This is a genomic window from Serratia sp. JSRIV006, from assembly GCF_019968685.1.
GTDB classification, from domain to species: Bacteria; Pseudomonadota; Gammaproteobacteria; order Enterobacterales; family Enterobacteriaceae; genus Chania; species Chania fonticola_B.
The window spans coordinates 1551629-1666971 of sequence record NZ_CP074137.1 but is presented as its reverse complement, the minus strand read 5'-3'; the positions used below and the strand labels follow the sequence as shown (position 1 = coordinate 1666971).

Genomic DNA, 115343 nt, shown 5'->3' with positions numbered 1-115343 from the left:
CACCGTGTTGGTGGCCTTGCTGGTCTGCCTGATCCCGACCACCATTGGTGGGCTGCTGTCCGCTATCGGCGTCGCTGGGATGAGCCGTATGCTGGGTGCCAACGTGATCGCCACCAGCGGGCGCGCCGTTGAGGCCGCCGGTGACGTTGACGTATTGCTGTTGGATAAGACCGGTACCATCACCCTAGGTAATCGTCAGGCGTCCGAATTCCTGCCGGCACCGGGGGTAAAAGAGCAAGAGCTGGCCGATGCCGCCCAACTCTCTTCGCTAGCCGATGAAACGCCGGAAGGCCGCAGTATCGTGGTGCTGGCCAAGCAGCGCTTCAACCTGCGCGAACGTGATTTGCAGGCGTTGAACGCCACCTTCGTGCCTTTCTCTGCGCAAACCCGCATGAGCGGCGTCAACGTGCAGGACCGGATGATCCGTAAAGGGGCTGTAGATGCCATTCGCCGCCACGTGGAATCCAACAATGGCCACTTCCCACGTGCGGTAGATGAGTTGGTGGAAAGCGTCGCTCGTACCGGCGGTACGCCGTTGGTGGTCGCCGAAGGGCCACGCGTGCTGGGGGTGGTAGCGCTGAAAGACATCGTCAAAGGCGGGATTAAAGAACGCTTTGCCGAACTGCGCAAGATGGGCATCAAGACGGTGATGATCACCGGGGATAACCGCCTGACCGCCGCCGCCATCGCAGCCGAAGCCGGTGTGGATGACTTCCTGTCGGAAGCCACGCCAGAGGCCAAACTGGCGCTGATCCGTCAGTATCAGGCGGAAGGACGCCTGGTTGCGATGACCGGCGACGGCACCAACGACGCCCCTGCACTGGCGCAGGCCGACGTGGCGGTTGCCATGAACTCGGGGACGCAGGCGGCCAAGGAAGCGGGCAACATGGTCGATCTCGACTCCAACCCGACCAAGCTGATCGAAGTGGTGCATATCGGCAAGCAGATGCTGATGACGCGCGGTTCACTGACCACCTTCAGTATCGCCAACGACGTAGCGAAGTACTTTGCCATTATTCCGGCAGCCTTCGCGGCAACCTATCCGCAGTTGAATGCGCTGAACGTGATGCAACTGCACTCCCCCGCCTCGGCGATTATGTCGGCGGTGATCTTCAACGCTCTGGTGATCGTCTTCCTGATCCCACTGGCGTTGAAAGGGGTGAGCTATAAGGCAATGAGCGCCGCCGCACTGCTGCGCCGTAACCTGTGGCTGTATGGTGTGGGTGGCCTGCTGGTGCCGTTCGTGGGCATCAAGCTGATCGACCTGCTGCTGACCGCGCTGAATATGGCCGGCTAAGATAACGAGGTATTTATGATGTCTTATTTACGTCCTTCTTTGGTTATGCTGATCCTGCTGACGGTGATCACTGGCATCGCTTACCCTTTGCTCACCACCGGTCTGTCGCAACTGCTGTTCAGCGGTACGGCCAATGGATCGCTTCTCTATCAAGGGGATAAAGCAGTCGGCTCGGCATTGATTGGCCAGAACTTCACCCAACCGGGGTATTTCTGGGGTCGCCCTTCTGCCACCAGCGATTCGGCCTATAATACGCTGGCATCCGGCGGCAGTAATCTGGCCGCCACCAACCCGGCGCTGGATAAAGCGATCGGTGAGCGGGCAACGCAGCTGCGCCAGGCTAACCCGGCGATGAGCGGGCCGATCCCGGTCGACCTGCTGACCGCCTCCGGCAGTGGCCTGGATCCACAGATTTCACTGGCGGCCGCCAAGTACCAGTTAGCACGTGTCGCCAACGCTCGTCAGTTGCCGCAGGAACAGATTGCCAAACTGATTGATGAAAACACCGATCGCGCCACGCCTAATTTTATGGGGGAATCGGTGGTCAACGTGCTGAAGCTGAATATGGCGCTGGATGCGTTGAAATAACGGCAAACGTGATAAAACGTCGCTAAAGGGTTCGGCATTGCCGAACCCGCTTTGCATGGGTAAACAAGGAACTTTGATGGTGGATGACGAACTGCAACGCCCCGATCCAGACAGCCTGCTGGCGTTAGCCAATGAAAAGCCACGCGGCAAACTGAAGGTCTTCTTCGGTGCCTGCGCCGGGGTAGGTAAAACCTACGCCATGTTGCAGGAGGCTCAGCGGCAACGGGCGCAGGGGCTAGACGTGCTCATTGGCGTGGTGGAAACCCACGGGCGCCAGGAAACGGCGGCGTTGCTGCAAGGGTTGTCGATCCTGCCAGCAAAACGCATCCAACATCGTGGCCGCCAGGTGCAGGAATTCGACCTCGATGCCGCTTTGGCTCGCCATCCGGCCCTGATCCTGATGGATGAGCTGGCACACAGCAATGCCCAGGGTTCACGCCATCCCAAACGCTGGCAGGATGTGGACGAACTGCTGGATGCCGGTATTGATGTGTTGACCACGGTGAACGTCCAGCATCTGGAAAGCCTGAATGACGTCGTCGGCGGCATCACCGGGGTGCGGGTCAGGGAAACCGTGCCTGACCACGTGTTTGACGAAGCGACCGAAGTGGTGTTGGTAGACCTGCCCCCTGACGATCTACGCCAACGGCTCAACGAAGGCAAGGTCTATATCCCCGGCCAGGCCGAACGCGCCATCGAGCATTTCTTCCGAAAGGGTAACCTGATCGCCCTACGTGAGCTGGCACTACGCCGCACCGCCGACCGTGTTGACGACCAAATGCGGGCCTTCCGCGATAACCAGGGGCGTGAAAAAGTCTGGCACACCCGAGACAGCATCCTTCTGTGCGTCGGCCATAACAGCGGTAGCGAAAAGCTGGTGCGCATTGCTGCAAGGCTCGCGGCACGCCTTGGTTGCCACTGGCATGCCGTGTATGTCGAAACCCCCAAGCTGCACCGCCTGCCGGAAAACCAACGGCGATCCATCCTGCGTGCCTTGCGGCTGGCGCAAGAATTAGGGGCTGAAACCGCCACCCTTTCCGATCCTTCTGAAGAACGCGCGGTACTGCGCTATGCCCGGGAACATAACCTGGGCAAAATCATTATTGGCCGCCGTGGCGAACAGCGCTGGAAGCTGCGCGGCAGCTTTGCCGATCGTCTTGGCCAGCTTGGGCCGGATCTCGACCTGGTGATTGTCGCGCTGGAAAACGATACGCCGCAGCCGCAGGCCAAAGAGCATGATAACCGCGCCTTTAGCGAAAAATGGCGATTCCAGCTGCGGGGCTGTGCCGTTGCCGTGGCTTTGTGCGCGATCATCACGCTGCTGTCGCAATGGTTACTGCCGGGCTTTGATTCGGCCAACCTGGTGATGGTTTATCTGCTGGGCGTGGCGATTGTCGCCCTGTTCTTTGGCCGCTGGCCTTCGGTGCTGGCCGCGGTGATCAACGTCGCCAGCTTCGATTTGTTCTTCGTGCAGCCCGAATGGTCGTTCGCCGTCAGTGATATGCAATACCTGCTGACCTTTGCCGTGATGCTGACCGTCGGTATCACCATTGGTAATCTGACCGCCGGGGTACGTTATCAGGCCCGAGTGGCACGCTATCGTGAACAACGGGCGCGGCACCTGTATGAGATGTCCCGTGGGCTCAGCCAGGCGTTAAGCAGAGAAGATATTGCCAAAACCAGCCGTCATTTTATCTCCAGCAGCTTCCAGGCCAAAACCGTGCTGCTGCTGCCGCAGGAGGATGGATCCCTGCAACAGATGGTGGGTGAAGAAGGTGGCTTGCTGTCGGTCGATGAAGCCATCGCCCGCTGGAGCTATGGCAAAGGCTTACCCGCCGGGGCCGGTACCGACACCCTGCCCGGCGTGCCATACCAACTGCTGCCGCTCAGCACCTCCAAACAGACCTTTGGCCTGCTGGCGATTGAACCGAACAATCTGCGTCAGTTGATGGTGCCGGAGCAACAGCGGCTGTTACAGACCTTTGCGGTGCTGATCGCCAGCGCGCTGGAGCGCCTGCATCTGGCCCGCAGTGCCGAAGAGGCCAAGCTGGATGCCGAACGCGAACAGCTACGTAACTCGCTGCTGGCCGCCCTCTCTCACGATCTGCGTACTCCGCTTACCGTGCTGTTTGGTCAGGCAGAGATCCTGACGCTGGATCTGGCCACCGAAGGCTCCAGCCACGCCCCACAGGCCAGCCAAATCCGCCAGCAGGTGCTCAGTACCACCCGCCTGGTAAACAATCTGCTGGATATGGCACGCATTCAGTCCGGCGGTTTTAACCTGCGCAAAGAGTGGCAATCGCTGGAAGAGATCGTCGGCGCCTCGCTGCATATGCTGGAACCGCTGCTGATATTGCACGAGATCAAGGTGGAGTTGCCGTCAGAGATGGTACTGATCAACTGTGATGGCAGCCTGTTAGAGCGGGTGTTCACCAACCTGGTGGAAAATGCCAATAAATATGCCGGTGCCGATGCTATCATCGGGATCCGCGCCCACGCAGTTAAGGACTGGCTGGAAGTGGAGGTTTGGGATAATGGCCCCGGCATACCGGAGGAACAGACCCAACTGATATTTGACAAGTTCTCCCGTGGTAATAAAGAGTCGGCGATCCCCGGCGTCGGTTTGGGGTTAGCGATTTGTCGTGCCATTATTGAAGTACACGGCGGCCGCATCTGGGCGGAGAACCGCGCCGAAGGCGGAGCCAGCTTCCACTTTATGCTGCCGTTGGAAAAGCCACCCGAACTGGATGGAACAGATTTTGACTTATAACCCAAGAGTAGAGGCCCCGTGACCACATCGCCGACTAACATTCTGATTGTGGAAGACGAGAAAGAGATCCGTCGCTTCGTGCGCACCGCGCTGGAGAGCGAAGGGTTACGGGTGTTTGAAAGTGAAACCTTGCAGCGTGGGCTGATAGAGGCCGGCACGCGCAAGCCGGACCTGATCATTCTTGATTTGGGGTTACCCGATGGCGACGGGCTGGACTACATTCGCGATCTGCGCCAATGGAGCGCGGTGCCGGTGATTGTCCTTTCCGCACGCCATGCCGAAGAGGACAAGATTGCCGCGCTGGATGCGGGTGCCGATGACTATCTCAGCAAGCCGTTCGGCATTGGTGAACTGCTGGCTCGGGTGCGGGTTGCGCTACGCCGCCACGCCAATAGCCAACAGGAAAGCCCACTGTTCAGCTTCTCCGATATCACCGTCGATCTGATCAACCGCAGCGTCTTGCGTAACGGTGAAGATCTGCATCTGACGCCCATCGAGTTCCGTTTACTGTCCGAGTTGCTGGCCAACTCCGGTAAGGTGATCACCCAGCGGCAGCTACTCAGCCACGTCTGGGGACCCAATTACGTCGAACACAGCCACTATCTGCGCATCTATATGGGCCATCTGCGGCAAAAGCTGGAAGCCGATCCGGCGCGGCCCAGGCATCTGCTCACTGAGACCGGCGTCGGCTATCGGTTTATGCCTTAATCCTGCGACGATGTGGGCCCTTTCTTCAGTCCGATCATAAACGCCTTAAACGAGTCACGCAGGGGCTCAAACAGCGGATGCTTGCGGTTTTCTATCATCACTTCTGAGAACAGCTTGAGCCCGACGGCAAAGGCCGCGCTGTTCTGTTCGCCAAAGTTCAGATCCTCTCGCCCTTGAATGCGCTCAACAATGGCCAGAATATCGTCGTGATTTTCTACCTCAAACACCAACTCCGGCTTGTCGACGGGTTCACCTTTAGGGTCTGTCAGGGCTTCTACGGTAATGCGGAAACGGTGGCCTGGCATCAGTTATCCTCCTGTGGCTGTTTTGGCGATACCATTTCGGCTTCGATAGCCTCCACGGCGGTCAGCAGTGCCTGATTGATACGCCCGACCTGCTCCTGAGACAAATCCGCACGCATCATGTTGCCGCGCAACAGATAGCGCAGGCGATTCATCACTTCGGAGATCCCGTCGGCCAGATTACCCTCATGGCGATGGTCTCGCCCCGCGCCAGCCAGACGAGCAAAAATCACTTCGATGGCCGCCTGATGCTTTTGCAGCTCCTGCTTGCCAAGTTCGGTAATTTGGTAGCTCTTACGGCCATTGCCAGCCACCGCGGGTTCCAGGAAGTCTTGCTCTTCCAACAGCGTGAGGGTTGGGTAAATCACGCCTGGGCTTGGCACATACAGGCCGGAAGAAGCCTCTTCGATCGCCTTGATCAGTTCGTAGCCGTGGCTAGGTTTACGCTCTACCAGCGCCAGCAGCACCAAACGCAGATCGCCGTGCTCAAACAGGCGATGACGCCCGCGCCCGCCCCGGCCATGTTCTTCACCACCACGGCCGTGTTCCCCGCGGCCAGCAAAATGATGACGGCCGCCACGGCGGTGGTGGCAATGCCCCTCTTCCCGCTGGTCGTGGTGACGTGTAAATCGATTAAACATCATGGTTGTTACCTCTTGATTGATGATATGAGCATCGATGCATTTAGATATATCTAAAACACGTCGATGGCTCTAATCTAGATCGATATATCTAAATGCGCAAGAGGTAACCTGCAATTTAGATATATCTAAATTGCAGGCATAAAAAAAGCGCTGTAAAAACAGCGCCTTTTCATTATCGAAAGAGAGATTACTTGGCTGAAGCTAACACTTCGCTGACGATCTCGACCGCTTCATGCTCAATCTTTTCACGGTGCTCGGCACCCAGGAAGCTTTCGCAGTAGATCTTGTAAGCCTCTTCGGTACCCGAAGGACGAGCGGCAAACCAGCCGTTGTCGGTCATCACTTTCAGGCCGCCGATAGATGCGCCGTTACCCGGAGCTGCAGTCAGACGCGCGGTGATAGGATCGCCCGCCAGAGTGCTGGCCTTGACCATTTCCGGAGACAGCTTGGACAACGCCGCTTTCTGTGCGGAGGTTGCCGGAGCCTGGATGCGGTTGTAGCTTGGCGCACCGAAGCGTTTGGCCAGATCGTTATAGTGATGCTGCGGGTTTTCACCAGTAACGGCGGTGATCTCGGCCGCCAGCAGGCACATGATGATGCCGTCTTTATCGGTAGACCAAGGCGTGCCGTCGAAGCGCAGGAACGAAGCACCGGCGCTCTCTTCGCCGCCGAAGCCGAAGCTACCGTCGAACAGGCCATCAACAAACCATTTGAAACCGACCGGCACTTCCACCAGCTTGCGGCCCAGATCGGCCACAACGCGGTCAATCATCGCGCTGGAAACCAGCGTTTTACCCACGGCAACGTTGGCACCCCATTGCGGGCGATGCTGGAACAGGTAATTGATGGCAACGGCCAGGTAGTGGTTCGGGTTCATCAGGCCCGCAGGCGTGACGATACCGTGGCGGTCATAGTCAGGATCGTTGGCAAACGCCAGATCGAACTTGTCGCGCAGGGCCAGCAGGCCAGCCATTGCCGATTCGGACGAACAGTCCATGCGGATAATGCCGTCATGGTCCAGGTGCATAAAGCGGAAGGTCTGATCGATGGAGTCATTCACCAACGTCAGATCCAGCTTATAGTGCTCGGCAATGCGCTGCCAGTAGGCAATACCGGAACCGCCAAGCGGGTCGACGCCCAGCTTCAGGCCCGCACGCTGAATGGCTGGCATATCGACAATGTCCACCAGCCCTGCCACGTAAGGCTGCACCAGATCCTGCGCATGCAGATGGCCGCCAGTCCAGGCTTTATCCAGCGATTGACGCTGCACGCCCTGCAGCTTGAGGCTCAGCAGTTCGTTGGCACGCTTTTCAATCACGGAAGTCAGGTTGGTATCGGCTGGGCCACCGTTTGGCGGGTTATATTTGATGCCGCCGTCTTCAGGTGGGTTATGCGAAGGCGTAATCACGATGCCGTCTGCCTGCGCGCCCCCTTTACGGTTGAAGCACAAGATGGCGTGTGACACGGCAGGGGTTGGCGTAAAGCCGTTGTTTTCCTGCACCACCACGTCAACGCCGTTGGCGGTCAGCACTTCCAGCACGGAAATAAAGGCGGGTTCGGACAGCGCATGGGTGTCTTTACCCACGTAGCAAGGGCCAGTGGTGCCCTGTTGACGACGCACTTCGGCAATGGCCTGAGCGATCGCCAGGATATGTGCTTCGTTAAAGCTCTGACGAAGCGCGCTGCCGCGATGCCCTGAGGTGCCGAATTTCACCGAGTGTGCAGCATTACCGGCCTCTGGTTGCAGCACATAATACTGCGACGTCAGCTGGGCTACGTTGATCAAATCACTTTGCTGAGCGGGTTGCCCGGCACGTGGGTCATTAGCCATCGACTACTCCCTAAAATGCCAGTACTGTGGCCGGGCAATGAGTCGCTTACGGCCACCGTGACGGGCTGTTCGCTAAATTAGACGGTGCCGCAAACTTTCTCGATCAGTTCCGCAGGGAACTGCATGGCCTGCATGATGTGTTCGATCATGCTGCGTTTGCGGCCGGTGTTGGTATTGGTGATCACCCAGTAAGGCGTACCTGGCACATGCTTGGGCTTGGTATGCGTTCCGTTGGCCAGCAGCGTTTGCTGATCGCCAGCAAAATAGGTACGGGTACGGCCATGCAACGAATCCGTTGCCGCGGCAAAGCCCGCCGCATCGAGGGTGTACAAGGTGGAAAGTACCAGCATAAAACGATTTACAGCTTTGCTCTGTTCGGCATATTCGTCCGACAGCAGCAGCTCGCGCACCGCACGCACGCGATCGCGCGGACGCTGTGCTGCAACAGCAGCCGCTGACGGCTCTGCCTGGCCACTGGCAACCACAGGGGCCGTGCGCACAGGCTGGCCTGCGGTAAACTTCAACATACGCCGTAAAATATCAGACGCACTTTCACCGATATGTTGCGTGTGGCTGGCAATATAGCGGTAAAGTTCTTCGTCGACTTCAATAGTTTTCATCTTTATCCAGTACGTTTTTTCTACTTATGAACCTGAAGCCAATTGGTGCATTCAAGCCATGGGATTATAAGGTTAAAAGCGCGGGTGCGAACACTACAATGTTCTCCCAAACGGCAAAAGCAGACTTTAGCCAACCGCCTTGGCCGCCAACCCCTCACCATACCATGAAATATCGGCAAAATTCTGCGAACCAACCAATAATCTCTCTGGTCATGTTAACCTAACTCATTATCTCAAGATCATGAACTTCACCATGAAATTACATTATCAATTACTGGCCGCAGAGGCTGCCACGCCAGCGAACCTACCGATCGTGCTGATCCACGGCCTGTTTGGCAATCTGGATAACCTGGGCGTACTGGCGCGCGACCTGAACCAACAGCATACGGTGATCAAGGTCGATCTGCGCAATCACGGGCTGTCACCACGCGCAGCAGAGATGACCTACCCGGCGATGGCGCAGGATCTGTTGACGCTGTTAGACGACTTGCAAATCGAGCGAGCCATCGTGATCGGCCACTCAATGGGCGGCAAAGCAGCGATGGCATTGACCGCGCTAGCCCCGGAGCGGATTGAACGGCTGGTGGCGATCGATATCGCCCCGGTGGATTACGACACTCGCCGCCATGACCAGATCTTTACCGCACTGCAAGCCGTCACCGATGCGGGTATCACCCAGCGTCAGCAGGCTGCGCAGCTCATGCGAGCCACGCTGGATGAAGAAGGCGTGATCCAGTTTCTGCTGAAATCTTTCCATGCTGGCAGTTGGCGGTTCAACCTGCCGGTGCTGATCGAGCAATATGAGAACATTATCGGCTGGCAAGAGGTTCCACCCTGGCCGCACCCGACGCTGTTTATCCGTGGTGGCCTCTCGCCTTACGTGCAGGATAGCTACCGCGATGACATCGCCCGCCAGTTCCCGCAGGCACGCGCCTATGTGGTTGCAGGTTCCGGCCACTGGGTCCATGCGGAGAAGCCGGATGCTGTATTAAGGGCAATCCACCGCTTTATTGACCAGCCCTGAGCTCAAGTGGCGAAAAAACGCGCTGGAGAGAATAGCTTAGCGCGTTTGTAGCTAAGTTAGGCATTGTCGTCGCTCCATCTGCTGGGGTAATATGGCGCGCTATAATTTTGCCACCCTGTCCAGGTGTGAAGCTGCGCTTGGCTGGGGGTGAATTTGGGTTAGGGTTTATTGGCCCGAATTGTGTAAATCGAACCGTCTGGAAGCGTAAACCGCTTTTTGATGCAAACTCCCTTGCAGTAGCGCAACAATGGCAAAAGAACAAACGGATCGCACGACGCTGGATCTGTTCGCAGATGAACGCCGTCCAGGGCGCCCGAAAACCAACCCGCTTTCCCGTGATGAACAGCTTAGAATTAATAAGCGTAATCAGCTACGACGGGACAAAGTGCGTGGATTACGGCGTGTGGAGCTGAAAATCAACGCAGACGCGGTAGATGCTCTCAACAAACTGGCCGACCAGCGCAATATCAGCCGCAGCGAATTGATCGAACAAATGCTGTTGGCCCAACTGGCAGAAGAACAGCCAGAACACTGATCTCTGCCGCCGCACGCGCGGCACGGCGTTAAGGATGACGCCAGATCGGTTCCACCTCCGCAGAGGCATCGCATAAACGCGATAAAACCTCAGGGCAAATTTCTGGCATGATACGCATTTACGGCTGAGCAAGCCTGCCCTTGGCAGCGCCTCAGGCCGCGTTTACGCAACACATTCATTTGAATTAAAAGGTTATCTTTACTATGGCTCATGTAGGCATTTTCTTTGGCAGCGACACTGGCAATACCGAAAACATTGCCAAGATGATCCAAAAGACGCTTCAGCAAAAATTCGGCAACGACGTGGCAGAAATCCACGACATCGCCAAAAGCAGCAAAGAAGATCTGGCAGCGTTTGATATCCTGCTGCTCGGTATCCCAACCTGGTACTATGGCGAAGCCCAGTGCGACTGGGATGATTTCTTCCCGACGCTGGAAGACATCGACTTTAACGGCAAGCTGGTGGCGCTGTTTGGCTGTGGCGATCAGGAAGACTACGCGGAATATTTCTGCGATGCGATGGGCACCATCCGCGACATCATTGAACCGCGCGGTGCGGCCATCGTCGGCCACTGGCCAACCAAAGGCTACCATTTTGAAGCCTCCAAGGGTCTGGCTGATGATGATCACTTTGTCGGGCTGGCCATTGACGAAGATCGTCAACCTGAGCTGACCAACGAACGTGTAGACGCCTGGGTCAAGCAAATCAGTGAAGAGCTGAGCCTGGCCGAGATCGTCGGCTAAGCCTCTGCCTCGGCGGATACGTAGCACATAGTAAGGGCGCCGTAGAAGCGCGCCCTTCTGTTATCGGCATCACGGATTAGAGCAATAGAAGCTACAAGTTTGTAACTTCCTACCTCGCCACGGTAGACTGAGATATCGGTTTATCCCATCCATCAAAGCTTTGCATGATTACCCTGTAAACGTGCAAAGATAGGTTTGTTAACAACCGGCGGTTTCTATTTGCAGCAACCGGTTCTATAATGAGACGCAATTAACGCTTTGTGCCAACCGATGCCATAGGCGAGAACGCCTCAACTTGATTAGCATAGTAACAGGACTGAATCCGCATGACTGATAACAACTCCGCATTGAAGAAGGCTGGCTTAAAAGTCACTCTTCCGCGACTCAAAATCCTGGAAGTCTTGCAGGATCCGGCATGCCATCACGTCAGTGCGGAAGATCTGTACAAAAAACTGATAGATATGGGTGAAGAAATTGGCCTGGCCACGGTATACCGTGTGCTGAACCAGTTTGACGACGCAGGTATTGTGACCCGCCACAATTTTGAAGGTGGCAAGTCGGTTTTCGAACTGACTCAGCAGCACCACCACGATCACCTGATTTGCCTGGACTGCGGCAAAGTGATCGAGTTCAGCGACGAATCCATCGAAGTGCGTCAGCGCGATATCGCCAAGCAACACGGTATCAAGCTCACCAACCACAGCCTGTACCTGTACGGCCACTGTGAAACCGGTGATTGCCGCGAGAACGAAACGCTGCACAACAAGAACTGATCCTGGCCCGCCAGAACGCGAAAACCGCCTACACGGCGGTTTTTTTATGCCTAAATGACAGATAAAAAAATCCCCGGACAGGCCCGGGGAAAAATATCCACTCAATTATCACAATTGCAGTTTTCTCTCACCTCGCACTATCTCAGCCCACCTACCGACACGTAGGCGGGCGGAGTTCTCACTTACGCTTTTACTGGCTCGGCACGGCTGAAGCGTTTGCCATCCGGGCTAATCGCGCGGATTTGCACATCACCCGCTACCGCAGGGCGCGCTTTATCGTCATAACGCTGCCACTGTTTGCCGCCGTCGGTGGAATATTCAATTCCCAGGCCCGGCAGAGCGATATTCGCCTCCAACTTGCCACCGATGATGCGTGCACCAGGGACCGGCAGGCGATAACTCACCCCCGCTTTATCCATCTTGGCCAGCTCACGTTGGCCAATCAGGTTGGCAAAGCGCAGCCAGTCCTTATCAAGGGTTTTGGTATCGACCTGATGGGTTTCGCCACCTTTGTACTCACGACCAGCTTTGTAATCCTGTTCCCAGCTTGCACGGTGCCATGCACGTTCTGCAAGCGACACGGCACGTGGGTAAATCATGTATTCCATCTGCTGGTCGGTACGTACCACTTCGCTCCACAGCTGGGCGGAAAGACCGTATGCGCCCGGCCATGGTTTATCGCTCTTGGCGGTGAAGTGGTTACCGTCACGGTCCACCGAAGTTTCGGCGTTCTGCGGCAGGTTATTCGGTGCAAAGCTGAAGATCTTCTGCTCGTCGCTGAAACGGGTGCCCCAATAGTAACCATGCTCGTCCGGGCTGACTTCATACGGGAAGTCCATGTAGACGTAGTCCGGGTTAGAGATCACCACGTCATAACCCTTGTTCGCCCAGTCGTTAGCCGAGTCGAAACCACCCCAGTACAGGGTATCCCAGAAGTTCACCGCCACATGGTTGGTCGCGAAGGCCTTCGAGTCTTTGGCATCTTTCAGGCCGTCCTGCCACGCCTGCATTCTGTCAATGCCGTGTGCTTTCACCAACTGGCTGACTTCCAGACCGAAGTAGCTTGGCAAGTGTTCCATATCTTCCACTTTGCCGTCTTTGATGATGGCCTGGCAAACCTGTGACTTGGCCCACGGCTTGTCTTCTTTGCTCAGGTCGAGGATACCCTTGCCCGCTTCCGGGTTTTTCACGTCGGTATAGCCAGCGCCCAGACGGATGTTCTTCGCTTCGTCCCCACCAAAGTGCCAGGTTTTCAGCGGTTGGCCGGCCTCTTTGTGCATCTGGGCCACTTCGCCAATCACTTTGTCCACGAAGTTTTTGGACGAATCCAGGCATGGGTTCAGGTAGCTCTGGCGGTTGAAGTACTGCACCGAGGTGGTATTGGAGGTATCGGTCGGATCCACCAGGCGGAACTCGTTGGCTTCTTTCTCTTTCCCTTCGGCAAGCAGTTTCTTGTAGCGAGCTTCCATGGAAATTATCGCCGCACGGGCGTGCGCCGGCATGTCGATCTCAGGGATCACTTCAATCTGGCGTGCCTGAGCATATTTAACGATGTCGATATAATCCTGACGGGAGAAGAAGCCGCCATGCGGTGCCGGGCCAGAGCCGTATTGTGGCATCAGGCAGGTGGTTTCGCTCAGGTCATGACAACGCTGGCCTCCCACTTCGGTCAACTCAGGCAGGCCAGGGATCTCAATGCGCCAACCTTCGTCATCCGTCAGGTGGAAGTGGAATTTGTTCAGCTTGTAGGCTGCCATTTGATCCAGCAGGCGTAATACGGCGTCTTTTTGGTGGAAGTTACGCGCCACGTCCAGGAAGATGCCGCGGTATTGGAAGCGCGGTGCATCTTTGGCATCCAGCGTCGCGATCTTCTTGCTGCCATCCGAAGGGATTAACGACAGGATGGATTGCAGACCATAGAACACCCCAGTCTGATCGAAACCGACGATCTCGGCACCTTTCTCGCCGATCTTCAGCTGGTAGGCACCAGGCACGGCCTGATCGCCTTTGAATGCCGCTGGCTTGATATCCGTCTTGATTGGATAACCGTTCGCCTGGCTCTCAATGCCCAGCAGTGCAAAACGCTCGGCTGCGGCATCTGCCGCTGGCTTGGTCAAGGCGCTCAGTTCCAGCGCCACGCCTTTGCTCAGGTCAATATCCTTAGCATGGACTTTAACTTCCATCGGGGTTGGGATGATTTGCCCACGCAGCGATGCCATCGGCAACACTTTCAGATCCTGGTTCTTGGTGAAGCGGCTTTCCGGCACCATCAGAATGTTGTTGTCATCCTTGGTACGCTTCCACTGGTCGCCGGTGAACGGGGCAACAAACTGGTGAACATCTTCCGTATCGGTATTCGACAGGATCTTCGGCTGAGCATCGCCGGAAGTGGCATACCAGCGCGGCAGGAAGTCGGTGCGGAACAGCTGCCAGTATTCAGCGATAATCGGGATTTCCACCGCCTGATTGGCCGGGAAGCTGGTGAATTTGTCCGTCGGTTCCAGCTTATACAGATCGCCGGTAATGTGGGTGATTTTGAACTGGTCGTTATCGACCTTCAGCGTCTGGCGCGGGCTGTGGAAATAGATCGCCCAATCTTTATCTTTGATTTCCTGATTGCCGTTGGTCAAGGTGATCAGCACCTTGTGGCAGGACGCCCAGTCTGCACCCAGCTTGGCACAGTCTACGCCGTTCTCGGCGGCACGGTTGTCCAACATCTTCAGATTGACCTGCAACTGGCTGAGTTGATCAACCACCTGCTGGTTGGCCATGGCAGAACCCACGCTGCCCAATAACCCAACGGTAGCCGTCAGGGCGGCGAGAGCACTCATCTTAAACTTGTTCATCTGCAACCTCTTGCGTAATCAGTTGTTGTTAGCGCGAATTTCTTTCCACAGCTTGCCGCATTTGGCGTCATACGCCTGGCCATTGCCGGTATGGGCGGCCTGGATGCAGCTTTGGTAATCCAGCACCCGCACGGTTTCCTGCTCAGCGAACTGTTGGTGCTGTTTCTCTTGCTTCAACACGTTCAGCACCGCCTGGCAGGCCTGCAATTTCTCTGGTGAACCTTCCGCGGTATTGATACAGGCGCTGTAAGCCTGGCGCAGCTTGACGTCTTCCGGTGGCGCGGCCGACTGCGAGCAGGCGCTAAGCCCGGCAACCGCGACCATAATCAGCATCAGTTTTTTCATGGTTAAAGTCCTGTGGCATTTCCCCGGCAGCCTGGCCACCGGGGAGGCGCATTAGAAGATGGTGAACGGTGCGATAACGATGAATTTGACGTCTTTCTCGTCCTGGAAGATGTTGCCGTAACCTCCGCCCCAGCTTGGGATATCGGAATGGTTGTCATACTGCGTGAAGTGCAGTTTGAACAGGGTGCCTTTGGCGCGCCCGTCCTGCATGGTGTACATCGCATCCAGGCTGTAAGCGCTCTCTCTCAGACGCTGGCTCTGATCGTATATCGGGTTGGTGCTTGGCTTGGCGTCCCAGGCGTAAACGTAGGAAGCGCCGACGGCCATGCCAGGCAGGTTCCAGTTGCTGAGGTCATACATCACGCCACCGAACACGGCTTTTTCGCCGTTGGCGTTAAAGTCGGAGCGGTTATCCCACCAGATATCGAGGCGGCCGTTTGAGGAGGCGTAGGTCGGGGTCATACGCTGCAGGAAGAAGCCTTGGTTACCTTCCGCCTTGACCATGGTGCCTTCCAGACGCCAGTTGAACTGGCCGGTGGTATAACCGAAGGTCAGCGCCTGCAACCATGCCAGACCATCATAGATGCTGTTCGGATCGCGATTATCACCGATGCGGTCTTCTGCGCCGTAGAACTGGTAGCTGGTGGTCATTGGGTTGCCAGCCAGGTCAAACTTGTAAGACGCCTTGGTGAAATACTGATTCACGTAGCCTTGCGCCTGGCCAAACGCGGCTTCCAGCACCAGGTCGTTTTTGAAATCGTATTTGGCACCCAGCGAGTGCAGGTAGGACACGTTGGTCTTGCGATCGTTCTGACGGAAATCGTCCATCTCGATGTGCCAAGGCGCCTTGTACTTGTTGGTCCACATGTAGGAGAAACTCAACGCACCTGAATCGCCATAGTCAAAATTGGCACCGGCTTCAGCCCCCTGGTAGGTACCCGGCATAAAGCTCCAGTGCGGGGCCAGCAACGTTTGCCCGGTTGGCTGGATATAACCGGCACGCGCCCAGACCGGGCCATACTTGAACTTACCGGCCGCTTTATACAGGCTGATACCGCTTTTATCGCCGGAGTAATCTTCGTCATAGGTACGGTTACGGCTGGAGAACGCGATTTCGTTCGGGTGGCCACTCTCGCTGGATTCGGCCATTTCGATGGCGGTGAACGCCGCCACATCGATACCAAACATGTCCGCCGCATAGCCGGAGGTGAAATCCAGGTTGGCGTTCCAGGTAGAGTGAGAGAGGTTGGTTTTAAAATCACCGGTTTCAACGTCTTTACGATCGCGTTGACGTTGCCAGTAATAGACCCCACCGGTCAGCGTAGAATCGTCGATAAACCCTTCCGCTTGCGCTTCTGGGGCCAGAACGAATCCGCTTCCTAATAGTGCACCCGCGACTGCGAGCGCCAGCGTTTTACGCTGAGCACCGTGCGTACCCATAAGAAAATTCCTCTTTGACTTTGACTTTAAAGTGCGCCCGCCTGCGTTCACCACTGCCCTGCACGGTCGCTAATATAAAAACCCTAATCGGGTAAAATTGTGCCGGGTGATAAAATTCACCTCGGCCTTGATACTGTAGCTAGACTATTTTTCGCGACGCGAATTATCAAATGAAAAGTGAGAGAGATTTGTCAAAGTATGACAAGGTGCACACATTGATGATAATTCGTTACAATAATGAGCAAGGTCACTATTTATAAATAATTCCCAATAAAATCAGATAATAAAATCTTAAAAAAGCTAATTCCCTGTGGATTGAAAGGTTTCAGCAAGCGAAAAACGCCGATTGGCGCTAAAAATGAGAGCGCTCTATAAATGATATTAATTCGCATCGCGAATATATAAGTCGAGATGATGAAAAATGACACGCAGTGATAACCAAGTTAATTCTTAGAAAAAAACAAGCGTGATCACCGCTAACAACACAGCGCAAGGGAGGGTTGGTTTTAGGGATAAAAAAAGCCGAAACGGGCGCAGCCTGTGTGCACGGGACTAGGTGCGGAAATTTGTAGGGGACGAACATGTTCGTCCCAAGTGGGTCAGGCAGTTAACCCTCCGTCGAGGATCAGGCTCTGTCCTGTCATATAACGACTGTCATCGCCGATCAGAAATACCGCCGCCCTGGCGACCTCGCTGGCCTTGCCCAAACGCCGCAGCGGGATTTGTTTGCGCAGCGCCTTCAGCGCCTCCGGTGGGATCGCGTCTGTCATCTCGCTGTGAATGATCCCCGGCAGCAGGCAATTCACCCGGATGTTAAAGCGCGCCACCTCCAACGCCAGCGACTTGGCTAGGCCTATCATCGCCGATTTACTGGCAGCGTATGCCGTCTGCCCGACATTGCCCTTGATCCCCGTTACCGAAGACATCAGTACGATAGCTCCTTCCCCCTGCCCCATCATGGCTGGCAGCAGGTGCCGGTTCCAGTAGAATACGGCATTGAGGTTAGTGTCGATCACTTGCCGCCAGCGCTCGCTAGTTTGTTGGATATGCAAACTGTCTTGGGTGATCCCTGCATTATGGATCACCGCCACAGGCGCTCCGAGGCGGATCAACAGTTCTGGTGCTACAAGGTTCACCGCCTGCTCATCACTGCCATCGCAAACAACGCTTTCCACCCAGCCAGGCAAGCCGGCACAGGCCTCAATCACCTCGGCTGAGGGCGATCGATCGCTACGGCAGGTCAGCACCACGTTCCACCGTTTGGCCAACTCTTCCACCAGCGCGCGGCCAATCCCCCGGCTACCGCCGGTCACTAAAACCCATTGTCTGGTCATAGGCTTATTTATGCTGTTCGGCCAGAGATTGGCACAGTTCACCCAGTGTCATATTGGGTTTATCGATAAACATTTCGGCACTCAACGTGGCGCCAAATTCACGCTTGGCCAGCACCATCAGTTCGACGTAATCCAGGCTATCGAGTTTTAGCTGATGCAAGGGCATCTCTGGCGAGAGGTCGTCCATCTCGAGATCTTTGGCGTCACAGATCATTTCGCTGACGGTGAGGTAAATTTGTTGGTACTTTTCCATAGTATATCCTTATGTTTTTAACTGGCCAACGGCCAGGTTTTCAAGGTGACTGCCGTTGTTATCAGCGGTTGCGACAGCGTGTTAGCCTGGATCTCCGCCCGTAACACCCAGCCGCTGTGTTTATCCCCCATGATCAACATTGGCGAAATCTGGTAGTACAGCCGCTCGGCAAGGTGAAAATGGGGATCGGGAGTAAAAAGCCGGGCGCTAAAGTGGGTTTCATGGTGTGTCTGCACCACCGGGATCTGCGCGAACACGTCGAGCAGCGTCTCGGCAGCCAGTTCGGGAAACGCTGCGCTCAGCGTCGCCAGCGTTGCCGGGGATTGCACCAACAGCTGAAATAACAGCGCATCAAAGAACCCCCAAGTCTGAGTGATATCCGAGACCTCTCCGGGAAATCGGCGGGCTAATGCCATCACTTCAGCCATCGTCAGCGAGTGTTCCTTCACGCCAACACTCAATGGCAAGAGTGGTCCCGAAGTCAGCGTGCTGCTAAAACAGCGTTCCTGCGTGGTACTGTCCAGCAACGTACCGGTCACCGAGCTTCCCTTGCTGGCTATCTGCAACTGATAGGACGTCTGGCACAACACTGGTTGGCGCAAACGTGCGCGGAAGGTATAGCCATCCTGATCCGGTGCTGCAGCCAGCAGAGCTGTGCTCAGGTGGCGTTTCATATCCAGCATCGCACGCATCCCATGTACGCTCAGCTGCGCCACACCGATCTTGCGCGCCTGTTGCAGGTCAAAATGGATCGGATTGTAATCGCCAGAAAATACCGCCCAGGCTTCAGCATCTTGCACGGTATAAGTAAGATCCATACTCATGCCTGCCCAATTACCAAGGCCGCATTGGCACCGCCAAAGCCAAAGCTCAGATTCAGCGTATTTTGTAACGCTGCAGAGCGATGCCCCTCACCGATGTAATCCAGATCGCATTGTGGATCGGCATTCGTCAGGTGACAGGTCGCAGGCATCATCTGATGTTGTATGGCTTGCAGGCAAATAATGGATTCAAAACTGCCCGCCGCCGCAATCAGATGCCCGGAGTAAGATTTGGTGCTGGAAAGCGGTGTGCTAAAAGCGGCTTCACCGAAGGCCAGTTTGATGGCCTGTGTTTCGTTCAGATCGTTGAGCGGCGTAGAAGTGCCATGCGCATTGATATAGTCGATATCCGCCGCCGCCAATCCCGCCTGATCCAATGCTCGCGCGATAGTCTTGACCCGGGCAAGCTTGTCTTCGGCTGGGGCAGTAAAATCGACGGCATCGGAATAATTACCGTAACCTTTGATTTCGCCAAGGATAGTTGCCCCGCGAGCCAGCGCGGCTTCCCGCTCCTCCAGGCACAAAACGGCCGCCCCTTCGGATAGCACAAAACCGTTGCGATCCAGGCTGAACGGGCAGCAGGCCTTGCGGATATCTTCCTGCTCGCTCGCCAACGCACGAAGGATGTCGATGTTCCACACTGCGGCATCGGTACGCAGCGACTCCCCGGCCCCGGCAAGCATCATGGAGGCGCGACCACTGCGGATCACCTCAAAAGCATCACCGATGGCGATCGTCCCGGTCGCACAGGCCGCAATCGGGCTGTTTTGATAACCGCGCAGGCCCCAGAACAGGCTGCACGCCGCCGTAGCCGCATTCGGCATCGACAGGAAACAGCCAAACGGTGACCCCAAACCCGTGCGCAGATAGCCTTCATAATTCATATGGGTTTCATCCTGCCCCGCCCAGCCGCTGCCCATAATCGTGCCGCACTCCAGCAGATCGTAATGGGCCGCCGGGCGGTCGCCCTGAAACGCCATGCCCATAGCCTCACGGGCCGCTGCCAACACCAGCCGGGCAAAACGCGGCAGACGGCGACGGATCGCCGCAGGAACCCCTTTCAAGCTAGGCTCCTCGTCGATCAGCCCCAGAAAACGCGACTGGATCCCGACGCTGGATTTATCGTAATAACGGTAACCTAGCTGATAATCCATGATCGCCGCCCAGCTTTGCGCTGCATTCATTCCCAGCGGCGTCACCGCCCCGTAACCGGTGACCACCACTCGGCGCGGCATTAAACCTTTATTCATGATTTCCCCTTTCCCTGTCATTGTCTTTTGTCACACCGCCGCCCAGTGCCAGCCAGAGTTTCATGGTGGCATTGAGGTAACCGTACTGCAGATCCGCCAGATTATTTTCAATGGTCAGCAGGGCATCTTCTGCATCCAGCAGAGTCTGGAAAGAAACGGCTCCCGCCTGGTATTGGCTAGTCGCCAGCGCTAAACGCTGCTGGCCTAGCTGCAGATTCTGCTGCTGGTTTTTTCTTTGCTGCTGATAGCCAAGCCGCTGCGTCATGGCGTTATCCACATCGGATAAGGCGCTGTAGACCGTGCTGCGAAACACAATCGCCGCCTGCCTGACATCCAGATCCGACTTTTCGATGGTCAGTTGTACGGTGTTCCATTCCACAAACGGTAAGGCAGCGTTAGCGCCCAGTGTTCTGGCCGGGTTACTGAACCACTGCTGGAAAACATGACTGGCAGCCCCGAGTGACGCACTCAGTGAAAGCGTCGGATAAAAGCCTAGGCGGGCCACATCCGAACCCGCCAATGCTGCACGCAGCTGGCTTTCCGCCGCTTTCACATCCGGGCGGCGGGCGATAACCTCAACCGGCAGCATCTTGGCTATCGGTACATCCTGGTGGGTGTCCAGAGAAGATCGCTCTACCTGACGATCGGTGGGCGAACGGTTGAACAGGATGGCCAACGCGTTGCGGGCCTCCTCGCGCTGTTGTTGCAACAGGCGCAGACGGTTTTCACGCTCGATCACCGATTGCTGCGCCTGCAATACATCAAGTTGCCCAGCCGCGCCTGCTGCGTAACGGGACTGCACCATGTCGAGCGTCTGCTTACTGATTTCCAGCCCGGTTTGCTGTTGCGTGATCTGCTGATTGAAGCTGGCGATCTGCCAGTAATAGCGCGCGGTATCACCGATCAATATCAGCGCGGTGTTTTCCCGATCCTGCTCCGAGGCCTCAACCTGCCACTGTGCCTGTTCTCTGGCCCGCGCCAGCTTGCCCCACAAATCCAGTTCATAGCTCAGATCCAGCGAGGTGCGGTAAGACTCCGTCGGGGTGGTATTGCTGCGCAGGTTTTTTTCATTGCTTGCGCCGCCGCTAACCGCCACGTCCGGCGTCAGGTTGGTATTCGTTAACCCCGCAGCCAGCCGCGCCTGCTGTAGCTGCAATCCGGCAATCGCCAGATCGTTGTTACTGGTCAGCACCCGACCAATCAGTGTCGAGAGTTGTGGATCGTCAAAGCTGTCCCACCAGCGTTTGCTGTGCTGTAAATAACCTGCCCCGCTCTCCTGCTGCCGCCATTCGGAGGGCACAGAAAGCATGGGCTGCTGATAGTCACTTTTGACTAATGAGCCACACCCCGTCAGCAATAAGGGGAATAGCAATGTCCAGGAAAGTTTGCCCATCATCATTCGCGTGCCAGCGCCTCCGTAGGGTGAAGGCGCGCTGCATTACGCGCAGGGAAAAAGCCAAACCCAAGGCCGATCAGCGCCGAGAATCCGCAGGCCAGCACCATCGGTGGCCAGGTAAAGATCATGGAAAACTCCTGCGTTACCCAGGAGAAAATCACCCCGGCCAGCCCGGCACCGATAATGCCAATCAGCCCACCCAGCGAGCAGATCACCATCGCTTCGATCAGGAACTGGCGCATAATATCCGCAGGACGCGCCCCAACCGACAGGCGGATGCCGATCTCATGGGTTCGTTCCGTCACGGAGACCAGCATGATATTCATCACGCCAACGCCCCCCACCAGCAGGGAAATTCCGGCGATGGCGGTAATTAGCAGCGTCATGGAATCCGACGCCTTGCGGATGGCCTGCGTCATCTGGTCATTGGTCTGGGTGAAAAAGTCACGCTGGCCATGCGCCTGCTCCAGTAATGCTTCTACCCGGCCTTGCACCTCACGTAATGAAATGCCGTCATTGACCCGCAGGGTTATTGATTCGATCGGCATATTGCCGGACATCCGCTCCAGTAACGCGGTGTATGGCATCCACGCCCCAAGCATCATGCCGCTGAACTTGCCGCCTTTACGCTCGGCAATACCGATCACCCGGTAAGGCGTCCCCGCCAACTGGATGATCTCCCCCTCGGGCAACTCATCTGGCTCAAACAGCGTGGCGCGCAGTTCTGGATCGATGATCACCACCGGCTCACGCTCGTCCAGATCACGCCCGGTAAAGCCGTTGCCGGAGAGGAAATGCAGGCCCTGCACGCGAAAATACGCGTTGCTGATGCCGGAAATCGACACCATGGCCTGCTTGCCTCCACGTACCGCTTTTACCGTATTGCTGACTAACGGCGACACGCTATCGACATAAGTTTGCTCCGCCAGCAGTTCGACATCGGACACCGTGAGCGCCCGCGCAAAATCGGGGCGGAGATTATCCCAGCCCAGCCCCGGCCGGATCTCCAGCGTGCTGGTGCCCAGCTGGCTGATTTCATTGAGAATACTTTGCCTAGCCCCTTCCCCGACCGCCATGGATGACACCACCGAAGAGATACCGATGATGATACCCAGCATCGACAGAAAGGCCCGGGCGCGGTGCCCCAACAGGGCCCGCCAGGCCATCTTGACGGCCTCTTTCACGCTTTGCCAAAACCTTGTACGGCCAGTAGCCACCGCAACCGGCAGCGCTGGCGGGGCCTCCAACGGCGCGACGGCATGATTGGCCTTGTCGGAAATAATCTCACCGTCGCTGATTTCAATGATGCGCTGTGCCTGGTTGGCGATATCACGATCATGGGTCACGATAATCAGAGTGTGTCCTGCCTGGTGCAGCGCGTGCAGGATCCCCATTAACTCCTGGCCGCTGGCACGATCGAGCGCCCCCGTCGGTTCGTCAGCCAGAATGATTTCCGCCCCGTTCATCAGTGCCCGGGCAATACTGACCCGCTGTTGCTGGCCACCGGAAAGCTGGGCCGGTTTGTAATGGATACGCTGCTGCAACCCAAGCCGGGTCAGTAAATACTCGGCCCGTTGCTGACGTTCAGCCGTCGGCATCGCCGTATACAGAGCCGGGATGGCGACGTTTTCAGCGGCGCTGAGGTACGGCATCAGATGATAGCGCTGGAAAATAAATCCAATGTACTGGCTGCGTAATTGAGCCAACTGTTCGCTACTGGCCTGGGGGGTGGAAATACCCTTGATGGACATCTCCCCCTGCGTCGGCTTATCCAGGCAGCCGATAATATTCATCAGCGTGGATTTCCCCGAGCCGGAAGCGCCAATGATCGCCACCATTTCACCCCGCTGAATGGTGAGTGAGATAGCTTTCAACACCGCCACCGTCTGCAATCCGGACACAAAATGGCGGGATACGCCGCGCAGGGCGATCACAGGCTCATTATGTTCAGCCATGATGATCGCTTCCCGTCACCGAGGAGCTCAACACCACGCGATCTCCCTCGTTGAGCCCTTCTTTGACTTCGGCAAACTGCCGGTCATTAAGCCCAATACGGACCCAACGTAGCTCAAGCTGCTTGCCATTCATCACCTGCACCTGATAGCGGTCTGCATCCCGCTGTGCACCAAAGGCGGCAACCGGCACTCGCAGGATATTCCTGGCCTGTTCGGTGATGATAAACACCTGGGCAGTCATTGAGGTTCGTAGCAAACGCTGGGCGTTGGCGATCACAAATACGCCGTTGTAATACACCGCAGAGGCTTGTTGGCTGGAGGACGTCGCGAGGCTGTCGTCCAGCAAGGCCTCGCCAGGCGCTTCCTGGATCGATCCCATCACACTCTCATAGCGCTTTTTCGGATCGGCAACCACGTAAAACCACAGTGGCTGCCCAACGCGAACCTTGAGGATGTCCGTTTCTGAAATACGGGTATGCACTGACATGGTATCGACATCCGCCAACACCAAAATGGTGGGTACGGTTTGAGAAGAGACAATGGTTTGCCCCTCTTTGGTGACAATCCCCAACACTTCACCATCAATCGGCGCGACAATGCGGGTAAAGCCCAGGTTGGCGCGGGCCGTTTCCAGCTCCATCTGCGCTTGAACGATTTGGGCATCATTCACCTTTAGCTGGGCGACCTGCGTCTGGAGCTGGGCCTGGGCTTTCTGCAACTCACTTTTTATGCCGGAGCCTTCGCGATCCATTCTGCGCTGCCGGGTCAGTTCCTGCTGATACTGTTTAAGCATCGCCTGAGTGACCTGTTTCTGCGCCTGCGCGCTTTGTAATGCCGCTTCTGATTTACGCAGCGCATTCTGCTGCAACGTAGGATCAATCTCCGCCAACAGTTGCCCGCGAGTGACGCGATCCCCCTGTTTCACATACAGCTTTTGCAGTTGCCCGTTGACCTGCGCCCCGACGCTGACTTGCAGCAACGGTTTAAGTACCCCGGTAGCCAGCACCGTTTTCTCAATGTCACCACGGGTAATTTCGGCAGTATTGAGGGCACCCTCTGATGTTGGCGTCATGAAATACCAGACAACCGCACCGCTCAATGCGGCCAATGCCAACACCACCATCAGCAACTTCGTCCCTGTCATTTTAATTTTCATGAGTATGCTGCCGCTGTCAGGTCTGGTTGCGATGCGAACAGGGTATCAACCTGCGCCATCCCCCCATTGTCCATGCGATAAACCCGATCAAACATCGACAGCACGCTTTCGCTGTGTGTCACGGTGATCAGCGTTTTGTGCTGTTCACGGCAATGGGCAAGCAAGGTCGTCATCACCTGATGCGCCGTATTTTCATCCAGGTTGGCCGTGGGTTCATCCAGCACCAGCACCGGGCAGTTGCTGTACATTGCCCGTGCCAGCAACAGGCGTTGGCGCTGCCCCAGGGATAACCCGGCATGGCTTTCACGGATCAGGGCGTTGAGGCCACCCGGCAGTTTTTCTACTACCGAGTGCAGATTCAGCCCTTCGAGGGAACGTTTAATCCGCTGGTGTTGATGCTCATCCACGTTCTCATCAAACAGCGTGATGTTCTCTAGCACCGAGGCATTGAACAGAATATCTTCCTGACTTTGCAGGAAGAACAAGGTGTGTAGCTGCCGATAATCGACCGGTTGACCATCGACCACCACCTCACCTTGCTGCGGAGCCATCAGGCCGGTCATCACTTTCAGCAGCGTGCTTTTGCCCGTCCCCGACTCACCGACAATGGCAATCCGTTGGCCGGGTTGCAGCGATATCGACAAATCATGCAGCACCGGCAACTGGGCATCGTAGGCAAAGACAATATGGCGAAAACTCAACCGAGAGCTGAACTGCGGGAGCGTTTTAGGTGCCGCTTCATGCTCAGAACTGGAAGGAAACAGATCCCGCGCACGGGTATCAATGACGTGCAGCTGGTTCTTTTGCAAAATGGCGTAGAATATTTTGGTGATATACGAGGTGAAAATCTCCCGCACAAAACTGTAGGCAAAAAACTCCCCCAGCGTCAGGATCCCCTTTTTCAACAATGGCAACGCCAGCAGCATGAAAAACACCATCTCCAGGCTGCCGATCAGCTGATACAGGCTGCTTTTGACCTGCTCATAGATCCTCTGCTGCTGCTGGCAGGTAAACAGAGACAGCGCGTAGCGGGCAAACACGCTTTTGCGCTGGCTGTCCAGCCCAGCGGATTTGATGGTGGAAAAACCCTGAATGCTTTCCAGAATAAAATCGCTTTGCTCCGCCGTTTTTACCTGCAACTGCTGGGTGTAATAGCGATCGCGATAGATGGCCCAGATGCTGATCAATCCCATTAGCGTCACGCCAACGCCAGAGACCATCGCCAGCAGCGGGCTCATGTAACACATAACGCCTAACGCGATAGCGCCGATAATCCAATCGGTACGCAGGCCGTTATCCAGCTCGATCTTGATACCGGACGCCAGCTGCCAGTTGGAAAAGCGGCTGAACACGTCGCCCGGTGCGCGTTTGGCAAAGAAGTTGAGCGAATTACCGAGTAACCGCGAGAAACCGGCAACGCTGTTGACCACCACAAAGCGTTTGATAAACCGCTCCGTAACCCAACGCACGGCGAAGGCCAGCAGGGTAGAAACGAAAAACGCCAGCAGGAAATAGAAATACGGGAAGTCGGCGTCACCCGCCGAGGAGTAAACCTGATTGATGGCGCTGCCTACCATCGTCGGCATGATGAACAGGGTTAAGGAAATCAAAAAGGCCAGCACCATCAGCCGATAGATACCCGGCATTCTGGCGGTCTCTTTCAGGCTCATGCACTCCAGGGCTTTAAAACTCGTACTGCGCTTTTTATCAGCCTGTGCCTTTGGGTCGGGTTGTCTTTCACTGTCCAGCACCAGCGCGTAGCCGCTGATTTCCAGTTTTAATGCATCGATGGGCAACAGCTGCTGGCCTATCGCCGGGTTCATCACACAAACATAGTTGCCTTGGCGGTACGCCAACAGCACATAGTGGCTGGCACCGTAGTGTAAAATGGCAGGCAACGGCAGCTCCGCCAGCTCACCATGGTCGAAAATCACCGGGTAAGCGGGTATGGCCAGCTCAGAGAGAATGGTACATAACGTGGTCAACGAGGTGCCATGCTGCGACGCTGGATAGCGTTCACGCAAGTTCTCCAGCGGGGCATCGATGCCCTGCGTCTGCGCCAGCATGGCGATGCAGGCCAACCCACACTCATTGGTTTCACCTTGAAAAACCTGCGTCGGGATTATCTTTTCCATGATCTGACTTCTTCAATTTCCAGATTATTCATTGATAAAAAATAACGAATGCGAGTGCCATAACAGCCAGTCTTCAGGATGCCGAGCTATCGACGCTTCAATGATTTCCGGCAGCCTGGCCTTCAGGCTGCGAGCCTGCACCGGTGGCTCAATATGGATTTTGAGTTCCTGGTCGTAATACAGGTAATAAAAAACCACCTGCGCCGATAACGCCCGGGCAATGCGTATCACTCCGCTGTGCAGATTGGCAGGGCGATCAAAAAGCCGACAAGGTAGTTTTGCCGTTGCCGCCGTATTGGCATTGACGGTGTAATCAGGGGTGATATCAGGGAAGATCATGATGTTGCGCCGATGATCCGCGGCCTCCATGATCGCCGCCATCAGGTTGCCGGCAATTTCCCGGCTATCGTCATGGATCGAACAATAAGCAAGATTGACCTTCCCTAGCTGGCGGACTTGTTCCTGATAGATTTCCACACTACTGGAAACGATCACCGTTGCCTGACCAGGGAAAGCCGCGCCCCCAACCATCCCGGCCAACACATCGGAAACCATATGCAACGGAGCTAGCACCACCGGCGAACCGGCTTGATGCAAAGGCTCCACCACGGCATTCAACTGCGCTTTACAACGCTCCATCTGAGCCTGTATCTGTGGGCTTTGCCCATAGGTAGCGGCCAGATCCAATAGCCGCCGACGATAGCTCATCCCGGCAAAATCCAATTTACGGCCATCGCCAAGCAAGCACTGCTTATTGGCGGCGGCCACAAAAGCACGCCTACGCTCCCCTCGGTCTCCCAGCCGCAACCTTCTGCCCCACGCCGCCAGCACAAGAAACCAACGATAATCACCGTGCTGCAATAACCAACAGACGGCACCTCTCTGTGCTTTGCGCAAGGGCGCCAGACTACGCATCAGCGTTGCCAGGCTATTTCGCCATGCCAGATAGGCCCACACAGCAAAGAAACGCATTAGGGCTCCAGCGGCTTGTCATGCTGTAACAACGACAACAAGTGGTCAGCAAACTCGGGGAACTCACGATCCTGCAGTGCCAACCATTTCCTGTTGACGATAAAGCTCGGCGTTGCATCTATGTTGTAATAGCGGGAGACTTCGGTCATATAGCTCAGCAAGGCTTTCACCTGCGGGGTCTGGCTAACACGGGCGTACTCCTCGAGATCGATATTTTGCTCCTGCAGCCAGATATCACGATTTTTAGGGTTACTCAGATCGACCTTGTCCCGGATAATTGCGTCATAGGCGCTTTGACGGTGCTGCGGTTCAATGCCCATTACCGTTAACGTCGCAAACAACGAGGAAAAACTGGCCAAACCATTCATCTGCTCGTTATTGATATGCAAACGGACCAACTTGCTCCCGGCAGGCATCCGCGCTTCCAGCTTATCCAGGTTTTCTTCATTCAGGGCGCAGTAGTGGCAGCCATAAGAGAAGAGTTCGATAAGGGTATTGCCTTCTTTGATCGGACTATTATTAACCTTATTATTATCGAAAGCGATCAGGCTTTGCTGATCGTCATTAGTATTCAATACAAAATAGTGAAAATAGGCTGTCGTCATAAGTGATGAAACAATAATAACCACTAACGTATACAGGGTAATAAACAGAGGGGTTCTGAACATAAAAACTCGTCCTAAAAAGGCCTGCTAATTAGCTTTATCGTTGCGAAACAGGCTGACACGAAAAAGTCGCATCAGCACTGAAGTAAACGCTGAATAAGGGTCCACGTTATCCGCCCTTACTGGACACAGGCTTGAGCGTAACTCGGACTCAATACCCCTCTATTCAAGGGTAGTAAGGACGGTGGCAGCAGGAAACCTTTACTCAGTATTACTGCTCAATAATACCGCAATTGGCCAGCGCAGTAGGTTTAGAGTCCTGGCTGATGACTTTACCGGTTTTGTCGGTACAGGTTGTTACCATATTGCACTTGAAACCAGAGGCGACATATTTGGTCGTACAGGTTTTACAGGTACCGCCGACGATTGAGTTGGCTTGAGAAACAGTAAGCTTTTTCACAACATAATCCTTATATAGTGAGTATAAATCAGCCTTGGCATTATCTATCTTGATAGAAAATAACCATGCTTAGTATAAAGACACAATAAAATATGCCTTTATTAAAGCATGCTGATTATTATTTACCACCCTGTATTTCGGGCAAGAATAGCCGATCAACAAACGCAGATCAATGAATTTATGGCTAATACGCAGAGCGCCAAAATATAAGTATAAGTGGTCGCAACCTTTCGTTATTTCGATATTTAGTAATAGGAATAAGCCAAGGTGAGAGACTCAAAATTTACGCAAAATAAAATGCAGGCCAGATAAATCCCGCGAGTTTATTACCCTGATTTTATTATGGGCGTAGAGTGACAGTTAACAGCACGCAGGCCAAATGACCAAAATCATGGACAGTCAGCGGGAAGGGAAACAACTTGAGGATAGCATTCAAAGCAAAACAGAAGATGTCTCTTGACCAGAAGATCCGATCAAGAGACAAACAGGCAAGGAAACACGCTAGGCTTGGCTAAGCTTAAGCGCCAATCTTGGCCCAGGTATCACGCAGGCCTACAGTGCGGTTAAACACCAAGCGATCGGCCGTAGAATGGCGGCTGTCGGCGCAGAAATAGCCTTCACGCTCGAACTGGTAGGCTTTCTCCGGCTGGGCAGCTGCCAGGCTTGGCTCAACAAAGCCTTGCTTGATAATCAGCGATTCCGGGTTGATGGTGGCGAGGAAGTCCTCTGCCGCCGCCGGGTTAGCCACGCTGAACAGACGATCGTACAGGCGAATTTCTGCCGGTAAGGCGTGTGCAGCAGACACCCAGTGGATCACGCCTTTCACCTTGCGGCCATCGGCAGGATCTTTGCTCAGCGTATCGGGATCGTAGGTGCAGAAAATGGCGGTGATTTCACCCTCTGCATCCTTCTCTACGCGTTCAGCCTTGATCACATACGCATTGCGCAGGCGCACTTCTTTGCCCAGCACCAGACGTTTGTACTGCTTGTTGGCTTCTTCACGGAAGTCTGCACGATCGATATACACTTCGCGGCTGAACGGCACTTCACGGCTGCCCATTTCCGGCTGGTTCGGGTGATTAGGCATGGTCACCATTTCCACGTCTTGCGACATGTTCTCGATGATCACCTTCACCGGATCCAGCACGGCCATGGCGCGCGGTGCGTGCTCATTCAGATCGTCACGAATACAGGACTCCAGCGCCATCATCTCGACGTTATTATCCTGTTTGGTGACGCCGATACGCTGGCAGAACTCGCGAATAGAGGCGGCCGTATAGCCACGACGACGCAGGCCGGACACGGTTGGCATACGTGGGTCATCCCAGCCTTCAACGATCTTCTCGGTCACCAGCTGGCTCAGCTTACGCTTGGACATGATGGCGTATTCGAGATTCAGGCGTGAGAACTCGTACTGACGCGGATGGCAAGGGATGGTGATGTTATCCAGCACCCAGTCGTACAGACGGCGGTTATCCTGGAACTCCAGGGTACACAGCGAATGGGTGATCCCTTCCAGCGCATCGGAAATGCAGTGGGTGAAATCGTACATCGGGTAGATGCACCATTTGTTCCCGGTCTGGTGGTGTTCCGCAAACTTGATGCGGTAGATCACCGGATCGCGCATCACGATAAACGGCGAGGCCATATCGATCTTGGCGCGCAGGCAAGCGGTACCCTCGGCAAACTCGCCGTTACGCATCTTCTCAAACAGCGCCAGGTTCTCTTCAACCGTGCGGGTACGGTACGGGCTGTCTTTGCCCGGAGCCGTGAGCGAGCCACGGTATTCACGGATTTGCTCGGGAGAAAGCTCGTCAACATAGGCTAGGCCTTTGTTGATCAGCTCAACCGCATACTGGTGCAGTTGATCGAAATAGTCCGAGGAATAACGAACGTCGCCGCTCCAGGTAAAGCCTAACCACTCCACATCGTGCTTGATGGAGTCGACAAATTCGATGTCTTCTTTTACCGGGTTGGTGTCATCGAAACGCAGGTTACATTGGCCCTGATAATCCTTGGCGATGCCAAAGTTCAGGCAAATGGACTTGGCATGGCCGATATGCAGATAGCCATTAGGCTCCGGTGGGAAACGTGTATGAACCGACGTATGCTTCCCTGATGCCAGATCTTCATCAATGATCTGACGGATAAAATTGGTTGGGCGGGCTTCTGCCTCACTCATGTCACTATTCCTCAAATGCAAAGCGCTACACATATAACCTTCTATGTTCCAATAAGCCGCGCCCAGAAACAACCGTTATTCGTCAAGTTCCCGTGCTGCAAAAACAAAAAAAGCGGGAAAAGATCGCTCTTTTCCCGCTGATACTGCTTACCGCCCGTTTAACGCCCGGGCGGAGCCAGGATTAAACCCAACTTATTTCTGGATCTCAAACAACTTGGTTTGACCAGCAACCACATTGCCGGTTGCCAGCGCCGTCAGGCCAGCATAGTCGTCAGCATTGCTGACCACTACCGGGCTGATCATCGAGCGCGCGTTGGCGTTCAGGTATTCCAGATCCATTTCCAGGATAGGTTGGCCTGCTTTCACCTCAGCACCCTCTTCCACCAGGCGTTTGAAGCCCTGACCGTTCAGCGCCACGGTGTCGATACCCATGTGCACGACGATCTCCGCGCCCTTGTCTGTTTCCAGGCAGAAAGCGTGGTTGGTGTTGAAGATCTTCACCACGGTGCCATCAGCTGGCGCCACGACGGTTTTATCGGTTGGGCGAATAGCCACACCGTCACCGACCGCTTTGCTGGCGAAGGCTTCGTCCGGCACCTGATCCAGAGCCACCACTTCACCGGTTACCGGCGCCACCAGCGCTTCCAACACGGTTTTAGCAACGTTAGGAACGGCCTGCGGTTTAACTTCTGCCGCAGCGGCTGCGGCGGCTGGAGCAGAGGCTGCCGCTACCGGGCCTGCTGCAATCACTTTAGTCATCGCACTGGCAATCAGTTCGGCACGAGTCCCGACAATCACCTGCACGCTTTGCTTGTTCAGACGGATCACGCCAGAAGCACCCAGGCGTTTAGCCAGAGCATCGTTCACCAACGCAGAATCTTTGACGTTCAAACGCAGACGGGTGATACAGGCATCAATCCCGGTCAGGTTGTCAGAACCCCCGATGGCGCTCACATAGCGACGAGCCAGGGTAGTGGTTTCATCCTCGTTCTTACCCGCAGCGGTATCCACGTCATAACCGTCGGTTTCGTCACCGGCAACCGCCAGTTCACGGCCTGGGGTCATCAGGTTGAATTTTTTGATGGTGAAGCGGAACACCACGTAGTAAATAGCGAAGAACACCAGGCCTTGCGGGATCAGCATGTACCAGTGAGTCGCCAGTGGGTTACGCGTTGACAACGCCATATCCACCAGACCGGCACTGAAGCCAAAACCGGCAATCCACTGCATGCTGGCCGCGATGAACACGGAGATACCGGTCAGAATGGCGTGGATCACATACAGCACAGGCGCAACGAACATGAAGGAGAATTCCAGCGGCTCGGTGATCCCGGTGAAGAAGGCAGCAAACGCCCCCGCCATCATGATACCCAACACTTTCGCTTTGTTCTCAGGACGCGCGCAGTGGTAGATGGCCAGTGCTGCACCAGGCAGACCGAACATCATGATTGGGAAGAAGCCTGCCTGGTAACGGCCGGTGATACCGACAGTCGCTTTACCCGCTTCGATAGACTGCGAGCCACCCAGGAAGTTAGGAATATCGTTAATACCAGCAACGTCAAACCAGAATACCGAGTTCAGCGCATGGTGCAGACCGACCGGAATCAACAGACGGTTGAAGAAGGCGTAGATACCGGCACCGGCAGAGCCGAGCTTTTGGATCTGCTCACCGAAGCTGACCAGACCGTTGAACACCACCGGCCAGATGTACATCAGGATGAAGGCAACCAGGATCATCAGGAAGGAGATCAGGATTGGCACCAGACGGCGGCCGCTGAAGAATGACAGCGCTTTCGGCAGTTCAACACCGCTGAAACGGTTGTAGACTTCGGCAGAAATGATACCCACCAGGATACCCACGAACTGGTTCTCGATTTTGCCAAAGGCGGCTGGAACCTGATCGAGAGGGATCTTCTGAATCATTGACACGGCGGCAGGTGAACACAGCGTGGTCACTACCAGGAAGCCGACAAAACCGGTCAGTGCAGCAGCACCGTCTTTGTCTTTGGACATACCGTAAGCCACACCAATGGCGAACAGGACCGACATATGATCGATAATGGCCGCACCAGATTTGATGAACAAGGCTGCCAGAGCATTGTCCCCACCCCAGCTAACCGGGTCAATCCAGTAGCCGACACCCATCAGGATGGCCGCGGCAGGCAGTGTGGCTACCGGAACCATCAAGGCCCGACCCACCTTTTGTAAATAACTAAGAATGTTCACCTTTTCCCCCTATTCGTCCGATGCCGGACCCTATTGGCAGTTTATTGAGATAACTCACTACCTTTTTAGAAATAACGTTTGGCACGTATCACTCATGCGGAGTGTAAAAAAATTATTTCGTATCGCAAATTAAAACCTCCTTTTTTGTGACAAATGTCACCAAAAAGTAGTGTTAAACTGCCACATTGCTAGCCATCGCACAAAACTTATTTTATCATTCAAAAAATCAACGAGCAGTAATCCCGAATACCCGCTTCACAAAGCTGAGTTACGCTTTAAGCTACGGTTGTTGCCCGTACCAGTATAGACACAGTTTATTCTACCTAGAGGTGTACGATGAGACTTATCCCACTACAAGACACTACTCAAGTCGGCAAATGGGCCGCACGCCATATCGTTCAGCGTATCAACGCCTTCAAACCGACCGCAGATCGCCCGTTCGTCCTTGGCCTGCCAACCGGCGGCACCCCGCTGGAAGCCTACAAACACCTGATCGCGATGCACAAAGCCGGTGAAGTCAGCTTCAAGCACGTCGTGACCTTCAACATGGACGAGTATGTTGGCCTGCCGCAGGAACACCCGGAAAGCTACCACACCTTCATGTACCGTAACTTCTTCGACCACGTTGATATCCCACGTGAAAATATCAACCTGCTGAACGGCAACGCACCAGACGTTGACGAAGAGTGCCGTCAGTACGAAGCCAAGATGAAATCCTACGGTAAAGTTAACCTGTTCATGGGCGGCGTGGGCTTCGATGGCCACATTGCGTTCAACGAACCAGCGTCTTCTCTGGCTTCACGCACCCGTATCAAAACGCTGACCGAAGAAACCCGCATCGCCAACTCCCGCTTCTTCGACGGTGACGTGAGCCAGGTGCCAAAATATGCCCTGACCGTCGGCGTGGGTACCCTGCTGGATGCGGAAGAAGTGATGATCCTGGTCACTGGCCGTGGCAAGGCACAAGCGCTGGAAGCCGCAGTGGAAGGCAGCATCAACCACCTGTGGACCATCAGTTGCCTGCAGCTGCATGCCAAAGCCGTGGTGGTTTGTGACGAACCGTCCACCATGGAACTGAAGGTGAAAACCGTTAAGTATTTCCGCGAGTTGGAAGCGGAAAGCGTTAATAGTCTTTAATTTTTTGCAGGGGGCTACATGTTCGCTTTAACCCAATGCCGGATTTTTACCGGCCACGACGTGCTTGATGACCATGCGGTAGTGATTGCTGATGGCCTGATTGAACGAGTCTGCCCACTGGCCGAGCTGCCAGCAGGCATCGAAATGCGCGATCTGGGTGGCGCCATCCTAGCCCCCGGTTTTATCGACGTGCAGCTTAACGGCTGCGGCGGCGTGCAATTTAACGACTCACTGGAAGCCATCTCGGAAACCACGCTGGAAATCATGCAGCATGCCAACGAGAAATCCGGCTGTACCAGCTATCTGCCAACGCTGATCACCTGCAGCGACGATTATATGAAGCACGGCATCAACGTGATGCGCGCTTATCTGAAGAATCATCCCAATCAGGCCCTTGGCCTGCATCTGGAAGGGCCGTACCTGAGCCTGGAGAAGAAAGGTACCCACAACCCGGCGTTTATCCGCAAGCCTACCAGCGAGATGATTGACTACCTGTGTGCCAATGCCGACGTGATCAGCAAAGTGACCCTGGCGCCAGAAATGGTGGAACCACACTTTATCAAACAGCTGAGCGACGCCGGGATCGTGGTGTCCGCAGGCCACTCCAACGCCACTTACGATCAGGCACGCGTGGGTTTCGCCGCAGGCATTACCTTCGCCACCCATCTGTACAATGCCATGCCGTACATCAGTGGCCGCGAGCCGGGCCTGATGGGCGCGATCTTCGACACGCCAGAAGTGTATACCGGCATCATTGCCGATGGGCACCACGTGGCCTGGGCGAGTATCCGTAACGCCAAGCGGGTAAAAGGTGATAAATTGGTGCTGGTCACCGATGCTACTGCACCAGCAGGCGCGGATATCGATCAGTTTATTTTCGCGGGTAAAACCATTTATTATCGTGACGGCCTGTGCGTTGACGAAAACGGCACACTGAGCGGTTCCGCACTGACCATGATCGAAGCGGTGCAGAACAGCGTAGAGCATGTCGGTATCGCACTGGACGAAGCGCTGCGTATGGCAACGCTCTACCCGGCGCGCGCTATCGGTGTCGAACAACGTTTAGGCACCATCGAAGCTGGCAAGGTCGCTAACCTGACCGCCTTTACCCGTGATTACCAAATCACCAAGACCCTCGTTAACGGCAACGAGGTTTAATCCATGAACAGCGAGTAGAATTATTGATGAGCACTGGCGGACAAGCACAAATAGGGAATGTTGACTTAGTTAAGCAACTTAATGGCGCAGCAGTGTATCGCCTGATCGACCAGCAAGGCCCGATCTCGCGCATTCAGATTGCCGAACTCAGCCAGCTAGCCCCCGCCAGCGTCACTAAAATTACTCGCCAACTGTTGGAGCGCGGGCTGATCAAAGAGGTCGATCAGCAAGCCTCCACCGGTGGCCGCCGTGCCATTTCCATTGTCAGTGAAACCCGCAATTTCCACACCGTTGCCATCCGCCTGGGCCGCCATGATGCCACCATCACCCTGTACGATATGGGCGGTAAGTCGCTCGGCGAGGAGCACTACCCTCTGCCGGAACGCACCCAGGAGACACTGGAAAACGCACTGCTCAACGCCATTGCGCAGTTTATCGAAAGCTACCAGCGCAAACTGCGCGAACTGATCGCCATTGCCGTGATCCTGCCCGGCCTGGTCGATCCGGCTTTAGGTGTAGTGCGCTATATGCCGCACATCAGCGTCGATAACTGGGCGTTGGTCGAAAGTCTGCAGCAACGCTTCAACGTCACCAGTTTTGTCGGCCACGATATCCGCAGCCTGGCCTTGGCGGAGCACTACTTCGGGGCTACCCGGGATTGTGAAGACTCCATTCTGGTGCGCCTGCACCGGGGCACCGGGGCCGGGATCATCGTCAACGGCAAAATCTTCCTCGGCAATAACGGCAACGTGGGGGAGATTGGTCATATTCAAATCGATCCCCTCGGCGAGCGCTGCCACTGCGGTAACTTCGGCTGCCTGGAAACCGTGGCAGCCAACGCTGCTATCGAACAACGCGTACGCCACCTGCTGAGTCAGGGCTACCCAAGCAAAATGACGCTGGAAGACTGTAGCATTGCCGCCATCTGCAAAGCCGCCAATCGCGGAGATTTGCTGGCCAGCGAAGTGATCGAACACGTTGGCCGCTATCTGGGCAAGGCGGTAGCCATCGCCATCAACCTGTTCAACCCGCAAAAAGTGGTGATCGCCGGTGAAATCACCGAAGCGGACAAAGTGCTGTTACCCGCCATCCAAAGCTGCATCAACACCCAGGTGCTGAAGGATTTCCGCAGAAACCTGCCGGTGGTCACTTCCGAACTCAATCATCGTTCAGCGATCGGCGCTTTTGCCCTGGCAAAACGAGCAATGCTCAACGGTGTACTTCTCCAACGGCTGTTAGAAAGTTAAACTGCCTGTTTGGCAGGGATGCACTTCTGGCTTTTTTGCCCTGCCGTTTATCATGAGACCAGCAACAATGACTATCAAAAACGTGATATGTGACATCGACGGCGTGCTGCTGCATGACAATACCCCGATCCCTGGAGCCGATCTGTTCCTGGCTCGTATTCAGGAGCAGGGAATGCCGCTGGTGGTGCTAACCAACTACCCATCGCAAACCGCCCAGGACCTGGCCAACCGCTTTGCCGCCGCTGGCCTGGACGTGCCAGAAAGCGCTTTTTATACCTCAGCGATGGCGACGGCCGATTTCCTGCGCCGCCAGGAAGGTAAAAAAGCCTATGTGGTGGGCGAAGGCGCACTGATCCACGAACTCTACAAAGCCGGCTTTACCATCACCGATATCAACCCGGATTTCGTGATCGTGGGTGAGACCCGTTCCTACAACTGGGACATGATGCATAAAGCGGCCTTCTTCGTGAACAACGGGGCGCGATTTATCGCCACCAACCCGGATACCCACGGCCATGGTTTCACTCCCGCCTGTGGGGCTTTATGTGCGCCGATCGAGAAGATCACCGGCCGTAAACCGTTTTATGTCGGCAAGCCTAGCCCGTGGATTATCCGCGCCGCGCTGAACAAGATGCAGGCACATTCGGAAGAGACGGTGATTGTCGGGGACAACCTGCGCACCGATATCCTGGCTGGCTTCCAGGCCGGGCTGGAAACCGTGCTGGTGCTGTCTGGCGTCTCAAACCTGGACGATGTTGAATCCATGCCGTTCCGCCCGAGCCATATCTTCCCTTCCGTGGCGGATATCACCATTTTTTAAGCCGCAAGCAATGGCCCCTCACCCTAACCCTTATGTCTTGATCTTCTCCGCCTTAGCGGAGAAGATCCCCGACTGATCATCGGGAGATAGCCGGTGAGCTCCCCCTAACCCTAGTGCCTATGAGCCCGTGGGAGAGATTGTGCCCCGGCTGTCTATTTCCCTGTCGCCTTGTAGACCGAACGGTATCCTGTGCCTATGAGCACCTACATATAAGGATGGTCCGGCGATAAATTTCAGACATGGTTATGGAGTGCCATAATGCGTAGAACCCCTGTCGGCGTTGATATCGCTAAACACAAATTTGATGTCGCCGTACTGCTGGACAATCAGAAGTATAAAACCAAAAAGTTTGCCAATACCCCTTCTGGATGCCGCGAGTTCGCAGCCTGGTTGAGCCGCTTTGGCGACTGTCATGTCTGTATGGAAGCCACCGGGAGCTACAGCACGGAACTGGCCACTTATCTGGCAGACAACAACTACCACGTCAGTCTGATGAACCCGGCGTGTATCCATTCCTTCGGCAATACAGAACTGGCCCGGAACAAAACGGACAAAAGCGATGCAGCGATGATAGCCCGCTACTGCGCACTGCATCAGCCTGCCCCGTGGTTCCCAGCCCCGTTGAGCGAGCGCCAGTTGACCGCGTTGGTCAGGCATCTTAAGAACCTGGAAGAGATGCGTCAGATGGAAGAAAATCGCCTGGAGGTGGCCGAAGCAGTCATCGTCCCTTCACTCAATGAGCACATCGCCACGTTGGATGAACTGATACGAGAAACGAAAAAGAAAATCAGTCAGCACATCGATGATAACCCTGACCTGAAACGGGACAGCGAGTTGCTAAAAAGTATCCCTGGAGTGGGAGAGATGCTGAGCTCCAGCCTGCTGGCCTTCGCAGGAAACCTGCGTCGGTTCACCAGCAGCAAGGCCCTGGTAGCGTACGCAGGACTGAATCCGCAGCGATGTGAGTCGGGGATGTTTAAAGGGAAAAGCCGGTTATCGAAAGTGGGGCACGGTGAGCTGCGAAGTGCGTTATACATGCCCGCGGTAGTGGCAGGCCAATACAATGTTGTGGTTAAAGACTTAACAGAAAGGCTGAAGTTGCGTGGGAAGTCGGGCAAAGAAAGAGTGTGTGCGGCGATGCGAAAGTTGCTGCAACTGGCCTATGGTGTGGTGAAATCAGGAAAGACATTTAATGCGGAAATACCGCTTGCCGGATAGCCGACAAGACGGTATCTCTCCCACAGGGAGAGGGGACCGATCCAGTTCGCTGATGTTTTGGCGTTCTTCCCTCAGTAGCAAAGGTTCGCCTTAAACATCCCCCTTATTGCAGATCAAACTTCTGCACGTGACAACGACTCTGCGCTGGCTCCCTCTCCCTGTGGGAGAGGGTTGGGGTGAGGGGAAACATCGATCATCAAAATGTCTGAAAATTTATCTCGCCCTCGCCTCATTCGGTAATAAATTAGATATTCGTCAATTTTTACCGATAAAAAATGCATATCCGCTAATTTTAGCACCCCACCCCAAGACTATTTTTCAGCGTAACGTTAAATCGCTTGCATCTACCTCAGCTTTTGACGCATTTTCATTATCAGAAGGCAGCAAAGCCGCACCGTTACTGAACATGCAGGCACGCTGTACATCACATCACCGCCATAAAATGTCGTTAGGAGAGTTTGTATGTGTTCTATTTTCGGTGTGCTCGATCTGAAGTCCGATCCGGTTGAATTGCGTAAAAGAGCGTTGGAACTGTCGCGCCTGATGCGCCATCGCGGCCCAGACTGGTCCGGCGTTTTCGCCAGCGATAAAGCCATTCTGGTTCACGAGCGCCTGTCGATTGTTGATGTGAATAACGGTGCTCAACCGCTTTACAACGCCGCGCACACCCACGTATTGGCGGTTAACGGTGAAATTTATAACCATCAGGCCCTGCGTCAGCAACTGGGTGAGCATTATCAGTTCCAGACCGGCTCCGACTGCGAAGTGATCCTGGCGCTGTATCAGGAAAAAGGCCCGAACTTCCTGGACGATCTGCAAGGTATGTTTGCCTTTGCCCTATACGACACTGAAAAAGACGCCTACCTGATTGGCCGCGACCACCTCGGCATCATCCCGCTGTATATGGGGCATGATGAGCACGGCAACCTATATGTCGCTTCTGAGATGAAGGCGCTGGTGCCGGTCTGCCGCAGCATTAAAGAGTTCCCGGCGGGCAGCTACCTGTGGAGCCAGGACGGTGAAATCCGCGAATACTACCAGCGTGACTGGTTCGACTATGACAACGTCAAAGACAACGTCACCGATGCCAACGCCCTGCGCAACGCGCTGGAAGAGTCGGTCAAAAGCCACCTGATGTCCGACGTGCCTTATGGCGTGCTGCTCTCCGGCGGGCTGGATTCCTCGGTGATCTCTGCCATCACCAAAAAATATGCCGCACGCCGGGTAGAAGATGATGAGCGCAGTGAAGCCTGGTGGCCACAGCTGCACTCCTTCGCCGTCGGGCTGGAAGGTTCCCCGGATCTGCGTGCGGCTCAAGAGGTCGCTAACCACCTTGGTACCGTCCACCATGAAATCCACTTCACGGTACAGGAAGGCCTGGATGCCATTCGCGATGTGATCTACCACATCGAAACTTACGACGTCACCACCATCCGCGCCTCCACGCCGATGTACCTGATGTCACGCAAGATTAAAGCGATGGGCATCAAGATGGTGCTGTCCGGCGAAGGGGCTGATGAGGTGTTCGGCGGCTACCTGTACTTCCATAAGGCGCCAAATGCCAAAGAATTCCACGAGGAAACCGTGCGTAAGCTGCTGGCGCTGCATATGTACGACTGCGCTCGCGCCAACAAAGCGATGTCTGCCTGGGGTGTAGAAGCCCGCGTGCCGTTCCTGGATAAAAACTTCCTGGACGTGGCGATGCGCATCAACCCGCAGGATAAAATGTGCGGCAACGGCAAGATGGAGAAGCACATTATTCGCCAATGCTTCGAGTCTTACCTGCCAGCTAGCGTGGCCTGGCGCCAGAAAGAACAGTTCTCCGACGGTGTCGGTTACAGCTGGATCGATACGCTAAAAGAAGTCGCTGCCAAGCAGATTAGCGATCAACAGCTTGAAACCGCACGTTTCCGCTTCCCGTACAACACGCCAAACAGCAAAGAAGGCTACCTGTACCGCGAAATTTTCGAAGAACTGTTCCCACTGCCAAGCGCAGCGGAATGTGTCCCTGGCGGCCCTTCCGTAGCCTGCTCGTCGGCAAAAGCCATTGAATGGGACGAATCCTTCAAAAAGATGGACGACCCATCAGGCCGCGCCGTAGGCGTACACCAATCCGCTTATAAGTAAACCGTCAGCGCTTTACCTTCGGCGGGCCTGATGGCCCGCTTTTTTGTGGATGTTTTCAACCGTTAATGGCCTAATCTGCCGAATTTATCACCATAATGTTCACAACCCAGTCAAACAACCCGTTCAGTCGCTTTTTCGGGAAAAAACTTGTTGACGCAAATCGGCCATATACGCATAATGCGCCCCGCAACGCCGATGAAGGTTGAGCGAAAAAGATGGCTACGTAGCTCAGTTGGTTAGAGCACATCACTCATAATGATGGGGTCACAGGTTCGAATCCCGTCGTAGCCACCAATCTTTTTTGCGGGAGTGGCGAAATTGGTAGACGCACTAGATTTAGGTTCTAGCGCCGCAAGGTGTGCGAGTTCAAGTCTCGCCTCCCGCACCATTTTCTTTCATCGTCGTGCATGCAGCAGGTGGGGTATCGCCAAGCGGTAAGGCACCGGTTTTTGATACCGGCATTCCCTGGTTCGAATCCAGGTACCCCAGCCATCTTTTTCAGGATGGGGCGCTGTAACAATTTGATTGTGTTATTGGGGTATCGCCAAGCGGTAAGGCACTGGTTTTTGATACCAGCATTCCCTGGTTCGAATCCAGGTACCCCAGCCATACAACGCAATTGAAAGTCACAAAGATTAGTAAATGGCTACGTAGCTCAGCTGGTTAGAGCACATCACTCATAATGATGGGGTCACAGGTTCAAATCCCGTCGTAGCCACCATGCTGTCTGTTTTACATTTGGGGTGTCGCCAAGCGGTAAGGCTCTGGTTTCTGATACCAGCATACCCAGGTTCGAATCCTGGCACCCCAGCCAAATTTAGAAAAGCTCGCTTCGGCGGGCTTTTTGCTTTTCTGCGTTTCTACGTTTGGATAAATGGGCGCAACATTCGGCGCCCCATGTCATCACAGACCTAATGCATACTTCAGCGCCCGCTCTTTCAACTTGCCCGCCCTTTCCGCCACCATCAACGCCAGATTGCGCGCCACGCCCAGCGGAGCCAGGTTATTGCTGAACGCGGTATAAAACAGATCCATGCCGCTTTGCATCAGCAGGTTATCGGTACGACGACGGCGCTGATAGCGCATCAGCACCTCTTCACTCGCCCAATCCTCTCCATGCTCACGGGCGTCGGCCACGATCTCCAGTAACGCATCCACATCGCGATAGCCAAGGTTCACCCCCTGCCCGGCCAGCGGGTTGATGGTATGCGCAGCATCGCCGAGCAGCACCAGCCCGGATTGCACATAGCGTTGCGCGTGACGGCGCACCAGCGGGAATGATCCGGCGGCATGAGCCTTTACCGTGCCCAAGCGGGAGGGGAAAGCCGCCGCAATCTCTTGTTCGAGTTGCGCCATAGGTAACGCCTGCAACTGGCGAATACGCTGCGGACTGTCATACCACACCAGCGTTGCCCACTGGTCGTACAACGGCAGAAACGCGCGTGGACCAGAGGGGAGGAATTGCTGCCAGGTCACATCCTGCTGCGGTTGATCGGTTTCCACGGTGATCAACATGCAAGACTGACGGTATTGCCAACCGCTGGTGCCAATCGCCGCCAACTTGCGCACCTGTGAGTGAGCACCGTCGGCACCCACCACCAAACGCGCCTGTATGGCCTCTGACGAGCTTAATGTCACCTGCCATTGGTCATCGGCTCGATGCATCGCCTGCAGCCTGGCAGGGCAGTACAGCGTTAAATTCTCGCACTGTACCAACTGCTGCCATAGCGCGAGCTGCAAAATACGGTTCTCGACCATAAAACCCAGTTCTGGCAGTCCTAGCGTTGCAGCATCAAACGCCACCCGTGATGACTCCCATTCCCAGGTTTCCAGCCTGCGGTAGGGTGCCGATCTCATCTGCAACACCACAGGCCAGGCATCAAGCTGCTGCAACAAGCCAACGGAGGTGCAGCCAATAGCGGAGATCCGCAGGTCCGGCGGGCTTTGGGGATCGAACGTATCGGGAGCCTCATGCTCTAACAAAGCGACCGATAACCCGGCGCGAGCCAGCCCCAGTGCGGCAGCGGCTCCCACCATCCCACCGCCAACCACCACGGCATCAAAGCATTTTTGTGAAGTGTTCATTTTGGCTATACTTTTGGTTAAAAGGGCATCTTGGTTCAGTGTACCGGATTTTTAATCTGGCTTCAGGTCGCATGCTACTGCCACTCCGCTGGTCACCAGCGCGCCAAATGATTACAATGGCCTTCCTGCATGGCGCGTAACGCAACTTTCTCTCCGCACTGAGTAATGGCAAGTCAATGACGAAAAAACTACATATCAAAACCTGGGGCTGCCAGATGAACGAGTACGACTCATCGAAAATGGCAGATTTACTGGGAAGCACACACGGCTTCGAGTGGACTGAAAACGCTGAAGAAGCGGATGTGTTGCTGCTCAATACCTGCTCGATCCGCGAGAAGGCGCAGGAAAAGGTTTTCGCGTTGTTGGGCCGTTGGAAGCAACTGAAAAAGAACAACCCCGATCTGATCATTGGCGTCGGCGGCTGCGTTGCTTCACAGGAAGGGGAACATCTGCGCCAGCGCGCGCCCTGCGTTGACATCGTTTTTGGCCCGCAGACATTGCACCGCCTGCCGGAGATGATCAACCACGTGCGCGGTTCGCATAGCCCGATCGTGGACATCAGCTTCCCGGAAATCGAAAAGTTCGACCGCCTGCCGGAACCCCGTGCCGACGGGCCAACCGCCTTTGTCTCAATCATGGAAGGCTGCAACAAATACTGTACGTTCTGCGTGGTGCCTTACACTCGCGGTGAGGAAGTCAGCCGCCCAAGCGATGATGTGCTGTTTGAAGTCGCTCAGTTGGCCGCCCAAGGCGTACGTGAAGTGAACCTGCTGGGCCAGAACGTCAACGCCTATCGTGGCGCAACCTTTGATGGCGGCATCTGCTCATTTGCCGAACTGCTGCGCCTGGTGGCCTCCATCGACGGGATCGATCGCATCCGCTTTACCACCAGCCACCCGATTGAGTTCAGCGATGACATTATCGCGGTGTATGAAGATACGCCCGAGCTGGTCAGCTTCCTGCATCTGCCGGTACAAAGCGGTTCAGATCGCATTCTGACCATGATGAAACGCGCCCACACGGCGCTGGAATACAAAGCGATTATCCGCAAGCTGCGTCAGGCTCGGCCCAATATCCAGTTCAGCTCCGATTTCATTGTCGGTTTCCCAGGGGAAACCCAGGCCGACTTTGAACAGACCATGAACCTGATTGCCCAGGTGAATTTCGACACCAGCTTCAGCTTTATCTACTCTTCGCGCCCCGGCACTCCGGCGGCAGACATGGTTGACGACGTCAGTGAGGAAGAGAAAAAACAGCGACTGTATCTGCTGCAAGAACGGATCAACCAGCAGGTGATGCAATTCAGCCGCCGTATGCTGGGCACCGTGCAGCGTATTCTGGTCGAGGGCACCTCACGCAAGAGCGTGATGGAACTCTCTGGCCGCACCGAATGCAACCGGACGGTCAACTTTGAGGGCACCCCAGATTTGATCGGCCAGTTCGTCGACGTCGAAATTACTGAAGTGTTAACCAACTCTCTGCGCGGTACCCTGGTCCGCACCGAACAGCAGATGGAACTGCGCGTGCACCAATCCCCTCAAGCGGTGATTGCACGTACCCGTAAGGAAGATGAGCTGGGCGTCGGTAGCTACCAACCCTGATCGCCCCGCCACCTTGGCATTTTCCTTTTTCTCTGCCGGGCAGTCATTGTCCGGTAATTTTGTTTTTTTATTTTGATTATGAGGCGACACAATAATGCAACTCCCACACTGCCCGAAGTGCAATTCCGAATACACCTACCAGGATAACGCCCTGTTCATCTGCCCTGAGTGCGCCCATGAGTGGAGCGACAGCGCTGCCGTTGAAGATGCCGATACCCTGATTGTCAAAGATGCCAACGGTAACCTGCTGGCCGATGGCGATGCGGTGACCGTGGTCAAGGATCTGAAGGTCAAAGGCAGCTCTTCCATGTTGAAGATCGGCACCAAGGTGAAGAACATCCGCCTGGTCGAAGGCGATCACAACATCGATTGCAAAATCGACGGCTTTGGCCCGATGAAGCTGAAATCCGAATTTGTGAAGAAGAGCTGATTTCCGCTGTTAACCTGCTGTTGGGCCAAACTATTTGGCCCAATTCTGCCCCCTCCCCCCTTGAATTCCCTTCGCTGCGCACAGATAGATCAGAGGTAAACTTGCGCCAGTGCGGTACACCATGAATAATTCAGGGTAGAGCTGTTCGGGGGTTGCCCTGAATGCCCGCGCTGAAATCGCGTTACGTGACATCAACCAGGCCCTGTTGAGCCTTGAGGAATCGTTTGAACGTCGCAACACAAGAAATCCTGTTGGAGCCCGCAGACAACCAACGCCTGTTGAGCCTGTGCGGCCCGTTTGATGACAACATCAAACAACTCGAACGTCGGCTGGGGATTGAAATCAACCGCCGTGACAACCGTTTCAAGCTGGTCGGTAAAAACCTGTGCGTGGTTGCCGCCGCTGATATTCTGCGCCATCTGTATGTGGATACCGCGCCGATCCGTGGCGTGACCCCAGATATCGATCCGGAACAGATCCACCTGGCCATCAAAGAGAGCCGGGTGCTGGAGCAGGTGGCAGAGAGCGTGCCGGATTACGGCAAATCGGTCACCATCAAGACCAAGCGCGGCATGGTGAAGCCCCGCACGCCGAATCAGGCGCAATACATCGCCAATATTTTCGCCCATGACATCACCTTTGGCGTTGGCCCGGCGGGTACCGGTAAAACCTATCTGGCGGTTGCGGCTGCGGTAGATGCGCTGGAGCGCCAGGAAATCCGGCGTATCCTGCTGACCCGCCCGGCGGTTGAAGCTGGCGAGAAGCTGGGCTTCCTGCCGGGGGATCTGAGCCAGAAAGTCGATCCGTATCTGCGCCCGCTGTATGACGCCCTGTTTGAAATGCTGGGCTTCGAGCGCGTGGAAAAGCTGATCGAGCGTAACGTGATCGAAGTTGCGCCGCTGGCCTACATGCGTGGCCGTACGCTGAATGACGCCTTTATCATTCTCGATGAAAGCCAGAACACCACCATCGAACAGATGAAGATGTTCCTGACGCGTATCGGTTTCAACTCGAAAGCGGTGATCACCGGCGACGTGACCCAGATCGACCTGCCACGTAATCAGAAATCCGGCCTGCGCCATGCGGTGGAAGTGCTGTCTGAGGTGGAAGAGATCAGCTTTAACTTCTTCCACAGCGAAGACGTGGTGCGCCACCCGGTAGTGGCCCGTGTGGTGGTCGCCTATGAAGCCTGGGAAGCCGCCGAACAAAAACGCAAAGACGCCATCGCCGAACAACGTAGACGTGAGGCACCGGTTGCCTCCGAACAGGAAACACCATGAGCCAGGTTATTCTGGATTTACAAATTGCCTGCGCCAGCAGTGAAGGATTACCGGATGAAGCCACCTTCCAGCGTTGGCTGGAAGGGGTATTGCCACAGTTCCAGGAAGAGGCCGAAGTCACCATCCGCCTGGTGGATGAGGCGGAAAGCAATGAGCTGAATCTGACCTATCGTGGTAAAGACAAGCCCACCAACGTGTTATCATTCCCGTTCGAGGCACCTCCGGAAGTCGAACTACCGCTGTTGGGTGATTTGATTATTTGCCGTCAAGTGGTTGAACAGGAAGCGGTTGAGCAACAGAAAGCGCTGGAAGCACACTGGGCGCATATGGTTGTTCACGGTAGCCTTCATCTGCTAGGGTATGACCACATCGAAGACGATGAAGCCGAAGAAATGGAATCTTTGGAAACCGAGATAATGCAGGAGATGGGTTACCCAGACCCTTACCTCGCGGAAAAAGATCCCACCTGATGTTAGCTGAGCACCCCGCAGCCCCGATTGGGGCTGTCGCTAATTTTGATAACTCAATAGAGTGATATTAACTAAAACGCCATGAGCGACGACCATTCACAAAGCAATGACAGCCCCAGTCCCAAGAAGGGGTTCTTTACTCTTATCCTTAACCAGCTGTTCCACGGTGAACCCAAAAACCGTGGCGATCTGGTAGAGCTGATCCGTGATTCCGAGCAAAACGACCTGATCGATCCCGATACCCGTGACATGCTGGAAGGCGTGATGGATATCGCCGAGCAGCGCGTGCGCGACATCATGATCCCGCGCTCCCAGATGGTGACGCTCAAGCGTAACCAAACGCTGGAAGAGTGCCTGGACGTGATTATCGAATCCGCCCACTCGCGCTTCCCGGTGATCAGCGAAGATAAAGATCACATCGAAGGCATTCTGATGGCCAAGGACCTGCTGCCGTTTATGCGCGCAGACTCCGAGCCGTTCAGCATCGACAAGGTGCTGCGTACCGCCGTGGTGGTACCGGAAAGCAAGCGGGTTGACCGGATGCTCAAGGAGTTCCGCTCCCAGCGTTATCACATGGCGATTGTCATTGATGAATTTGGCGGTGTCTCTGGCCTAGTGACCATCGAAGATATTCTGGAGCTGATTGTCGGGGAAATTGAGGACGAATATGACGATGAGGAAGATCGTGACGTTCGCCAACTGAGCCGCCACATGTTCACCGTGCGGGCGCTGGCGCCTATCGAAGACTTCAACGACACCTTCGGCACCCATTTCAGCGACGATGAGGTGGACACCATCGGCGGTCTGGTGATGCAAGCCTTCGGCCACCTGCCTGCGCGCGGGGAAACCATTGAAATCGAAGGTTACCTATTTAAAGTTGCGATGGCCGACAGTCGACGTATTATCCAGGTTCATGTCAAAATTCCGGACGACGCCCCGCAACCGAAACTGGAAGAATAACTTATCCATGGCTAAAGCCTCATTACTTGATCGCCAGCGGGTTCGCGCCCTGCTGGCGCTGTTGACCGGTGCCTGTGGCACGCTGGCCTTCTCCCCTTACGATATCTGGCCTGCAGCGATTGTTTCGCTGTGCGGCCTGCTGGCCGTAACCCTCAACCGCACGACCAAACAATCCGCCCTGCTCGGTTTCTGCTGGGGCATGGGGCTGTTCGGTAGCGGCGTGAACTGGGTTTACGTCAGCATTGCCGACTTCGGCGGTATGCCGTTTGCCATCAATATCTTCCTGGTCGTGCTGCTGGCCGCCTATCTTTCGCTGTATACCGGGTTGTTCACCGGTTTACTGACGCGGATCTGGCCACGTACCACCTGGTGGCGGCTGGCCATTGCCGCCCCGGCGCTATGGCAACTGACCGAGTTCCTGCGCGGTTGGGTGCTGACCGGTTTCCCCTGGTTGCAATTTGGTTATACCCAGATCGACGGTCCGCTGAAAGGCATTGCGCCATTGCTCGGCGTGGATGCGATCACGCTGATCCTGATGTCCCTTAGCGGCCTGCTGGTCTTTGCCCTCAATCAGCGGCGCATCACCCCGGCGGTCATTGCTATCGCCATGCTGTTACTGCCGTGGCCGCTGCGCCAGATCCACTGGTTTACGCCGCAGCCGGATAAAGCGGTGAACGTCGCCATGGTGCAGGGCAATATCGAGCAGTCGATGAAGTGGGATCCGAAGGCGTTGCTCAGTACGCTGCAAACCTATCTGGATGAGAGCCGTCCGTTGATGGGCAAAGTGCCTATCATCATCTGGCCGGAGTCCGCCATTCCCGATGTAGAGAGCAATCAGAACGGTTTCCTGACCATGATGGACGATCTGATGCGCGCCAAGAACAGCAGCCTGATCACCGGTATCGTGGACGCTCGCGCTACCCAGCAAGGCACGCAGTTCTTCAACAGCGTGATCGTGCTTGGCGAGGAACAGCCTTACAGCTACCCGGCAGCCAATCGCTATGACAAACATCACCTGGTGCCCTTTGGTGAGTTTGTGCCGTTGGAAACGCTGCTGCGCCCGTTGGCTCCGTTATTCGACCTGCCGATGTCCTCGTTCAGCCGTGGTAACTATGTGCAGCCGCAGCTCAGCGTACGCGGTTATAACCTGACGGCAGCCATCTGCTATGAAATCGTGCTGGGCCAGCAGGTGCGCGATAACTTCCGTCCGGATACCAACTTCCTGCTGACCGTGTCCAACGATGCCTGGTTCGGCCACTCCATCGGCCCATGGCAGCACTTCCAAATGGCGCGTATGCGTTCATTGGAACTGGGCAGGCCGTTGCTGCGTAGCACCAATAACGGTATCACCGCCGTCGTTGGCCCAACCGGCGAAGTGTTGGCATCCATCCCACAGTTCACCCGCAAAGTGCTGGAAGTGAAGGTGACACCCACTACCGGCATCACGCCATATGCCCGCTTTGGCTCTGCGCCAGTGTGGATCATCACCGTGCTGCTGGGTGGCATCGCGCTGCTCATTAGCTGGCGCCGCAGGTAAGTTCTCTTTGGGCACGGTGCCTTACCGTGCCCTCTTCATTTCTTGTTGCCCCCTCCCTTCTGATGTTTCTGGCATGCTCCTTGCTTTAATTACCCTGTAGAACGTTGCTGATTTACTTTAACTGACATCTTGTCGCATCCGTGCACAACTCCAGCGCAAGTCTCGCACCTCGGTGGTGCATCAGGGGTTTATTGCATTCATTTGGTGCGCGTGATGTCTCAAAAAATGAAACAACTTAGTTTCATCTTGTTCACAATCGGTTATTTTCTATCGTAAATCGGCATTAGGACTATCTTTATAGCTTAGCCGTATTAACCCGCCCTCCCTGAGTGCGGGCAATCACAACAGCACAGGAGTTGGACCATGCAAATGCGCAAATTGGCGTTATCGTTACTGCTGATCGGAATGGCGAGTAGCGTAGCCCATGCGGAAGAACTGACCGGTACGCTGAAGAAAATCAAAGATAACGGCGTGATTGTTGTTGGCCACCGTGAATCCTCAGTTCCGTTCTCCTACTACGATAATCAGCAGAAAGTTGTGGGTTACTCCCAGGACTATTCCAACCAAATCGTTGATGCCATCAAGAAGAAATTGAACGAGCCCAATCTGCAGGTGAAAATGCTACCGATCACCTCGCAAAACCGCATTCCACTGTTGCAAAACGGCACCTTCGATTTTGAGTGTGGCTCGACCACCAACAACCTCGAGCGCCAGAAACAGGCTGCCTTCTCTGATACCATCTTCGTCGTCGGTACCCGTCTGCTGGTCAAGAAAGGCTCCGACATCAAAGACTTTAAAGATCTGGCCGGTAAAGCCGTGGTCGTCACTTCAGGCACCACTTCCGAAGTGTTGCTCAACAAGCTGAACGACAAAGATCAGATGAAAATGCGCATCATCAGTGCCAAAGACCACGGCGATTCCTTCCGCACCCTGGAAAGTGGCCGTGCAGTGGCGTTTATGATGGATGATGCCCTGCTGGCGGGCGAGCGCGCCAAGGCCAAACAGCCGGATCAGTGGGAAATCGTTGCCACTCCACAGTCCAAAGAAGCCTACGGCTGTATGATGCGTAAAGACGATCCACAGTTCAAAAAGCTGGTGGATGACACTATCGCTCAAGCTCAGACCTCTGGCCAGGCAGCTAAATGGTTTGAGGTTTGGTTCAAACAGCCAATCCCACCAAAAAACCTCAACATGAACTTCGATCTGTCCGACGACATGAAGCAGTTGTTTAAAGAGCCGAACGACAAAGCACTGAACTAATAAAAAATCAAGCCAGCCAAGCTGGCTGCTGTAGATGACCGTAATAGGACAGACAGGTATGCGGGAGGCCGTTCCCCTCCCGCATTCTTTCCTCAACACGACTCAAGGCACACCAAAAAGCCAGCCTGACTGGCGTGCGCCACGATTGCACGGTCATCAAGTTGTAAGGTTTGTAAGGTGTTTTGCACCTGTTTGCCGGAGTTAGTTATGTCAATAGATTGGAACTGGGGTATCTTTCTGCAGCAGGCCCCGTTTGGGAATACCACCTACCTAGGCTGGATCTGGTCCGGCTTTCAGGTTACGGTCGCCCTCTCCGTCTGTGCGTGGATTATTGCCTTCTTTGTCGGTTCACTGTTCGGTATCTTGCGTACCGTGCCCAACCGTTTTCTCTCCTCACTAGGTACCTGTTACGTCGAACTGTTCCGTAACGTGCCGCTAATCGTGCAATTCTTTACCTGGTATCTGGTGATGCCGGAGCTGCTGCCAGCCGATATCGGCATGTGGTTCAAGAGCGAGCTCGATCCCAACGTGCAATTCTTTGTTTCTTCCATGCTGTGCCTTGGGTTGTTTACCGCTGCGCGCGTTTGCGAGCAGGTGCGTGCCGCAATCCAATCCCTGCCCCGCGGCCAGCAGGCTGCCGGGCTGGCCATGGGCCTGACGCTGCCACAAACCTATCGCTATGTGCTGCTGCCCAACGCCTATCGAGTGATCGTGCCACCGATGACCTCGGAAATGCTCAACCTGGTCAAAAACTCCGCCATTGCCTCAACCATCGGGCTGGTGGATATGGCCGCTCAGGCCGGGAAGCTGCTGGATTACTCCGCACACGCCTATGAATCCTTTACTGCCATCACCCTCGCCTATGTCGCTATCAACGCGGTCATCATGCTGTTTATGCGTATTGTCGAGAAGAAAGTGCAGTTACCTGGCCATATGGGGAGTAAATAATGTACCAATTTGATTGGGGATCGATTGTCCCAAGCTTCCCGTATCTGCTGCAGGGGCTGGTCGTCACGCTGAAAATTACCGTGACGGCTATTGTGTTCGGTATCCTCTGGGGCACCGTTCTGGCGGTGATGCGCCTGTCGTCGATCAAGCCGATCAGCTGGTTTGCGGCGCTGTACGTCAACCTGTTCCGCTCCGTACCGCTGGTGATGGTGCTGCTCTGGTTCTATCTGGTGGTTCCAAGCTTATTACAACAAGTTCTTGGGCTGTCACCGAAAACCGATATTCGCCTTATCTCGGCTATGGTAGCCTTTTCGCTGTTTGAAGCCGCGTACTACTCGGAAATTATCCGGGCAGGCATTGAAAGCGTCTCGCGCGGTCAGTCCTCTGCCTCACTGGCGTTGGGCATGACCCAGTGGCAATCGATGCGGCTGGTGATCTTGCCGCAGGCGTTCCGCGCCATGGTGCCGCTGCTGCTGACCCAAGGGATCGTGTTATTCCAGGATACCTCGCTGGTATACGTACTTAGCCTGGCCGACTTCTTCCGCACCGCGTCAACCATTGGTGAGCGTGACGGTACACAGGTGGAAATGATCCTGTTCGCCGGTTTGGTCTATTTTGTTATCAGTCTCGCCGCCTCGGCGCTGGTAAGCTATTTGAAGAAAAGGACTGTTTGATGATATCCCTGAAAAATGTTTCTAAGTGGTACGGTCACTTTCAGGTTCTGACCGACTGCACCACCGAAGTCAAAAAAGGCGAAGTGGTGGTGGTCTGCGGTCCTTCCGGCTCAGGCAAATCGACCCTGATTAAAACCGTCAACGGGCTGGAGCCGATCCAGAAAGGCGATATCGAGGTTAACGGTATTCAGGTCAACAACAAGAGCACCAACCTGGCGCAACTGCGCTCCAAAGTGGGGATGGTGTTCCAGCATTTTGAACTGTTCCCTCACCTGTCGATCATTGAAAACCTGACGCTGGCGCAGGTCAAAGTCCTCAAGCGCGACAAGGCCGCCTCACGCGATAAAGCCTTGAAGCTGCTGGAGCGCGTGGGCCTGTCGGCACATGCCGAAAAGTTCCCAGGGCAGCTCTCTGGTGGCCAGCAGCAGCGCGTGGCGATTGCCCGTGCGCTGTGTATGGATCCGATCGCCATGCTGTTTGATGAGCCCACCTCCGCGCTCGATCCAGAAATGATCAACGAAGTGTTGGACGTAATGGTCAAGCTGGCGCAGGAAGGGATGACCATGATGGTGGTGACCCACGAAATGGGCTTTGCCCGTAAGGTAGCCCATCGGGTGATCTTTATGGATGAAGGGAAGATTGTGGAAGACACCAATAAGGATGACTTCTTCAACAACCCGCAGTCAGAACGTGCCAAAGACTTTTTGGCCAAAATCCTGCATTGATTTACCAGATGCGCCCTGCCCCCCAGGGCGCATCAATAGTGCTTGTTTCTTTCGCACTTTCCCCCGATCCTCAAAGCATAATGATAACGCTGAAGGAGAAAGTGATGTCCCGCCCTATTATTATCGATTGTGATCCAGGCCTTGATGACGCTATTGCCCTTGCCATGGCGCTACGTGCCCCTACGTTGGATGTTAAAGCCGTCACCACTTCCGCCGGTAACCAGACGCCGCAAAAAACCCTGCATAACGCACTCGGCCTGCTGACGCTCATGCAACGGCAAGATGTTCTGGTCGCTGGCGGTGCCGCCAAGCCCTTGATGCGCGATCTGGTCATTGCCGATTACGTGCACGGTGATACCGGGATGGGCAACACCCATCTGCCAGTACCGGATTTTCAGCCAGTCAAGCAAACTGCGGTCGAGTTAATTGCCGATCTGCTACGTACCAGCCCAGAGCCGATTACGCTGGTGGTCACCGGCCCGATGACCAATATTGCCTTGCTGCTGTCACAGCACGCAGAGTTGAAAAGCAAGATTGAACGCATCGTGTTTATGGGCGGTGGGCTGAATGCTGGCAACACCACGCCGGTGGCCGAATTCAATATCTACGTCGATCCGGAAGCGGCCGAAATTGTGCTGCAATCCGGCGTGCCTCTAACCATGGCCGGGTTGAACGTCACCCATCAGGCATTGGTGTTACCACAGGATATCGAGCGCATCCGTAGCATTAATAATCCGGTGGCGGCAGCGGTAGCCAGCATGCTCGATTTCTACCTGCCGTTGTATCTCAGCCACCCGCGCGGCCTGCCGGGTGCCGCCATGCACGATCCTTGCACCATCGCCTGGCTGCTGGCCCCGGAGTTGTTTGAAAGCCGTGAGCTGTGGGTGGGTGTGGAGACCCAAGGTCACTACACCGTGGGCATGACGGTAGTGGATGAGTTTGGCCAAAACGGTAAACCGGCCAACGTCGAGGTGTTGACCCATATCAACCGCCAGGGCTTTATCGATCTGATGGTCGAGTGTGTTTCACGTTACTAAATGACCCCTCACCCTAACCCTCTCCCACAGGGCTGAGTGATCCCCAGTAATATGGTCAGCATCCCATGACCATATTACTGTACTCATTCCCTAACTTTTTCAGCATATTAACTATATTCATCCGTCTCACTATTCCCGCTCTGTCTCTCAGGACCTCACCAGCAAGCCTCAGATACGACAGGATCCGTCTCCCTTTCTCACTATTTGCCTGATAATGCCTATGAAGTTGTTTCTTTTCCGCCATATACCCCGTCAGCCACATCACCAGGCTGGCCATCGCTGCCACTACACTCAGAACCGCCAGGCGACCCCAGCCCTGGCTGCGGCTTAGTCTCAGCCCATATCCGAAGCGCGGACTTTTTTCGTCGCGGAAGTTCTGCTCTATCTGCATCCGACGACTGTACAGGGTCATTATCTGATGAGGCTCCAGGCCTTCAACATTACTGAACAGCAACCACGGTTCCTGAGCGCTACTTCGATGCTCTTTCTCCGTTTTTGACCGTCTGCCTTTTCCGTGACGTCCCGCCGATGGGCGCTTTTGCAGATAAAAGCTACCGTAACAAGGCATCCTCGGCTTACGAGCAAGTACACCGTAACCGACTTTTATGGGAGTGCTCTCCGCCTGCAAGTCACTGATTTTCATCCAGCGGGTGCTTCCTTCCAACTGGAAGCAGACGAGCCCTCTGACCCTGCCCGTAAAACACCAGCCCAGTTGGCTTATGTGCCTGAACCAGTCAGTTCTGAAGCCCGCATCCGTGATTATTGTGACGGGTTTTCCGTCGGGAATGGCCGCGTGGAGACGGTCAAGGAAGGCGCACTGAACCTGGCTGTTTTGTGCCAGCCAGGCGGGCACCACTTCGCTCATCAGAGGGAGGGAACGGCCATTACAGACTAGGCTTGCTCGCAGCAGATGCCAGTTTTTGTCATGCCATCCGCTCCAGTCGACAGCAATAACGCAGAACGGCATCAGTGAGGTGATAGACCGCGTAAGCATCTGTTGAATAAGGGGAAGTTCGTGATGAATAGCGGTATTACCGAGGGCCCGATCGACACGTTTAATTTTATTTTTGACGTGAGCTCTGCCTGGAAGCGAACGGCCGAGACTGGTTAGCGTCAAGTCAGCGCCGTTGCAAAGTGCAATGGCCATAGAGATAAGTACATTGATCCGAAAGGAATGAATACCACGTAAAGACGCGGAGAAAAATTTCTGGCAAACTGTTTGTAAAGGCACGATGAGGTCTCTTCTGTTTTGTTAGCGCAACCAGTAGATCACACTTCATCGTGCCTTTCATTTTTTTGTGGGGATTCCTCAGCCCACAGGGAGAGGGAACCGATCGAGCGGGCCTGAAAATACGGTGATGCGCCTTAGATAAGAGGACTCGCTGATTTTTCTGCATAATACCTTTACTCCCTACTTCCCGAAGCAGCACGAACCAACCACGCGCTCCGAACAGCCCCCTCGCCCTTTGGGAGAGGGTTGGGGTGAGGGGACAGAACGTGCCACATCCTCAACTACGTTATCTACATCAGTCCTGTAACAAACTAACACCTGCAACTGAGCACAACTCCGAACCCGCTTTTTACCGCTACGCCGAGGCCTCTGGCAGGTGAGGATTATGCAGGTTAGCCAACCGCTGAGCGCAAGGAGGCGCGATTGCGAGCCCCCATGAACGGGTTTACGGCGTGTCGGCGTTCTGCATAATCCCCAGCTGAAGTACCGTCACAATCAGCTACTCACCGTAGACATCATACCGACGTCAAGGTGCTAGCCCATATCAACCGATTGGGCTTTATCTCGACATAGAGCAATAACTCCGGACTGGTTTACTTTCGTCCGATAAAACAAGACAATGCAGCCACAATGATACAGGGAGAGACGAATGAAAGGATATTTTCGCAAGTTACTGATCGGTTTGCTAGCCGTCGTTATTGTGGCCGCGGCACTGTTTTTTTGGGTCCGGTATGAACTTAAGCAGGATGCCACACTAGCTTTTAACCAAAACAGCATCGTCAAAGAACATCTAGGTGAAGTGACCATAGAAGAACTCGGTCTGAGTCAGTTTGCACCAATGAGTAACTGCCAGGATGATTGCGACCACTATCTGGTAAAGTTGAAAGGTGAAAAAGCTAGCGCTGCCGCCGTTATGGACTTTGCAAAAGGGGATACTGAACTCTCCTATGCGATATTGTGCCTGGCTGACGGCACCAATATCGCCCTGACGGAAGATGCGCAGATTCTGGTGCAAAATAACAGAGGGGACTCCCCCTGCCAGTGATGCTTTCTCAATAAGCTGTAAATTCCCCTCATGCAACATGAGGGGAAATCGCCTTAAGGCTCAAACGGCCGGCGTTGGAACTGATCGTGGCCGCACTTCGGGCACAAAGGCAGCACTTCCGGGGTATAGAAAGCCAGATGGTGATGGCATTTCTCACACACCAGATTACCCAGCCCGACCACTTCGCCGCTGTGGTAGACACCGTGATGGCTGACATCCTTAAACACCTCACGCCACTCCAACTGGGTTTTATCGGTGATATCCGCCAGTTCCTGCCACAGGCTTTCTTTAATCACGCGCATAAACACGCTGTCGGTGAATTCCTCCCGGCTCTCTTGATAGCTGCGGGCGAACTCTTCCAAATCGCGGCGCACCGCCCGGGTCAACTGCTCCACTTCCGTACGGCTGAGTTCCTCCACCTCGTTCAAACGTTTCTCGGCGCTGGCGACCAATTGGTCAATGTCACGCTCACCGTTCTTTAAACGTTCCGTCAGTGATGTCACCAACTCGCGGTAATACTGAGCAACCTTGTTCATAGCTTCTCCTCGATGAACTACTGCGACAGGACTTCTCCCCTAAAACTACTCGTTATTATTTTAGTCGTAAATCACTGATGTGGCTTGGCTAGGTGAGGTTTTGGCAGATTGTGAGTCACATCATGGCACAGATATTTTTTTAATACGTCGAGTCAGACCGCTTGGTGTTGTTGCTGGCAGGTCTTATCAGCTATGCTATGCAGATCTAAAGATACTCACAGAATGCTACGGATGTAGCTGTTACACACCTACAGGACCATCGGCCGCCATGCAAGAGCAATACCGCCCCGAAGAGATAGAATCGAACGTACAGCTTCACTGGCAAGAGAAGCAAACTTTCAAGGTTACCGAAGACGCCAGCAAGGAAAAGTATTACTGCCTATCCATGCTGCCATACCCTTCTGGTCGTCTGCACATGGGTCATGTTCGGAACTACACCATTGGCGACGTGATCTCCCGCTACCAGCGTATGCTGGGCAAAAACGTGCTACAGCCAATTGGCTGGGATGCGTTTGGCCTGCCAGCCGAAGGCGCGGCGGTAAAAAACAAAACCGCACCGGCCCCTTGGACCTACGACAACATCGACTATATGAAGAACCAGCTGAAACTGCTGGGCTTCGGCTATGACTGGGATCGCGAGATCGCCACCTGCGATCCTGACTACTACCGTTGGGAGCAGTGGTTCTTCACCAAGCTGTACGAAAAAGGCATGGTCTACAAGAAGACTTCGGCGGTGAACTGGTGCCCACACGATCTGACCGTACTGGCCAACGAACAGGTTATCGACGGCTGCTGCTGGCGCTGTGATACCAAGGTTGAGCGTAAAGAGATCCCACAGTGGTTTATTAAAATCACCGATTACGCCGATCAACTGCTCAACGATCTGGACACGCTGGAAAGCTGGCCAGAGCAGGTGAAAACCATGCAGCGAAACTGGATTGGCCGTTCCGAAGGGGTAGAAATCACCTTCGACGTTGCCGACAGCGCTGAGAAAGTCACCGTTTACACCACCCGCCCAGACACCTTTATGGGGGCTACCTATGTCGCCGTTGCCGCAGGTCACCCGCTGGCACAGCAGGGCGCAGTCAACAACCCGGCGCTGACAGACTTCATCGACGAATGCCGCAACACCAAGGTTGCCGAAGCCGAAATGGCCACCATGGAGAAGAAAGGCATGGCCACCGGCCTGTTTGCCATCCATCCGTTGAGCGGTGAGAAGCTGCCAATCTGGGTCGCCAACTTCGTCCTGATGGAATACGGCACTGGCGCGGTAATGGCCGTCCCTGGCCACGATCAGCGTGACTGGGAATTCGCCACCAAATACGATCTGCAGATCAAACCGGTCATTTTGAACCTGGATGGCAGCAAGCCAGACGTCAGCGCCGAAGCGATGACCGAAAAAGGCACCCTGTTCAACTCCGGTGAATTCGACGGCCTGGATCACCTGGCAGGCTTTAACGCCATCGCCGACAAGCTGGTGGCCAAAGGCGTCGGCCAGCGCAAGGTGAACTACCGTCTGCGCGATTGGGGCGTGTCCCGTCAGCGCTACTGGGGGGCTCCAATCCCAATGGTCACTCTGGAAGACGGCACCGTAATGCCAACGCCAGAAGACCAGCTGCCGGTCATCTTGCCGGAAGATGTCGTGATGGACGGCATCACCAGCCCGATCAAAGCCGATCCCGAGTGGGCAAAAACCACCGTTAACGGCCAGCCGGCGCTGCGTGAAACCGACACCTTCGACACCTTTATGGAATCTTCCTGGTACTACGCGCGCTACACTTGCCCGCAGTACGATAAAGGCATGCTGGATCCGGCTGCGGCCAACTACTGGCTGCCGGTCGATCAATATGTTGGCGGGATCGAACACGCCATCATGCACCTGATGTATTTCCGCTTCTTCCACAAGCTGATGCGTGATGCTGGCCTGGTCGATTCAGACGAGCCTGCCAAACGCCTGCTGTGCCAAGGCATGGTGTTGGCCGATGCCTTCTACTACACCGGCACCAGCGGCGAACGCGTCTGGGTATCTCCGGTTGATGCCACCGTCGAACGCGACGAGAAAGGCCGCATTGTCAAAGCAACCGATCCTGAAGGCCGCGAACTGGTCTATGCTGGCATGAGCAAAATGTCGAAGTCGAAGAACAACGGCATCGACCCGCAGGTGATGGTAGAAAAATACGGCGCGGATACCGTGCGTCTGTTCATGATGTTTGCTTCCCCAGCCGAAATGACGCTGGAATGGCAAGAATCTGGCGTTGAAGGGGCAAACCGCTTCCTCAAGCGCGTCTGGAAACTGGCTTACGACCACGTTGAGCAAGGGGCGGTTCAGCCACTGAACGTCAGCGAGCTCAATGAAGATCAGAAAGCCCTGCGCCGCGACGTGCATAAAACCATCGCCAAAGTCACCGACGATATCGGCCGCCGCCAGACCTTCAACACCGCCATCGCCGCCGTGATGGAGCTGATGAACAAACTGGGCCGTGCGCCGCAGGAAAGTGAACAGGATCGCGCGCTGCTGCAAGAAGCCTTGCTGGCCGTGGTACGTATGCTGTATCCGTTCACACCGCACGTCTGCTTCACCCTGTGGCAGGCGTTGAACGCCGAAGGCGACGTAGACACGGCACCATGGCCGGTAGCTGACGAAGCCGCCATGGTGGAAGATTCCAAACTGGTGGTGGTACAGGTTAACGGCAAAGTGCGGGCAAAAGTCACCGTGCCAGCCGATGCTACCGAAGAACAAGTGCGTGAGCGCGCCGCCCAGGAACATCTGGTGGCCAAATATCTGGAAGGGGTCACGGTACGTAAAGTGATCTATGTTCCAGGCAAATTGCTTAACCTGGTTGTGGGTTAACTCAAGGAGGCTTTGTGCGACATCGTATTCTGACGTTGTTGCTGGGGTTGGCGGTGCTTGTCACCGCCGGCTGCGGTTTTCATCTGCGCGGCACCGCGCAGGTGCCCACAGAATTGCATACGCTGATCCTGGATAGCTATGATCCCTTTGGCCCACTAACCCGTGCCGTGCGCGAGCAATTGCGTCTAAGCGGGGCTACCGTGGTCAAATACGATCCGGCCCACAAGGAAGTCCCGTCACTGCGCATCGTCAATTCGACGCAGAGTCAGGATACGGTTTCGATCTTCCAGGACGGTAAAACGGCCGAATTTCAATTGGTGATGACGGTTCAGGCCCAGGTATTGATCCCAGGGCATGATATCTACCCGATCAACGTCAAAGTCTTCCGCTCTTTCTTTGATAACCCGTTAACCGCCTTGGCCAAAGACGCCGAGCAGGACATCATTATGCAGGAAATGCGTGAGCAGGCTGCCCAGCAAATTCTGCGCAAGATGCTGGCGGTGCACGCAGCGGTGCAAGAAACGCAAAAAAAAGCCGCTATCGCTGGTGAAAAAGCGGCCAGTGCCCCAGCACAATGATCCGTCTTTATCCTGAACAACTTGCCGCGCAGCTCCGAGAGGGGCTGCGCGCTTGTTATTTATTGAGCGGTAATGAACCCTTGTTGCTGCAGGAAAGCCAGGATCTGATCCGCCAGGCTGCCCAACAGCAACAGTTCACCGAGCACTACAGCATTTCCCTGGATGTTCATACCGACTGGGATGCCATCTTCAGTATCTGCCAAGCCATGAGCCTGTTTGCCAGCCGGCAAACCCTGTTGCTGATTTTCCCCGAGAACGGCCCAACGGCCCCGATCGGCGAGCAACTGGTCAAGCTGTCCGCTTTGCTGCATGACGATATCCTGTTGGTACTGCGCGGCCCACGCCTGACCAAAGCCCAGGAGAACAGCGCCTGGTTCAAGGCTCTCAGCGCCAATGGCGTCATGGTCAGTTGCCAAACGCCGGAACAGGCACAGCTGCCGCGTTGGGTTGCCCAGCGAGCCAAATCCATGCAGCTGGATCTCGATGACGCAGCCAATCAACTGCTGTGTTACTGCTATGAAGGCAACCTGCTGGCACTATCGCAGGCGTTGGAACGACTTTCGCTGCTGCATCCCGATGGTAAACTGACGTTGCCCCGCGTAGAGCAGGCGGTAAACGATGCAGCCCACTTCAGCCCGTTCCATTGGCTGGATGCCGTGCTGGCAGGCAAGAGCAAACGTGCCTGGCATATCCTGCGGCAACTCCAGCAAGAGGATGTCGAGCCGGTGATCTTGCTGCGTACCCTGCAACGGGAACTGCTGATGCTGCTGAACCTTCAACGCCGCATGGCGCACACCCCACTGCGTACGCTATTCGATCAGCTCAAGGTCTGGCAGAACCGCCGTAGCCTGATTACTCAGGCTCTACAACGCCTTTCGGGTGAACAATTGCGGCAGGCAGTGCACCTGTTGGCGCAAATTGAGCTCACCCTCAAGAAAGACTACGGCCAGTCGGTTTGGCCGGAGCTGGAAACCCTGTCGATGCTGCTCTGCGGCAAACCTCTGGCCACGAGTGTCACCGATGCCTACTAGCCCGCAACAGCCACATACCCTGCACGCCTTTTTCGGTGGCACCTTTGACCCAATCCACTACGGCCATTTGCGCCCAGTGGTGGCCTTGGCTAAAGAAGTCGGCCTTGATAAGGTCACGTTGTTGCCCAACCATGTGCCTCCCCATCGGCCACAGCCGGAAGCCAACGCGCAGCAGCGGCTAGCCATGGTTGAGCTGGCCATCGCAGGTACCCCGTTATTTGCCGTGGACGATCGTGAATTGCACCGCACCACCGCGTCCTACACCATCGAGACTTTCGAAACGATTCGTAAAGAACGTGGCGCCGCAGCGCCTCTGGCGTTTATTATTGGCCAGGACTCGCTGCTGAGCCTGCACAAATGGCATCGCTGGCAAGACCTGTTGCACTTCTGCCACCTGTTGGTGCTGGCGCGCCCGGGTTATAACCAGCAGATGGATACGCCAGAACTGCAACGCTGGCTGGAACAGCACCAAATCACCGATGCCGCCCTGCTCAGCCGCCAGCCGCACGGGTTTATCTACCTGGCAGATACCCCTTTACTGGAGATATCCGCCACCGAGATACGCCAGCGCCGTCACCAAGGCATCAGCTGTGACGATTTACTGCCGCGCCCGGTGCAGCGTTATATCGAGTTACAGGGTTTATATCGATAGGCCGCATGCTATACTGCGCCGCTATTTTTCAGGTATCCGCTGAAAACCCCAAGGATCTTGGCTAGCTGGGCAAAACCAGCAGGCTTTCAGCGGCATCCTGCCGAAACCATCACGATTCAGGCCAGTGACTTTGGGCAGTTGCCCTCAGCTTCCTGATGAACAGAACAACCCGAGGGGGAACCTTTGCAAGGTAAAGCGCTCCAAGATTTCGTTATCGATAAAATTGATGACATGAAAGGCCAGGATATTGTCGCTCTAGATGTTCAGGGCAAATCCAGCATCACCGACTGCATGATCATCTGTACCGGCACTTCAAGCCGCCATGTGATGTCGATTGCCGAACACGTCGTGCAAGAAGCCCGCGATGCCGGTATGGAACTGTATGGCATGAAAGGCCAGGCCGTTTCCGATTGGGTAGTGGTCGATCTGGGCGAAGTGATTGTGCACGTGATGCAGGAAGAAAGTCGCCAATTGTACGAACTGGAAAAGCTCTGGGGTTAAGCGGTGAAACTGCAATTGGTTGCAGTCGGCACCAAAATGCCCGACTGGGTGCAGACCGGCTTTATGGATTACCTGCATCGCTTTCCGAAAGATATGCCGTTTGAACTGACCGAGATCCCGGCGGGCAAACGCGGCAAGAATGCGGATATCAAACGCATTCTGGAAAAAGAAGGCGAGCAGATGCTGGCAGCGGTGGGCAAAGGTAACCGCATCGTTACGTTGGATATCCCTGGCACCCCGTGGGAAACGCCCCAGTTGGCACAACAGCTCGAGCGCTGGAAACAGGATGGCCGCAACGTCAGCCTGTTGATTGGCGGCCCTGAGGGGCTGGCTCCGGCCTGTAAAGCCGCCGCTGAGCAAAGCTGGTCGCTTTCCCCGTTAACGTTACCGCATCCTTTAGTGCGTGTTTTGGTGGCAGAGAGCCTCTACCGCGCCTGGAGTATTACTACAAATCATCCTTACCACCGGGAGTAACCGGTGGTGACAGTAACAGAGTGAAAAAAAGCAGCGGGATGAAAATAGAACGTAACCCTTTTCGCGACTATACGGCCGAGTCCGCCCTGTTTGTACGCCGCGCCGTGGTGGCGTTTTTTATCATTCTGGTGCTGACAGGCATCCTGATTGCCAATCTGTATAATCTGCAAATCGTGCGTTTTGAAGATTACCGCACCCGCTCCAATGAAAACCGCATCAAGCTGCTGCCTATCGCCCCCAGCCGCGGCATAATTTACGATCGTAACGGAACCCCGCTGGCGCTTAACCGCACCATTTACCAGTTGGAACTGATGCCGGAGAAGGTGGACGATCTAAAAGCCACGCTGGAGGCCTTACGCCCGGTAGTCGATCTCACCGACGACGATATCGCCAACTTTGAAAAAGAACGCAAGCGCTCGCGCCGTTTCGTCTCGATCCCGGTGAAAACCCCACTGACCGAAGTGCAGGTGGCCCGTTTTGCCGTCAATCAATTCCGCTTCCCCGGCGCGGAAGTCAAAGGCTATCAACGCCGCTATTATCCTTATGGGTCTGCCCTCACCCACGTGATCGGTTACGTGTCGAAAATTAATGACCGCGACCTCGAGCGCCTGGACAAAGACGGCCAGCTACGCAACTATGCCGCCACCCATGATATCGGCAAGCTGGGTATCGAACGCTATTATGAAGATGTCCTGCATGGCAAAACCGGCTATGAGGAGGTTGAAGTCAACAACCGTGGCCGGGTGATCCGCCAATTGCATGAGCAACCCCCTTCCGCCGGTAAAGACGTTTATCTGACGCTGGATCTCAACCTGCAACGCTATATCGAGCAGTTGCTGGTGGGTAGCCGTGCCGCCGTCGTGGTCAGCGATCCGCGCACCGGGGGAATTTTGGCGATGGTTTCCAACCCTAGCTACGATCCCAACCTGTTTGTTGATGGTATCTCCAACAAGGATTATCAGGGGCTGCTCAACGATCCGAACCGCCCGCTGATCAACCGTGCCACCCAAGGGGTGTACCCTCCGGCCTCCACGGTTAAACCCTATATTGCCGTTTCCGCCCTAAGTGCCGGGGTGATCACCAAAAATACCGTCGTGTTCGATCCGGGCTGGTGGCAATTGCCAGGGTCAGAGAAACGCTTCCGCGACTGGAAAAAATGGGGCCATGGCCGCCTCAACGTCACCAAAGCGCTGGAGGAATCTGCGGATACCTATTTCTATCAGGTAGCGTACGACATGGGGATCGATCGCCTATCCACCTGGCTGACCAAATTCGGCTACGGCGAATATACCGGTATCGATCTTTCCGAAGAGCGTTCCGGCCTGATGCCAACCCGCGACTGGAAATTCAAACGTTACAAGAAACCGTGGTATCAGGGCGACACCATTCCGGTGGGCATCGGCCAGGGCTACTGGACCGCTACGCCAATCCAGATGGCCAAGGCGCTGAACACCCTGATTAACGACGGCAACGTCAAAGATCCGCATCTGCTGCAAAGTACCAAGATCAACGGCGTATTGGTGCCGTTCAAGCAAAAAGAGAGCAAGCAGATCGGCGATATCCATTCAGGCTTCTGGGAAATAGCCAAAGACGGCATGTACGGCGTTGCCAACCGGCCTAACGGCACGGCGCGCAAGTTCTTTGACAAGACACCGTATAAAGCCGCGGCAAAATCGGGTACCGCGCAGGTATTCGGCTATGAAACCTATAACGCCCACAAACTCGCTGAACACCTGCGGGACCATAAATTGATGACCGCCTTTGCGCCCTACGATAACCCAACGGTTTCGGTGGCCATCATTTTGGAGAACGGCGGTTCAGGCCCGGCGGTAGGTACCATTACCCGCCAAATCCTCGACCACATCCTGTTGGGCGACAACAATACGCAATTACCGGATGCAGTACCGCTGCCGCCAGGTATAGAAGGTGATTAAGGTAGAACATGACTGAAAGCCAACAAAAGGGCTCTATCTGGACCAAAATCCATATCGACCCGACATTTCTGCTGTTTATTCTGGCCTTGCTGATCTACAGCGCCGTGGTGATGTGGAGTGCCAGCGGCCAGGATATGGGCATGATGGAGCGCAAAATCGGCCAGATCCTGATGGGGCTGATCGTGATGGGCGTGATGGCGCAAATCCCGCCGCGGGTTTATGAAAGCTGGGCACCCTACCTGTATATTTTCTGCGTGATATTGCTGATCCTGGTGGATGCCTTTGGCCAAATCAGTAAAGGGGCGCAGCGCTGGCTGGATCTGGGCTTTGTGCGTTTCCAGCCTTCGGAAATCGCCAAGATCGCCGTGCCACTGATGGTGGCACGCTTTATGAACCGTGACGTGTGCCCGCCTTCGCTGAAGAATACCGGCATCGCGCTAGTGCTGATCTTCCTGCCCACTTTGCTGGTTGCCGCACAGCCCGATCTGGGCACCTCGATCCTGATCGCCGCCTCTGGCCTGTTTGTGCTATTCCTGTCGGGAATGAGCTGGAAGCTGATCGCTGTGGCTGCCGTAGCGCTGGCCGCCTTTATCCCGGTGTTGTGGTTCTTCCTGATGCACGGCTATCAGCGTGACCGCGTGATGATGCTGCTCGATCCGGAAAGCGATCCGTTAGGGGCCGGTTACCATATTATTCAGTCGAAAATCGCCATCGGCTCTGGTGGCCTATCGGGTAAAGGCTGGCTGCACGGCACTCAGTCTCAGCTGGAATTCCTGCCGGAACGCCATACCGACTTTATCTTCGCGGTGTTGGCGGAAGAACTTGGCCTGATCGGCGTACTGGTGCTGCTGGTGCTGTATCTGCTGGTGATTATCCGCGGGTTGATGATTGCCGCCCGGGCACAGACCACCTTTGGCCGCGTAATGGTCGGTGGGCTGATGCTGATCCTGTTTGTCTATGTGTTTGTTAACATTGGTATGGTCAGTGGCATTTTACCGGTAGTTGGCGTACCTTTGCCTTTGGTCAGTTACGGGGGGTCGGCGCTGATCGTACTCATGGCTGGGTTCGGCATCGTGATGTCGATCCACACGCATCGGAAAATGTTGTCTAAAAATCTATAAGAGGTGTGCAATGCGTAAGGAATGGCTTTGGGTCGGCGCGGTTGCTGCTGCGGTATTACTTTCCGCCTGTACCACGACGGAAGAAACACAGGCTCCGGTGCAACAAGCCTACAACGGGCCGGTGACCGAAATCGGCGGCGTGGAGCCTCACTATGAACCCTATAACCCTGGTACCCTGCAGGATTATAAGGTTAATGGCGACACTTATCGTATCGTGCAAGATCCGCAGAACTTCTCGCAAACCGGCCTGGCGGCCTGGTACGGTGAAGAGGCCAACGGCAACACTACCGCCATTGGTGAGCGGTTCGATCCCAATGCGCTGACCGCTGCACATCCCACCTTGCCTATTCCTAGCTATGTACGCGTCACTAACCTGGCCAATGGTCGTCAACTGGTGGTACGCGTGAACGATCGCGGCCCTTATACTTCTGGCCGGATTATCGATCTGTCCAAAGCTGCCGCCGATCGCCTCAACCTGTCCAGCAACACCAAGGTGAAGGTCGACTTTATCAAGGTTGCTCCAGACGGCACGTTGAGCGGCCCTGGTACCGTGGGTACCGTCGTCGCCAAACAGAGCTACGCCCTGCCTCCACGCCCGGATCTCAGTTCCGGCAGCGGTATGGATGCACCGATGCAGCAATCAGCACCGATTGCCGCCCCTGCCGCTCAAACGATTGACAACGGCAGCATGAACTACAACGACAACAGCACTACCCCTGCCGCCTCCACTGGTCGTAGCGGTGGTTTCCTTGGTGCGCCGCAGCCGTTAGCCCCTGGCGTATTGGAAGGGACAGAACCCCAACCGGTCATCAGCGCGCCAACTGCAACCCCGGTTGTGGCCACCGCAGCCGCAGCCAGTACCAGCGGTAGCTATGTCGTACAAGTAGGTGCCCTGAGTAATGCCGAGCGTGCGCAAAGCTGGCAACAACAGCTGAGCCAGCAGTTTGGCGTTCCTGGTAAGGTCGCCGCCAACGGCGCCGTCTACCGCGTGCAGCTTGGCCCGTTCAGCAATCGTCAACAGGCCGCACAGCTGCAACAGCGTCTGGCCAGTGAGGCACAACAACAGTCCTTTATCACTGCCGCACCCTAGTCGTGAAACTCGGCAGGCCGATGCCGCCGACAGCAGGTCGTTGACTTATCTGAAACATTTTCTTTCAGGTAAATCTGTGTAAACCCCCTACTGTCGGCCGAATGGCTAATGCCTGCCGGGGCCCCGTCTGCTATAGTGTGACTCGTTTTTTAACTTAACTTTTACGGATGTTGTAGTCCCGATCATGAAACAGGTAACCTCTTTTCGCTTAATCAAAAGCCTCACGCTTGGCACTGCCATCGCGCTCAGCGCAGCGTCAGTTGCCCACGCAGACGACGTTAATATTAAAACCATGATCCCAGGTGTGCCGCAGATTGATGCCGAGGCCTACATCCTGATTGATTACAACTCCGGTAAAGTGTTGGCGGAATCGAACGCCGACGCACGCCGCGACCCTGCCAGCCTGACCAAAATGATGACCAGCTACGTCATCGGCCAGGCGCTGAAATCCGGCAAGATTGGCCAGGACGATCTGGTCACCGTGGGTCAGGATGCCTGGGCTACCGGCAACCCGGTGTTCAAAGGTTCCTCACTGATGTTCCTCAAGCCGGGGGACCGCGTACCGGTCTCCAAGCTGACTCGTGGTATCAACCTGCAATCCGGTAACGATGCCTGTGTCGCCATGGCGGACTACGTCGCAGGTAGCCAGGATGCGTTCGTGAACCTGATGAATACCTACGTCAAACAGCTCGGCCTGCAAAACACCCACTTCCAAACCGTGCACGGCCTGGATGCGGAAGGTCAGTTCAGCTCGGCGCGTGATATGGCGTTGATCGGCCAGGCGCTGATCCGCGATGTGCCAGACGAATACGCTATCTATAAAGAAAAAGAGTTCACCTTCAACAATATCCGTCAGATGAACCGTAACGGTCTGCTGTGGGATACCAGCCTGAACGTCGATGGGATTAAAACCGGCCACACCAATTCGGCGGGTTATAACCTGGTAGCTTCAGCGACGGAAGGCCAGATGCGTCTGATCTCCGCCGTGCTGGGTGGCCGTACCTATAAAGGCCGCGAAACCGAGAGCAAAAAACTGCTGACCTGGGGCTTCCGCTTCTTTGAAACCGTCGCACCACTGAAAGCAGGCAAAGAGTTCGCTTCTGAACCCGTTTGGTTCGGCGATGCCGATCGCGTTGAGCTGGGCGTAGACAAAGATGCCTACCTGACCATCCCACGCGGCCGGATGAAAGATTTGAAAGCCAGCTATGTGCTGAACACCCCGGAAATTCATGCTCCGCTGGCCAAAAACCAGGTCGTTGGTACCATCAATTTCCAGCTGGATGGCAAAACCATCGATCAGCGCCCGCTGGTGGTGCTGAACGAAGTGAAAGAAGGTGGCTTCTTTGGCCGCATCGTGGATTATATCCGCCTGATGTTCCATCACTGGTTCGGTTAACCCTTGAATCGGCTGAGTTCGGCCCCATATAACAATTAACACTAACTCCCGCCCCGGCGGGAGTTATAATTTAGAGATCCGCCACAGCTGGAGCGCACCTACATGCAAAAGACTAAACTGAACGAACTGCTCGAATTCCCTTGTACCTTTACCTACAAGGTAATGGGTCTGGCACACCCCGAGCTGGTAGACCAGGTGGTTGAAGTGGTGCAACGCCATGCTCCAGGGGATTACAACCCTCAGGTCAAACCGAGCAGCAAAGGCAACTACCACTCCGTTTCCATCACCATCACCGCCACCCATATCGATCAGGTGGAAACGTTATATGAAGAGTTGGGCAATATTGAAATTGTCCGTATGGTGCTGTAATTACAGCATAACTCCCTGCCAGCCAACCTGGTTCAGCGCCACCGCTGTCCGGGTTGCTCTGGTTCGCCAGGGATAAATGCTGGTCGCGGGCCAGAGCGCCCGGTATAATGTTTTTACCACTTCTGTAACCTGACGATGCCCCGCTTGCAACACAATAAGATCATTCTCCGTCAGCTAGGGTTGCAGCCCTATGAGCCTGTATCCCAAGCCATGCACAGCTTCACCAATCACCGCGACGAATCCACGCTCGATGAATTGTGGCTGGTGCAGCATCAAGCCGTGTTCACCCAAGGGCAGGCCGGTAAGGCAGAACATCTGCTGATGCCAGGCGATATCCCGGTGATCCAGAGCGATCGCGGCGGCCAGGTCACCTATCATGGCCCCGGCCAGCAGGTGATGTACGTGATGGTGGATCTGAAGCGCAACAAGGTGGGTGTTCGCCAACTCGTCACGGCCTTGGAAGAGACCGTTATCAATACCCTCGCCCATTTCAAGATCGAATCACGCGCGCGCCCGGATGCGCCCGGCGTGTACGTGGGTGAACAAAAGATTTGTTCATTAGGCTTGCGGATCCGCAAAGGTAGCTCATTTCATGGCCTGGCCCTGAATGTCGCTATGGATCTCACCCCTTTCCAACGCATCAACCCCTGCGGTTATGCCGGAATGCAGATGACACAAGTCAGCGCGCTGGCACCAGGTGTCGGGATCGCCGATGTGCATCCCATTCTGGTACAGGAATTTGTACATTTACTCGGCTACCAGACGGTCGAGCTTCGTAACTGGAACCTGCACGATTATGAGTAAACCGATTCAGATGGAACGCGGCGTCAAATACCGCGATGCAGACAAAATGGCGTTGATCCCGGTAAAAACGGTCATCACCGAGCGCCAGGAATTGTTACGCAAACCCGAGTGGATGAAGATCAAGCTCCCTGCCGACTCTACGCGCATTCAAGGCATCAAGGCCGCGATGCGCAAAAATGGCCTGCATTCGGTCTGCGAAGAGGCGTCATGCCCCAACCTGTCTGAGTGCTTTAACCACGGTACCGCCACCTTCATGATCCTGGGGGCCATCTGTACCCGTCGTTGCCCATTCTGCGACGTGGCCCATGGCCGCCCGGTGGCTCCCGATGCCAACGAGCCGGAAAAGCTGGGGCAAACCATTGCCGACATGGCACTGCGCTATGTGGTGATCACCTCGGTTGACCGTGACGATTTACGTGACGGTGGCGCGCAGCACTTTGCCGACTGCATTACCGCCATCAGAGCCAAAAGCCCGAACATCAAGATCGAAACCCTGGTGCCAGACTTCCGTGGCCGTATGGATCGTGCGCTGGAAATCCTTACCGCCACGCCACCAGACGTGTTTAACCACAACCTGGAAAACGTGCCGCGTGTTTATCGCCAGGTACGTCCCGGGGCTAATTACGAGTGGTCATTGAAGTTGCTGGAGCGCTTTAAGGAAGCTCACCCCTCGATCCCGACCAAATCCGGCCTGATGGTGGGTTTGGGTGAAACCAACGCGGAAATCGTGGAAGTGATGCGCGATCTGCGCCGTCATGGCGTAACCATGCTGACGCTGGGGCAGTATCTGCAACCAAGCCGTCACCATCTGCCAGTGCAGCGCTATGTCAGCCCGGCGGAGTTTGACGAAATGAAAGAAGAAGCGATGGCAATGGGCTTTACCCATGCTGCCTGCGGCCCGTTTGTGCGCTCGTCCTATCATGCGGACTTGCAGGCCAAAGGCTTGGAAGTGAAGTAACCGCGGTAATCTTTTGTTACGCTTCCCCCGCGATTAACGCCAAAAAACGGATGTCCTTGCGGGCATCCGTTTTTTATGGCTCAACAGCAGGGGCGCTTAAACGTCTTTCTTTTCGACGCTCTGCTGCGCGGTAGGCGTTTCAGCCGTATTCTGTGCAGGAGGGGTGTCATCGCCCACCGCTTTTTTAAAGCCTTTCAGCGCAGCACCCAGATCCGCGCCCAGAGTACGCAGTTTGCTGGTGCCGAACAGCAAGACGATCAACACCGCAATGACCAGCAGCTTGGTAATACTGATACCTTCCATATTCACCTTCTTTATTCATTTATGGCTGCAGGACGCAGCGCTGGAACAAACTTTGTCTATGGGTATTTAGCGACTTTATTTCGGCTATAACAACAACCAGTTGTAACAAGGTGAGATCTACCCAAGATGTTCTATGCTTAGATTATAGGGCATATTCTTAGCTATTCGCTTTTTTCCGGCTCCAGGCCGGCTGCATAATTCATCACAGGGATACATGGGATGCCAACAGCTCTATCGGCTATTAACACCCGGCGTGCGGGCCTCAACTTCGCCAGGCGCCTCTACCTGCCACGTATTGTCGGCCTGGGGATTGGTTTCTTGTGCGTACTGACGGCGCTCTATCCAGTTCATCAGCCGGTTGGCGTGTGGATCTTGCTGGCAGTGAATGGCTTTATCTGGCCACATGTCGCTTATCAATGGTCTATCCGCAGCGAAGCCCCCTACGCCACCGAGATCCGCAACCTGCTCATCGATGCACTGCTAGGTGGGATGTGGGTTGCCATCATGGGTTTCAATGCGCTCCCCGCCGTGGTGATCCTGTCGATGATGGGGATGAATAATATCGCTTCCGGTGGGCCGTCTCTGTATTTCAAAGGCCTGATAGCGCAAATTATCGGGGCGCTGGTGACCAGTGCGATACTGGGCTTCCCCTTTACGCCACAATCCACACCGCTGCAGGTTTATCTGTGTCTGCCGATGATCTTCATCTACCCAGTCTTCCTGGGTTATGTGACCTACCAAACCGCCAAGCGGCTGGCAGAAAAGCAACAGGAGTTATTGCGCATCAGCACGCGTGATGGCTTGACCGGCGTGTTTAACCGCCGCCATTGGGAACACCTGCTGCACAATGAGTTTGATAGCTGCCGGCGCTATAATCATCCGGCTACGCTGATCCTGATGGATATTGACCATTTCAAAGCCATCAACGACACCTTCGGCCATGGGCTGGGGGATGAGGCGCTGATCGTTCTGGCGGAAGAATTGGTGTTAGGGCTTCGGGCGATGGATATCGTGGGGCGCTACGGCGGTGATGAGTTTGGCGCGGTGTTGCCAAATACCAGTGCCGAACAGGCCAGCCTGGCGCTCCACCGCATTCAGGAGCGCCTGAACGAGGTCGTCTTCCGTGAAGCCCCTGGGTTAAAGCTGAATATCAGCGCCGGGGTCGCCGATTACCAGCCCGAGATGCCCGGCTACCAGGAATGGTTGAAGGCCGCCGATACCGCACTGTATCGGGCAAAAAATAATGGCCGCAACCGGCAGGAACTCGCCGTACATCAATGCTAGCCCACTAGTTTATTAAGTTGATAGCTTAATGACTTGATAAATTGGTTGGAGAAATGGCGTCGAGAAATAGCGTAACAGGTGTGCGGTGTTAACTGCGGTTATTGAAGTGAGTCATTCCTGTCTGGCTGAAGCTACTACAAAACCACAGCGACAAGGTGTAAAATCTGCCCCGCGCGATTGTTTCGCGCCAACAAACGGAGATGACATTCCTCCATAACCGCCTTTCACAGGCTGATGATGTCTACGTAACCTCTCAGAGAGGTGCGTAGGCGCTTGCCTGAACCTTTCTGAGCATCTTCCATCTTTAGATAGGGTTTATCACCATGTGGAGTTCTTTACTGGCTGTATTTATTGGCGGTGGTTTGGGTAGCGTCTTGCGCTGGGCAGTGAGCCTTAAGCTCAACCCTGTACATCCTCATATTCCCTTGGGCACTTTGACCGTAAACCTGGTGGGGGGGTTTATCATCGGGCTGGCCTTGGCGTTGTTTATCCGTATGACACACATTGACCCAGTTTGGAAACTGCTGATCACTACCGGCTTTTGCGGCGGGTTGACTACCTTCTCTACCTTCTCGCTTGAAGTGGTTTATCTGTTGCAGGACGGGCGCGTTGTCTGGGCCATCACCAATATGCTGCTCAACCTGGCGGGTTCGCTGGCGATGACGCTGTTGGCCTTTATGCTGGTCAGAGCGTTCTACGGCCAATGAACACTCGGGGCTTAATGTTTTCTTAATCTGCCATCGGGATAATCCTCGCTCAGTAACCTGTGCTGAGTGAGGAATTGAATGTTTACCCTGCCAAAAACCACTACTGAATGGATTGTCACCCTGACGTGCGTGCTGATCGTCCTGGCCTTCATCAAGGTTTACCTGTTCTCTTAACCTCCCTGGCCTGAAAAAAAAGCATAAAAAACCCGCTCATGGAGCGGGTTTTAACAATTTTGGCTACTGTAGCTTAGATAGCGATAACGTTAGCAGCAGATGGCCCTTTGGCACCGTTCGTGATTTCAAATTCTACACGCTGGCCTTCAGCAAGAGTTTTGAAACCATTGCTAGCGATGGCAGAGAAGTGAACGAAAACGTCCTTGCTACCATCTTCAGGAGTAATGAAACCGAAACCTTTAGATTCATTAAACCACTTAACGCTACCTTTAATCTTAGACATCAAACTTACCTTTAACGTGAATGTAAGACACAAAATGTGTGTCCAATACAGTACAGCAATTAGACGGGATTTTGTCCACAACACAGATCACATAAAATCGATAAAAAGTGAAAAAGTCGGTTATTTACCCTGTAAATTGATGTCCGCGGTTACCAGAGACGGCCAAGGCAGCCCAATCAGCCAAAAAACCGTTGAGAGACCGATTAAACACCTATGTGGCCCATTGTTGCCCCTGAACCCGCCGTTTTTAGGTTTTCGTCTTGCTGATGAAACACCGTCCCCCCTGTCACTGCAAGGCATTACGCGTTATCATTAGCGCTGTTACGAACGACCTGATGAGAATGACCATGAACGGCAAGATAACGACTTTTTTTGAAGACAAAGGCTTCGGTTTTATCACCGACGAGAACGGGGAAAATCGTTATTTTCACGTGATTAAAGTGCAAAACCCAGAGCTGATTAAGAAAAACGCGCTGGTAACCTTTGAGCCAACCAACAATACCAAAGGGCCATCGGCCTATGCGGTAAAGGTACAAGCACCAAGCAAGTACATCACCATCGCCAACGAGAGAATCAAAATCTCCAGCATCAAGTCCTTCGATACCTTCACCAAAGAAGTGCCGGTCAAGGTGGAGGTCGATAAAGAGAACACCGTGTTGTCCGTTGGGTTGCTGATGAACCGTATCCGTCCGCAAGTCGCCGAAGCGCCACAAACCGCCACGGAAACGCTGCGTATGCTCTCAATCACCACCTTCCAGAACGCGACTCACGTCTTCTCTGAGCATGAAATCGATATCGATGAAACCGTGCAGGCGTTGAAGACCCTATAGCCCCTGAAAACATTGGAAGCTATTTAATAGCACCTGTGTTAGCGTGGGTTTTCACCTGACACAGGTACGCGATATGTCTGAATCCACCAGCGTTAAAGGTTACAATAACCGCACCACTCAAATTGCCTGCCCAAAGTGTGCTTATGTTACCGAACAGCAATGTTCAAAACTGCGTAAACTCAGCACCTTGATTTGCCCTAACTGCGGCACGCAATTCGCACCAAAACAGGGCTGAAACGCTATTTGAATATGACATGGTTGAGGCTGTTGCCGCTGACCATGTTAAACGATTCGACGCAGTTACGGCCCTGGGACTTGGCACGATAAAGCGCAATGTCGGCCATATTCATCAGCTGTTCCAGTGATTTATCCTCATTCATTGCCAAACTCGCCACGCCCACACTAATCGTGATCCGCAATGGCGCCTTGCCGTTGGGGTTCAGTTCGGCGCTTTCTATCCGCCGGCGCAAATGTTCCCCTAAGGCCACGGCCTGCGTCCCCAGCGCCCGCGGCAGCATAATGGCAAACTCTTCGCCCCCCAGACGGCCAAATAACTGGTCGTGGCGCAGTTCACGCCGCAAAATATGAGCGAATGCCGCCAGGACGTGGTCACCGATGGCATGACCATGGGTATCATTGATCAATTTAAAGTGATCGATATCGATTAACAGCAACGACACCGCCTCTTTCGTACGCTGCTTCTGTTCCAGCATTTCCTTGCCTTTGCGCGTTAAAGCACTACGCGCCAGAGTCCCGGTAAGGAAGTCGTGATTCGCACTGTGTTCCAGCCGGCGCAGCAGTTTACGGCTAACGGCAATCGAGCTGGACAAAATCAGCGGCCCCATCACCAGCATGGCGATGCCCAAACGGGCTGACATCAGGCTGTCCATCACCGCCCCTCGCGCTCCCGGCGTTTCATACAGCATCAGATTGGCAGAAATGCTGACAATCTCCGTCACGCCGGTAAGAAACGTCAGCAAGGTGACGGTAAATAAATGATAACGCACGGCACACCATAACAGTGCAGGGATGGGGAAGGCTATGGCGCCCGGTCCACCGATATACACGCTAAGCGCCAATGAAAGCAACAACGCCAGCAAAGGCAGGCTGGAGCGCAATTGCCAGCCAAATTGCAGGCTCAGCAATTGTTTTAAGCGTGGGGCGGCAAGCACGACCGGCAGGATTAACAGGTTGGTCGAGAACTGTTCGCTAAACCAGGACATCCAGGCAATGATCAGCGTATTGTTGTATTGACTGTCAGTGCGTAACACCGACAGCGTTGCCGACAGCGCGGCCCCAAGCAGACAGGCAGTAAACATATACAAAATTGCCTGGGGCTTGCCCATACGCCGTTGAGACTTGGGCAGCATCGACATCACGGCATAGCCGGTGGCAATCAGCGCCATATTGCAGGCATTTAGCCAAAGTGCCAATGGCCAGTTTTCGCCGGTGCTGAGATCGGCAGCGATCATGCCAAGATAGGTACCTATCCACCCCAACATCGTCGCATAGCCAGGCTTACGCAGCATCAAGCCAAGCAAAATAGCATTCACCGGCCAAAACAGGGAGAGTGACCCTAACGGACGGGTGAAAATACCAAACAAGGAAAGCAGGTAAGCCAATAAAAATACATTGACCAGCAGAACCGTCGCTGGCAAACGCTGTCTTTCTGCGCTCATGAAATAACCTGCGAGGCAATAATAACAACACTGACTATAAGCATGCTTTCTTTCCCCAAAAAAGTCACAACGAACCACAACGCCCATTAAAATGGTCAATTAAATCAATCAAAAACCTTATCTTGTCTTATTAGCTTAATTCGCCGCTGAAAATTTAAAATCCTGTTCGCCAGACTCATCCCTTTAACGAAAGCGATTGTTAACAGCATAGTCTAAATTGTTAACGCTATTGAAATAACAAACTATGAGAAATTATAAGGGTATAAGGTTAAGACTCTTCTTACTTATGGGTTATTTTCCTGCAACGCTAGCAGAAGCGCAATGAGAAAAGCCCGTAAAGCGCTGCGGGCTGGCTGGAGATCGACAACTAAATTGACAGTTACGGCGCAGGCCCACAGGCCAGTACGGGTAGTGATGGTAAAACAGCAAGCTTAAGCAGACCCTAGGGGGAAAAAAGCCCGGCTAGGAACCGGGCATAAAGTAACGAAATGCAGTGTTAGCCCAAACGGGCTAATAACTGGCTTATCATAACCCTCAATTGTGCAGAAAAAGTGGATCACTCTAAGCTCCCCCCCTCTCTTGAACAGCAAGTCACCTCGCTATCTAACCGCTGCCAGCCGGGGTAATACCTTGAGCACACTGGACGCGCAAAAAAAATCCCGCACAAGGCGGGATAAAATCAAAGGGATGGTAATACACTACAGGACTAACACAACATCATCGGGCTGGAATGACCTTACCAGCGCGAGTGTATAGAAATGTCATGCTTGGGTAAGGATGATGTGCCAGATGTAACGCCTGATAGAAGGCACTGACAAACTAGTAGTTTTACTCTGACAGAACATTAATTGTAACCAATGGCAACATGGTTTTTTATGGTGTGTGCAGCATACCAATCGCCGCTTAACGGGTAAATTGCAGACCTTGCATTACAAACCCCTTGGAAACGCCATTGCGTCAAGGTTTATTAATGAGCTATCCCTGCCGTAATAAAAACCAATCTGTAACAAGGCTATTTTTCTGTAAGAGCTCTCCCATGTCCTATTTTGCAAGTTAGTGCTATATTTTTTAGGCACACCCCCCCCTACTTCATGATGAGAAGTATATGAAAAAAAATCGTTTTGGCGTTGCCGCGGCCGCTTTGGCTGCGGGTATGTTGCTGGCGGGATGTACCTCCAAGGTTGCAGAAACTACGCAGTATTCCGGATTCCTGCAGGACTATAGCAAGCTGCAAAAAACGGAAACCGCCAGCGGGCATCAGGTATTGCGCTGGGTAGCTCCCGGTTTTAAAGAGTCTGACTATCGTGGCATCTATATTACCCCGTTGGTCTTCTACCCACCGGCAAAACCCACTGCTCGGGTGAGTCAGCAAACGCTGGATCAGATCAGAGAATACGCCAGCACCTCACTAAGAAACGCCGTTGCACAACGTACAACGCTATTGCCTACCCCATCAGGCTCACGCGTCCTGGTCGCTAAAGTCGCCATTACTGCGGTAACGGCTGAAAACGAAGGGGTGCAATTCTATGAAGTTGTTCCTATTGGAGCCGTCATTGCCACCACCATGGCCGCCAGCGGACACCGAACGCAAGACACCGCGTTATTCATGGAAATCAAACTGATCGATCAAGATACCGGTAAAACGGTCCTGGCCGTAGTCCGTAAAGGCTTGGGTAAAACGGTCAATAATGAAAATGCCCCAATCACCTTGGCCGACGTGAAGAAAGCCATTGATGATATGGTGACGGATATTGTGAACTTTCCGAAACTATAATTAGTGCTGCAAAAGAGGGGGAAATAGTTTTCCCCCTCTTTTCCCCAGCTCCCTCTTTCCCATTTAATATGTGAGCACCATCACATTCCCCCGTTATCGATAAACAAGCTGGGACAAATGTCCCGAGCAATATTCTAATATCAGAGCCAGCTTCCAGTTTTACGCCCTTTTTGACATTGCCGTCGGACCGGCGTCCTGTCCTTACCTGCCGAGGAACTTTATAGTTAACGCTATGCAGAACGACAAAAAAAACAGTGAATGGTTGAGCGTTGTCGAGCTGGTTACCGGTGATGCCATACTTTACGACCTGCTGAAATATTGCCCGTTGGCTATTTTACGCCGTTGGCAGTTGCAGCAAGTCAGGCCAGGTACGCTGATATGTCAACAACATGAAATTTGTCATGAATTTCACCTGATAGCGCAGGGTAATGTGGACGTATTTATTCACGCCGACGATGGGCGTAAATATTTACAGGCACGCTACCACGCCGGAGACATGCTGGGTGAGCTCGAGATCTTTGAGCAACGGCCGTATATCTGCTCGGTAGAAGCGACCAGTGAAGTGACGTTACTGACGCTTTCACGCAGCGATTTTTGCCACTGGCTGACGGTCGACAATTACTTCAACCAGAAAATCATTCAGTCGTTCAGCAGCCAGTACTATCAGCTGTCGAAAAAAGCGGGCGAAGACACTCTCTATTCATTGCACCAGCGCGTCTGCCATGCGCTGTGGCAAAGCTACCAACACCAGGGGGCCAAAAATGAAGGAGAAATCACCATTAATAAACAACAGCTCAGCGAACAGTTTGCCGTGGCCCCACGCAGTATCAACCGCATCCTGTTTGAACTGCGCGAGCAGCAAATTATTACGGTCAACGGTGAACGGATTGCAGTAATCGATCCAGTCCGGTTACACCAACAGGCCGAGTTTTAATTTTTGGCCTTAGTGCCAACCAGTATAAAACGCAGGTAAGTTCCATGACTCAACTACAACCGCATATCCGGCTTAGCCGGCAGATGACACACGCCCATTACGCGCTGTTACCGGGCGATCCACAACGCGTCGAACACGTTGCCCGCTTTCTGGATCAGGTGGAGGATTTTGGCCAAAATCGCGAATACCGGGCGCTGCGCGGTTGGTTTCGTGGTGTGGAAGTCCTGGTGATTTCCACCGGCATGGGTGGCCCTTCTACCGCCATCGCCGCCGAAGAGCTACATCAGATCGGCGTCGACTGCCTGGTGCGTATTGGCAGCTGCGGCGCGATGCAAAGTTCAATGAAGCTGGGCGATCTGGTGATTGCCAGCGCGGCAGTGCGCGATGAAGGCACCGGCAATGCCTATATCCCCGCAGCCTACCCGGCCAGTGCCGACTGCGGCCTGGTTTATCTGCTGCGCCAACAGGCACAAAAACTGGGATACAGTACGCACTGTGGCTATGTGCGTAGCCATGACAGTTTCTACACCGACCGCGAACAGGAGATCACCGATTTTTGGTCGGCCAAAGGTATTCTCGCCGCCGATATGGAAACCGCCCCGCTGATGGTCGTTGGCGCACTGCGTAATATGCGCATTGCCTCTATCCTGAACGTGGTGGTGGAATACCAGGGCTGCCTGGAACAGAGCATCAACGACTATCAACAGCAGGAGCATTCCTGCCAACGTGGCGAGGAACGCGAAATTGTGCTCGCGCTCGAAACGCTGTATCAGGATCATCTTGAGAGGACGCAATAATGGATTTTTTCAGCATCAATAACGTCATGGTCAACATTCCTCTGGGCGAAGGTGGCTATGCGCTGTCATGGATCGAAGCCATAGGTACGGTGTTTGGCCTGCTGTGCATCTGGTTTGCCAGCAAAGAGAAGATTATCAACTACCTGTTTGGTTTGATTAACGTCACGCTGTTTGCCGCTATCTTCTTCCAGATCCAGCTATACGCCAGCTTGCTGTTACAGGTGTTTTTCTTCGCCGCCAACCTGTACGGCTGGTATGCCTGGAGCCGTCAGAACGAAAATAATGAAGCCGCGCTGAAAATCCGCTGGTTGCCACGGCAAAAGGCTCTCACGCTGCTGGTGGTTTGCGTGGTGGCCATCGGCCTGATGTCGCTGTTTATCGATCCGGTATTCGCCGTGCTGACGCGCATTGCCATCGGCATTATGCAGGGAATGGGGCTTTCGGTGGTGATGCCTGAACTGCAACCAGACGCCTTCCCACTGTGGGATTCCACCATGCTGGTGCTGTCGATCGCCGCCATGGTGCTGATGACGCGCAAATACGTCGAGAACTGGCTGCTGTGGGTGCTGATTGACGTGATCAGCGTAGTGATTTACGCCATCCAGGGGGTTTATGCCATGTCGTTGGAGTATATTTTACTGACGGTGATTGCGCTGATGGGGTCGTTTGCCTGGATCAACAGTGCGCGCCAACATGGCTCAAAGCCGTTGCAACAAGAGACAGCACTCAAGGCAATGCCTTGAAAATGGGGGGTATCCCCCCCATGTAATCCGTGTTGTCTGCCATTTCGGTAGGTCTAGCGAAAGGAAATGAACATGTTAGAGAATTATTTTGGCTCTGGGATCGCTCCAACGGAAGAGCAAAAACGCAGATTACTGGCGGTGCAGGCAGCACTGGAACTGTTGAAGGCAACGCTGTCTGACACCAACGACGGCAACGGTGTCGAATACCAGCTGAAAACGGCAGAAAAGCACGTCAGCTCTCTGGCAGATGCCATCCAGGCTGCCGTAGAGAAGAAGTAACGTCCTTGCTTTGCTGGCCCCTGCACAATTCACGTTGTGCGGGGGTTTTTATTGGCTGCTCTCTTCAACAAAAACCTCTTGCCTCCTCCGCTGTTTTTATCCGCAATTCATATTTGTGCCAGCACTCACATATTTAACCAGGGAATTTTTGATTCCCATTCACAACCGTTCCCCTCTTCCTATAGTGTGAAAATCAATCACCAAGAGGGCGATAACTAAAAAATCAAACCTGGACTTTCTTATCAGCATTAAATCATGTGCGGCGTAGGTTGCTTATTGGTTCGCTATTATCTGTTTATTGTTAAATAACTTAAATTAATTACCTCAAGCACAAATCGTTAGAACGTTTAATGCTTCCAGTTCAGCTCATTATTTTTAAGTGAGTCGCTTTAGTTCGCCTCATATTAATAAAAAAAAGAAAAATGACTTACCTTACACAGGATCATAATAATGAAAACAATACCTCTGGCATTACTCCTTCCTGCCCTGCTAGCCACCAGCGCCGCCGAGGCAGTGACGGTCTATAACAGTAAAGGAACACAACTCGATATTTATGGCCGTATCGAGGCACAAACCGGCAATGAATGGACAGATGAACACACTAATGCCACCAACCTGACCGGCCGTCTTGGCTTTGAAGCCAAACAAAAGCTCGATGAGCAATTCGGCCTGTTTGGCAAGTTGGAATGGCAGGTTAACACTCAGAAGAACGATACCGAGGTCGCCGAAGATAACTGGGATATTCGTTATGGCTATATCGGGATTGACGGTAAGGATCTGGGGAAACTGATGGTTGGCCGTACGCGCAACCCGATGTACCAGTGGATGGGCATCACCGATCGTTACATGAACTACACGGCTAACGTTTACTCCAACTGGGTCGGCACGCGTATCGACTCCTCCTATCAATGGAACCGTCAGGACGGCACATTACAATATGAATATACCTATGCCGGGCTGGACGTTCGCACCGCCTACGTGATGGGTAACGGTGCAAGCGACAGCACCGTTGACGATGGTTATATGGCCAGCCTCGGCTACGCTTTTGAATTCCCGGTGATGGGTACGCCACTAAAAATCAAACCGGTGATTGCCTGGCAGAAAATGACCAAAGACCCCAAAAATACCAGCCTAAGCGGCAACTACACCGATTATACCCAAAAAGGGATTGGCATACGCCTCAGCTACGACAAGGCTTATCTTGGTATCAACGTTGGCCGACAAACCTACGAGCAAACCGGCAAGCCAGATAAAGATTATGATGCCTTCGACTCGCTGGCCGAATACTGGTTTACCAGCAAAGTCGCGCTACGTGGTGGCTACTCGCAGTTGATCGAGTCTGAAAATGATTATGCCCACCGCAAACAGTGGATCTCTGAACTGGAATATCGCCTGAAAAAAGATGTACATCTTTCTGCCACCTACATTTATGACGATCGGCAAAGCTACGATTCGGCAGAAAACCTGTGGGTACTTGGGTTACGTTACGAATTTTAATCACTGCGCAAGGATGGAAAACATGAACAATTTTCTCAGTTTATTCGCCGTGTTAGCGTTGAGCGCCAGCGTCAGCCACGCAGCCGCGCTGCCAAAAGAGAGCGGTAGTTTCGATTTTACCGTGCCACAAACCGGCAAGAAGATGGAGGTCTTCAGCTACCAGCCTCCTGGTGCCAATGCCAACACCCCAGTGGTATTTGTCCTGACCGGGCTGAACCGTAATGCCGATGAGTACCGCGACTCTTGGGTAGAAAATGCCAAGAAAAACAAACTTATCGTCATCGCCCCGCTGTTCTCCGAAGCCGATTATCCCGGTAACGACGGCTATAACCTGGGGAATATCGAGAATGCCAAAACCCACCAGGTCAACCCTAAAGGGGAATGGGCTTTCACGGTCATTGACGATCTGTTTGCCGATATGCAAAAACAGGGGATCACCAAACAACAAGACTATTATTTATTTGGTAACAGCGCTGGCTGCCAGTTTGTTCACCGGATGCTGACCTTTGTCCCTGAGGCGAATGTCAAAGCCGCCATTTGTGCGGCAGCCGGATGGTGGACCATGCCAGATGTGGAAAACCCCTGGCCCTATGGCCTGGACAATGCGCCGGTGAAAGTGACGCAAAAACAGCTGGCCGACTACTTTGCCAAACCCGTGCTGATCACCGTCGGTGAAAAAGATAACGATCCGTATCACCCTTTGCTGCGCCGCTCTTATGAAGCCATGGCACAGGGGGATAGCCGGTTAACCCGTGCACAAAGCTATTTCCTGACGGCACAGCAGAAAGCCAAACGCTATAAGGTCGACTTCAACTGGCGCTTTACGACCTTGCCCGACGTTGGGCATAGCGGCTCGAAGATGTCTGCCTATGGCGCAGAGCAATTTGCCTGGTTTGAACAGCATGGCGAGTTCAACGTACAACCGTAACTTGAGGAGAACGCGCTACTGCCAAAGCAAGCGGTAGCGCGGGTCAGAAGGGAATGAGAGATGACACACACTTCTGACAAGGGAATTTTTGATTCCCCTTTTTTCTCCCTTGGGTTTTGTTATTAATGAAGGAAGAAATGGCGTAGAGGGGAAAACTGACATGAACAGAGCGGAATTCACTCAACGTATTGCCAGCATTGATAATCTGACCGAAACGGATCGGCGTATCATCGACTATTTTGACAAACACTTTGAGTCCATCCCCTACAGCAAAGTGATCGATGTTTGCCATGAGATCAACATCGCCAAGTCAACCTTGGGGCGATTTATGATGAAGCTCGGCTTCACCGGCTTTCGTGACTTCAAAGAGTCCACCATCGAGCCAGAGCAGCGCAGAAACATCTCCCCCATAGAACGCTTCGACAACAGCAAAAACAGAAAAAACGGCATCGAATTCATAGAAAAACACTGCGGCGAGATCACCGATAATATCAACAATACGTTGAAAAACATCAATCGCCAGCATTTGGAGAAAACCATCGCGCTGATTTGCGATCCGGAAAAAAGGCTGTATGTGATTGGCAGCGCAACGGCACATGCCTTGGCCGAGTATTTTTATCTGCTTGGCCGCTATATCAAAAAAGACATTGTGCTACTGGATGCCAATATTGCCAATTTACCGCATAAGCTAATCGACTCGAGAAAAGGCGATGTGCTACTGGCGATTTCTTATTATCGTTTTTCCAGCGTGACGACAAAGTTGATAAAATGGTTTTATCAACATCGTGGCGATACCATCGTTATCACCGATAATGCCGTCAATCCGTTCAGCCACTTCGCCACGGCGATGTTGCTGATGGAGAGCCAGCATAGCGGGCTGTTCAGCAGCCGCAGCGCGGGCTTCGTATTAATCGAGGCGCTGGTCAATTATATGGGCGAAGTGAAAAGTAACGAATTAAACGAGAACTTCAACGTCATGGAGTCGTTATTCGAGGCATTTAACGTTTTCAATAAATAACACCAACACCAGGCAGTATTAATATTCACCAACCATCTTTATAGCCCTGTTGCTTCAGGGCTAAGCATTGACTTACCAGAATGCCATGTAGCAATCCATCTCTGGCGTTTATTTAATGAAAAGAGGCTTTATCATGAGCAGTGAAAACAGCGCAATCCCTGTTTGCCCTGAGCAGCAAATTCTACGTACCTCACAGGGGAATTTATCTTTCCGCGCCTGCGGTGAGGGCGAAACCCTGATCTTTTTACACGGTATTCTGGGCAGCTCAAAAGCCTGGCCATTCCAGTATGCCGCCTTTTCTCCCCGCTACCGCGTCATGGCTTGGGATGCACCGGGTTATGCCGACTCCGTGCTGGTTCCGGCCGAGATCGACGCTTTTGTGCAGATGCTGCATGAGTGGGTGCAACACTGCGGGGCAGAGAAAGTCTCCCTCGTCGGGCATTCAATGGGCGGCACCGTTGCCAGCCGCTACGCCGCACGCTATCCAGAGCGGGTAAAAAACCTGGTGTTGTCCTGCACCCATCCCGGCTATGGCGCGCCAGAGTCGGCCCCAAGTTCGGAAAAGCTGGAAAAACGGCTGAAAGAGCTCGCCGAAATCGGCCGCGAAGCCTACGGCAGAAACCGCGCCCGAGATCTGCTTCCCTTCCCAGATGTGCCCACAGCGGTGCTGGACTATGCGGCAGACATTGCGGCAGGCACCAATCTGGAAGGCCTGAGGCGTGCCACTCGCATGTTGCAACTCGCCGACAACCGCCCGCTACTGCCCCAGCTCAACATGCCAACGCTGATCCTCACCGGTGAAAAAGACGCCGTGGTGCAACCACAGCTCAAAGCCGATCTGCTGGCGCTGGTGCCCTACACCCAACATATCGAGATGCCCGGTATGGGCCATGCGCCTTATTTCCAGGCTCCGGATTATTACAACACGCTATTGCATGAGTTTTTTGCCAAACACTCATAAGGGGAAATGATGACTGGATTTATCATCGGGATGATCGTTACCGTATTGGCGGCCTGGTTTATTATCAAAAACTACCAGCCGCAAACCGTGTTACTGCTGGCGGGGCTGAGCCTGCTGCTGATCACGGCGGTGTTCTTTCCCGAGCAATCGATATTGTACGGCAAGGCCAAATCCATCGGCTGGGTTGGCGGGGATATTTTCGCGTTCGTGAAAGAGTCTTTGACCACCCAGGTGGCGGGCATCGGTTTGATCATTATGGCGGCGGGCGGTTTTGCCGACTATATGGATCACATCAAAGCGTCGAACTCGATGGTAAATCTGTGCATCAAACCCTTGCAGATGATCAAGGCTCCTTACCTGATCCTGGCGATCGGCTACATCTTATCCCAGTTGCTGCACGTGGCGATTTCCAGCGCGGCCGGTCTCGCGATGCTGCTGTTGGTCACCTTCTTCCCGGTGTTGGTGCGGCTTGGAGTCAGTAAAGCCGCCGCCGCCTCGATGATCGGCATGTCGGCGTTTATGGATCTCGGCCCGGCGGTGGGCACCGCCAACCTGGCAGCCAAACATGCCGGTATGGAAACCGCCGTCTACTTTGCTCACTACCAACTGCCGGTCGCCACCGGCGTGATGCTGGCGGTAGCGGTACTGATCTTCTTCACCGCACGCTACTTTGACGCCAAAGACGGGCATATCGTCACCCAACAGCAGGTGGAACAGCCAACCAGCGAAGACACAGCCAAGGTACCGGCATTCTACGCTTTCCTGCCGGTGTTCCCGGTGATACTGGTGATCGTCTTCAGCCCACTGGTGATCAGCAGCATCAAGATTGACGTGGTGACAGCGATGATTATCGGCACCCTGTTGGCATTTTTCTGCGAGTTGCTGGTACGGAGAGATTTCAAAACCGCCTGCAAAGGCATCCAGGTGTTCTTCAAAGGCATGGGCACCATGTTTACCAGCATCGTTTCCCTGCTGGTGTGTGCCGACGTTTTCGCCCAAGGCTTACAGATCATCGGGGCCGTTGACTTCATTATTCACACCGTTCAGGCCGCGGGCTTTGGCTTTGGCAATATGACGATCGTGATGGCCCTGCTGGTCTGCGTGACCGCGGCGCTGACCGGCTCCGGCGTGGCGGCGTTCTTCTCCTTCTCTGGGCTGGCTCCAGGCATTGCCGCCAAGTTTGGCGAAAGCGCCGTCAGCATGATCCTGCCAATGCAACTGATGGCCGGTATGGGAAGATCGATTTCCCCGGTGGCAGGGGTGATCATTGCCGTCAGCAAGGCCGGTGAATGCTCGCCGTTTATGATTGTCCGCCGTACGCTGATCCCCGCTGTAGGCGGGATGATCACCATGCTGGTGCTAAACGGCATCTTGAATTAACACCCTGTTAAAACTCGGGGCAGGGAACTCTCTGCCCTATCATCAAATCCTCGCCAACTGTCCATTTCCTGACCATAAACCTGGTCTTTTCTGAAATGTTTCACCGCCTCTATATCGCCTGGTTTTCCCTCTGTACACTGCCTGAAATTACCCCTCACCCCAACCCTCTCCCAGAGGGAGAGGGAGCTGTCTGGAGTCTGCGGTTAGCCCGCGCAGCTTCGGAAAGTTGGGTGTAAGAACAAGAAAGGCAAGGTATTACGTCAAGCAATCAACGAACTCGATCGGTCCCCTCGCCCTTTGGGAGAGGGTTAGGGTGAGGGGAACCAAAACACCAAACCAAAACGTCGAATTTAATAACAAGGAGTGTTGATATCATGTTCTCAAAGATCATGTTTATTCTGTTTGCCGCCACCGTGGTATTGGTGCTGATTAACTGGGAACGCCTGTGGGACTATATCCGCCCAATGGTGTGACTTATCGTAACCCTGCCCGTGACATAATTCACTGGGCTTTATCGATGGTGCAATTCCATTGCTGGTTCACCACGCTCTGATTAGCGACGATCTGTAATGACAGTGCAGCATCCTGAGTATGAGTGATGCTGTATTCAAGCACCACATCGTCCAGATTACTGGCGGTCCGCTCAACCCTGAACAAAGCCGAGCCTTGCTCGATGTTCAGCAAGCTGGCCAGTTTGGCATCGCAGATCACCGGTAAATAACGTTCCGTTGCCTTGGTTGGCGAATAACCGAACGTTTCCCGTAGCTGTTCATACAGCGGGCTGCTTCCGTCTACATGGCTCAGATCGTTATACACCCGTCCATTCAAGTGGGTGATCGAATGGCCCACCACTTTCTCCCCCTGCATGAACAGCCGCTCAAGGCGCATCAGTTGGTGGCCTAAATCCAGACGCATCCGCTCAGCCACTTCTTGATCGGCCATGGTCGATAGCAGGGAAAGGATCTCGACTTCAACCGGCACAGCCGAATTGAAGCTCAGCAGGACATCTGGCAGATCGGTGTAGTGTTTATGCAACGCATCACGATTGATGAAGGTCCCTTTGCCCTGCTCCCGATGCACCATACCAATACTGGCCAGCGAATCGATCGCTTGCTTGATGGTACCGCGGGCGACCTTAAACTCATCGGCAAGCAGTAACTCGCCGGGGAGTTTATCGTCATAGGTAAAGGTGATGATCCGTTGCAGGATAATGCCTTTTATCCTGAGATACAGTGGCAGTCCATCCGACTCAAACATACTGATGCTCCGCTCAGAGGTAGTGTATTTGGCTCCTGTAAGCGTCAAGTATATCCTGATTTATCTGCTGATTGCCGTCTATGTTTGCGCTTGCCAGGATCGGCGGCGTGCGCTGTTTCTGTAGCATCAGTTCACAAATCCGCAGTACCAGACTGTTAGCAATAGTCGCCCCCATAATGGTCGAGAGCGGTGCCGCCTTCTGGGCCATTCCCGGCAGGCTGACGGCGGCATCGCCATACTCGCAATGGTTATCAATGGTGATATCGGCGATGTCCGCCAGCAGCTTGCCGCTGGAGTGTCGGGATGTCACCCTGGCTGCGGTGGCCAAACTGGTGATGGCTATCACCTTCGCGCCCACCGCCAGAGCGGCCAGCGCGACATCTATGGTAATGGCATTACGGCCAGAAACTGAATGGATCAGCAGCGTATCTCCCGCTTGCAGCGGCGATTGCTCGATCAACACCCGCCCCAGACCCTCAACGTTTTCCACCGCGCTGGTCAGCGTCAATGGCCGGACGTTAAGCATCAGTGCAGGGGTGAATAAAGGATTAACGATAGCCAAGCCACCGGCCCGGTAGCTCATCTCCTCTGCCAGGATACCGGCGTGGCTGGCACCGAAAACGAACAGATCCCTCTCGGCCAGCACCGTGTCCGCCATCATCTGCGCCGCACGGTTTATCGTGTCGGGTTGCGATTCCAAAAGGGACAACTTCTGCCGGATTTGCTCATAATATTGGGTCAATGCGTTGCTCATCCCCTTCCCCCATAGCATCAGAATGTTAGCAGCCTGGTTAAAGCCGCGATCAGCGGTGCCAGCACAAACATATCGCTGTCACCGGCCCACAGAGCGGTGTCGGGAATGGTGTCGTTGATAAAATAACTGACACAGAAATATTGCCCCCAGGCCACGACGGTCGAGGTAATAAATCCGGCCAACAGCGCCCCTTTATAGCCGCCGGTGATATTGCCAAACACTCCTGCCGTACCCGCATGGAAGAAAATCACGATCATGCTGGGGATAAACACGTAGCCGGTATAGCGACCGATCAGGGTGAGCCACAACAGCGAGCCAATAAAGGCCCCGACGAAGCCTAACACCACCGCATTGGGGGCAAAGTTGAACAGGATGGGGCAATCAAGCGCAGGTTTGGCTCCGGGCACCAGGCGTGAACCGATGCCGTTAAACGCTGGCACCATTTCACCGATGAACATCCGCACACCGAGCAACACCACGGCAATGCCACCGGTAAACATCAGTGACTGTTTCAGCGCATAGATGTAGAAACTCAGGTCGCCAGACTGCGCCAGGATTTCAGCCGCTTTCGGCGTGCCTTTGATTTGCAGAATAAAGGTCCCGATAAAGAACAGCAGCGACATGGTCAATGCGGTCACCACGTTAGAATCCCGCAAAAAGCCGAGTTTTTTCGGTACCTTGATATCTTCAGAGCTGATTTTGTTGGCCGCGAAAATCTGGCCAAACAACGCCCCCAGCAAAGCGACGGAGGCGGAGGTGTGCCCCAATGCCACGTTGTCGTTGCCGGTGATCTTACGCACCCAGGGTTGCACCAGCGCTGGCTGCAACGTCCAGTAAAGCCCCATGATCACCGTCAGCATCAACGTCAGTTGCAGGCCGGAAATGGCAGGATTGCTGTTGACCATCACCCCGGCAAAAATCATGGTGGTCCAGAACATCATGTGGCCAGTCAGATAGATATATTTAAAGCGGGTCAGCCGAGCCAGCAGCAGGTTAAGCGCAAACCCGCCAGCAATGGCGATAGTTACGCTGCTGCCATAGCGTTCGGAGAAATGTACCTGGCCGATAATATTCGTCAGATTCATCGAACTCAGGCCAAACACTTCCGTCCAAATGGGCTGGAAGATGAGCAAGGCCGAGACGATAATCCCCGCCCCTGCCCCGATAATCAGAAACCCCAAAATGCCTTTCAAGGTACCAGAAACAATATCCGCCAGCGGTTTACCTTGTAACACCAAGCCCAGCAGCACAATCAGGCCGATTAAAATAGACGCTTCCCCAAAAATATTGACCGTGATCCAGCGCAATACCCCCAGAAATTCGCTCATGGCTATTCCCCCTGCTTAATAATGCCGGCCTGTTCCAGCGCCAGGGCGATCTCTTTGCTGTCGATGTAGTTATTGACGACCGCTACCGGGCAAGAGAGATGTTGCAGGTTATCCACCAACTCAGCATTAGTGATCACCAGATCGGCACTGGCCGAAGCCGCCGAAGAGACATCCATATGTTCCACCGAAGCCTGGATCCCATGCTGTTTTAATACCGCTTCCACGTTCATTTTTAATATCAGGCTCGATCCCATGCCTAAACCGCATACCGTCAGAATTTTCATTAGTATTCGCTCCGAGTTGAACCTTCAAAATCGCTACCCTGGGGATTTCAAGTGACAGTTGAACCGCGAGGAGAGTTACTCCGCGCTGGCTATCAGGTGATAAAGCTGCTCAGGGTTACAGGAATTCATTAAGGTATGCAGGTTATTTTCGTCTGCCAGCAAGGTGACGATATGCTGGATCAGGTGAATATGCCGATCGCTGCTGGTCGCTGACAGCCCCAGCAAAACCTGTACCGGATCGTTTTCTGTGTGGCCAAACGCTATCGGCTCACGCAGCCGTACCAAACTCAACTGCGCCTTAATCGCCCCTTGCTCTGGGCGAGCATGTGGCATGGCCAATCCAGGGGCAATCACAAAATAGGGGCCAAACTCCTGATAGCTGGCCACCATCGCTGCAACATATTCCGGGCTGCAAGCCCCCGATTGGCAAAGCGCCTGCCCCGCCGCCTGAATGGCGTCTGCGGCAGTACTGGCCGGGTTATCAATAAGTATTGCCTGGCGAACGATCATCATTGCCTCCTGCAGCTAAATGGTGACGGATGGACGCCAGAGTTGCCTGCAAAGAATGCTGTATTAACGCCTGCCCTTTGTCTTCGCTGGCGCAGCCAGGATCACCGAGTACCGCATAATCGGAAAACTCCGTCCAGTGCACTGGCTGATAGCGGAAATTCTCTGGGAATTCGGGATAGTGCGAACGTGCCAGCGTCATCTCGACGTGTTCGGGAGCCAATGCCAGCATCAACGAAGTTTCAATCTCGTCTGCATGCATATAGCCGGGATAGGCAACCGTAGAGGTTCTTAACCGCTGGGCACAACTGTCCATCCCGGCCCAGCTATAGCTGAGCAACGTGATGCCCTCCTCCTTCAACTGCCTGGCGGCAGCTTTGATAGCATCAAAATTGCCATAGTGCGCATTGATTACCGCGGTGGTGGTAATCGCGTAACCAGCCATATTGCGCGCCAGCGAAAGCAATAATTGCGTCAGCAGCTCGTTACCAATATCGATCGCCCCTGCGTGCCCACGCAGTGACCATACCTGGCTGTAGGACACCACCGGCAGGCTTAGCGCAGATTCACCCAGTTGCTCATCCAGCAAGGCGCAAAATCGCTCGGCCAATAAATTATCGGTATCCAACGGCAGGTGGTCGCCATGAGGCTCCACCGCACCCAGCGGCAGCAAGGCAATCTGCGCTTTAGCCAAAGCCTGCCTGGCCTGTTGCTCATTCAACTCATGCAGTTTCATGAAGCCTCCCTAGCCAAAAGCAAAATAGCGTGCCGGGTTTTCCACAAAGAAATCATGCAGCAGAGCTTCGCCATCAAACCCTGCTTCGTGGGCCTCTTCGATAAATCTTGGCCGCCAGTCGGCCAGAATAAATCTCAGCCCCAGACCGCCTTTACCGTAGTGGGCACTCATGGATTTACGGGCAAAATCACCGCCGATGAGAATTTGTTTCTGGTAGCCACGTTGGCACAGCGCCAAAATGGCCTGGGTGCGGATATGTTCTGGGTAATATTTTATCCGACTCATACCGTCAAAAGAGAGAAATGCCCCGGTGTTGGCAATCTGACGGTGGAGCCACGGATCGGGGTTGCGATCCATATGAGCGAAACACAGGCGGGACAAATCCAGCCCCAAACCTTGAAATATCTTTGCCTGTTCCAATCCCATGGTGCCCATTTCCGTATGACTATGCATCGGGGCACCCGTGCAAAGCTGTGCCCTTACGATGACTTCCATGGTTTTCCGTTCCAGCGGGGAGATGGTGTTATAGCCGGTGCCGCATTTCACCACGCCTGCACGATAATCGCTGCCTTCGATACCCTCAGTGACTTCACGGCTAACGTGTTCAACCAACTCATCAATCGAAGTCCCTTCGACCCATTCCGCAAAGTTTTGCGTCAATCCAGGCCGCTTGCTGCTCCACAGGAACCCTTTGTTAAACCCGGCGGTGGCAATGACATGCACTTGCTGCCGCTTGGCCATTTCGGCGACGGCCACCACCTGACGGCCATAATCGGGAGCCGTGGCGTCATAAATGGCATTGCCACCGGCCTGACGAAAATCCGCCAGTTCTTGCTCTGAAGCCTGCGGATCATCCAGTAATAGATCGTCATTCCTGCGTTCTGCCCAGTAGGGAGGAAGACAGTAAATATGATCGTGGCTGTAGGTTACGCCGAGCTGACTGGCGGCAATATCACCATTTAACGTGCGGATGGATCCCATGAGAACGGCTCCCAGGAACGGAGAAGAAGGTAGCTTCAACATAGGTTAAGATCAGTTGACCAGTCAAGTGATCAAGTTCGCAAATCAACCAATCTATTGGCGAACCACTTGCCTGATAAACAATAATGGCCACGCCATAGCGCAGCCATCAAGAGAAGGGAATATAGTCAGACTCGCCATAGGTGGCATAAAACCCGAACTGAAAGAAATCGAATTGCTCAAGGCAATTCCCGCTGGCTACGTGCAGTATCGCGCCCAGCTTGGCAAAGCGCGGGTTAACCGCTTTAGCCGTATTTTCAACCGTTGTATAAACTCTCTATGGCAATCATCTGTCGCCCTATTTACATAATTATGTAGGGTAGATTAATTAAACACGTCGAAAGTCGAATCAGGCTTTACGCCTTTTTTCTATCGCCCACTTTAATAACGCCGCAGTACGATAAAAACCATGGGCAAACTTGCCGTAAGGCAGGGTTAAAAACAGTGCCATCACGGCCCCCAGATGCACCGCCAGTAATGCCCCCATCAGCGAAGTATCACGGCCAACCAGCAAGGCGATACCGGTAATGCTCACCAACAGCAGTAGCAGGATAAAACCCCGGTCCATCGGCTTTTGTGCCGCATCACCGTGAGCGGGATCGCGGCGCAAGTTAAGCCACAGCAGGCCTGCCGGGCCAATAATCAGCCCTATGCCCCCCAGCGTGCCCAATATCACTGGCAGACTCAGCAACGCATACGGCGCTTCTTGCCCCAGCAAAAAGTGATAGCCGGTGGCCACTATGGTTGAGGCAAAGCACAACATAAAGCCGTAAAACGTGAAGTGATGAAAACGGCGCCGCCGTAGGGTGAAGGCGTCGTCCTCATCGTTACAGCCCTCGCCGTGTCCGCCATCCAGATAGGTTAGCGTCAGCACATTACGGGTAGTTTCTGCCAGCGCAGGCAGGCTGCCCGCCACCGATGAGATCTCCCGCCAGAACCTGCGGGTGCTGAACAGCAACGAACACAGCGAAAATACAAACACGCTGCCAAACATCCCCGCCAGCAGGTTATGGGGGAATATCTGATAAAAGTCACCGGCCAGCGGTTGATGGAGCAGGCTGCCGTTAAGCGCCATCACCAACAGCAGAAACAGCCCGATGCCAAAGGCCAATGCCAGCACCACCGCCATCCCCGCCCGCCGGTACAAGGCACCGAATCTGGCTGGCCAAGCGTATTCCTGATAGGTCTCAACGCGTACCTTGGCCATCGCCTGCGGCACATTAACGGCGAACTCATGGGGAGAAGCGTACTGGCAGGCGTGCAGACAGGCACCGCAGTTATGGCACAGGTTGGCCAGATAGTTGATATCAGCCTTGCCGAACGTCAGCCGGTAGGTCATGGCGGGGAAGACGGCACAAAAGCCCTCACAGTAGCGGCAGGCGTTGCAGATTTGCATCACCCGCTCGACCTCCTGCTCGTTATCGGTCAGGGATTGCGCCTCGCGGATTAATGACTCAAGCTGTTTCATAATTAGCTTCTCGCTGTGCGGCCAGTGCCGATTGATAACCGGCGATACGGCCAAAGACGGTGCCAATAGACATTCCCACACCGGCGGTGTAGCCCTTACCCAGCACGTTGCCGGCCATCATTTCTCCGGCCACAAACAGGTTGCGACTAGGTTGGCCGTTAAAGTGCACGGCGGCATGCTCATTCACTTTTAACCCCAAATAGGTAAAAGTGATGCCGGGTCGTAAGGCGTAACCATAGAAAGGGGGCGTGTCGATGGGCAAAGCCCAATGCGTTTTCGCCGGGGTAAGACCTTCGGTACGGCAGTCGTCCAACAGGGTATGATTGAACGTACCTGGCTGACATGCGCGGTTGTAGGTTGCGATGGTTGTTACAAACTGGGCGGGATCCAGCTCTAATTGCATGGCGAGATCGTGCAGGTTATCGGCTTTCACACCTGGGAAGACCGGTGGCATAAAGCGCCCGATGGCTTTGCTATCAATGATGGAATAGCCGATTTGGCCCGGCTGCTGCGCCACCAAACGGCCCCAGATGGCATAGCGTTTAGGCCAGAAATCTTCGCCCTCATCATAAAAGCGCCGCGCCTGACGGTTAAGCATGATCCCCAGCGAAACACAGTCGACGCGAGTGCAAATCCCGCCGTCATACAGCGGAGCGCGAGCATCAATAGCCACGCAGTGAGATTGGGCAGGGTCACCAATCACATCGGCCCCCGCCTCCATCATAAACTTGAGCAACACCCCTTGATTAAAACGGGTCCCACGGATCAGAAAGTTATCTGCAGGCCATTCACCTGCGTCATTCTTTCCCCAGGCTTCACGTAACCAATCGCGGTTGGATTCAAACCCACCAGCCGCCAACACACAGGCTCGAGCCTCTATCCGTTGATCGCCGATCCGCACCGCAATAAACTGCCCGTCCCGTAACTCGAGAGAATCGACCGGACTATGGTAACGGATTGCCACCCCCATGTTTTCCGCACTGCGATAGTAGGCATTCACCAGTGCTTTACCGCCGCCCATAAAGAAGGCGTTGGTGCGAGCCACATGCAACGCGCCGGACAGTGGTGGCTGAAAATGGACGCCGTGCTTTTTCATCCAGCCCCGGCAGGTCGATGACGCCCGGATCACCATTCTGGCCAGCGGTTCGTTGGTCAGCCCACCAGTGACCTTCAGCAGGTCTTGCCAGTATTCTTCTTCGGGATAGCTGCCCACCAACACATCCTGCGGCGCATCATGCATGCAGCGTAAATTACGGGTATGTTGAGAATTACCGCCGCGCCACTCCTTGGGAGCCGCCTCCAACAGCAATACTGAGGCCCCCTTTTCCCGCGCGGTCAGGGCGGCACACAGCGCCGCATTGCCCCCGCCAATGACCACAACATCAAACATAGTCACACTCTCGGTATTATCCCTTTGTGACTAAAATGTAATTTTTAATATAAAGGCCAGCTAGCGGGCAATGCTTAACGGGGGTTTAGGGATGGTAAAGGGTCGCGCCAGGCCAGTTGCCCTGCGTTACCAGTTGATGGATCACGTTTTGCAGCACCACCCTGGCGGCCAAGCCAACCGGCGAGAGTTCATCATCGGAAAGGCTGACCAGAAAATTGGGGCGGCTTAATGCCGGGTTATTTATTTCTATCACTATCAGGCTGTCATCCAGAATGCGTGAGATGGCCGCACCGGGCTGAATGGTAGCTCCCAGCCCCTGGCGAACGGCGTCCATCAAAATCGCCAGCCCGTCAATCTCCGCCACAACGGTTAGTTCCAACTGTTGGCGGGCAAAGCTGGCATTCAGCAACGCCCTCAGACCATGGGTCCGACTGGGCAAAATCAGCGGCAGCGAGCAAAAGGCTTCGGGCGTAATAGGTCCATCCTGAAAACGTCCGATAATCTCTTGGGTGCCAATCAAAAACAGTCGCTCGTCCAACACCGGGATCGCGCTCCAGGTCTGCAGCTTTCTATGTTGGAATACCACCGCCAGATCCAACTGGCGGACCTTGATCATCGACGCCAGATTTCCGGACAGGCTTTCTACCACATGCAGGCGGATATCGGCATAGCGCTCACGCATTGCCAGAATAAACGGCAGACCGAGCACTGAGGCAGTACTTGGGGCCATCCCTACGCTGACGTGCCCAGATAAGCGGGCCTGCTTGGCGGCCCGCACGGCGTCATCGGCATGGCGCAGGGCCAGTTGAGCCTGAGAATAAAAGGCCAGACCGGCGTCGGTGGCGACAATCCCACGCGAGGTGCGTTGCAATAGGCGAATTGCCAGCTCGCTTTCGAGCCGACTTATCTGCTGGCTCAAGGCCGAGACGCCAATATTCAGGTCAAGCGCGGCCTGGCCCATGCTGCCTAATTCAACGGTGCGAACAAAATAACGTAACTGTCTCAGTTCCACCCTTCTCTCCCATTAACCGCCAGCGTTACCCTATACTTATCATGGAAAAGCTAACAGAGAAGAGCAATGTCTTGCGGAGCGGTAAATTTCATCATCATATAACCGAGAAATAGCAGGCCAGCCAGGCTGGCCTGCTGAGGCTTAGCGGGAACGTAAATCCAGCGCCACGTCGACAATCATATCTTCCTGACCGCCCACCATGCGGCGTTTACCCAGCTCGATCAGAATGTCCACCGCGTTGATCCCGTATTTTGCCGCGGCCACTTCACAGTGGCGCAGGAAACTGGAGTAAACTCCGGCGTAGCCCAGCGCCAACGTTTCACGATCGACACGAACGGGCCGATCCTGCAACGGGCGCACCAGATCGTCCGCCGCATCCATCAAGGCATACAGATCCGTGCCATGACGCCAGCCAAGTTTATCCGCCGCCGCAATAAACACCTCAAGCGGCGCGTTACCGGCTCCTGCCCCCATCCCTGCCAAGCTGGCATCCACGCGATCGCACCCTTCTTCCACCGCCACCATTGAATTGGCGACCCCAAGGCTGAGATTATGGTGCGCATGGATACCGGTATGCGTTTCTGGTTGCAACACCGCTTTCAAGGCTCGGAACCGGGCACGGATATCGTGCATATTCATCGCGCCGCCAGAATCCACCACGTAGATGCAGGTTGCCCCGTAGCTTTCCATCAGCCTGGCCTGGCTGGCCAGATTTTCCGGCGTCGTCATATGGCTCATCATCAGGAAACCCACGGTATCCATGCCCAGCTCACGGGCATAGGCGATATGCTGTTTGGAGACATCGGCTTCGGTACAGTGAGTGGCGACACGCACTACCCGCGCCCCGGCGTTATAGGCATCCTTCAAATCGTGAATGGTGCCAATGCCCGGCAGCAGTAAGGTGGCGATTTTAGCGTGGGTGGTGACGTCTGCCGCCGCCGCAATCCACTCAAGATCGGTATGTGCGCCAAAGCCGTAGTTGAAGCTGGAGCCCTGCAGACCATCGCCATGCGCCACTTCAATCGAATCCACCTTCGCCGCATCCAGCGCCCTGGCAATGTCCTGCACATTTTGCAGCGTATATTGGTGACGGATCGCGTGCATCCCGTCGCGCAGGGTCACATCCGAGATAGTGATTTTTTTCTCGTTCATAGCCGTTCTCCAGCAACGTGTGCCATGGCCTGAGCCATACGCTCGGCGGTCGCCAGCGCAGCGGAAGTCATGATATCAAGGTTGCCTGCATAGGCAGGTAAGTAGTGCGCCGCGCCTTCAACCTCCAGAAACACCGAGGTTTTCAGGCCAGAAAAACGGCCAATCCCCGGTAAGTTAAGCGGTGCATCGGCAGGGATGACATCAAACTGTACTTTCTGCTTCAGCCGATAGCCGGGCACATAGGCCTGCACGGCCGCCGCCATTTCATTGATTGAAGCCTCAACCTTGTCTTGATCGACGGCTTCACTCAACACATAGACGGTATCACGCATCATTAAGGACGGTTCCGCCGGGTTCAACACGATAATCGCTTTGCCCCTCTCTGCCCCGCCAACTACCTCGATGGCCTTGCTGGTGGTTTCGGTAAACTCGTCGATATTGGCGCGGGTGCCCGGCCCGGCAGACTTACTGGCAATGGAGGCGATAATTTCGGCGTAATGAACTCTGGCCACCCTAGCTACCGCTGCCACCATCGGAATGGTCGCCTGCCCGCCGCAGGTCACCATATTGACGTTGACCTGGCTCAGATTTTCCTCCAGGTTCACTACCGGCACGCAATAAGGGCCAATCGCCGCAGGCGTCAGATCGATCAGCCGGATCCCCGGTTTGGCCGCCCGCAGGATGGCATCATTTTTAACATGAGCACTCGCGCTGGTGGCATCAAAGACAAAATCAATGTCGGCGAACTCAGGCATCAGGATCAGCCCGTTAACGCCGGTATGACAGGTTGCAACCCCCATCCGGCGAGCACGAGCCAGGCCGTCCGATTCAGGATCGATCCCCACTATCGCCCCCATCTCCAGATGCTTGGCGTTACGCAGGATTTTAATCATCAAATCGGTACCGATATTACCGGAACCGATGATCGCCACTTTTCTCTTGCTCATCATTGGCTGTCCTCATAGAAGTGGGCAGAAACCGTGCCGACGCCTTCAATTGTTGCCGTAAAACTGTCACCTGCTTGCACCGGCACCATCGGGCCCAGTGCTCCAGTCAGCACAACATCACCCGCTCGTAACGGCGTGCCGAGGCTGGCCATTTTGCGTGCCAACCAGACGGCAGCATTAATCGGATGCCCAAGACATTCACTTCCACGCCCGCTAGACACCACCTCATGATTGCGCGTCATGCTCATGCCGCAATGTTGCAGATCCACCTCATCGATGCGACGCACCGGGCCACCCAGCACATACACGCCACAGGAAGCGTTATCCGCCACGGTATCGACAAACGCGATCGACCAGTCCTTGATGCGGCTGCCCACCACTTCCAGCGCTGGCAATACCCACTCCACTGCGCTACATAACTCATCGAACGTGGTATCGGCATGCGGTAAATCACGATCCAGCACCAACGCAATCTCCGCTTCGATACGGGGCTGCATCACCCGCGAAAATGGAATGTCCTGGTTGGTGCCGTAGCACATGTCGGCAAACAGGGTGCCGAAATCCGGCTGGTCAACTCCCAGCTGTTGCTGAACCTTGGGATGGGTGAGCCCTACTTTGCGCCCCACCACTCGGCGGCCAGCAGCCTGCCAATGCTGTACGTTCAACTGCTGGATGGCATAGGCCGCCTCGCCGTTGTCGAGGCCTAGGCGATCGCGCAAGGGCTCAATCACCTTGCCGCTGAACTCGGACTGCCGTAGCGCCGCAGCCAATTGCTCCAAATTGTCATCACTCATCATTCGCTCCCTGATTAATGCTTGAGAAAATCTACGACCATGCGGTTAAAGCTGTCGGCATGTTCCCATTGCGCCCAATGCCCACAGTTGCTGAACACATGCAGTTGTGACCCGGCAATGCCTGCCAGCAGGCGCAGCCCGGTATCCATCGGCACAAAACGATCGTTACGCCCCCAGACGATCAGCGTCTGGGCTTTGATTTCACCCAGGCGCGGGCTAAAATCCGGGAACTGCTTCGGATTGACCGACAGGCTCTTGACGAAGTTCTTCAGGTGGTCACGGTGCGCCAGAATATTGTCGAGGCGGGTTTTGAACAGCGCTTCAGTCAGATCGCTGGGATCGTAAACAAAAATTTTCATCATTTTGCGCAGGTTCTCGATGTTTGGCTCACGGTAGAGCCCCTGCAGCAGCTTGATCCCTTCCGTTGGCATCGGCACAAACGGGCTAGCACCACCGGTACCGCCCCCCATCAACACCAGTTTGCCAACGCGCTCAGGCCAGGTCAGGGTAAACGCCACGGCGCTGTGGCCGCCCATCGAGTTCCCCAGCAGATGTACCTGCTCCAGATCCAGCGCGTCCACCAGCCCTTTCAAAATGCGGGCATTGAGGTCCGAACGGGAACCGGTACTGACGATCGAATCGCTCTTGCTCCAGCCAGGGAAATCCAGCAGGATCACGCGATAACCCGCCGTTACCAGCGGTTGAATATTACGGCTGAAGTTCGCCCAGCCGCTGGCTCCGGGGCCGGAACCGTGCAGCATGACCACGGTTTGTGCACCACTGCCACAGTCGTTGTAATGGATACGCAGGCTGGCTTCACCCTCTTGGATCTGCACGAAGCGGCTGGTATTTTCTTCAGTAAGGTCAAAAGATTGCGATGTCATGATGGTGCTCCTTTATCGTTATTATTTCCGCGGTGCGGCGCTGATTGAGCCGAACCCGGCGATCCACTCGGGAAGCTCGCGGTAATAGCGCCCCTCGGTCTGATAAGGACCAAATGCCGATAGTGCAGCAAAGGCGGCCATCCAGGCTTTAACCTCATGGGTTGAGCGGCCAGCGATCGCCGACAGTTCGTCATTGCCCAGCCCATCCAGTTCCGCCAACTGTCCGCCGGAAAGAATGTCCATAAACTGGTTGTCCCAGACCGGGTTGAGAGGATGTAAGGTGCTCTGATCCTGCACAAAAGCACGGGCAGCAGAGATAACGCGGTGCTGGCGTAATTGGCGCTCGTCTGCCGGTAATTGGCGGCCACTGCCCAACAGGCGGTCACGCATATGAGCGTCAGCCTCGGCCAACTGAGGTACCGGCGGCTGGTGCGAAAGCCCACCAGAGCCCAGGATCAATACTCGTTTATCCAGGCCACGGGCAAAACGCCCGATAGCTTCACCCAGCAGGCGCGTTCGCTTGAAGCCAGGCAAGGGTGGCGCAACCCCATTGATAAATACCGGCAGCACCGGGCAGTTCGCCAGGCCACCGAGCAAATACTCCAGCGGCTGGGCAAAACCATGATCCACCTGCATGCAGTAGGAAACCGCAACGTCGACCCCCGCATCCAACACCGATTGAGCGCAGGCCTCGGCCAGCTTCGCAGGCACCGGCAGCTCGCCAGCGGCACTGCTGAAGTCACCTATCGCCGTAGCGGCCATACCAATGCAGAACGGCGGCATGATGTCGTAGAAAAAGCCGTTGTAATGATCTGGCGCGAACAGGATCACCAGTTCAGGATCAAATGCCTGGATCCGCTGCCGTGCGTCGGCAATAGTTTTTTCCACTTCGGCCAGCACCGCTGGGGCCGGATCAACGTAGCCCACTAACGGGGAATGAGAGAGACAATGAAGATAAGCGTTCATATCAAGCCACCTTGTTTTTAATCATTAGCGTGTTTAGCGCGGAACGGCTATTCCAGACGGTCCAGGTTCCGGGCGTAAAAGCCCCCCCTCACCTGCTCGCGACACCAGATCAACTCCCTCTCCTGCGTAAGAGAGTGGGGTGAGGAGGGGAAACCGGTTAGCCATGACAGGGCTAAATCAAGCTCTTTAGTGCAACCTGTGGATCAACCAATAACCTTTCATCTATCTGGCTACCTTGCTGGATCAGCCTGCGAAGATGGCGCATTTCCCGCCTCTGGTTCAGCGTGATGGCCCCCACCAGCCGACCCTCTTGCAACCCAAACCAGATGGCGCTGTGCGCCTCAACGCTGCCGCGCACCAACCAATATTCGCTCTGCATGGCCCCGATAAACTGAATATTGCTGTCGAACTGATCGGTCCAGAACCACACCGGCACCGTGGGCGGTAACGGCTGATCCAACATGGCACAGGCCGCCACCAGTGCCTGCTGGTTGGCGTTATCCCAGGTCTCCAGGCGGACAAGTTGCTCACCCTGACGGCGTAAAGTGACATCTCCAGCCGCATAAATATTGGCAACCGAAGTACGGCAATGGTCGTCGACAATAATGCCGTTGGCGGTGGCTAATCCGGCCTGGGCAGCCAGGCGATCGTTGGCTTCAATGCCGATGCCATAAATCACCGCGTCACCCATCAGCCGTTCACCGTCCTGCAACGTCAGCACTACGTTTCCCTGTTCCAGAGCGGCGTGCTCAATCTGGGTATTAAGGCAAAGACGCACCTGATGCTGTTGATGCAGGCTCATCAGATAATCGCGCACCGGCGGTGGAGCATTGCGCCCCATCACCATCGCCGCCTGCTCAATCACCGTCACCTCACAGCCACTCTGCTTCGCACTGGCTGCCAACTCGAGGCCAATGGTGCCGGCACCGACAATCAGGATCCGTTGGTTGGCAGTTAGTGCTTCACGTAACCGCCTGGCATCTGCCGCAGTACGCAAGGTATGCGATTTATCACCCAACGCATCCAGCGATATGAGCCGTCGAGCCTTGGCCCCAGTCGCCAACAGCAACCGGTCCCACTCCAGTTCTTCACCATCAGCCAGTAGCACCGTGTGCTGTAAGGTATCGACCGCGACAACCTGCGTATTGCGGCGCAGGACAATGGCATTCTCCTCATAGAAGGAAGCAGGCAGAATGTCTTGCAACTGCGGGGTGGGCGACAGCAACATGGCTTTCGACAAAGGGGGACGTTCGTACGGAATTTCCGGCTCTTCGCCGATCAGGGTGATGCCACCGGTAAACCGTTGTGCGCGTAGGGCTGCGGCCGCCATAGCTCCGGCCTGACCACCGCCGATAATCACTATCTGTTTCATGTTGGCTCCTATAGCTGCAATCCACCCGCCACGTGGCGAATACCCCGAATGGCCAGGCCCGCATCGGCATTGATCATCACGCCGCTCAACGTCCGGTTGTTACGGCGCGAGGCCAGCATCAGGTAAGGGCCGGTAAAATCTTCCGGCGCAGGGGAAAATTGCAACGGCAAAATGGCGGCAATCTTTTCCGGCGTCAGCGATTGCATAATCGAGGTGTCGTGCTGCCCAAGCGCCTGTGGACCACGCAAGTCACTGGCCATGCCACAAGGCCCGACGCCATTGACCCGAACCTTGGGGGCCAGTTCATAAGCCAACTGACGGATCAGCCCTACGTCAGCATGCTTGCTGGCGGTATACAGCGGGCCGCCGCCGCCGGGATACCAGGCCGCATTGGAAAGCGTGAAGATCATACTGCCGCAGGAGTGGATCAATGCCGGAGCACTGGCTTTGGCGCCCAACAGATAGCCTTTGACGTTAACGGCAAACAGCTCGTTAAAGCCGGACTCCAACTGCTCCGCCGGTGTCGCCAGCAACGAGGCATTATGATCCCAGATACCGGCATTGCCGATAAAACAGTCCAGACGTCCAAAGCGGGACAGCGCCATCTCCACCGCACGCTGATTATCGGCAAAGGAAGTCACGTCACCCTGCACAGCCACAACCTGCTCGCCAAACTGCTGCTGTAACCGGCTGACCTTTTCCGCTGAACGTTCCAGGGTCGCCACCCTGGCACCCTCCTCGATAAAGCGCGCCACCAGAGCCAGCCCCAAGCCTGAGCCGCCACCGGTTATCAGCACTACGTCATCTTTAAGATCGGACATCAGACGCCCTCCGGTAAATCGATAAACACGGCCCCCTCTAACACGGTGACCTGGTAGGTTTGCAGCGACTCCGTGGCGGGCATGCACAATGCTTTACCGGTCTTCAGGCAAAAGCTGGCCGAGTGCAGTGGGCATTCCACGGTCGCGTCATCCTCGATATAGCCCTCAGACATCGACGCATTGCCGTGGCTGCAACGATCGTTGATCGCGTAATATTCACCGCCCACGTGAAACAACGCGATCGTCGGCTCAGTATCGAGCCGGAGAGCTTCCCCCTCCGGCAACGCCCCAACAGCACAAGCATGGATTCGTTTCATCAGAACAGGATGCTCATGTTGTGGGAGGTGATAACCGCCTGATCGAGAATGATTTCACGCCCACACAGTCCCCAGCCCTCTTCGGTTGAACGGCGGCGCAGCAGATCGGTACGGGTGCCAACGTAGATAGTTTCATCACGCTCTTTTTGCGACCGGTAAAGCAGGTAGTTCACTCGCACGGAGAACACATCGGCCTGTGCCGTTTCGCTGATAATGCAGTTGTTGACCATATGGCGAGTGCGGGACGGCGGCTCTTCAGCCCAGGCCATCCCGGTTTCCAGACGCGCGATCCGGCGTTCAAGCTGTGATTTGGTGTCGTTGAAAATCCAGGTGGTCGGTGGTTGAACGCCTTTGCGCCGATCGCGAGTCTGGGCATTGACCCTAGTGCGCATGGTGTAGCTCAAATCATCGTCAAGCAGTTCCAGCCAGGCACGGAACGCCCAATCATCTAACAGGGCGGCTTCGCGGTAGAGAAACTGGGTAATCTGATGCTGGAGTTCCATAGAGATCGGATGGCTCATTTCATCACCTCCTGCTGGTAGGCTGCGGTTTTCTCTTGGACTTCCTGCCAGGTATCGCTGCTCAGCAAATCCGCCCAACGTTGGTACATGCCGCGCGCGGCGGTTTCAGAAAAGATGTAGTTGGTAATACCGGGGATACCGTCTTCACGGCGTTTTTCCTGATTCAGCCCCATCTCCAGGCATAATGGATTGTGACGGGCCTGGTGGCCTTTGAGCAGTTTCTGGATCTCAGCCCAGTTTTCCGAATCATCCTGCTCAAGGAAACCGGCTGGGCCAAAGGCTCGAGTGGCGCTATTTTCAAACGCCGCTTTGGTTTCCGGCGAGGCGGCCTTATCGGCAATGCAGAACGCCCAAACCTCAACCTGATCTGGCCCACGGGGATGCCAGACACGCATAGTGGCGGTGCCATTGAGCCAGGAAAGCGTAGGGAAAATATTGTTATGCCCGGCCAGGCGCAAAGCACGGATCTTGCCCAGACGCTGCTCGGCTTCGGGGTAGCTTTCCCGGTAGTAGCGCGAGACTTCACCATCAACCCACACGTTGGCGTCCGGCTTTTCGGTAAAGAAGAAGCCGCAGCCGTGGCCATCCTGACCGAATTGCACCGCCTCTTTGGCGGTTTCCCACACCGGGCGTGCGGTCTGGTCATTACCCAGTTTTTTATCGCTGCCATCCTGCATGCCGCCCAGTACCTGTACCGCCGAGACATGGCTGAACAGGGCATGATACTGATCGCTGGCGAACTGCTCGGCCGGGAACTTCCAGTTGCAGTTAATTACCCACTTCTGCACGCCACCGACAATTTCGGTGCCGCCTTCCCGCCGATCCAGCAAACCATCCAGATACCAGGCCATATCACCCAGATACTCTTTGAGTGGCGGAGCACTGGTATCCCAGTTGCCAAATATCAGGCCTTTATAGCTTTCGACACCAGGCACTTCCTTCAGCCCCCAATGCGATTTGCACAAGCCTTGTGGATAGGCGCGCGGCTCCAATGGCACCTCAGTCAATTCGCCATCGATGCCATAAGACCAGCCGTGATAAGGGCAGGTAAAAGCACGGGTATTGCCACTGTCCGCGTAGCTGACACGCATCGCGCGATGGCGACATTGGTTGAGAAACGCTTTGATGGAGCCATCTTTCTGACGGATGACGACTACCGCGTCTTCACCAATGTAGGTGTTAAAGAAATCGCCTGGTTTTGGTATTTGGCTTTCATGGGCCAGAAACAGCCAGCAGCGGCCAAATATACGCTCAAGCTCTAATTGATAAATGTCCGGATCGGTGTAGATCCGTGGCAGAACTTGTCCATTCCGGGTGTCGATCAGGCTATAAACATCTAATTTTGCGTTGGTGGTCATATTATTTGATCCTCATCCAAGAGATGTATTGACCTTCGTAGGGGTTACGCAAAGGATGTTGCTTTCCAGTTACTATTTTGTGAAATAGTAAAAAACGACCGTACCAGACATTTTTTCTATGATGGGAGAAAAAGGCATGGAGCTAAGACACTTACGTTATTTTGTCGCGGTAGCCGAAGAACTCAATTTCACCCGGGCCGCCGAGAGGCTACATACGTCGCAGCCCTCATTGAGCAGCCAGATAAAAGATCTTGAGGGTTGTGTCGGCGCGCCATTATTAATAAGAAATAATCGTCAGGTTTCGCTAACCCGCGCCGGAGAGGTGTTTTTACATCAGGCGATCAATATTCTTGAATTGTCAGAGCAGGCAAAACAGCTGGCGCGTAAGGCCATGGAGCAACAGGTTCGGCTGATCATTGGCTTTGTACCCTGTGCGGAAGTGAATATCCTGCCCGACGTTCTGCCCCAGTTACGCCAGCGGCTACCGGCGTCCAGCATCGAACTGGTGAGTATCATTACCACTCAGCAAGAAGATAAGTTATTGAAAGGAGAAATTGACGTTGGTTTTATGCGCCGCCCGATTATCAGTAATCAGCTGAACTACCGGGTGGTTTATCGTGAGCCCTTGGTGGTGGTGATGCCCATCGATCACCCACTGAGTAAAGAATCGCAGCTAGAACCGCATCATCTTGATGGCGAAAATTTTATCAGCACCGATCCGGCCCACTCCGGCGCGTTGTACCAGATGGTGACAGCCTATCTCGCCGAGGCCCGGTGCAAGCCCAAGATCGTGCAGGCAGCGACCAATATTCTGGTCACCATGAATCTGGTGGGAATGGGGCTAGGCTTGTCCATTGTGCCGCGCTATGTCAGCCATTTTCAGTCATCGAACGTGGTCTTCCGCCCGCTACCGGCCAGTGCACCGCAGATCGAATTATTGATGGCGTGGCACAGAGAGAACAGCAGCGCGGCGCTGGCACAAATGATTGATCTGGTGGAAGAGCAACCTGAGGTTTAGCCGCATCCAGTCCTTTTTTGCACTCTCAGAACCCACTACTTGGGCGGGTCTTTGAGAGATGGCTAGGCGACAGCTTCGCGCTTTTCCTTACGCACCACGTTGACCCGCCAGATGCCAAAGCACACCAGCACCAGCGCCACGGCATAACGCCATTCCATGATGCTTTCCTGTAAGAAAATGGCCGACAGCACCGCGCCGGAAACCGGGATCAGGAAGTTGAACGGCGCAATCATGCCCACGCGGTTATATTTCAGCAGCAGGCTCCAGAGCGCGAAAGCGACCGAGGACAGCAGCGCAAGGTAGCTCAGGATCGCCACCGATGCCCAACCGTGGAACTCTAATCGTCCCCCCGCCAGATATCCCCCTACCGTCAGCATCACGCCGCCGATGGCCAGTTGCCAACCGGTCATGATGGTCGGATCGACGGTCTGCGAAATCCGCTTGCCATACAGCGTAGCGGCCGAAAGGATAAACGCAGCGATCACCACAAAACCGTCCCCCAGCCAGCTAAAACTGAAGTCCATCAGTTGACTGTTGAAGTTCACCACCATCACCCCGGCAAAGCCCACCACGCAGCCGACGATTTTATTCATGCTAAGACGATCGTTTTTATAAATGAAATGCGCCAGCAACACGCTAAAGAAGGTGCCGGTCGCGTTCATGATCGATCCTTTTACCCCAGTGGTGTAGGCCAGACCGATATAGAAGAAAACGTATTGCAGCGCCGTTTGCGTGCTCCCTAACACCACCAACTGTGAATACTGGTGCCGTGACAAACGGCCGATGGGTTTACCCTGCAAGATGGCAAACAGCAGTAGCAAGGCCCCGGCAATCACAAAGCGGTAACCGGCAAAAACGATCTTGCCGGGGAGATCGTCGGTGGCGATCTGGAAAATGTCATAACCGTTTTTAATCGCCGGGTAGGCACTGCCCCACAGCAAACAGCAGAAAGCCGCACACAGCCAGACGAACTTCGGCTGGGTAAACAACGACAGGTTAGTCTTCACGCCCCTTTCCTTTCAAAAAATTAAAATCCCGTTTCATAATTGCGTATTATCCGTCAAAACAAAAAAATAGCCCGCTGTTTAATCAATAATTTGGCTGATCTCTTCGCCGTCACAACGCGTTATGATAGGGCAGGATAATCAACACTCAGGAGAACATGGCGTGTCTACCGCAACCTTTAGCCGTTTAACTTCCCTTCTTGACCAACACCAAGCCCGCTATCGCGTGGTTGAGCATCCTAAGGCAGGCAAATCCGAAGAAGTCGCCAAGATACGCGGCACCCAGTTGGGGCAAGGGGCGAAAGCGTTGGTGTGCCACGTCAAGGGCAACGGCATCAAGCAGCACGTGCTGGCCATCCTGCCCGCCGACCAACAGGCCGATCTCGGCGCGTTGGCACAGGGTGTTGGCGGGACTCGCGCCTCTCTGGCCAGCCCGGTGGAAGTCGACCAACTGACCGACTGCGTCTTTGGCGCGATCCCGCCGTTCAGCTTCCACCCGGATTTGCTGCTGGTGGCCGATCCGCTGCTGTTTGAGCGCTTTGACGAGTTGGCCTTTAATGCTGGCACGCTGGAGCGTTCGCTGATCCTCAACACTGGGGATTATCAGCGCATTGCTGAGCCTAGACTGGTGAATTTCGTCCGCATGGCGTGATTTATTGTTGGCGCAGTAGCAGCTTGGCCATATTGATGGCCTCAATCAGCTGTGGCCGATTAACCCGTGGTGATTGGCTGTCCAACAGGCGTTGCCACAAGTTTATCGCCTTGGCATATTCCGTATGCAAAAAGGCATCGGCAGCCAGCAGCATCAGCGCCGAGACCTCATCCTTATCCAGTGCCAAGGCCTTTGCTATATTGCTCTCCACCTGCGGGGTAATCCGCTGCCCTGCCTGGTAATAAAGCACCGTTGCCAACGCCGAGTACAGTTCGGCATTCGCCCCCCGCAGTGCCAATGCCCGCTGATAGGCCGCCTGCGCATCGGCAAAATTATCGTTAAACAGATAATATTCTGCCAGCTGCGCCCACAACACGCTGTCTTGCGGTGACTGCTCGATCTGTTGCTGTAACTGCTTTAACTCGCTTTCGGCCTGCTGCTGAGGCGTGAGCGGCTGGACAGGCAAGCTGCGCTTATGCTGTTCGGCCAACACGGTGGCCGGGCGGCCGCTGGCCACATACCAACCCGCGGTGAGGCCAAGCACCAGCACGATAAACAGCAGAGGGTAAGAGCGCGATTTCATTCTGCTTTCCTCCGCCGCCATAACACCAGCCCGATCGCCCCCAACATCAGCGGTGGCAGCCCCCAAAGTAACAACGTAGAGGACTCAAAAGCCGGTTGGTAGCGGACAAAGTTGCCGTAGCGTGCCGTCATAAAATTCATGATTTCCGCCTGCGTTTTGCCTTGTTCGGTCATGGCGAACACCTCATGGCGCATGGCGACCGCCGCAGGGGCATTGGACTCCAGCAGGCTCTGATTCTGGCATTGCGGGCAACGGATCTGGCCTGCCACTGCCAGCGCCCGCTCCTGCATTTCCGGCGAGGTGAATGCCCAGGTATCGACGATCTGGGCCGCCAGCGGCAACGTGATGCTCCCCCACAACAGCAGAGCGATTAACCAGCGCATGCTTGCCTCCTTTGGCAACCGGTAGCCAACACGCCAATCATCATCAGCGCCCCTCCCCACCAGATCCAACGGATGCCGGTCTGTACATAAAAACGCATGGCGTAACGCTGCTCGCCGCTTTTTTCACCCATCACCACGTACCAGTCATGGAAAGCGTTCCAGTCGATGCCGGGCTCAAACATCTGTTGGCGGCGGGCGGTATAAAACCGCCTTTCAGGCGTCAACTGAGCAACGGGCTTGCCTTGCTGGGTAACCTCAATCACCGCCTGTTCACTGGTGAAATTAGCCTGAGCCAGTAGATCTACCGAACGCAGCGTAAATTGGTATCCCGCCAGGCTGACCGTCTCACCCACGGTGACGTTCAGGCTGATTTCATGGCGTTGCAGCACCGAACTGGCGATGCCTAACGCCGTCAGCAGCACTCCGGCGTGAGCGATCCACTGGGCATAGCGCCGCCGCCTAAATCCGCCGTAACACATCAACACCAAACCCAGCAGCCCAAACGGCAGCAGAACCAGATTGAAATAAGGCGCACCGACCGAGATCTGCCCCCATCCCATCATCCGATAGAGCATCGGGTACAAAGTACCCACCAGCACGATCAGGGCGGCGGAGCTGAGAAGCAACAGCGCGCCGAGCAACGCAGGTTTCACCGGGAACGTAACGGTTTTCCCCCGGTTGGCGCGTAACGCATAGATCAAAAACGACGACCCGCTAAGAAACGCAAACAGGATAAACAGCGGCAAGGCGCGCTGCTCATCCAGCGCAAAGGCGTGCACTGAAACCAGGATGCCAGAACGCACAATCAGGGTGCCCAACAGGCTGAGAACAAAGGTGCCCAGCGTCAGCAATAGCGACCAATGCCGCAATCCTCCGGTACGCTGGCCGACCGCCAAACTGTGTAACAAAGCGGTCGCGGTCAGCCAAGGGAGCAGTGAAGCATTCTCCACCGGATCCCAGAACCACCAGCCGCCCCAGCCCAGTTCGCTGTAAGCCCACCAGGACCCCAAAATGATCCCGGCGGTAAGGAAACACCATGCCGGTTTGGCCCAGCGCAGGCACTGCCCGGCAATCTCGGCGCTAAACTCCCCTTGCAGCAAAGCAGCCAGCATCAGAGCACTACAGGTGGCAAACCCGGCATAGCCCAAATAGAGCAGCGGAGGGTGCAGGATCAGGCCGATATGTTGCAGCATCGGGTTCAGATCGCGCCCTTGAACCGCGGCGGGGAAGATCCGAACGAAAGGATCGGAGAAGAACAGGATAAAAAGCAGAAAACAGCCGACGATCAGCGCAAGAATGGCCAACGTGAGCGGCTGTAGTGGGCATACCGATTTGGGGCTGAATAAGGCAAAGCAGGCAGACCAACCGGCTAGGCACAGCAACCAGAGCAGCAGCGAACCTTCGTGCCCACCCCACAGCGCCCCGGCCTTCATCAACGGTGGCAACTGGCTGTGACCATGTTGGGCTACGTACATGACCGAGAAGTCATTACTCAAAAACAGCTGTAGCAGAATGGCGAAAGACAGTGCGATTAACACAAAAATGCTCAGGCTCCAGCCACGCGCTGGCAACAGCCCACCCCAACGGCGATCCATCAACGTCAACAGCGTGATGCCAGCCAGCAGCAGCGACGCCGTGCAGGCCAGCAATAACGCAATAAATCCCAGCTCGGGTAACCACAACACATCTACCGCCTTATTCTGCTACAACATGCCCTCAGGCAACCGTCATCTGCCCGGCATACAGAATGAAATAACGCAGCAACAGCACACCACACAGGCTAGCGCCGCTGATCAACAGGATATGGAAATGCGCTTTCCCCCAGCCCAGAGCTTTCAGCAGCAATGGCATAATCAGCCCACAGCCGACGACGCCTAACCAGAACCACCAGGACCAGAACCCACCGCCAAGCGCGGCCGACAAGGCACGGAGTTTGCCGTCATCCCCTAGCCACAGGCCGATGAAGAACGCCGCCAGCAGGAAGATCTCCAGCCACACCACCGGCGTCTCCAGGCGATGCAGGAAATGCACTTCCCGGCTGTGCAGATGACCTTTAGGGCCGAAGGCCGCCACCAGCAGTGCCACCGCGATCCCGGACGAAACGCCCGAGAACAGGAACAGCACCGGTAACAACGGGTTATTCAGCATCGGGTACGACTTCAGCGCCGAAAGCAGGAAGCCGGTATAAGCCCCCAACAGCACCGCCAACACCAGCATCACCGTTTCTATTGGCCGCAACAACGGCAGCAAGCGCTGCAGCAGGCGCGGGATCAGCGCCAACTTTGGCAACCAACGCTGTTGTAGCGCCGCCACCTCGTCACGGAAAATCAGCGCCAGCCAGACCACCAGCACCACCATGTAGACCTGGAACAGCATCACCCCCATCGACATCACCGAGGTGAAGCTATAGTGGAACATCAGTTTCCAGAAGGTCCACGGACGGGTCAGGTGGAAAATCAGGATCACCAGCCCAAGCATGACCGAGGTTGGCGCGACAAACAGCGTGGTCAACATTACCCGGCTGTTAGAGGCCCCCTCCTCTGGATGATAGCGGCGCAACAGAATAGCCAGGGTGACCAGACCGGCGGAGATGCCGATCAGGAACAGGTAAATCGCAATGGGCCAGTCCCAGACCAGAGAGTCAAAATGAAAGGCAGAAGTCATTGACTTGTCTCCCCATATTTAAACGGCACGCGATACATTTTTGGCCGTGTCCCTAACGCTATCTTGTAGCGATAAGTGGTCTTTTGCTGCAACAGACGCGAAATATCACTGTGCGGATCGTCGAGATTTCCAAAGGTTAATGCCTTGGTGGGGCACGACAATACACAGGCTGGCTGCTTGCCCTGACGCAGGTTGGTCTTGCGGCAAAAATCGCATTTATCCGCCGTTTTGCTCACCGGATGAATAAAGCGCACCCGGTAAGGGCACGCAGCGATGCAGTATTGGCAACCGACACAGAGATCCGGGTTGACGTCGACAATGCCGCTGGCGGCATCGATAAACGAGGCACCCGTTGGGCAGACATGTACACAGGGAGCGTCATCGCAATGCTGGCACGAATGGCGGAAAAACCGGTACTTCACGTCCGGAAATTGGCCTATCGGTTCGCTACGAACGATCTCCAGGCGTGAAACGCCCACCGGCACCTGATTGACTTCGCGGCAGGCATCGATACAGGCGGTACAACCGATGCAACGCGACTCATCGTGGATCATGCCGTAACGGATGCCATTGACGTTCATGGTGCGCGCCAGCAGCTTTTCCGCCAGGGTCGAGCCAGCCGCCAACACGCCAATACCTACGATAAAACGGCGCCGTGAGCAGCTCATGGCTGCCCCTTATCCAGCCTTACGGACGCTGGATTAAACGCGGGATCATCCTGTTGTTGACGGTGGCAGTCCACGCAGAGCTTGATGCGCCCCTTGTCGTTCAGCCCTTGTACCTTATCTTGCTGCGGGTGCAACGTATGGCAGCTGGCGCAGCTCACCTTGGCCAAATGTACATCATGTGGCCAGAAGGCTTTTTGCAACGTCTCCGGCAAGTGGCAAGACATGCAAACGCTGTTTTGCTGTTCCACGCCGAACATGGGCTCGTTGAAACGCATCACATCCTTCACGCCCTCACGGTGATGCAGCGAAGGTGAGCCGTGACAGTTGGTGCAGGTCAGCGGCAATTTGTTATTCGGGTTAATGGCTCCCGCATGTTTACCGTGCATCGCATTCTGTTGCGGCTTATGGCAGCGCAGGCAGGCCTCATCCGGATTACGTTGCAAGGTGACTTCCGCCGATTTCTGTTGAACCGCGGGGCTGTCGGTCTGGGCCGATACCGGTAATACTGTCAGCCAAAGGCTACAGGCAAGCACCCCGGTAGTTAATAACGAACGCAGTACGCTCATATTGACTCCATTTGTTTACGCCCCACACACGGGGCGGAGGGGTTATTTGCCTAACAGCCCGGTTTTACGTGCCTGTTCTTCCCACTGCGGTACCACCGTCTTGAGGAATTCCTGCTTTTCGGCGTTCAGCTGCGGCATGTCCATACCCAGCGCCAACTGTGCCTTTTCCTTGGTGGAAATGTCCGGCAACTTGACTTCAGTGGTGATGCCCTTGGTCGCTAGCAGACGGATCAACTGAGTCCGAGCCTGCGCTGCCTGATCGAGCGCGGTACCCAAAATGCGTAGTGCCACTTCTGGCGCATGCATTTGAATACCGTGGGAAGCAATGGAAAAATCCCAGCGCCATTGCGCATGACGGATGTGGGTCAAGATAGGCTTCATCTCGGCTTCGGTCGCTCCGGCATCCCAGGCCGCTTTCGCTTCAAAGTGCGCGTGAACCAGTTGGTCTTCTACCTTCAGCTTGATCTCGTTGATATCCTGCTTACGTTTTTCGACCACCGCCTGCATGCTGGCTTTATCCTGGGTGTGGCAGTTCTTGCAGGTTTGTTCGAAGTTATCGAACGGGTTGCCAATTTTGTGATCGGTATAGATCTTGCCTTCGGCGTTTTGCACTTTCGGCATATGGCAGTCGATACAGGTGACGTTATTCTTGCCATGAATACCCGCGCTCCAGGTTTCATATTCTGGATGTTGGGCTTTTAGCATTGGCGTCTTGGACAGCGGGTTGGTCCAATCGGAGAATTCGATATTGTCGTAATACACTTCCATGTCATCGACCGTGGTGCCCTTGTCCCAAGGGAATTTCACCGCTTTGTCTTTACCATCAAAGTAATACTCAACGTGGCACTGCCCACACACCATCGATTGCTGATCGAAGCGGCCGGCCTTGTCAAACGGCTTACCTATCGTTTCCATGGCACGAGCCGCGTAAGGGCGGGAAAGGTGTAGCGCAGGTTTACCAGCGGCAAAATCAGCGGAAGCGGTATTGTGGCAATCCGCACAGCCGAGGTTATTGACGATTTCCGGCCCGCCACGCGCCCATTTACCGTGGAAGTAGGCCGCTTCGCCCTGTTCGGCGATCACCCTGGCAACGTCCGGGCTTTTGCAGCTCCAGCAGGCCATTGGCAACGGCCCATCTTCTGCCGTTTTCGGTGCACCGGTACGCAAGGATTCACGAATATCCGTGATGGCATAGGCGTGACCACGCGGTTTGTTGTAATCCTTGGCAAACGGGTACCCGGCCCAGAGAATGACCAGGCGCGGGTCGCCGGCCAAAGCATCTACCCGATCGGACTGCTCGGAGGTCGCCTGCCAGGACTTATATTGGTCAGGGTGAGGTGCAGAGAAGGTTTCATTCTTGGCTTCAACCTTCTGCGGTGTGGCGGCAGGTGTCGCCTCTGCCTGTACCGAGAAAGAGAGAAAAACCGCGTACATCCCTGCCAGAAATAGCATCAATAACTTGCTTACCTTATTCATAAGCATCCCATCCATTTTGCCTGCTTGAGAGCAGTGCTTTTATTAGTCGTTAAGTTCTTGTTAGAACAGATTTTCGCCATTACACCGTGCGTAGGGATACCATAGACCACACAAAAAATGTTGTCTTTGGTCAAGTTCCGGCAGGTTGTTCAGTTGTTGATTGAATTTTGCGAGGCAGCGCAAACTCGAACTAACTCTAATGAGTTATTGAAAGATAAGGGGTTGGATGGGGAAACAAAATGATGACACGTACTCGATGTTACTCCTCCCCCCAAAAAAGGAGAGGGACGAGTTCGGTTCGGTAGTCAGAATCTGCGGCATGTTGCCCCTGGCCATCGCGTGCAAAAAAACCGCATTTTTTAATTGACTGACCGTCAGTCAATTACTACCGTAGCGCTACTCCATACAAAAAAGAGGGATTTAATATGGTACGTACAGTGAAAACACCAGAGGTGCGCCGGGCTGAAATTTTGCAGGCGGCAAGCGAGCTGTTTCAGGAAATCGGTTATGAGTCGACCTCTGTTGATTCCATCGTCCGCAGCGCAGGTATCGCCAAGGGGACGTTTTATTACTATTTCAAATCCAAAGATGAAGTCCTGGCAGCGCTGGCACAGCAACTGTGTGCCGAGATGGTTACCCGCTCACAAATCATTGCTGACGATCCGCAACTGGGGGCGATTGAAAAGTTCTGCGCCATCATAGCCTCGCAGAATCAAACCGTAGAAGCCGGGCAGGCTTTGGTTGAGGACTTACACCGCCCAGAGAACCGCGCATTGCATGAGCGCAGCAATATTGAAACGGTGTTGGCATTTGGGCCGATCCTGGCAGCAGTGGTGGAGCAAGGAAACCAGGAAGGCGTTTTTCAGGTTGATGATCCGCTATCGACAGTGCAGTTCATTCTCGCCGGTTCGCTGTTCCTGTTCGGCCACCAGATGTTTAGCTGGACGCCAGAAGAGCAAGCCGCACGTATGCAGGCCATGTTGTTGCTGATTGAGCGCGCCTTCGGTGCCGTTGCCGGGTCTTTTGCCGCCGTATTAGGAGCCAGTATCCAAGGAGGGGAATAAGCTATGATCCCGGTGATCCGTTATTCTCCGCTACGCTTTTTTGGTCTGGTTTTTGCGTTTTCATGGTTACCGTGGGCCATAGCAGCCTATCTGAGCCATTCGCCGGATAGGCAGCAGTCGACGCTCTTCGTGGCTCTGCTGGGATTACTTGGCCCAGCCCTGGCAACAGGGGTGATGATATGGACGGCCCAAGACCGGCGGTTGTGGAGGGATATTCGCAGCAGAGTATTTTCTTTGGCAGGGATAACGCTGGGCCGCACGCTAACCCTATTGGGATTAATTCTGCTGCCGTTACTGACGGCCATTTGGC

Annotated in this window: 111 protein-coding genes, 6 tRNA genes and 1 riboswitch (2 of these 118 running past the window's edge); of the genes, 63 read left to right on the top strand and 54 right to left on the bottom strand. The window is 54.7% G+C overall.

Annotated elements, in window-relative coordinates; genetic code table 11:
- The 4 genes from kdpB to kdpE form a co-directional block, all read left to right on the top strand.
- A protein-coding gene (gene kdpB, locus KGP16_RS07695) for a potassium-transporting ATPase subunit KdpB (protein WP_021805289.1) crosses the window boundary here: on the top strand, positions 1–1297 show its 3' portion. It extends 773 nt beyond the left edge of the window; the window shows 1297 of its 2070 coding nt (coding positions 774–2070); its start codon lies beyond the left edge, outside the window; it ends in the stop codon at positions 1295–1297.
- Positions 1298–1315: 18 nt separating this feature from the next.
- The gene (gene kdpC / locus KGP16_RS07690) at positions 1316–1885 is read left to right on the top strand and encodes a potassium-transporting ATPase subunit KdpC (protein WP_037375126.1); all 570 of its coding nucleotides are present in this window, start codon (positions 1316–1318) and stop codon (positions 1883–1885) included.
- A 76-nt stretch (positions 1886–1961) separates the two neighbouring features.
- Positions 1962–4655, top strand: coding sequence for a two-component system sensor histidine kinase KdpD (kdpD, locus tag KGP16_RS07685; RefSeq protein ID WP_209523532.1), 2694 nt, complete (start codon positions 1962–1964; stop codon positions 4653–4655).
- An 18-nt stretch (positions 4656–4673) separates the two neighbouring features.
- Positions 4674–5363, top strand: coding sequence for a two-component system response regulator KdpE (gene kdpE, locus KGP16_RS07680; RefSeq protein WP_021805292.1), 690 nt, complete (start codon positions 4674–4676; stop codon positions 5361–5363).
- On the opposite strand, the gene KGP16_RS07675 is transcribed toward kdpE, so the two are convergent.
- The 4 genes from KGP16_RS07675 to seqA form a co-directional block, all read right to left on the bottom strand.
- Positions 5360–5668: a DUF3861 domain-containing protein gene (locus KGP16_RS07675; RefSeq protein ID WP_223501109.1), complete on the bottom strand. Its 309-nt coding sequence runs from the start codon at positions 5666–5668 to the stop codon at positions 5360–5362. The genes kdpE and KGP16_RS07675 overlap by 4 nt on opposite strands.
- Entirely contained in the window at positions 5668–6306 is a 639-nt protein-coding gene (locus tag KGP16_RS07670) for a PadR family transcriptional regulator (protein WP_059201987.1), read from the bottom strand. Before KGP16_RS07670 ends, KGP16_RS07675 begins: the two co-directional genes overlap by 1 nt.
- A gap of 190 nt (positions 6307–6496) precedes the next feature.
- Positions 6497–8140, bottom strand: coding sequence for a phosphoglucomutase (alpha-D-glucose-1,6-bisphosphate-dependent) (gene pgm, locus KGP16_RS07665; protein WP_223501107.1), 1644 nt, complete (start codon positions 8138–8140; stop codon positions 6497–6499).
- Positions 8141–8217: 77 nt separating this feature from the next.
- Positions 8218–8760, bottom strand: coding sequence for a replication initiation negative regulator SeqA (seqA, locus tag KGP16_RS07660; RefSeq protein ID WP_021805296.1), 543 nt, complete (start codon positions 8758–8760; stop codon positions 8218–8220).
- Between the two features lie 241 nt (positions 8761–9001).
- On the opposite strand from seqA, the gene ybfF reads away from it, so the two are divergent.
- The 4 genes from ybfF to fur all read left to right on the top strand — a co-directional run bounded on the left by ybfF (position 9002) and on the right by fur (position 11835).
- On the top strand, positions 9002–9784 hold the full coding sequence (gene ybfF / locus KGP16_RS07655; RefSeq protein WP_223501106.1) for an esterase: 783 nt from the start codon (positions 9002–9004) through the stop codon (positions 9782–9784).
- A gap of 247 nt (positions 9785–10031) precedes the next feature.
- Complete coding sequence (gene ybfE, locus KGP16_RS07650; RefSeq protein WP_021805298.1) at positions 10032–10319, top strand: LexA regulated protein; 288 nt, start codon at positions 10032–10034, stop codon at positions 10317–10319.
- Between the two features lie 203 nt (positions 10320–10522).
- Entirely contained in the window at positions 10523–11062 is a 540-nt protein-coding gene (gene fldA, locus KGP16_RS07645; RefSeq protein ID WP_021805299.1) for a flavodoxin FldA, read from the top strand.
- Positions 11063–11388: 326 nt separating this feature from the next.
- The gene (gene fur / locus KGP16_RS07640) at positions 11389–11835 is read left to right on the top strand and encodes a ferric iron uptake transcriptional regulator (protein ID WP_021805300.1); all 447 of its coding nucleotides are present in this window, start codon (positions 11389–11391) and stop codon (positions 11833–11835) included.
- Between the two features lie 182 nt (positions 11836–12017).
- On the opposite strand, the gene KGP16_RS07635 is transcribed toward fur, so the two are convergent.
- The 16 genes from KGP16_RS07635 to nagE form a co-directional block, all read right to left on the bottom strand.
- The gene (locus KGP16_RS07635; RefSeq protein ID WP_209530131.1) at positions 12018–14681 is read right to left on the bottom strand and encodes a beta-N-acetylhexosaminidase; all 2664 of its coding nucleotides are present in this window, start codon (positions 14679–14681) and stop codon (positions 12018–12020) included.
- An 18-nt stretch (positions 14682–14699) separates the two neighbouring features.
- Positions 14700–15026: a ChiQ/YbfN family lipoprotein gene (gene chiQ / locus KGP16_RS07630; RefSeq protein ID WP_021805302.1), complete on the bottom strand. Its 327-nt coding sequence runs from the start codon at positions 15024–15026 to the stop codon at positions 14700–14702.
- Between the two features lie 51 nt (positions 15027–15077).
- Entirely contained in the window at positions 15078–16466 is a 1389-nt protein-coding gene (locus KGP16_RS07625) for an OprD family outer membrane porin (protein WP_115158764.1), read from the bottom strand.
- A 599-nt stretch (positions 16467–17065) separates the two neighbouring features.
- Positions 17066–17800, bottom strand: a complete 735-nt coding sequence (locus tag KGP16_RS07620) for an SDR family oxidoreductase (RefSeq protein ID WP_094982659.1) — start codon at positions 17798–17800, stop codon at positions 17066–17068.
- Between the two features lie 4 nt (positions 17801–17804).
- Positions 17805–18053: an acyl carrier protein gene (locus KGP16_RS07615; protein ID WP_021805305.1), complete on the bottom strand. Its 249-nt coding sequence runs from the start codon at positions 18051–18053 to the stop codon at positions 17805–17807.
- A gap of 17 nt (positions 18054–18070) precedes the next feature.
- Positions 18071–18871, bottom strand: coding sequence for a MaoC/PaaZ C-terminal domain-containing protein (locus KGP16_RS07610; protein WP_218519698.1), 801 nt, complete (start codon positions 18869–18871; stop codon positions 18071–18073).
- Positions 18872–18873: 2 nt separating this feature from the next.
- Positions 18874–20124 carry a beta-ketoacyl-[acyl-carrier-protein] synthase family protein gene (locus KGP16_RS07605; RefSeq protein WP_223501105.1) on the bottom strand — a complete coding sequence of 417 codons (1251 nt, stop codon included), beginning with the start codon at positions 20122–20124 and terminating at the stop codon, positions 18874–18876.
- Complete coding sequence (locus KGP16_RS07600; RefSeq protein ID WP_371822709.1) at positions 20117–21520, bottom strand: efflux transporter outer membrane subunit; 1404 nt, start codon at positions 21518–21520, stop codon at positions 20117–20119. Before KGP16_RS07600 ends, KGP16_RS07605 begins: the two co-directional genes overlap by 8 nt.
- A complete protein-coding gene (locus KGP16_RS07595; RefSeq protein WP_223501103.1) occupies positions 21520–23475 on the bottom strand; it encodes an ABC transporter permease in 1956 nt (651 codons plus the stop codon). The genes KGP16_RS07600 and KGP16_RS07595 overlap by 1 nt, the downstream gene beginning before the upstream one ends.
- Entirely contained in the window at positions 23468–24619 is a 1152-nt protein-coding gene (locus tag KGP16_RS07590) for an efflux RND transporter periplasmic adaptor subunit (protein ID WP_094982727.1), read from the bottom strand. Before KGP16_RS07590 ends, KGP16_RS07595 begins: the two co-directional genes overlap by 8 nt.
- Positions 24620–24627: 8 nt before the next feature.
- Positions 24628–26766 (bottom strand): peptidase domain-containing ABC transporter, encoded by a 2139-nt coding sequence (locus KGP16_RS07585; RefSeq protein ID WP_223501102.1) that lies wholly within the window; start codon positions 26764–26766, stop codon positions 24628–24630.
- Between the two features lie 24 nt (positions 26767–26790).
- A complete protein-coding gene (locus KGP16_RS07580; RefSeq protein WP_209523547.1) occupies positions 26791–27738 on the bottom strand; it encodes an ABC transporter in 948 nt (315 codons plus the stop codon).
- Positions 27738–28406, bottom strand: coding sequence for a thioredoxin domain-containing protein (locus tag KGP16_RS07575; protein ID WP_094982653.1), 669 nt, complete (start codon positions 28404–28406; stop codon positions 27738–27740). Before KGP16_RS07575 ends, KGP16_RS07580 begins: the two co-directional genes overlap by 1 nt.
- Positions 28407–28614: 208 nt before the next feature.
- Positions 28615–28803 carry a DUF4762 family protein gene (locus tag KGP16_RS07570; protein ID WP_021805314.1) on the bottom strand — a complete coding sequence of 63 codons (189 nt, stop codon included), beginning with the start codon at positions 28801–28803 and terminating at the stop codon, positions 28615–28617.
- A gap of 517 nt (positions 28804–29320) precedes the next feature.
- Entirely contained in the window at positions 29321–30985 is a 1665-nt protein-coding gene (gene glnS, locus KGP16_RS07565; protein WP_218519701.1) for a glutamine--tRNA ligase, read from the bottom strand.
- A gap of 192 nt (positions 30986–31177) precedes the next feature.
- Positions 31178–33211 (bottom strand): N-acetylglucosamine-specific PTS transporter subunit IIBC, encoded by a 2034-nt coding sequence (gene nagE, locus KGP16_RS07560; RefSeq protein WP_037375135.1) that lies wholly within the window; start codon positions 33209–33211, stop codon positions 31178–31180.
- Positions 33212–33547: 336 nt separating this feature from the next.
- On the opposite strand from nagE, the gene nagB reads away from it, so the two are divergent.
- The 12 genes from nagB to KGP16_RS07500 all read left to right on the top strand — a co-directional run bounded on the left by nagB (position 33548) and on the right by KGP16_RS07500 (position 41732).
- The gene (gene nagB, locus KGP16_RS07555) at positions 33548–34348 is read left to right on the top strand and encodes a glucosamine-6-phosphate deaminase (RefSeq protein ID WP_021805317.1); all 801 of its coding nucleotides are present in this window, start codon (positions 33548–33550) and stop codon (positions 34346–34348) included.
- 18 nt (positions 34349–34366) lie between these two features.
- The gene (gene nagA, locus KGP16_RS07550; RefSeq protein ID WP_115158756.1) at positions 34367–35506 is read left to right on the top strand and encodes an N-acetylglucosamine-6-phosphate deacetylase; all 1140 of its coding nucleotides are present in this window, start codon (positions 34367–34369) and stop codon (positions 35504–35506) included.
- Positions 35507–35532: 26 nt separating this feature from the next.
- Entirely contained in the window at positions 35533–36753 is a 1221-nt protein-coding gene (locus KGP16_RS07545; protein WP_223501101.1) for an N-acetylglucosamine repressor, read from the top strand.
- 67 nt (positions 36754–36820) lie between these two features.
- Positions 36821–37573: an HAD-IIA family hydrolase gene (locus KGP16_RS07540; protein WP_021805320.1), complete on the top strand. Its 753-nt coding sequence runs from the start codon at positions 36821–36823 to the stop codon at positions 37571–37573.
- Between the two features lie 258 nt (positions 37574–37831).
- Positions 37832–38791, top strand: coding sequence for an IS110 family transposase (locus KGP16_RS07535; RefSeq protein WP_059199085.1), 960 nt, complete (start codon positions 37832–37834; stop codon positions 38789–38791).
- Positions 38792–39253: 462 nt separating this feature from the next.
- Positions 39254–40918: an asparagine synthase B gene (asnB, locus tag KGP16_RS07530; protein ID WP_021805321.1), complete on the top strand. Its 1665-nt coding sequence runs from the start codon at positions 39254–39256 to the stop codon at positions 40916–40918.
- A 217-nt stretch (positions 40919–41135) separates the two neighbouring features.
- Positions 41136–41212: transfer RNA gene (locus tag KGP16_RS07525), tRNA-Met, on the top strand.
- A gap of 9 nt (positions 41213–41221) precedes the next feature.
- Positions 41222–41306: transfer RNA gene (locus tag KGP16_RS07520), tRNA-Leu, on the top strand.
- 29 nt (positions 41307–41335) lie between these two features.
- A tRNA-Gln gene (locus tag KGP16_RS07515) sits at positions 41336–41410 on the top strand.
- A 42-nt stretch (positions 41411–41452) separates the two neighbouring features.
- A tRNA-Gln gene (locus KGP16_RS07510) sits at positions 41453–41527 on the top strand.
- 35 nt (positions 41528–41562) lie between these two features.
- A tRNA-Met gene (locus KGP16_RS07505) sits at positions 41563–41639 on the top strand.
- 18 nt (positions 41640–41657) lie between these two features.
- Positions 41658–41732, top strand: a tRNA-Gln gene (locus KGP16_RS07500).
- A gap of 89 nt (positions 41733–41821) precedes the next feature.
- Here KGP16_RS07500 and ubiF read toward each other — a convergent pair.
- Positions 41822–43003 carry a 3-demethoxyubiquinol 3-hydroxylase gene (ubiF, locus tag KGP16_RS07495; RefSeq protein ID WP_223501099.1) on the bottom strand — a complete coding sequence of 394 codons (1182 nt, stop codon included), beginning with the start codon at positions 43001–43003 and terminating at the stop codon, positions 41822–41824.
- A 176-nt stretch (positions 43004–43179) separates the two neighbouring features.
- Between ubiF and miaB the strand changes: the two genes are divergently transcribed.
- The 11 genes from miaB (at position 43180) to rihA (ending at position 53925) form a co-directional block, all read left to right on the top strand.
- Positions 43180–44604: a tRNA (N6-isopentenyl adenosine(37)-C2)-methylthiotransferase MiaB gene (gene miaB / locus KGP16_RS07490; protein WP_021805323.1), complete on the top strand. Its 1425-nt coding sequence runs from the start codon at positions 43180–43182 to the stop codon at positions 44602–44604.
- Between the two features lie 94 nt (positions 44605–44698).
- Positions 44699–45034, top strand: a complete 336-nt coding sequence (locus KGP16_RS07485; RefSeq protein WP_021179990.1) for a zinc ribbon domain-containing protein YjdM — start codon at positions 44699–44701, stop codon at positions 45032–45034.
- A gap of 224 nt (positions 45035–45258) precedes the next feature.
- On the top strand, positions 45259–46314 hold the full coding sequence (locus KGP16_RS07480) for a PhoH family protein (protein ID WP_021805324.1): 1056 nt from the start codon (positions 45259–45261) through the stop codon (positions 46312–46314).
- Positions 46311–46784, top strand: coding sequence for an rRNA maturation RNase YbeY (gene ybeY / locus KGP16_RS07475; RefSeq protein WP_021179992.1), 474 nt, complete (start codon positions 46311–46313; stop codon positions 46782–46784). The genes KGP16_RS07480 and ybeY overlap by 4 nt, the downstream gene beginning before the upstream one ends.
- 81 nt (positions 46785–46865) lie before the next feature.
- Positions 46866–47744: a CNNM family magnesium/cobalt transport protein CorC gene (gene corC / locus KGP16_RS07470; protein WP_021179993.1), complete on the top strand. Its 879-nt coding sequence runs from the start codon at positions 46866–46868 to the stop codon at positions 47742–47744.
- 7 nt (positions 47745–47751) lie between these two features.
- Positions 47752–49281 carry an apolipoprotein N-acyltransferase gene (gene lnt / locus KGP16_RS07465; protein WP_094982647.1) on the top strand — a complete coding sequence of 510 codons (1530 nt, stop codon included), beginning with the start codon at positions 47752–47754 and terminating at the stop codon, positions 49279–49281.
- A 363-nt stretch (positions 49282–49644) separates the two neighbouring features.
- On the top strand, positions 49645–50541 hold the full coding sequence (locus KGP16_RS07460) for an amino acid ABC transporter substrate-binding protein (RefSeq protein ID WP_021179995.1): 897 nt from the start codon (positions 49645–49647) through the stop codon (positions 50539–50541).
- 207 nt (positions 50542–50748) lie between these two features.
- A complete protein-coding gene (locus KGP16_RS07455; RefSeq protein ID WP_021179996.1) occupies positions 50749–51489 on the top strand; it encodes an amino acid ABC transporter permease in 741 nt (246 codons plus the stop codon).
- A complete protein-coding gene (gene gltK / locus KGP16_RS07450; RefSeq protein WP_059200136.1) occupies positions 51489–52163 on the top strand; it encodes a glutamate/aspartate ABC transporter permease GltK in 675 nt (224 codons plus the stop codon). The genes KGP16_RS07455 and gltK overlap by 1 nt, the downstream gene beginning before the upstream one ends.
- Entirely contained in the window at positions 52163–52888 is a 726-nt protein-coding gene (locus tag KGP16_RS07445) for an amino acid ABC transporter ATP-binding protein (RefSeq protein ID WP_021179998.1), read from the top strand. Before gltK ends, KGP16_RS07445 begins: the two co-directional genes overlap by 1 nt.
- 104 nt (positions 52889–52992) lie before the next feature.
- A complete protein-coding gene (gene rihA, locus KGP16_RS07440) occupies positions 52993–53925 on the top strand; it encodes a pyrimidine-specific ribonucleoside hydrolase RihA (protein ID WP_021805328.1) in 933 nt (310 codons plus the stop codon).
- A 55-nt stretch (positions 53926–53980) separates the two neighbouring features.
- Here the strand turns inward: rihA and KGP16_RS07435 are convergent, their stop codons facing one another.
- Positions 53981–55156 (bottom strand): IS4 family transposase, encoded by a 1176-nt coding sequence (locus tag KGP16_RS07435; protein WP_059199164.1) that lies wholly within the window; start codon positions 55154–55156, stop codon positions 53981–53983.
- 649 nt (positions 55157–55805) lie between these two features.
- Between KGP16_RS07435 and KGP16_RS07430 the strand changes: the two genes are divergently transcribed.
- A complete protein-coding gene (locus KGP16_RS07430) occupies positions 55806–56201 on the top strand; it encodes a hypothetical protein (RefSeq protein WP_094983090.1) in 396 nt (131 codons plus the stop codon).
- 53 nt (positions 56202–56254) lie between these two features.
- Here KGP16_RS07430 and KGP16_RS07425 read toward each other — a convergent pair whose 3' ends face one another.
- Positions 56255–56737 carry a zinc ribbon-containing protein gene (locus tag KGP16_RS07425; protein WP_021180000.1) on the bottom strand — a complete coding sequence of 161 codons (483 nt, stop codon included), beginning with the start codon at positions 56735–56737 and terminating at the stop codon, positions 56255–56257.
- Between the two features lie 268 nt (positions 56738–57005).
- On the opposite strand from KGP16_RS07425, the gene leuS reads away from it, so the two are divergent.
- The 13 genes from leuS (at position 57006) to lipA (ending at position 70496) form a co-directional block, all read left to right on the top strand.
- Positions 57006–59588, top strand: coding sequence for a leucine--tRNA ligase (gene leuS / locus KGP16_RS07420; RefSeq protein ID WP_059200133.1), 2583 nt, complete (start codon positions 57006–57008; stop codon positions 59586–59588).
- A gap of 14 nt (positions 59589–59602) precedes the next feature.
- Positions 59603–60166, top strand: a complete 564-nt coding sequence (gene lptE, locus KGP16_RS07415; RefSeq protein ID WP_223499097.1) for an LPS assembly lipoprotein LptE — start codon at positions 59603–59605, stop codon at positions 60164–60166.
- Positions 60163–61197 carry a DNA polymerase III subunit delta gene (gene holA / locus KGP16_RS07410; protein WP_223499096.1) on the top strand — a complete coding sequence of 345 codons (1035 nt, stop codon included), beginning with the start codon at positions 60163–60165 and terminating at the stop codon, positions 61195–61197. The genes lptE and holA overlap by 4 nt, the downstream gene beginning before the upstream one ends.
- Positions 61187–61849: a nicotinate-nucleotide adenylyltransferase gene (nadD, locus tag KGP16_RS07405; protein WP_223499095.1), complete on the top strand. Its 663-nt coding sequence runs from the start codon at positions 61187–61189 to the stop codon at positions 61847–61849. The genes holA and nadD overlap by 11 nt, the downstream gene beginning before the upstream one ends.
- A gap of 183 nt (positions 61850–62032) precedes the next feature.
- Entirely contained in the window at positions 62033–62350 is a 318-nt protein-coding gene (gene rsfS, locus KGP16_RS07400) for a ribosome silencing factor (RefSeq protein WP_021180005.1), read from the top strand.
- A 3-nt stretch (positions 62351–62353) separates the two neighbouring features.
- The gene (gene rlmH, locus KGP16_RS07395) at positions 62354–62824 is read left to right on the top strand and encodes a 23S rRNA (pseudouridine(1915)-N(3))-methyltransferase RlmH (RefSeq protein ID WP_004949595.1); all 471 of its coding nucleotides are present in this window, start codon (positions 62354–62356) and stop codon (positions 62822–62824) included.
- Positions 62825–62862: 38 nt separating this feature from the next.
- On the top strand, positions 62863–64758 hold the full coding sequence (mrdA, locus tag KGP16_RS07390; protein WP_037375141.1) for a peptidoglycan DD-transpeptidase MrdA: 1896 nt from the start codon (positions 62863–62865) through the stop codon (positions 64756–64758).
- 8 nt (positions 64759–64766) lie between these two features.
- Positions 64767–65879 carry a peptidoglycan glycosyltransferase MrdB gene (gene mrdB / locus KGP16_RS07385; RefSeq protein WP_021805334.1) on the top strand — a complete coding sequence of 371 codons (1113 nt, stop codon included), beginning with the start codon at positions 64767–64769 and terminating at the stop codon, positions 65877–65879.
- 10 nt (positions 65880–65889) lie between these two features.
- Positions 65890–66969 carry an endolytic peptidoglycan transglycosylase RlpA gene (gene rlpA, locus KGP16_RS07380; protein WP_179248219.1) on the top strand — a complete coding sequence of 360 codons (1080 nt, stop codon included), beginning with the start codon at positions 65890–65892 and terminating at the stop codon, positions 66967–66969.
- A 184-nt stretch (positions 66970–67153) separates the two neighbouring features.
- On the top strand, positions 67154–68365 hold the full coding sequence (gene dacA, locus KGP16_RS07375; RefSeq protein ID WP_021805336.1) for a D-alanyl-D-alanine carboxypeptidase DacA: 1212 nt from the start codon (positions 67154–67156) through the stop codon (positions 68363–68365).
- A 102-nt stretch (positions 68366–68467) separates the two neighbouring features.
- Positions 68468–68734 carry a DUF493 family protein YbeD gene (ybeD, locus tag KGP16_RS07370; RefSeq protein WP_021180010.1) on the top strand — a complete coding sequence of 89 codons (267 nt, stop codon included), beginning with the start codon at positions 68468–68470 and terminating at the stop codon, positions 68732–68734.
- Positions 68735–68869: 135 nt separating this feature from the next.
- Positions 68870–69538, top strand: coding sequence for a lipoyl(octanoyl) transferase LipB (gene lipB / locus KGP16_RS07365; protein ID WP_037375143.1), 669 nt, complete (start codon positions 68870–68872; stop codon positions 69536–69538).
- On the top strand, positions 69531–70496 hold the full coding sequence (gene lipA, locus KGP16_RS07360; RefSeq protein ID WP_021805338.1) for a lipoyl synthase: 966 nt from the start codon (positions 69531–69533) through the stop codon (positions 70494–70496). Before lipB ends, lipA begins: the two co-directional genes overlap by 8 nt.
- Positions 70497–70592: 96 nt before the next feature.
- On the opposite strand, the gene tatA is transcribed toward lipA, so the two are convergent.
- Positions 70593–70799, bottom strand: coding sequence for a Sec-independent protein translocase subunit TatA (tatA, locus tag KGP16_RS07355; protein WP_021180013.1), 207 nt, complete (start codon positions 70797–70799; stop codon positions 70593–70595).
- A 219-nt stretch (positions 70800–71018) separates the two neighbouring features.
- Here tatA and adrA point away from each other — a divergent pair, with 219 nt between their 5' ends.
- Both adrA and crcB read left to right on the top strand, forming a co-directional pair.
- Entirely contained in the window at positions 71019–72083 is a 1065-nt protein-coding gene (gene adrA, locus KGP16_RS07350; RefSeq protein WP_021805339.1) for a diguanylate cyclase AdrA, read from the top strand.
- Positions 72084–72270: 187 nt separating this feature from the next.
- Positions 72271–72334, top strand: a riboswitch (Fluoride riboswitch).
- A gap of 72 nt (positions 72335–72406) precedes the next feature.
- On the top strand, positions 72407–72790 hold the full coding sequence (gene crcB, locus KGP16_RS07345) for a fluoride efflux transporter CrcB (protein ID WP_021805340.1): 384 nt from the start codon (positions 72407–72409) through the stop codon (positions 72788–72790).
- A gap of 247 nt (positions 72791–73037) precedes the next feature.
- Here crcB and cspE read toward each other — a convergent pair whose 3' ends face one another.
- Entirely contained in the window at positions 73038–73247 is a 210-nt protein-coding gene (gene cspE, locus KGP16_RS07340; RefSeq protein ID WP_002210315.1) for a transcription antiterminator/RNA stability regulator CspE, read from the bottom strand.
- Positions 73248–73594: 347 nt separating this feature from the next.
- Here cspE and KGP16_RS07335 point away from each other — a divergent pair, with 347 nt between their 5' ends.
- Together KGP16_RS07335 and KGP16_RS07330 are read left to right on the top strand one after the other, a co-directional pair.
- Positions 73595–74077 carry a cold-shock protein gene (locus tag KGP16_RS07335; RefSeq protein WP_021180015.1) on the top strand — a complete coding sequence of 161 codons (483 nt, stop codon included), beginning with the start codon at positions 73595–73597 and terminating at the stop codon, positions 74075–74077.
- A gap of 73 nt (positions 74078–74150) precedes the next feature.
- Positions 74151–74312: a YnfU family zinc-binding protein gene (locus KGP16_RS07330; RefSeq protein WP_021180016.1), complete on the top strand. Its 162-nt coding sequence runs from the start codon at positions 74151–74153 to the stop codon at positions 74310–74312.
- 4 nt (positions 74313–74316) lie between these two features.
- On the opposite strand, the gene KGP16_RS07325 is transcribed toward KGP16_RS07330, so the two are convergent.
- Positions 74317–75756, bottom strand: a complete 1440-nt coding sequence (locus tag KGP16_RS07325; protein WP_021805341.1) for a GGDEF domain-containing protein — start codon at positions 75754–75756, stop codon at positions 74317–74319.
- A 1105-nt stretch (positions 75757–76861) separates the two neighbouring features.
- Between KGP16_RS07325 and KGP16_RS07320 the strand changes: the two genes are divergently transcribed.
- The 10 genes from KGP16_RS07320 (at position 76862) to dcuC (ending at position 86067) form a co-directional block, all read left to right on the top strand.
- On the top strand, positions 76862–77530 hold the full coding sequence (locus KGP16_RS07320; RefSeq protein WP_021805342.1) for a DUF3313 domain-containing protein: 669 nt from the start codon (positions 76862–76864) through the stop codon (positions 77528–77530).
- A gap of 232 nt (positions 77531–77762) precedes the next feature.
- Positions 77763–78464, top strand: coding sequence for a Crp/Fnr family transcriptional regulator (locus tag KGP16_RS07315; RefSeq protein WP_179248223.1), 702 nt, complete (start codon positions 77763–77765; stop codon positions 78462–78464).
- A gap of 44 nt (positions 78465–78508) precedes the next feature.
- The gene (locus KGP16_RS07310; RefSeq protein WP_223501098.1) at positions 78509–79261 is read left to right on the top strand and encodes a nucleoside phosphorylase; all 753 of its coding nucleotides are present in this window, start codon (positions 78509–78511) and stop codon (positions 79259–79261) included.
- The gene (pnuC, locus tag KGP16_RS07305; RefSeq protein WP_059200125.1) at positions 79261–80004 is read left to right on the top strand and encodes a nicotinamide riboside transporter PnuC; all 744 of its coding nucleotides are present in this window, start codon (positions 79261–79263) and stop codon (positions 80002–80004) included. The genes KGP16_RS07310 and pnuC overlap by 1 nt, the downstream gene beginning before the upstream one ends.
- A 72-nt stretch (positions 80005–80076) precedes the next feature.
- Positions 80077–80283, top strand: a complete 207-nt coding sequence (locus KGP16_RS07300; protein WP_021180021.1) for a hypothetical protein — start codon at positions 80077–80079, stop codon at positions 80281–80283.
- A 450-nt stretch (positions 80284–80733) separates the two neighbouring features.
- Positions 80734–81780 (top strand): porin, encoded by a 1047-nt coding sequence (locus KGP16_RS07295; protein WP_179252154.1) that lies wholly within the window; start codon positions 80734–80736, stop codon positions 81778–81780.
- A 22-nt stretch (positions 81781–81802) separates the two neighbouring features.
- Positions 81803–82708, top strand: coding sequence for a hypothetical protein (locus tag KGP16_RS07290; RefSeq protein WP_223501097.1), 906 nt, complete (start codon positions 81803–81805; stop codon positions 82706–82708).
- Positions 82709–82868: 160 nt separating this feature from the next.
- Positions 82869–83726 carry a MurR/RpiR family transcriptional regulator gene (locus tag KGP16_RS07285; RefSeq protein ID WP_094983102.1) on the top strand — a complete coding sequence of 286 codons (858 nt, stop codon included), beginning with the start codon at positions 82869–82871 and terminating at the stop codon, positions 83724–83726.
- A gap of 133 nt (positions 83727–83859) precedes the next feature.
- Entirely contained in the window at positions 83860–84687 is an 828-nt protein-coding gene (locus KGP16_RS07280) for an alpha/beta fold hydrolase (protein ID WP_223501096.1), read from the top strand.
- Between the two features lie 9 nt (positions 84688–84696).
- Positions 84697–86067: a C4-dicarboxylate transporter DcuC gene (gene dcuC, locus KGP16_RS07275; RefSeq protein WP_021805349.1), complete on the top strand. Its 1371-nt coding sequence runs from the start codon at positions 84697–84699 to the stop codon at positions 86065–86067.
- A gap of 501 nt (positions 86068–86568) precedes the next feature.
- Here the strand turns inward: dcuC and KGP16_RS07270 are convergent.
- The 20 genes from KGP16_RS07270 to hcaE form a co-directional block, all read right to left on the bottom strand.
- The gene (locus KGP16_RS07270; protein WP_179245179.1) at positions 86569–87324 is read right to left on the bottom strand and encodes a GntR family transcriptional regulator; all 756 of its coding nucleotides are present in this window, start codon (positions 87322–87324) and stop codon (positions 86569–86571) included.
- Between the two features lie 13 nt (positions 87325–87337).
- Entirely contained in the window at positions 87338–88078 is a 741-nt protein-coding gene (locus tag KGP16_RS07265; protein ID WP_223501095.1) for a sugar isomerase domain-containing protein, read from the bottom strand.
- A gap of 17 nt (positions 88079–88095) precedes the next feature.
- The gene (locus KGP16_RS07260) at positions 88096–89406 is read right to left on the bottom strand and encodes a PTS ascorbate transporter subunit IIC (RefSeq protein WP_024484934.1); all 1311 of its coding nucleotides are present in this window, start codon (positions 89404–89406) and stop codon (positions 88096–88098) included.
- Between the two features lie 2 nt (positions 89407–89408).
- On the bottom strand, positions 89409–89690 hold the full coding sequence (locus tag KGP16_RS07255) for a PTS sugar transporter subunit IIB (protein WP_024530788.1): 282 nt from the start codon (positions 89688–89690) through the stop codon (positions 89409–89411).
- Positions 89691–89765: 75 nt separating this feature from the next.
- The gene (locus KGP16_RS07250; protein ID WP_223501094.1) at positions 89766–90203 is read right to left on the bottom strand and encodes a PTS sugar transporter subunit IIA; all 438 of its coding nucleotides are present in this window, start codon (positions 90201–90203) and stop codon (positions 89766–89768) included.
- Positions 90172–90933 carry a creatininase family protein gene (locus tag KGP16_RS07245; protein ID WP_223501093.1) on the bottom strand — a complete coding sequence of 254 codons (762 nt, stop codon included), beginning with the start codon at positions 90931–90933 and terminating at the stop codon, positions 90172–90174. The genes KGP16_RS07250 and KGP16_RS07245 overlap by 32 nt, the downstream gene beginning before the upstream one ends.
- Before the next feature lie 9 nt (positions 90934–90942).
- Complete coding sequence (locus KGP16_RS07240) at positions 90943–91914, bottom strand: phosphotriesterase (protein ID WP_223501092.1); 972 nt, start codon at positions 91912–91914, stop codon at positions 90943–90945.
- 388 nt (positions 91915–92302) lie between these two features.
- The gene (tcuB, locus tag KGP16_RS07235; protein ID WP_223501090.1) at positions 92303–93421 is read right to left on the bottom strand and encodes a tricarballylate utilization 4Fe-4S protein TcuB; all 1119 of its coding nucleotides are present in this window, start codon (positions 93419–93421) and stop codon (positions 92303–92305) included.
- The gene (tcuA, locus tag KGP16_RS07230) at positions 93408–94811 is read right to left on the bottom strand and encodes an FAD-dependent tricarballylate dehydrogenase TcuA (protein WP_223501089.1); all 1404 of its coding nucleotides are present in this window, start codon (positions 94809–94811) and stop codon (positions 93408–93410) included. Before tcuA ends, tcuB begins: the two co-directional genes overlap by 14 nt.
- Before the next feature lie 85 nt (positions 94812–94896).
- Positions 94897–95823 (bottom strand): LysR family transcriptional regulator, encoded by a 927-nt coding sequence (locus KGP16_RS07225; protein WP_223501088.1) that lies wholly within the window; start codon positions 95821–95823, stop codon positions 94897–94899.
- Positions 95824–95964: 141 nt separating this feature from the next.
- Positions 95965–96975, bottom strand: a complete 1011-nt coding sequence (gene mhpE / locus KGP16_RS07220; protein ID WP_223501087.1) for a 4-hydroxy-2-oxovalerate aldolase — start codon at positions 96973–96975, stop codon at positions 95965–95967.
- Positions 96972–97922, bottom strand: a complete 951-nt coding sequence (locus KGP16_RS07215) for an acetaldehyde dehydrogenase (acetylating) (RefSeq protein WP_209528614.1) — start codon at positions 97920–97922, stop codon at positions 96972–96974. Before KGP16_RS07215 ends, mhpE begins: the two co-directional genes overlap by 4 nt.
- Entirely contained in the window at positions 97922–98716 is a 795-nt protein-coding gene (mhpD, locus tag KGP16_RS07210; RefSeq protein WP_021805352.1) for a 2-keto-4-pentenoate hydratase, read from the bottom strand. Before mhpD ends, KGP16_RS07215 begins: the two co-directional genes overlap by 1 nt.
- 14 nt (positions 98717–98730) lie before the next feature.
- Positions 98731–99600, bottom strand: a complete 870-nt coding sequence (locus KGP16_RS07205; protein WP_209528587.1) for an alpha/beta fold hydrolase — start codon at positions 99598–99600, stop codon at positions 98731–98733.
- Between the two features lie 21 nt (positions 99601–99621).
- Positions 99622–100566 (bottom strand): 3-carboxyethylcatechol 2,3-dioxygenase, encoded by a 945-nt coding sequence (mhpB, locus tag KGP16_RS07200; protein WP_223501086.1) that lies wholly within the window; start codon positions 100564–100566, stop codon positions 99622–99624.
- Positions 100567–100738: 172 nt separating this feature from the next.
- Complete coding sequence (gene hcaD / locus KGP16_RS07195) at positions 100739–101938, bottom strand: 3-phenylpropionate/cinnamic acid dioxygenase ferredoxin--NAD(+) reductase subunit (RefSeq protein WP_223501085.1); 1200 nt, start codon at positions 101936–101938, stop codon at positions 100739–100741.
- Positions 101939–101946: 8 nt separating this feature from the next.
- Positions 101947–102759: a 3-phenylpropionate-dihydrodiol/cinnamic acid-dihydrodiol dehydrogenase gene (gene hcaB / locus KGP16_RS07190; protein WP_209528583.1), complete on the bottom strand. Its 813-nt coding sequence runs from the start codon at positions 102757–102759 to the stop codon at positions 101947–101949.
- Positions 102759–103076, bottom strand: a complete 318-nt coding sequence (gene hcaC / locus KGP16_RS07185) for a 3-phenylpropionate/cinnamic acid dioxygenase ferredoxin subunit (RefSeq protein WP_037375150.1) — start codon at positions 103074–103076, stop codon at positions 102759–102761. The genes hcaB and hcaC overlap by 1 nt, the downstream gene beginning before the upstream one ends.
- Positions 103076–103597: a 3-phenylpropionate/cinnamic acid dioxygenase subunit beta gene (gene hcaF, locus KGP16_RS07180; RefSeq protein WP_071682298.1), complete on the bottom strand. Its 522-nt coding sequence runs from the start codon at positions 103595–103597 to the stop codon at positions 103076–103078. Before hcaF ends, hcaC begins: the two co-directional genes overlap by 1 nt.
- On the bottom strand, positions 103594–104955 hold the full coding sequence (gene hcaE / locus KGP16_RS07175; protein WP_223501084.1) for a 3-phenylpropionate/cinnamic acid dioxygenase subunit alpha: 1362 nt from the start codon (positions 104953–104955) through the stop codon (positions 103594–103596). The genes hcaF and hcaE overlap by 4 nt, the downstream gene beginning before the upstream one ends.
- A gap of 136 nt (positions 104956–105091) precedes the next feature.
- On the opposite strand from hcaE, the gene hcaR reads away from it, so the two are divergent.
- The gene (hcaR, locus tag KGP16_RS07170) at positions 105092–105973 is read left to right on the top strand and encodes a DNA-binding transcriptional regulator HcaR (protein ID WP_223501082.1); all 882 of its coding nucleotides are present in this window, start codon (positions 105092–105094) and stop codon (positions 105971–105973) included.
- A gap of 62 nt (positions 105974–106035) precedes the next feature.
- Here hcaR and KGP16_RS07165 read toward each other — a convergent pair whose 3' ends face one another.
- The gene (locus KGP16_RS07165) at positions 106036–106980 is read right to left on the bottom strand and encodes a DMT family transporter (protein ID WP_021805361.1); all 945 of its coding nucleotides are present in this window, start codon (positions 106978–106980) and stop codon (positions 106036–106038) included.
- 160 nt (positions 106981–107140) lie between these two features.
- Here KGP16_RS07165 and KGP16_RS07160 point away from each other — a divergent pair, with 160 nt between their 5' ends.
- The gene (locus KGP16_RS07160) at positions 107141–107629 is read left to right on the top strand and encodes a YbaK/prolyl-tRNA synthetase associated domain-containing protein (protein ID WP_021805362.1); all 489 of its coding nucleotides are present in this window, start codon (positions 107141–107143) and stop codon (positions 107627–107629) included.
- Position 107630: 1 nt separating this feature from the next.
- Here KGP16_RS07160 and KGP16_RS07155 read toward each other — a convergent pair whose 3' ends face one another.
- Genes KGP16_RS07155 through nrfA form a run of 7 tightly spaced genes read right to left on the bottom strand, consistent with a single transcriptional unit; the run spans position 107631 to position 113945 of the window.
- On the bottom strand, positions 107631–108212 hold the full coding sequence (locus tag KGP16_RS07155; protein ID WP_094981136.1) for a heme lyase NrfEFG subunit NrfG: 582 nt from the start codon (positions 108210–108212) through the stop codon (positions 107631–107633).
- Positions 108209–108595, bottom strand: coding sequence for a heme lyase NrfEFG subunit NrfF (nrfF, locus tag KGP16_RS07150; RefSeq protein WP_223499086.1), 387 nt, complete (start codon positions 108593–108595; stop codon positions 108209–108211). The genes KGP16_RS07155 and nrfF overlap by 4 nt, the downstream gene beginning before the upstream one ends.
- Positions 108583–110280, bottom strand: a complete 1698-nt coding sequence (locus KGP16_RS07145; RefSeq protein WP_223501081.1) for a heme lyase CcmF/NrfE family subunit — start codon at positions 110278–110280, stop codon at positions 108583–108585. The genes nrfF and KGP16_RS07145 overlap by 13 nt, the downstream gene beginning before the upstream one ends.
- Before the next feature lie 31 nt (positions 110281–110311).
- Entirely contained in the window at positions 110312–111259 is a 948-nt protein-coding gene (gene nrfD / locus KGP16_RS07140) for a cytochrome c nitrite reductase subunit NrfD (protein WP_094981139.1), read from the bottom strand.
- Positions 111256–111927, bottom strand: a complete 672-nt coding sequence (gene nrfC / locus KGP16_RS07135; protein ID WP_021180036.1) for a cytochrome c nitrite reductase Fe-S protein — start codon at positions 111925–111927, stop codon at positions 111256–111258. Before nrfC ends, nrfD begins: the two co-directional genes overlap by 4 nt.
- Positions 111924–112493 (bottom strand): cytochrome c nitrite reductase pentaheme subunit, encoded by a 570-nt coding sequence (gene nrfB, locus KGP16_RS07130; RefSeq protein ID WP_081367049.1) that lies wholly within the window; start codon positions 112491–112493, stop codon positions 111924–111926. Before nrfB ends, nrfC begins: the two co-directional genes overlap by 4 nt.
- 42 nt (positions 112494–112535) lie before the next feature.
- Positions 112536–113945, bottom strand: a complete 1410-nt coding sequence (gene nrfA / locus KGP16_RS07125) for an ammonia-forming nitrite reductase cytochrome c552 subunit (RefSeq protein ID WP_337925235.1) — start codon at positions 113943–113945, stop codon at positions 112536–112538.
- A 449-nt stretch (positions 113946–114394) separates the two neighbouring features.
- Here nrfA and KGP16_RS07120 point away from each other — a divergent pair, with 449 nt between their 5' ends.
- The gene (locus tag KGP16_RS07120; RefSeq protein WP_021805370.1) at positions 114395–115033 is read left to right on the top strand and encodes a TetR/AcrR family transcriptional regulator; all 639 of its coding nucleotides are present in this window, start codon (positions 114395–114397) and stop codon (positions 115031–115033) included.
- A gap of 3 nt (positions 115034–115036) precedes the next feature.
- A protein-coding gene (locus KGP16_RS07115) for a CPBP family intramembrane glutamic endopeptidase (protein ID WP_223501080.1) crosses the window boundary here: on the top strand, positions 115037–115343 show its 5' end (the start). The gene runs 488 nt beyond the window's last position; 307 of the gene's 795 nt are visible here — the first part of the coding sequence; its start codon is at positions 115037–115039; its stop codon lies beyond the right edge, outside the window.

Excerpts from the sequence above, each read along its gene's own strand:
- miaB (WP_021805323.1), top strand. The coding sequence starts at position 43,180 with ATGACGAAAAAACTACATATCAAAACCTGGGGCTGCCAGATGAACGAG.
- KGP16_RS07430 (WP_094983090.1), top strand. The coding sequence starts at position 55,806 with ATGAAAGGATATTTTCGCAAGTTACTGATCGGTTTGCTAGCCGTCGTT.
- KGP16_RS07250 (WP_223501094.1), bottom strand. The coding sequence starts at position 90,203 with ATGATGATCGTTCGCCAGGCAATACTTATTGATAACCCGGCCAGTACT.
- corC (WP_021179993.1), top strand. The coding sequence starts at position 46,866 with ATGAGCGACGACCATTCACAAAGCAATGACAGCCCCAGTCCCAAGAAG.
- KGP16_RS07310 (WP_223501098.1), top strand. The coding sequence starts at position 78,509 with ATGACTCAACTACAACCGCATATCCGGCTTAGCCGGCAGATGACACAC.
- KGP16_RS07255 (WP_024530788.1), bottom strand. The coding sequence starts at position 89,690 with ATGAAAATTCTGACGGTATGCGGTTTAGGCATGGGATCGAGCCTGATA.
- KGP16_RS07335 (WP_021180015.1), top strand. The coding sequence starts at position 73,595 with ATGAACGGCAAGATAACGACTTTTTTTGAAGACAAAGGCTTCGGTTTT.
- KGP16_RS07535 (WP_059199085.1), top strand. The coding sequence starts at position 37,832 with ATGCGTAGAACCCCTGTCGGCGTTGATATCGCTAAACACAAATTTGAT.
- dacA (WP_021805336.1), top strand. The coding sequence starts at position 67,154 with ATGAAACAGGTAACCTCTTTTCGCTTAATCAAAAGCCTCACGCTTGGC.
- ybeD (WP_021180010.1), top strand. The coding sequence starts at position 68,468 with ATGCAAAAGACTAAACTGAACGAACTGCTCGAATTCCCTTGTACCTTT.
- holA (WP_223499096.1), top strand. The coding sequence starts at position 60,163 with ATGATCCGTCTTTATCCTGAACAACTTGCCGCGCAGCTCCGAGAGGGG.
- tcuB (WP_223501090.1), bottom strand. The coding sequence starts at position 93,421 with ATGAAACAGCTTGAGTCATTAATCCGCGAGGCGCAATCCCTGACCGAT.
- nrfD (WP_094981139.1), bottom strand. The coding sequence starts at position 111,259 with ATGACTTCTGCCTTTCATTTTGACTCTCTGGTCTGGGACTGGCCCATT.
- kdpD (WP_209523532.1), top strand. The coding sequence starts at position 1,962 with ATGGTGGATGACGAACTGCAACGCCCCGATCCAGACAGCCTGCTGGCG.
- KGP16_RS07215 (WP_209528614.1), bottom strand. The coding sequence starts at position 97,922 with ATGAGCAAGAGAAAAGTGGCGATCATCGGTTCCGGTAATATCGGTACC.
- KGP16_RS07595 (WP_223501103.1), bottom strand. The coding sequence starts at position 23,475 with ATGGCTGAACATAATGAGCCTGTGATCGCCCTGCGCGGCGTATCCCGC.
- KGP16_RS07425 (WP_021180000.1), bottom strand. The coding sequence starts at position 56,737 with ATGAACAAGGTTGCTCAGTATTACCGCGAGTTGGTGACATCACTGACG.
- glnS (WP_218519701.1), bottom strand. The coding sequence starts at position 30,985 with ATGAGTGAGGCAGAAGCCCGCCCAACCAATTTTATCCGTCAGATCATT.
- pnuC (WP_059200125.1), top strand. The coding sequence starts at position 79,261 with ATGGATTTTTTCAGCATCAATAACGTCATGGTCAACATTCCTCTGGGC.
- ybeY (WP_021179992.1), top strand. The coding sequence starts at position 46,311 with ATGAGCCAGGTTATTCTGGATTTACAAATTGCCTGCGCCAGCAGTGAA.
- KGP16_RS07270 (WP_179245179.1), bottom strand. The coding sequence starts at position 87,324 with ATGTTTGAGTCGGATGGACTGCCACTGTATCTCAGGATAAAAGGCATT.
- KGP16_RS07205 (WP_209528587.1), bottom strand. The coding sequence starts at position 99,600 with ATGACATCGCAATCTTTTGACCTTACTGAAGAAAATACCAGCCGCTTC.
- chiQ (WP_021805302.1), bottom strand. The coding sequence starts at position 15,026 with ATGAAAAAACTGATGCTGATTATGGTCGCGGTTGCCGGGCTTAGCGCC.
- mhpB (WP_223501086.1), bottom strand. The coding sequence starts at position 100,566 with ATGAACGCTTATCTTCATTGTCTCTCTCATTCCCCGTTAGTGGGCTAC.
- fldA (WP_021805299.1), top strand. The coding sequence starts at position 10,523 with ATGGCTCATGTAGGCATTTTCTTTGGCAGCGACACTGGCAATACCGAA.
- KGP16_RS07325 (WP_021805341.1), bottom strand. The coding sequence starts at position 75,756 with ATGAGCGCAGAAAGACAGCGTTTGCCAGCGACGGTTCTGCTGGTCAAT.
- nagA (WP_115158756.1), top strand. The coding sequence starts at position 34,367 with ATGTTCGCTTTAACCCAATGCCGGATTTTTACCGGCCACGACGTGCTT.
- hcaF (WP_071682298.1), bottom strand. The coding sequence starts at position 103,597 with ATGAGCCATCCGATCTCTATGGAACTCCAGCATCAGATTACCCAGTTT.
- asnB (WP_021805321.1), top strand. The coding sequence starts at position 39,254 with ATGTGTTCTATTTTCGGTGTGCTCGATCTGAAGTCCGATCCGGTTGAA.
- KGP16_RS07285 (WP_094983102.1), top strand. The coding sequence starts at position 82,869 with ATGAACAGAGCGGAATTCACTCAACGTATTGCCAGCATTGATAATCTG.
- KGP16_RS07545 (WP_223501101.1), top strand. The coding sequence starts at position 35,533 with ATGAGCACTGGCGGACAAGCACAAATAGGGAATGTTGACTTAGTTAAG.
- KGP16_RS07295 (WP_179252154.1), top strand. The coding sequence starts at position 80,734 with ATGAAAACAATACCTCTGGCATTACTCCTTCCTGCCCTGCTAGCCACC.
- fur (WP_021805300.1), top strand. The coding sequence starts at position 11,389 with ATGACTGATAACAACTCCGCATTGAAGAAGGCTGGCTTAAAAGTCACT.
- KGP16_RS07120 (WP_021805370.1), top strand. The coding sequence starts at position 114,395 with ATGGTACGTACAGTGAAAACACCAGAGGTGCGCCGGGCTGAAATTTTG.
- lipB (WP_037375143.1), top strand. The coding sequence starts at position 68,870 with ATGCCCCGCTTGCAACACAATAAGATCATTCTCCGTCAGCTAGGGTTG.
- KGP16_RS07265 (WP_223501095.1), bottom strand. The coding sequence starts at position 88,078 with ATGAGCAACGCATTGACCCAATATTATGAGCAAATCCGGCAGAAGTTG.
- KGP16_RS07245 (WP_223501093.1), bottom strand. The coding sequence starts at position 90,933 with ATGAAACTGCATGAGTTGAATGAGCAACAGGCCAGGCAGGCTTTGGCT.
- rlpA (WP_179248219.1), top strand. The coding sequence starts at position 65,890 with ATGCGTAAGGAATGGCTTTGGGTCGGCGCGGTTGCTGCTGCGGTATTA.
- KGP16_RS07315 (WP_179248223.1), top strand. The coding sequence starts at position 77,763 with ATGCAGAACGACAAAAAAAACAGTGAATGGTTGAGCGTTGTCGAGCTG.
- KGP16_RS07290 (WP_223501097.1), top strand. The coding sequence starts at position 81,803 with ATGAACAATTTTCTCAGTTTATTCGCCGTGTTAGCGTTGAGCGCCAGC.
- hcaD (WP_223501085.1), bottom strand. The coding sequence starts at position 101,938 with ATGAAACAGATAGTGATTATCGGCGGTGGTCAGGCCGGAGCTATGGCG.
- mhpE (WP_223501087.1), bottom strand. The coding sequence starts at position 96,975 with ATGAACGAGAAAAAAATCACTATCTCGGATGTGACCCTGCGCGACGGG.
- KGP16_RS07575 (WP_094982653.1), bottom strand. The coding sequence starts at position 28,406 with ATGTTCAGAACCCCTCTGTTTATTACCCTGTATACGTTAGTGGTTATT.
- KGP16_RS07260 (WP_024484934.1), bottom strand. The coding sequence starts at position 89,406 with ATGAGCGAATTTCTGGGGGTATTGCGCTGGATCACGGTCAATATTTTT.
- nagB (WP_021805317.1), top strand. The coding sequence starts at position 33,548 with ATGAGACTTATCCCACTACAAGACACTACTCAAGTCGGCAAATGGGCC.
- mrdB (WP_021805334.1), top strand. The coding sequence starts at position 64,767 with ATGACTGAAAGCCAACAAAAGGGCTCTATCTGGACCAAAATCCATATC.
- KGP16_RS07540 (WP_021805320.1), top strand. The coding sequence starts at position 36,821 with ATGACTATCAAAAACGTGATATGTGACATCGACGGCGTGCTGCTGCAT.
- KGP16_RS07625 (WP_115158764.1), bottom strand. The coding sequence starts at position 16,466 with ATGGGTACGCACGGTGCTCAGCGTAAAACGCTGGCGCTCGCAGTCGCG.
- crcB (WP_021805340.1), top strand. The coding sequence starts at position 72,407 with ATGTGGAGTTCTTTACTGGCTGTATTTATTGGCGGTGGTTTGGGTAGC.
- ubiF (WP_223501099.1), bottom strand. The coding sequence starts at position 43,003 with ATGAACACTTCACAAAAATGCTTTGATGCCGTGGTGGTTGGCGGTGGG.
- KGP16_RS07455 (WP_021179996.1), top strand. The coding sequence starts at position 50,749 with ATGTCAATAGATTGGAACTGGGGTATCTTTCTGCAGCAGGCCCCGTTT.
- hcaC (WP_037375150.1), bottom strand. The coding sequence starts at position 103,076 with ATGAAACGAATCCATGCTTGTGCTGTTGGGGCGTTGCCGGAGGGGGAA.
- dcuC (WP_021805349.1), top strand. The coding sequence starts at position 84,697 with ATGACTGGATTTATCATCGGGATGATCGTTACCGTATTGGCGGCCTGG.
- KGP16_RS07590 (WP_094982727.1), bottom strand. The coding sequence starts at position 24,619 with ATGACAGGGACGAAGTTGCTGATGGTGGTGTTGGCATTGGCCGCATTG.
- nadD (WP_223499095.1), top strand. The coding sequence starts at position 61,187 with ATGCCTACTAGCCCGCAACAGCCACATACCCTGCACGCCTTTTTCGGT.
- nrfB (WP_081367049.1), bottom strand. The coding sequence starts at position 112,493 with ATGAGCGTACTGCGTTCGTTATTAACTACCGGGGTGCTTGCCTGTAGC.
- nrfA (WP_337925235.1), bottom strand. The coding sequence starts at position 113,945 with ATGCTATTTCTGGCAGGGATGTACGCGGTTTTTCTCTCTTTCTCGGTA.
- KGP16_RS07605 (WP_223501105.1), bottom strand. The coding sequence starts at position 20,124 with ATGAATAAAGGTTTAATGCCGCGCCGAGTGGTGGTCACCGGTTACGGG.
- KGP16_RS07460 (WP_021179995.1), top strand. The coding sequence starts at position 49,645 with ATGCAAATGCGCAAATTGGCGTTATCGTTACTGCTGATCGGAATGGCG.
- pgm (WP_223501107.1), bottom strand. The coding sequence starts at position 8,140 with ATGGCTAATGACCCACGTGCCGGGCAACCCGCTCAGCAAAGTGATTTG.
- KGP16_RS07670 (WP_059201987.1), bottom strand. The coding sequence starts at position 6,306 with ATGTTTAATCGATTTACACGTCACCACGACCAGCGGGAAGAGGGGCAT.
- rihA (WP_021805328.1), top strand. The coding sequence starts at position 52,993 with ATGTCCCGCCCTATTATTATCGATTGTGATCCAGGCCTTGATGACGCT.
- KGP16_RS07585 (WP_223501102.1), bottom strand. The coding sequence starts at position 26,766 with ATGGAAAAGATAATCCCGACGCAGGTTTTTCAAGGTGAAACCAATGAG.
- seqA (WP_021805296.1), bottom strand. The coding sequence starts at position 8,760 with ATGAAAACTATTGAAGTCGACGAAGAACTTTACCGCTATATTGCCAGC.
- ybfE (WP_021805298.1), top strand. The coding sequence starts at position 10,032 with ATGGCAAAAGAACAAACGGATCGCACGACGCTGGATCTGTTCGCAGAT.
- KGP16_RS07155 (WP_094981136.1), bottom strand. The coding sequence starts at position 108,212 with ATGAAATCGCGCTCTTACCCTCTGCTGTTTATCGTGCTGGTGCTTGGC.
- cspE (WP_002210315.1), bottom strand. The coding sequence starts at position 73,247 with ATGTCTAAGATTAAAGGTAGCGTTAAGTGGTTTAATGAATCTAAAGGT.
- KGP16_RS07485 (WP_021179990.1), top strand. The coding sequence starts at position 44,699 with ATGCAACTCCCACACTGCCCGAAGTGCAATTCCGAATACACCTACCAG.
- hcaB (WP_209528583.1), bottom strand. The coding sequence starts at position 102,759 with ATGTCCGATCTTAAAGATGACGTAGTGCTGATAACCGGTGGCGGCTCA.
- KGP16_RS07635 (WP_209530131.1), bottom strand. The coding sequence starts at position 14,681 with ATGAACAAGTTTAAGATGAGTGCTCTCGCCGCCCTGACGGCTACCGTT.
- mrdA (WP_037375141.1), top strand. The coding sequence starts at position 62,863 with ATGAAAATAGAACGTAACCCTTTTCGCGACTATACGGCCGAGTCCGCC.
- tatA (WP_021180013.1), bottom strand. The coding sequence starts at position 70,799 with ATGGAAGGTATCAGTATTACCAAGCTGCTGGTCATTGCGGTGTTGATC.
- KGP16_RS07445 (WP_021179998.1), top strand. The coding sequence starts at position 52,163 with ATGATATCCCTGAAAAATGTTTCTAAGTGGTACGGTCACTTTCAGGTT.
- KGP16_RS07240 (WP_223501092.1), bottom strand. The coding sequence starts at position 91,914 with ATGGGATCCATCCGCACGTTAAATGGTGATATTGCCGCCAGTCAGCTC.
- lipA (WP_021805338.1), top strand. The coding sequence starts at position 69,531 with ATGAGTAAACCGATTCAGATGGAACGCGGCGTCAAATACCGCGATGCA.
- KGP16_RS07300 (WP_021180021.1), top strand. The coding sequence starts at position 80,077 with ATGTTAGAGAATTATTTTGGCTCTGGGATCGCTCCAACGGAAGAGCAA.
- mhpD (WP_021805352.1), bottom strand. The coding sequence starts at position 98,716 with ATGAGTGATGACAATTTGGAGCAATTGGCTGCGGCGCTACGGCAGTCC.
- KGP16_RS07620 (WP_094982659.1), bottom strand. The coding sequence starts at position 17,800 with ATGACCAGACAATGGGTTTTAGTGACCGGCGGTAGCCGGGGGATTGGC.
- adrA (WP_021805339.1), top strand. The coding sequence starts at position 71,019 with ATGCCAACAGCTCTATCGGCTATTAACACCCGGCGTGCGGGCCTCAAC.
- nrfC (WP_021180036.1), bottom strand. The coding sequence starts at position 111,927 with ATGAGCTGCTCACGGCGCCGTTTTATCGTAGGTATTGGCGTGTTGGCG.
- KGP16_RS07330 (WP_021180016.1), top strand. The coding sequence starts at position 74,151 with ATGTCTGAATCCACCAGCGTTAAAGGTTACAATAACCGCACCACTCAA.
- nrfF (WP_223499086.1), bottom strand. The coding sequence starts at position 108,595 with ATGCGCTGGTTAATCGCTCTGCTGTTGTGGGGGAGCATCACGTTGCCG.
- hcaE (WP_223501084.1), bottom strand. The coding sequence starts at position 104,955 with ATGACCACCAACGCAAAATTAGATGTTTATAGCCTGATCGACACCCGG.
- KGP16_RS07280 (WP_223501096.1), top strand. The coding sequence starts at position 83,860 with ATGAGCAGTGAAAACAGCGCAATCCCTGTTTGCCCTGAGCAGCAAATT.
- KGP16_RS07320 (WP_021805342.1), top strand. The coding sequence starts at position 76,862 with ATGAAAAAAAATCGTTTTGGCGTTGCCGCGGCCGCTTTGGCTGCGGGT.
- KGP16_RS07675 (WP_223501109.1), bottom strand. The coding sequence starts at position 5,668 with ATGCCAGGCCACCGTTTCCGCATTACCGTAGAAGCCCTGACAGACCCT.
- KGP16_RS07615 (WP_021805305.1), bottom strand. The coding sequence starts at position 18,053 with ATGGAAAAGTACCAACAAATTTACCTCACCGTCAGCGAAATGATCTGT.
- KGP16_RS07580 (WP_209523547.1), bottom strand. The coding sequence starts at position 27,738 with ATGCGTTTCTTTGCTGTGTGGGCCTATCTGGCATGGCGAAATAGCCTG.
- KGP16_RS07610 (WP_218519698.1), bottom strand. The coding sequence starts at position 18,871 with ATGGATCTTACTTATACCGTGCAAGATGCTGAAGCCTGGGCGGTATTT.
- hcaR (WP_223501082.1), top strand. The coding sequence starts at position 105,092 with ATGGAGCTAAGACACTTACGTTATTTTGTCGCGGTAGCCGAAGAACTC.
- lnt (WP_094982647.1), top strand. The coding sequence starts at position 47,752 with ATGGCTAAAGCCTCATTACTTGATCGCCAGCGGGTTCGCGCCCTGCTG.
- gltK (WP_059200136.1), top strand. The coding sequence starts at position 51,489 with ATGTACCAATTTGATTGGGGATCGATTGTCCCAAGCTTCCCGTATCTG.
- KGP16_RS07600 (WP_371822709.1), bottom strand. The coding sequence starts at position 21,520 with ATGATGGGCAAACTTTCCTGGACATTGCTATTCCCCTTATTGCTGACG.
- leuS (WP_059200133.1), top strand. The coding sequence starts at position 57,006 with ATGCAAGAGCAATACCGCCCCGAAGAGATAGAATCGAACGTACAGCTT.
- tcuA (WP_223501089.1), bottom strand. The coding sequence starts at position 94,811 with ATGTTTGATGTTGTGGTCATTGGCGGGGGCAATGCGGCGCTGTGTGCC.
- kdpC (WP_037375126.1), top strand. The coding sequence starts at position 1,316 with ATGTCTTATTTACGTCCTTCTTTGGTTATGCTGATCCTGCTGACGGTG.
- ybfF (WP_223501106.1), top strand. The coding sequence starts at position 9,002 with ATGAACTTCACCATGAAATTACATTATCAATTACTGGCCGCAGAGGCT.